Origin of the sequence: Salipiger marinus, from assembly GCF_900100085.1 — a bacterium.
In the GTDB taxonomy this organism is placed as follows: Bacteria; Pseudomonadota; Alphaproteobacteria; order Rhodobacterales; family Rhodobacteraceae; genus Salipiger; species Salipiger marinus.
The window spans coordinates 1-91,721 of record NZ_FNEJ01000024.1 but is presented as its reverse complement, the minus strand read 5'-3'; the positions used below and the strand labels follow the sequence as shown (position 1 = coordinate 91,721).

Below are 91,721 nucleotides of genomic sequence, written 5' to 3'. Positions count from 1 at the left end.
CGTCCGGCACGGCCCCGCTCTGGTTCAGGGTTTCCATGATGTCCTCCCACAGCCCTGCCAGTGTCCAGCGCCGGAACTGCCGGTAGACGCTGGACCATTTACCGAACTCTTCGGGAAGATCGCGCCACGGCGCTCCCGTGCGGGCGATCCAGAAAATCCCATCAAGAACAAGGCGGTGATTGGTCGGTTTGCGCCCGTTAGGCGCACGGACTGCCAGAATGAACCGTTCAAAGAACGCCCATTCTTCGTCCGACATAAGATTTCGTGCCAAGCTGGTCTCCATCGTAGACACCAGCTTGAATCATGCCTGTAGCACGATGTGAATCCCTTTTGTCAACACGGCCTAAAGGATAATGACTAGCGCTGAGTATCATGGCAACGCCAATTTCCTGACCTCACAAGTGCGGGAAAGCAACGACCGCTTAGCCCCCCTTCTTGATGGGCCTTGCACTTGCAGCGATGGTCCGCTCTCCGCCCTTCGCGTTACTTCTCTTGCAGTCTCAGGAAAGGAGTTGAGCTGATCCGGTGTCGATGCGACCAAGGATGGACCGGAGATCAGCAAGGCGGGCTTGAGAGGCGTACTACCGCGGTAGCTGGACTAGATTTGCGAATTTGCGAAAGGCCTCCTGGTTCAGAAGTTCGGCAGCCTTGCTTTTAGACCGATTGCGTCAGAGGTTACTGCTTATCTCCCGTCCTGATTATCCACGAGAAAAAGCAGCTGAAATTGTAAGCGCCTGAGGCTGCTCAGCTTTTCCTTCATCCTGCCATATTTTGCGCGATTCTCTCGGTTTGGTCTTCGCCGAGAGCAATCGAGGCCAATGTTGCCCGGTGGCCGGTGGCCGAGCTGGATGGAGGACTGCGATGATCAGCGAACTGGATTCGATCCCCGACATCTGGAGGCGGATGCCGAGCGAGATGCACGCACGTCGTTTTTTCGAAGGTATCATCTGGGCTGGCGGGCGGCAATGTCCTCACTGCAAGTCTGGGAACTCGGGCGCTCTCCGCGGGAAAAGCTGCCGACCCGGGCTCTACCAGTGCCGGGACTGCCGGCTCCAGTTCACCGTGACCACGCATACGCCGATGCACGGGACCAAGCTGGATCTGCGGCTGTGGATCTGCGCCATGTTCCTCGTGCTGACATCGAGCAAGGGGATCTCGTCGGTCGTGATGGCGCGCTTCCTCGGCGTGAACCAGAAGACCGCGTGGAAGATGGGGCACGCCATCCGCGAGATGATGGACGACCGGAACCAAGGGTTGCTGCCGCTGGACGACATCGTCGAGGTGGATGAGGCCTATATCGGCGGAGCCCCGAAATCGCTCTCTGGGGCCTACAATCCGCCCGGCAAGGGGTGCGGTAAGCCGATGGTCTTCGTGGCGGCCTCGAGGGATGGGCAGGCGCGCGCCAAGGTCGCCTCCGACGACCAACGCGCCACGCTGGAGCCAGTCCTCTCCGGGTGGATTGCGTCTGACGACATCACGCTTATGACGGACGGGAGCACGAGCTACCTCGGCATTGGCGCGACGATGGAGGAGCACCACCGCGTGATCCATAGCCAGCACGAATACGCCAACCCGGAGACAGGCGCCCATGTTAACACGGCCGAGGCCGTGATCGCACAGGTGCAGCGGGCCTTGGTGGGGGTCTACCATAACCTGGGCCGCAAGCACCTTCAGCGTTACCTCGACGAGATCGTCTGGCGCTGGAACCACCGCGAACCGGTCCGGGAAGTCTTCAAACAGTGGACCACCAAGTCGGGCGCGCTCCGCAAGAAGACCACGGTGATCTGGCGTCCGATCCCGGTAGTCGACCAGGTGCGGGTGTTGCTGCAAGGGGCCGTTGGAAAGCAGATCCGCCGGTCGAAGGAATATGGGCTGTGTTGGCCATGACCATCGCCACTGGAGTCGCAGCCGTTCGGGGCGTAGATGCTGCTTCACCAATCCCTGAAAAGGTGCCCATGCCAACCGCGCTTGTTCTTGGAGGCTATGGCCTCATCGGGTCCGCCTGCTGCCGTTCCCTCGCCGGAGCGGGTTTCCGCGTCGTGGGAGCCGGGCGGTCGCGCAGCGCTGCCATGGCCTCCTCCCTCCACCAGGAGTGGATTTTCCACGATCTATCCTCGTTGAAGACCGCTGGCTGGAAAGAAATTCTCGGCGGCGTGGACGTCGTCGTGAACGCGGCAGGTGCGCTTCAAGAGGGTCCGCGCGATGATCTCGAGGCCATTCACGCGACGATGCTCGCGCAGCTCTGCGCGGCCGCTGCGCCCGAGCTGCGCATCGTTCAGATCTCGGCGGCCGGCGTCTCATTGGACGCTTCCACCGAGTTCTTTCGCAGCAAGGCACGCGGAGACGCGCACGTTACCAACGCGCGGTGCGATTGGGTCATTCTGCGACCGAGCCTTGTTCTTGCTCCGGAGGCGTATGGCGGCACGGCACTTCTGCGCGGCGCGGCAGCCTTTCCGGGCCTTCTTCCGACCGTCATGCCAGACAGTCTTGTCCAGACAGTCTATGTCGAGGATCTTGCCGCCGCCGTCGCCGCAACTGCACGCGGAGAAATCCCGTCAGGCACGATCGCCGACATCACCGAAGAAAGGGCCCGGCCCCTGCCGGAGCTCATTCGCAAAGTCCGGGCCTGGCAGGGCTTTCCGGAGCCGCGCATGCGGATCTTTGTGCCGGAAGCAGGTCTCGCCCTTACCGGGCATGTCGCAGACGCCTTGGGCGGTCTCGGTTGGCGTTCGCCTCTGCGGTCCACGGCACTGACCGTCTTGCGCGACGGAGTCCGCGGTGATCCCACAGCCTGGAGAGAGGTCGGCGGGGCAATGCCGCGCGGGCTCGACGAGACCTTGATGGCTCTGCCCGCGACACGACAGGAACGCCTCTTTGCCCGTCTCTACTTCATTTTGCCGCTCGCGATCGCGGTGCTCTCGATCTTCTGGCTGGCTTCGGGGCTCGTGGCCCTTGCCAGACCGACTGCCGCCGCATCGGCTCTCGCGGGCACTGTCCTGCCGACTTGGGTCGTTGGAACGACAGTCATAGGTGGAGCTTTCGTTGACATAGCCCTCGGCGTTTCCATTCTCTGGCGGCGCTGGTGTCGGCAGGTCGCGCTTGGCATGGTGGCTGTGTCTGTCGTCTATCTCCTGGGCGGCACGTTCTTCGCGCCCGACCTCTGGACCGATCCGCTCGGACCGCTTTTGAAAGTCCTGCCCTCTATCGTGCTGGCGTTGATCGTCTGGCTGGGGGTCGAAGACCGATGAGCTACGAGTTCCTCCTCTTACTGCATATTGTCGGCGCCACGGTCTTGCTCGGCACCGGGGCCGGCATCGCATTTTTCATGGTGATCTCGAACCGGAGCGGCGATCCTGCTCTGGTCGCACATGTTGCCAGCATCGTCGTGCTGGCCGACACCGTGTTCACGGCAACCGCAGCTCTCATTCAGCCCATCACCGGCTTCTTCCTCGCGCGCGTGGTGGGCTGGCCTCTCCTCGAAGGCTGGGTCGCATTGTCTCTCGCTCTCTACGTCTTCGTCGGGCTGTTCTGGCTCCCGGTGGTCTGGATGCAGATACGCATGCGGGATCTGGCGCGGGCAGCGCGGGATGCTGGCCAGTCGCTTCCCGAAACCTACCACCAACTATATCGATGGTGGTTCGCCTTCGGGATCCCGGCCTTCGCCGCTGTATTGGCGATCGTCTGGCTGATGATCACAAAGCCCGCCATCGGCTGGTGATCCTCAGTTTGCGTCGAATATGGCGCGGTCTCACACTCGAAACTCACTACTTTGGCCTGACACAATACGGTAGACTTTGCATTCTATTCATTGCTTCTTTTGGTGGATAATCGGGTCTCCCGTACTCGAAGCTGAGCGATGAAACGCGGGTGCGGAAAGAGGCAAAGCAGGGAAGTTTTCATGGTGTCGGACAATCCCGGAAGCAGGACCCTGGCACTCGCGCCGTCTGATCTGCCCTGTACTGCAGCGCTTGCCGCGGAGGTTTTTGCCATCGGAGATGTTCACGGGCAGGCAGAAAGCCTTCGGGCCTGCTTGCACTGCATTGCAGCAATACCGAAGCAGCCCGGCTTGGAGCGTGTAGTTATTTTCCTCGGTGATCTGATTGATCGCGGTTCCGATAGTCTTGGCACGATTAAGCTTGCGCTTGACGCACAGGCTCTCACGGGGGCTGACAGGTGCATCATCCTCCCGGGCAACCATGAATTGATGTTGCTCGAGGTTCTCGACGGAGCCGAGCCGCAGCCGTGGTTCCGCAACGGCGGCAAGGCCGTCATGCAGCAGATCGACGCAAGCTGGACGGAATGGCCCTGGCACGAGATCCGTCGCCGCTTGGAAGCCGGCCTCCCTGAGGGCTTTGCTGACATGATGCGGAAGGCCCCCTCTCATGTCCAGCTCGGCGATCTGCTTTTCGTGCATGCCGGGCTGGACCCCGACCGCGATGACGCTGCACACCTCGACCGTGATCGCGCTATGGACGACCGTCACTGGGCGACGATCCGCAACGAGGCGCTGACCTGGACCGGGGGATGGGATCGCGATCCTGACACCGGCGCACGGTTCAGGGGGCCAACCGTCGTTGTTCATGGGCACACGCCAGCGATCCGATCCGACTTGGCGGAAACTGCGGCTGAGATGCCGCTGATGGATGCGGTCGACGAGCATCGGGCCATCTGCCTGGATGCGGGCGCCTCGATCCGGCCTCAGGTGGGCTGGGCCCGGTTCTTTTCCGAGGCGGGGACGGTCAAGGTTCAGATCTTCGCCACGGTCACGAACCCTGGCCCGTCACGCCCGTAAACGGGCAAGCTCTTTCAGGCGCCGGGACCCCGCCCGTGGGCATGACACTCCCTCCGGCCTTTGCATCGCCCCCCCCTGCCGCTTTCAGTGGAGACGTGGGCCGGATGACAAGGCTTCCGCTCGGGCAATCATCCGCGAGACATGCCTCAGGTTAAGCACATGCCGTCCCGCGACCTCACCGAGAACCTCGCGGATCGCCTCCATCGACGGATCGGACAATCCGCGACGTCGGCCTTCCCGCGCTGCGAAGTAGATCAGATGCTCGCGGCTCGGAGGCTCCAGATGGAGTACCTCCAGACGGCTCAGAAACGGCGCCGTCAGGCCGCGCAGGCTGTTGGACGTCAGGATCCAGCTGATGCAGGACATGTCGAAGCCGACCTGATAATAGGGGCATCTCCAGGCGGCAGCCGAAGATGGCTCCAGCAAGGGCAGCAGTCCTTCAGTCAGGCCATAGGTCTGCCCCTTGCTCGAGGTTGGGGTTCCCGCTTTCTCGACCTCGTCAATCACCACGATCGGGTTTGCGCAGAGGCTCTGCAGGATGGTTTGAAGGGGCCGTCCCGGGAGGGCTGTGCTCCAGCCGCGTTGCGAGCCGTTGACGACGAAGGAGGCCTGCTCGGCAGTCCCCTCGATCCCACACCGTGGCACCCCGAGATGCCGTCCGAGTTCACGCGACCACACGCTCTTGCCGATCCCCGGCGGGCCATTGAGCAGCATCGGCGGCAGGCGGAACCCGGCTTCGCCGCGACGGACCGAACGGCGCATCGCCTTCCACAGGAGGTCGGTGGCTGCCGCCATCCAAGGCATCTCGGCATGAATGGCCGCGGCGATCTCATCGGCACGATGTTCGCTCCCGATCCTGACGAGATCCGCGCCGTCGCGGAGCACCTCAAGCCTGCGCCGGTCTTCCTGCGCGAGATGGCCCAGCCCGGACACCTTGTTGCGCGCCCGCATCACGCACCGCGCGCGGCGTATCGCTTTGGCCCGGTCCTTCTCCGCGAGCGTCACAGCGGCGAGGTCCTTGTTCCAGCGCAGCTGATCCTCGAAGTCGCCAGAAACCTGCGGCGACACCCCGTTCCGAAGCGCGCGGAGTTTCCGCAAGTGCCATTCGAAGCGACGTTTGAGCACAAACTCGTCCTCGTTGGGGTCGGCGAAGCTGGCGTCGATGAACTTGATCTTCGTCATGGAGGTCCTTTCTGGCGCATCGCGCCATGCCCTCGGGCAGAAACTCTGCCTGAGGGAGAAGTAGGAAAGAACCCGGCCGGATTTGCCCTGAGGGATGTCGAAAGCGCAGCTGGCCGTCAACGGCGCCCACCAGGACGGAGCGCTCCGATGGCGCACCAAAGGCCGCAACTGCGCCAGATGCGCAAGCCATTGAAATAACGAGAAACCACCGGCCGCAGGGCAGCCGGTGGACATTTGGTCTGTGCCGGAATGGTCAAATTACCCCGGAAATGGACATTTTATCGTGGGTCAAACAACTCGAAGCCGACCCTTCTTATCCGCACTTGGAATGGCCGCAGCTGCCGCAGGTCATGCAGCCTTCGACCATGCGCATGCCGTACTGGCCGCAGCTGGGGCAGGCTTTGCCACGCGGGGCGTCGAGGCCCACGACCTTGGCCGTCGGGTCGGATTTCAGCCCCTGCCCTTCGCCCGCCAGAAAGCCCGTTGCCACCATGTGATGCTCGATCACGCCGCCGATCGCCGCGAGGATCGAGGGGATGTATTTGCCCTGCACCCAGGCGCCGCCGCGCGGATCGAAGACCGCCTTCAGCTCTTCCACCACGAAGCTCACGTCACCGCCGCGCCGGAACACCGCCGAGATCATCCGCGTCAGCGCCACGGTCCAGGCGTAATGCTCCATGTTCTTGGAGTTGATGAAGACCTCGAAGGGGCGGCGATGCCCGCCCACCACGATGTCGTTGATGGTCAGATAGATGGCATGCTCGCTGTCCGGCCATTTCAGCTTGTAGGTCTGGCCTTCCAGCGCCTGCGGGCGATCCAGCGGTTCGGACATGTAAATCACGTCGCCGCCTGCCGCCTCCTGCGCCAGTTCCGGCGACTCCGCGGGGGTCTTTTCGGTGGTCTCGGACACGCTCAGCACCGATCCGGTCACGTCATTGGGCCGGTAGGTGGTGCAGCCCTTGCAGCCGGTCTCGTAGGCTTCCATGTAGACCGACTTGAACGCCTCGAAGGAGATGTCCTCGGGGCAGTTGATGGTCTTGGAAATGGAGCTGTCGATCCATTTCTGCGCCGCCGCCTGCATCCGCACATGTTCCAGCGGCGCAAGGGTCTGGGCGTTCACGAAATACTCGGGCAGATCGCCGTCGCCGAAGCGGTCGCGCCACATCTGCACGGCGTAATCGACCACCTCTTCTTCGGTGCGGCTGCCATCCTTCTGCAGCACCTTGCGGGTATAGGCATAGGCAAAGACCGGCTCGATCCCCGAAGAAACGTTGCCCGCATAAAGCGAAATCGTGCCGGTGGGCGCGATGGAGGTCAGCAGCGCATTGCGGATGCCATGGTCCCGGATGGCCTCGCGCACGTCGTCATCCATGGCCCGCATGGTGCCGGAGGCAAGGTATTTGTCAGCGTCGAACAGCGGGAAAGCGCCCTTTTCCTTCGCCAATTGCACCGAGGCCAGATAGGCGGCGCGGGCGATGCGGTGCAACCAGCGCTCGGTCTGACGCGCCGCCTCCTCGGAGCCGTAGCGCAGCCCCATCATCAGCAGCGCATCGGCCAGCCCGGTCACCCCCAGACCGATGCGGCGCTTGTTCTGCGCCTCTTCGGCCTGCGCGGGCAGCGGGAAGCGCGAGGCATCCACCACATTGTCCATCATCCGCACGGCGGTGGCCACCAGATCGTCCAGATCGGCCTCGGCGATCTCGGCGCCCGCGTCGAAAGGCTGGCTCACCAGACGCGCAAGGTTGATCGACCCCAGCAGGCAGGCGCCATAAGGCGGCAGCGGCTGTTCGCCACAGGGGTTGGTGGCGGCGATCTCCTCGACATAGGCCAGATTGTTGGCCTGATTGATGCGGTCGATGAAGATCACGCCCGGTTCGGCGTAATCATAGGTGGCCTGCATGATGCGGTTCCACAGATCCCGGGCCTGCACGGTCTGGTAGACCTTGCCGCCGAACTGCAGATCCCACGAGGCATCCGCCTTCACCGCTTCCATGAACGGATCGGTGACCAGCACCGACAGGTTGAACATGCGCAGCCGGGCGCTGTCGGATTTGGCGGCGATGAACTGTTCGATGTCGGGATGATCGCAGCGCATCGTGGCCATCATCGCGCCGCGGCGGCTGCCTGCGGACATGATGGTGCGGCACATGGCGTCCCAGACATCCATGAAGCTCAGCGGGCCGGAGGCATCGGCAGCCACGCCGCGCACCGGCGCGCCCTTGGGCCGGATGGTGGAGAAATCATAACCGATCCCCCCGCCCTGCTGCATGGTCAGCGCCGCCTCTTTCAGCATGTCGAAAATGCCGGACATGCTGTCGGGGATGGTGCCCATGACGAAGCAGTTGAACAGCGTCACGCTGCGCGCGGTGCCGGCGCCGGCGGTGATCCGGCCGGCGGGCAGGTATTTGAAATCCTCCAGCGCCGCGTAGAACTTCGGCTCCCACAGATCGGGCTCGTCCTCGACCGCGGCCAGCGCGCGGGCGATGCGGCGCCAGCTGTCCTCCACGGTCTTGTCGATGGGCGTGCCATCCGCATCCTTGAAGCGGTATTTCATGTCCCAGATCTGTTCGGCAATGGGGGCGGCAAAGCGAGTCATGGCAGCAGGAATCCTTGGTAAGGGCAGGTCTGACTACAGGCGGAACGCGCGGGGCGCAACGGGGGTCGCCACACCGTGACCGCACCACAGCTTGCAGCCGCGCCGGAAAAGCCTACCATATCTTCGTATCCAACGGGAGAGTCGCGTGACAAAAACGGTGCATCTCATCAAGCTCAGCGTCGGCACCGACAGCGTCGAGGATCTGGCCGCGTGGCAGGCCTCTCAGGCGGCGCAGGGCCGGGACGGCTGCCCGCGCCATGTCACCCGCATGTGGCCGAAGCGCGAGGCGGAGGTGCTGGCTGGCGGGTCGATCTTCTGGGTGATCAAGGGCTTGGTGCAGTGCCGCCAGCCCATCGTCGGGCTGAACCGGGTGACGGGCGAGGATGGCACCAACCGCTGCGCGCTGGTGCTGGAGCCGGGGCTGATCCGGGTGACGGCAACGCCCAAGCGTCCGTTTCAGGGCTGGCGCTATCTGGATCCCGCCGACGCGCCGCGCGATCTGCCCAAAAACCGCGCGCATGAGGATGCCCTGCCCCCCGAACTTGCCGGTGCCTTGGCGGAAATCGGCGTGATCTAGCGCCAGAGCCGCAGCGCGGTCCACAGATAGGCGGGCATCTCGCGCAGGCCTGCGCGAATCCGTCGCAGCGTCAGCGGGGCGCCCACCGGGGCGCTGACCACCCGCAGCCCCAGCCGCCGCGCCACCAGCCGCGCGCGCGGCGCATGGAACCCGTCCGTGACGATCACCACCCGCGACGGCGCCAGCCGCGCCAGCAGCGGCCGGGCAAAGCGCAGGTTCTCCTCGGTGCTGGTGGAGGCGGCTTCCCGCCGCAGCGCGGCCTCGGGCACCCCCGCCGCGCGGCACAGGTCCGCGATCACCTCGGCCTCTGCCGGGCCATGCCGCCCGACGCCGCCACAGCCAAGGATCACCTGCACCTCCCCGGCCCGCCACAGCCGGATCGCGTGATCCGTGCGCCGCGCCAGCGTGGGAGAGGCCACGCCCCCCGGCCAGACCGCCGCCCCCAGCACCACCGCCACTGCGGGGCCCTGCCCCTGATCCTGCCTGCTCATCCTGCCATCCTGAAATGCGGAACGCCGCCGGAGCCCGGCCCCGGCGGCGTTCCATGATGCCTGATGCCTGAGGCCTAAGCTCAGTTCGGGATTTCTGTGGTCAGACCCTCGACGTAGAAATCCATCCCCGCCAGCGTGCCGTCATCGGCCACTTCGCCTTCGGCCAGCCATGCCGACCCGTCCTGCTTGTTCAGCGGGCCGGTGAAGGGGTGATAGGCGCCGGAGGCGATGTCGTCCTTCATCTTGGTCGCGGCAGCCAGCGCCTCTTCGGGGATGGGGCCGGTGAATTCGCCGATGCCCACCATGCCGTCGCCGATCCCGGCCCAGGTGCTGGTGCTTTCCCAGGTGCCGTCGATCAGCGCCTGCACCCGTTCGATGTAATAGGGCGACCATTCGTCGATGATCGACGACAGGCGCGGTTCGGGCGCATATTCATACATGTCCGCCGCCTGACCGAAGCCATAGGCGCCTGCCTTCTGCAGCACCGCCAGCGGGGCGGTGGAATCGGTATGCGCCAGCACCACATCGGCGCCCTGATCCAGCAGCGCCTGCGTGGCATCGGCTTCCTTGGCCGGGTCGAACCATGTGGAAATCCACACCACCGACAGTTCCACATCCGGGTTCGCCTTGCGCGCGTGGATGAAGGTGGAGTTGATGCCGCGGATCACCTCGGGGATCGGGAAAGACCCGATATAGCCGATCTTGTTGGTCTTGGTCATCGCCCCCGCCAGATAGCCGGTGACGGCGCGGCCTTCGTAGAAGCGCGCGGAATAGACCGACACGTTGGGCGCGGTCTTGTAGCCGGTGGCGTGCTCGAATTTCACATCCGGGAATTTCGCCGCCACGTTGATGGTGGGATCCATGTAGCCGAAAGAGGTGGTGAAGATCAGGTCGGCGCCCGACAGCGCCATCTGGGTCAGCACGCGTTCGGCATCGGCACCTTCGGGCACCGATTCCTGTTCGATGACCTCGATGGCATCGCCAAAATGCTCTTTCATCTTCATCGCGGCCTCGTGGTGGTGCTGCGACCAGCCACCGTCATTGACCGGGCCCACATAGACGAAGGCCACCTTGGGCGTGTCGCCTTGGGCAAAGGCCGCGCCGCTGGCCAGCGCAAGGCTCAGCGCGGCGGAGGCGAGTAGGGTTCTGCGTTTCATGACTTGGTCTCCCTGTCGTCAAAGATGGGCGCGCGTCTCAGGCCGCGGCGTGGAAAGGACGGCCCAGCGATCCGGGTGCGCCATGCACCCCGCGGGCCGAGATGATCACCAGAACGATGATCGTTATCAGGTAAGGCGACATCGACAACAGCTCCACCGGAACCGTGGTGCCCGCCGCCTGCAGGTTCAGCTGCAGCACGCTGACGCCGCCAAAAAGATAGGCCCCCAGCAGCACGCCAAAGGCCCGCCACGAGGCGAAGACCACGATGGCCAGCGCGATCCAGCCTGCACCCGCCGTCATGCCTTCGGTCCATTGCGGCACGCGCACAAGGCTGACATAGGCCCCGCCCAGACCGGCGCAGGCCCCGCCGAACGCGATGGCCGCCAGCCGCACATGCACCACCCTGTAGCCAAGCGCATGGGCGCTGTCGTGGTTTTCGCCGACCGCGCGCAGGATCAGCCCGGCGCGGGTGAATTTCAGAAAGGCCCAGACCGCCCCCACCAGCGCAAGGCTGACATAGACCATGATGTCATGCCGGAACAGCATCGGCCCCAGCACCGGCAGATCGCCCAGCAGCGGCAGGTCAAGCTTGGGCAGCGAGGGCGCGCGCAGCCCTTCGAAGCTGGACCCGATCAGCGCCGAAAGGCCCAGCCCCACCAGCGTCAGCCCCAGCCCCGTCGCCACCTGATTGGACAGCAGATACTGCGTGAGCAGGCCGAAACTCAGCGACAGCACGGCCCCGGCCAGCGCCGCCCCGGCAAAGCCCAGAAGCGGCGAGCCGCTGCCCACCGCCACGGCAAAGCCCATCACCGCGCCGGTGATCATCATGCCCTCGACGCCAAGGTTCAGAACGCCCGCCTTTTCCACGACCATCTCGCCCAGAGCGGCCAGCAGGATCGGCGTGGCCGAAACCATGATCGAGGCGACAAGCAGCACGGGATCCATCAGGCGACCTCTCTGCGGGACAGGCGGATGCGGTAATTGGTGAAAACGTCAGTGGCCAGCAGGAAGAACAGCAGCATGCCCTGAAAGAGCTGGATCGACGCGCCGGGCAGGCCCAGCATCAGCTGCGCCAGCTCGCCGCCGATATAGGTCAGCGCCATGAGCAGCCCCGCCAGCAGGATCCCCACCGGATGCAGGCGGCCCAGAAAGGCCACGATGATGGCGGTAAAGCCATAGCCGGAGTTGAAATCGATGGTGACCTGCCCGGCGGGGCCCGTCACCTCGAAAAGACCGGCGAGCCCCGCCAGCGTGCCGGAAATGCCAAGGCACAGCACGATGATCCGTGCGGGGCTGACCCCGGCAAACCGCGCCGCGCGCGGCGCCTCGCCGGTCAGCCGGATGTTGAAGCCCTGAATGTGCCGCGCCAGCAGCACATAGGCCGCGATTACCGCGATCAGCGCCGCGACCACCCCCCAGTGCATCCCGGTTTCCGGCAGCAGTTCGGCATTATGCACCGCCGGCCACTGCTTGAAATTGCGCGAGCCGGGAAAGCCCATGCCCTCGGGGCTGCGCAGCCAGCTCGACGAGGCCGAGGCGAGGATGTTCTGCGCCACATAGACCAGCATCAGCGATACGAGGATCTCGTTGGTGCCAAAGCGGGTCTTCAGCAGCGCCGGGATCATCGCCCAGGCCCAGCCGCCAAGCCCCCCCGCCACCACCATCAGCGGGAAGAGCAGCGCCGAGTCGGAGGGGTAGAAGGCCAGCCCCACCGCCGCGCCGCAGACGGCGCCCATGATGTACTGCCCTTCGGCGCCGATGTTCCAGATTCCGGCGCGAAACCCGACCGAGAGGCCGATGGCGATCAGGATCAGCGGCCCGGCCTTCACCAGAAGCTGCGGTCGCGAATAGGACGCGAACTGCGGATGGAACAGCGGATCCCAGAAAATGGTGCGGATCGCCTCCAGCGGCGGCTTGCCCAGCAGCGCGAACATCAGCCCGCCTGCCAGCATGGTCAGCGCCACCGCCAGCAGCGGCGTCAGCACGGTCCAGAGCCGCGACGGCTCAAGCCTGCGCTCCAGCCGGATCATGCGCCCAGCTCCGCCGATGTCGCGAGATTTTTCGTCCGAAAAATCTCGCAGCTTGAAAATTTTCGTACGAAAATTTTCAAGCGCGCCTCACCCCTCGACATGCGCCACCTCCATGTCATGGGCCCCGCCCATCATCAGACCGATCTTTTCCATATCCAGATCGGCCACCGCCCGCGCGGCGGACAGCCGCCCCTCGTTCAGCGCCGCAAACCGGTCCGAAATTTCCATAAGCTCGTCCAGATCCTGACTGATGACGATGATTGCCGCCCCCTGCGCCGCCAGATCCAGCAGCGCCTGCCGGATCGCCGCCGCCGCCGCCGCATCCACGCCCCAGGTCGGCTGGTTCACCACAAAAAGGTCGGGGTTCTGCAGAATCTCCCGCCCCACGACAAATTTCTGCAGGTTGCCGCCCGACAGCGCCCGCGCCGCCGTGCCCGGCCCCGGCGTGCGTACGTCGAACCGCGCGATGACCTCTTCGGCAAAACCCGCGGCGCGGCCCCAGTCGATCAGGCCATGCCGCACGAGGCCCTGCCGCCGCGCCGCCGTCAGCACCGCGTTTTCGGTCAGGCTCATGTTCGGGGCCGCCGCATGGCCCAGCCGCTCCTCGGGGCCGGAGAGCAGGCCCGCGGCACGGCGCTCCACCGGGCCGGACCGGCTGACATCCGTGCCCTTGAACCGGATCGTGCCCGCAGGCGCCAGCCGCTCTCCGGACAGCGCCATCAGCAGCTCGTCCTGCCCGTTGCCCGCCACCCCGCCAATGCCCAGCACCTCGCCGCGCCGCACCTCCATGCGGATGTCGCGCAGCGGCGTGCCGAAGGCCCCCGGCGCGGGCAGCGACAGCCCGGCCACGGCCAGCAGCACCTCGCCCTTGACGCCGCCGCGCGGTTCCGGCGTGGCAAAGCTTGCGCCCACCATCATCTCCGCCATCTGCCGCGCCGTCACCTCGCGCGGGATGCAGGTGCCGACCCTGCGCCCCAGCCGCAGGATGGTCGCGGCATCGCACAGCGCGCGGATTTCTTCGAGCTTGTGCGAGATGTAGAGGATCGAGGTGCCTTCCGCTTTCAGCTTGCGCAGGGTCTGGAACAGGATCTCCACCTCCTGCGGGGTCAGCACCGACGTGGGTTCGTCCATGATCAGCAGGCGCGGGTCCTGCAGCAGGCAGCGGATGATCTCCACCCGCTGGCGTTCCCCCGCCGACAGCGTGCCCACGGTGCGGCCCGGATCCAGCGGCAGGCCATAGGTTTCCGACACCTCGCGGATCTGCCGCGCCAGATCGCGCGGCGCGGGCGGGTTTTCCATGCCCAGCGCCACGTTCTCGGCCACGCTCAGCGCGTCGAACAGCGAAAAATGCTGGAACACCATGGCCACGCCGGACCGCCGCGCCTCGGAGGGCTGGCCGGGGGCATAGCCCGCGCCCTCCAGCAGCATCTCGCCCCGGTCCGGCTTGACCAGCCCGAAGATCATCTTGACCAGCGTGGACTTGCCCGCGCCATTTTCGCCAAGCAGCGCATGGATCTCGCCCTGCCCGATGTCGAAGCTGACATCGTCATTGGCCACGACGCCGGGATAGGCCTTGGTCAGACCCCGGATGCTGAGGAGTGTGTCGCCCAATCCAAACCTTCCCCTTTTTGCCGCCTGACTAGCTGGGCTGCCACCCCGATGGCAATCGCCTGCGGATGTTTCCCAAAGGATTTTTGCCCAATCGGGCAGCAGATGCGCGAAATCTGCGCGTCCGCATGGCCCAGCGCCCGCAGCCTGCTGCAAAACCGGGCCCATTTGCTGTCCGAACCGATCAGCCCGGCAAAGCCGAAGCCATGGCCCAGCAGCGCGTGACAGATCTGCAGATCGAGCTCGTGGCTGTAGGTCAGCACCAGATGCGCGGCCTGCGGCGGCGCATGCGGCACCAGCCGCAGCGGATCGGCGGCGGGCAGCACGGTCACATCCTCGGGCACCGCGTCGGGAAACCGCTCCGGCCCGGTATCGACCCAGCTCAGCGCCAGATCCGGCAGCGGCGCCAGCACCGCCACCAGCGCCCGGCCCACATGGCCCGCCCCCCAGATCCAGACCGGGTCGCGGGGGGGCTGCACCGGCTCCACCATCCAGCCCTGCACCAGCCGTGGCGCGGGCGGCATGCCGCGCCCGCGCGCCTGATCCAGCAGCCGGCGCACCGCCAGCGGCATGTCACCGGGGCCACGGGCGATCACCTCCTGCCCCTCCAGCGCGGCGACAGATGCCGCGTCATGGACCTCGGTCAGCAGCACCACCGCCCCGCCGCAGCACTGGCCCAGCCCCGGCCCCAGCGCATGGCGGCGCAGCCCGGGCCGCGCCAGCGCCTCGCGGCTGGCCATCAGTTCCAGCGCGCCGCCGCCGATGGTGCCCGCCTGCCCGCCGGGCCAGACCAGCATCGTGGCCCCAACCTCGCGCGGGGCGGAGCCCATGACCTCGGCCACCACGACCCGCGCCACCCGGCCATGGGCCGCAACCGCCGCGCGCAGCGCCGCCAGATCAAAGCTCACCCTGCATCCTCCGGATCGCCGCCAGCACCCGCTCCGGCGTGGCGGGCGCGTCCAGCGCCGGGTAACCCGATCCGCAGGCCGCCACCGCATCCGACAGCGCCAGAAAGGCCGAGATGCCCAGCATGAAGGGCGGCTCTCCCACCGCTTTTGACCGATAGATGGTCTCCTCCACGTTGCGCCCGTCCCAGAGCGCCACGTTGAACACCTCCGGCCGGTCGGAGCAGGCGGGAATCTTGTAGGTGGAGGGCGCATGGGTGCGCAGCCGCCCCCGTTCGTCCCAGACCAGCTCCTCGGTGGTCAGCCAGCCTGCCCCCTGCACATAGCCGCCTTCGATCTGGCCCAGATCCAGCGCCGGGTTCAGCGAGGCGCCGCAATCCTGCAGGATGTCGGCGCGCAGGATGCGGTATTCGCCGGTCAGCGTGTCCACCACCACCTCGGTGCAGGCCGCACCATAGGCGAAATAGAAGAACGGTCGCCCCTGACCGCGCAGCCGGTCCCAGTCGAGCTTCGGCGTCCGGTAGAACCCGGTCGCCGACAGCGACACCCGCCCCTGATAGCACAGCGCCGCCGCCTCGGCGAAGCCAAGCCGCGTCTCGCCCACCGTCACCCCGCCTTCGGCGAAGACCACGCTCTGCGGCGGCACCTGATGCAGCGCCGCCAGATGCGCGGCCATCCGGTCGCGGATGGTGTCGCAGGCGGCCTTGACCGCCATGCCGTTCAGATCCGACCCCGAAGAGGCCGCCGTGGCCGAGGTGTTGGGCACCTTGCCGGTATCCGTCGCCGTCAGCCGCACCAGCCCCACCGGCACGCCAAAGACCCGCGCCGCCACCTGCGCCACCTTCTGATAAAGCCCCTGCCCCATCTCGGTGCCGCCGTGATTGAGCTGGATCGACCCGTCCTGATAGACATGCACCAGCGCGCCCGCCTGATTGAGATGGGTCAGCGTGAAGGAAATGCCGAATTTCACCGGAGTCAGCGCGATGCCGCGCTTCAGCACCGGGTTGGCCTCGTTCCAGTCTGCCACCGCGCTGCGCCGCGCCGCGTAATCGCAGGTCTGCGCCAGCCGCGCCGTCAGCGCGTTCAGCACAAAATCCTCCACCACCTGCCCGTAATGGGTGCTCTGCGGCCCGGGCGCAGGAGAGACCGGCGCCACCTCCGGCCCGCCCTCAGGCACCGCCCCGCGCGAGGCCAGATCCTCGTCAGGTTTCCATTGGCTGGAAATATCCTCGGGGGGAGGCGCCGCAGGCGCATGGGGGGCAGACAGCCCCCCTGCCCCGCCATCCGCATAGAAATTCCGCCGCCGCAACTCCAGCGGGTCAAGCGCAAGATGATGCGCCACGTGATCCATCACCCGCTCGATCCCCAGCATCCCCTGCGGGCCGCCAAAGCCGCGAAAGGCGGTGGCACTCTGCGTGTTGGTGCGCAGCCGGTGGCTTTCCACCCGCAGCGCCGGGATGTGATAGGCATTGTCGGCATGCAGCATCGCGCGGTCCGCCACCGGCAGCGACAGATCCTGCGACCAGCCGCAGCGCACGTAATGCACAAAATCCACAGCGTGGATCCGCCCCTCGGCATCAAAGCCCACGCTGTAATCGATGCGGAAATCGTGGCGCTTGCCGGTGATCATCATGTCGTCGTCGCGGTCATAGCGCATCTTGGCGGGCCGCCCCAAGGCCTGCGCCACCACCGCACAGGCCACGGCCAGCGCGTTGCCCTGACTTTCCTTGCCGCCAAAGCCGCCACCCATGCGCCGCGTCTCCACCCGCACCGCATGCATGGGCAGATGCAGGGCATGGGCGACCTTGTGCTGAATTTCGGTCGGATGCTGGGTGGAACTCATCACCACCAGATCGCCATTGTCCTGCGGCAGCACCAGCGCCGCCTGACCTTCCAGATAGAAATGCTCCTGCCCGCCCATGGTGATGGAGCCGTCCAGCACCATGGGGGCCGCGTCCAGCGCCGCGCCCACATCGCCCGCCTGCCAGATGCGCGGCCCCTCCTCGAAACGCGCATCCACCTCCAGCGCCTCCTGCAGGCTCAGCACCGGGTCGCGCTCCTGCCATGTGATCTGCGCCAGCCGCGCCGCGCGCCGCGCCGCCAGATGGCTGGTCGCCGCCACCAGAAACACCGGCTGGCCCAGATAGCGGATGGTGGCGCCCGACAGCAGCGGCTCGTCATGGTTCGACGGCGAACAGTCGCAGTCCGAGGGCAGATCCTTGGCCTCCCACACCCCCACCACGCCGGGGGCGGCGCGCACCGCCGCCAGATCCAGCGCCGCGATGCGGCCATGGGCGATCTGCGACAGGCCAAAGGCCAGATGCAGGCAGTCGGCGGGCGCGGGAATGTCATCGACATAGCGCGCCTTGCCGGTCACATGCAGGGTCGCCGCATCATGCGGCAGCGCCAGATGTGCCGTGTCATGTGTCCCGCTCATGCCCGCACCTTCCGCACGTCGGTCAGCCCGCCCAGATCCTCCAGCAGATAGCGGGTCAGCATGTTGCGCGCCGCCGTCAGCCGATACTCGGCGCTGGCGCGCATGTCCGACAGCGGGGCAAAATCCTGCTCCCATGCGTCCCATGCGGTGATCAGCGCCTCGTCAGTCCAGGCGCAGCCCCGCAGCGCCGCCTCCACATGCGTCGCGCGTCTGGGAATGCCCGCCATGCCGCCAAAGGCAAGGCGCGCCTCGGCGACCCGCCCCGCCTCGACGCGGATCACAAAGGCGCCGCAGACCGCAGAGATGTCCTGATCGAAGCGCTTGGACAGCTTGTAGACACGCAGCCGGTCGGGCTGGCGCGGGATCTCCACCGCCTCGACAAATTCGCCGGGCGCGCGGTCCTGACGGCCATAGTCCACGAAGAACGCCTCTAGCGGCAGGCTGCGGCGTCCCTGCGCGGAGCGCAGATGCAGCACGGCGCCCAGCGCGATCAGCGGCGGCGGATTGTCCCCGATGGGCGAGCCATTGGCGATGTTGCCGCCGATCGTCGCCGCCGCCCGCACCTGCGCCGAGCCGTAGCGGCGCAGCATCTCGGCATAGGAGGGGAAATGCTCCCGCATCAGATCCAGCACCCGGTCCATGGTCACCCCGGCGCCGATGCGCAGATGATCAGGCGTCACCTCGATCTGCTGCAGATCCGCGCAGCGGTTGAGAAAGATCATCGGCGCGGGCTCGCGCAGCTGTTTCGTCACCCAGAGCCCGACATCGGTGGCGCCCGCCACCAGCGTGGCCTCCGGATGCTCTGCCAGAAGCTGCGCCAGATCTGCGGCAGTTTCGGGGGCATGGGCGGTGTCAGGGGGGCTGTCTGCCCCCCACGCGCCTGCGGCGCGCCCCCCCGAGGATATTTCCGCCAAGAAGAAGTCGCGATCCGCCTGCATCCAGTCCGGCACCGGAGCCCCGGCTGCGGCTTCGGCGGCGCGGATGATCGGCGCATAGCCGGTGCAGCGGCACAGGTTTCCGGCCAGCGCGTCGTCATGGCCGGTCTCGCCGTTCAGATGCGCCGTGGCCATGGAGACGATGAAGCCCGGCGTGCAGAAGCCGCATTGCGAGCCGTGGTGATCGACCATCGCCTGCTGGACGGGATGCAGCTGCCCCTTGGGCCCGGCGATGCCTTCGACGGTGCGCAGCGCCTTGCCCTGCAACTGCGGCAGCAGCAGGATGCAGGCATTGACCGCCCGCGATCCATGGGCATCGGTGACCATGACCGTGCAGGCGCCGCAATCACCTTCGTTGCAGCCCTCCTTGGTGCCGCGCAGGCCGCGATCCTCGCGCAGCCAGTCAAGCGCGGTGCGGGTTGCGGGAACATCCCGCAGCGCGACCCTTTCTCCGTTGAGAAGGAAGGAAATATCCATGCCGATGACCTGCCGCCTTACCTAAAGTCCCCGAACTGCGCGCCCCCGATGCGGCGTAGAGGGCGCGCGGACCTGACCTGTTGCACCCCTGAGGCTAGGCGCGGGATTCCGGTCTTGGCAAGGGAAAACTGCCTGAAACTCGGGCAGTCCGCCGCAGGCTGCCCGGCATTGCGGCGGCCCGTCTCCGGGGCCCCGCGCGGCCCCGTCCCGCGGGCGCGGCAGCGCTTTGCCGCAGGGCGGGGGACAGGGGGTCCGCCCGCCCTTCCTGTGGCCCGCCGAAGCGCCTAATGTGGGGCCATGACCGAGCCCCGATTCATCCATCTCCGCCTTCACACCGAATATTCGCTGCTGGAAGGCGCCGTGCGCCTGAAGAAGCTGCCCGGTCTCTGCGAGACCATGGGCATGCCCGCCGTGGCGGTGACGGACACCAACAACCTGTTTGCGGCGCTGGAATTTTCCGTGACCGCCAGCGGTGCGGGGGTGCAGCCCATCATCGGCTGCCAGCTGGATCTGCTGTATGTGGAGCGCGCCCCCGGCGACCGGCCCAAGCCGCCCGCCCCGGTCGTGCTGCTGGCGCAGAGCGAGACCGGGTATGAAAACCTGATGAAGCTCAATTCCTGCCTTTATCTGCGCGGCGACGGGCAGCTGCCGCATGTGACGCTGGAGGAGCTGGAGACCCATGGCGCCGGGCTGATCTGCCTGACGGGCGGGCCGGACGGGCCGGTGGGGCGACTGTTGCGCGACAACCATCGCGGCGCGGCGCAGGTGCTTCTGACCCGGCTGCACGGCATCTATGGCGACCGGCTTTATGTGGAACTGCAGCGCCATCCCGGCGAAGACGGGCTGCCGGGGCCGGAACGGCTGTCGGAACGCGGCCATGTGGAACTGGCCTATGAGATGGGTCTGCCGCTGGTCGCCACCAACGATGTCTATTTCCCCAAGCCCGACATGTATGAGGCGCATGACGCGCTGATCTGCATCGCCGAAGGCGCCTATGTCGACCAGCAGGAGCCGCGCCGCCGCCTGACGCCGCAGCATTACCTCAAGACGCCGCAGGAGATGGCGACGCTGTTCGCCGATCTGCCCGAGGCTTTGGAGAACACGGTGGAAATCGCCCGCCGCTGCGCCTTCATGGCCTACCGGCGCGATCCGATCCTGCCGCGCTTTGCCGATGACGAGGTGCAGGAACTGCGCCGCCAGGCCAATGAGGGGCTGCGCGCCCGGCTGGCGGTGATCCCGCATGCGGTCAGCCCCGAGGAATATCAGGAGCGGCTGGATTTCGAACTGGGCATCATCGAGGGCATGGGCTTTCCCGGCTATTTCCTGATCGTGGCCGATTTCATCAAATGGGCCAAGGATCACGACATCCCGGTGGGGCCGGGGCGCGGCTCGGGGGCGGGCAGCCTTGTTGCCTATGCGCTGACCATCACCGACCTTGACCCTTTGCGCTATTCGCTGCTGTTCGAACGCTTCCTGAACCCGGAACGGGTGTCGATGCCCGACTTCGACATCGACTTCTGCATGGACCGCCGCGAGGAGGTGATCCGCTATGTGCAGGACCGCTATGGCCGCGACAAGGTGGGGCAGATCATCACCTTCGGCGCGCTCTTGTCCAAGGCGGCGGTGCGCGACGTGGGCCGGGTGCTGCAGATGCCCTATGGTCAGGTGGACCGCCTGTCCAAGATGATCCCGGTGGAGGGGGTCAAGCCCGTCTCCATCGAAAAGGCGCTGAAGGACGAGCCGCGCCTGCGCGAAGAGGCCCGCAACGAAGAAGTGGTGGACCGGCTGCTGACCTATGGCATGCAGGTGGAGGGGCTGTTGCGCAACGCCTCCACCCACGCGGCGGGGGTGGTGATCGGCGACCGGCCTCTGGATGCGCTGGTGCCGCTTTATCAGGATCCGCGATCGGACATGCCCGCCACCCAGTTCAACATGAAATGGGTGGAACAGGCCGGGCTGGTGAAGTTCGACTTCCTCGGGCTCAAGACGCTGACGGTGATCCAGAACGCCGTGGATCTGATCCTGAAATCCGGGCGCCCGCTGCATGTGGCCGCCGATGGCACCGAGCTTTACGAACCTGCCCCCGGTGCCGAAAACCAGATGAACCTCATCCCGCTGGAGGATGAGCGGACCTACAAGCTTTATTCCGACGCCAAGACGGTGGCGGTGTTTCAGGTGGAAAGCTCGGGCATGATGGATGCGCTCAAGCGCATGAAGCCCACCTGTATCGAGGACATCGTGGCGCTGGTGGCGCTGTATCGTCCCGGCCCCATGGAAAACATCCCCGTCTATTGCGAGGTGAAGAACGGCCTGCGCCCGATCAGTTCGGTGCATCCCTCGATCGACCATATCCTTGCCGAAACGCAGGGCATCATCGTCTATCAGGAACAGGTGATGCAGATCGCGCAGGTCATGGCCGGATACAGCCTTGGCGGCGCCGACCTGCTGCGCCGCGCCATGGGCAAGAAGATCAAGGAGGCGATGGACGCCGAACGCCCCAAGTTCGAAAAGGGCGCGGCGGAGAATGGCGTCGACAAGAAAAAGGCCTCCGAGGTGTTCGACCTTCTGGAGAAGTTCGCCAATTACGGCTTCAACAAATCCCACGCCGCCGCCTATGCGGTGGTCAGCTACCAGACTGCGTGGCTGAAGGCCAATCACCCGGTGGAGTTCATGGCAGGCGTCATGAACTGCGACATCCATCTGACCGACAAGCTGGCCGTCTATTTCGACGAACTGAAGAACGGGCTGAAGCTGCCCTATGTGCCGCCCTGCGTGAACCGGTCTCAGGCCGCGTTCGACGTAGTGGCGGGCGAGCTGGTCTATGCTCTGGGCGCGCTCAAGAATGTGGGTCTGGATGCGATGCGGCTGGTGGTGGAAGGGCGCGGCGACCGGCCCTTTGCCACGCTTTTCGATCTGGCGCGGCGGGTCGATCTGAAACGGGTGGGCAAGCGCCCGCTGGAGATGATGGCCCGCGCCGGGGCCTTCGACGCGCTGGACCGCAACCGCCGCCGGGTGTTCGACAGTCTGGACGCGCTGGTGGCCTATTCGGCGGCGATTCATGACCAGAAGGCCAGCGCGCAGGTGTCGCTGTTCGGCGAGGCGGGGGACGATCTGCCGGAGCCGCGCCTGTCGCCGGTGCCGGACTGGCTGCCCGCCGAACGGCTGTCAGAGGAATTCAAGGCCATCGGCTTTTACCTGTCGGGCCATCCGCTTGACGATTACATGCCCGCGCTGAAACGGCGCGACGTGATGACGCTGGAAGAGGCCACCAACAAGGCGCGCGGCGGTCCCTGCATCGCCAAGCTGGCGGGCGTGGTCGCCGGGCGGCAGGAACGCAAATCCGCCAAGGGCAACCGCTTTGCCTTTGCCCAGCTCTCCGACCCCACCGGCGCCTATGAGGTCACGATCTTTTCCGAGACGCTGGAGAAAAGCCGCGAGTTTCTGGAAACCGGCGCCAAGGTGGTGGTGACCGTCGAGGCGACGATGGAGGCCGACCAGCTGAAGCTGCTGGCCCGCTCCATCGGGCCGGTGGAACAGATGGTGGCAGGCGCGGGGGCCACGGGGCTGAAGATCTGGGTGGAAGGTGCTGCGGCGATCAGCCAGATCGCCTCGGTGCTGAGCCGGGCGGCGGACCAGATGCCCAAGGCCGGGCGCGGGCCGATCCGGCTGTGTCTCGCCGATAGCGGCCTGCCCGGCGAGGTGGAGATGGATCTGCATCAGGACTTCCCCGTGACGCCGGAAATCAAGGGCGCGGTCAAGTCGCTGGGCGGGGTGCTGGCGGTGGAGGATTTCTGAGCGCTGCCGCGACATATCGCCGGTCGCAAAGCTGAGTGCTGGAGTCCTGTTAAGGCAGCGGTTACCAATATCCCGAAGCAATTCACGGGAGGGGCCAGTGCAACGGGCGGTTCTGACAGCCACAGCCTTGATCTGCCTTGCAGGCTGTGACCGCGGCACGCCAGCCGCCCCCACGCTGTCGGACGTGCCGCTTGCGGCGGAGGCGGGCCGCGCAGCAGCCCTGCCCGACCCGGCAGAGAGCCAGCCGGAGGGCGGGTTTCTGGCCGGGACCGCCACGGCGGATGCCCCCGTGGCGCAGGATGGCGCCGCCGCAGGGTCCGCCGCCAGTGACCGGCTTGCCCCGCCTGCGCGCGGCGGGCTGCTGGGGTTCTTCCGGCGCAAGGCCGCCGCGGCAGGCCCCGCCCCCGATGCCCCGGATTATGCGCAGGTGGGCCCCGGCGCCACGCTGCCCTTTGGCGAGGTGGCGCGGCTTTGCGGCGTGGCGGAAACGGCGCTGGGCACCGAGGTGGCGCGTTACCCCGAGACCGGGCGCGGCTATACACTGCGCGACAGCGCACCGGACAGCACCACCCCCCGCAGCTTCTGGATCACCGGGTTTGACGATGGCTGCGCGCGGCAGGTGACCGGGGCGCTGGCGATGTTCGGCGATCCCGAACTGCATGAGCGGCTGCGCTATGGCCCCGCCGGATCCACCCTGCCCGAGGGCCCGCTGGACCGCGCCTATGAGGCGGTCAAGACGCAGGTCTGCCGGGTGGCGGGCGACGCGCCCTGTGGCCGCGCCCTGCCCCGGCTGGCGCGGGATACGGTGTTTGTCAGCGTCTATCCCGCGCTTGGCAGCCCGCGCTCTGCCGACATGCTGCTGCATGACGGCGCGCTGCTGGAATTTGCCGCGCCCTGAGGGCTGAGGCGGGTCAGTAATGCGGCGGGCGTTCGTCGCCGAGAATGACCCCGCCCGAGCCTTCGGCAGACCGTTCCGCCTCGCGTTCGATGAGCAGGGCAAGACGCCGGGTCAGGTGGTCGATGTCGCGGTCCTGCCGGGCCACGGTGTCCGAAAGGTCGTCCATCGCGCGCTGAAGATGGGCGATGCGTTCCTCGAGCGTTTCGATGTCGGTCGGCATGCGATCCTCCTTGACTGTGCCCTGCCAGATAGGGAGCGTGGGGCGCGTTGTCCATGGGCGGGGCCGTGTCCCCGGGTTTCGCGGGCGGCAATCGTGAGAGGGGGGCTCTGCCCCCTCGGCCTGCGGCCTCCCCCCCGGAGTTTATCTGGCAAGATGAAGCACGGGCGCGGGGCTTTGCTTGCTCCTGCGGTGCGGAGGGGCTAAGGGAAGCGCGCAATCGAGGACCGGAGCGAGGCCATGGCCAAGGATAAGAAATCCCCCCGCCCCCGGGCACAGACGCCCAAGGGGTTCCGCGACTATTTCGGCACCGAGGTGTCCGAGCGCGCGGAGATGCTGCATCGCATCGCCGGGGTCTATCATCGCTACGGGTTCGAGGCGCTGGAAAGCGCTGCGGTCGAGACCGTCGAGGCGCTTGGCAAGTTCCTGCCCGATGTGGACCGCCCCAACGAGGGCGTGTTTGCCTGGGAGGACGAGGACGAGGGCTGGGTGGCGCTGCGCTATGACCTGACGGCGCCGCTGGCGCGGGTCTATGCCCAGCACCGCAACGAACTGCCCCTGCCCTATCGCCGTTACGCCATGGGGCCGGTCTGGCGCAACGAAAAGCCGGGGCCGGGCCGGTTCCGCCAGTTCTATCAGTGCGATGCCGATACGGTGGGCGCGGCCACGGTCGCGGCGGATGCCGAGATCTGCGCCATGCTGGCCGACACGCTGGAGGCGGTGGGCATTCCGCGCGGCGATTATCTGGTGCGGATCAACAACCGCAAGGTGCTGAACGGCGTGCTGGAAGTGGCCGGGCTGGGCGATGACGCGCAGCGCGACGCGGTGCTGCGCACCATCGACAAGGTCGACAAGGTCGGCGTGGCGGGCGTGCGCGAGCTGCTCGGCAAGGGGCGGCTCGATGCCTCTGGCGCCTATATCGACGGGGTGGGCCTGTCGGAGGCGCAGGCCGAGCCGGTGCTGGCCTTTCTCAGCTCCAAGGGCGCCGAGGCCGCCGAGACCGTGGCGCGGCTGCGCGCGGCGGTGGGCGGATCGGCCATTGGTGCCGAAGGTGTCGACGAGCTGGAGGAGATCGCGGCGCTGCTGTCCGCGCAGGGCTATGGGCCTGACCGCATCGTGATCGACCCTTCCGTGGTGCGCGGGCTTGGCTATTACACCGGGCCGGTGTTCGAGGCCGAGCTGACCTTTGAGATCCTTGACGAAAAGGGCCGCAAGCGCCAGTTCGGCTCGGTCGCGGGCGGCGGGCGTTATGACGATCTGGTCAAGCGGTTCACCGGGCAGGCCGTGCCCGCCACCGGCGTGTCGATCGGCGTGGACCGGCTGCTGGCGGCGCTGCGCGAGAAGGGCCGGATCGGCGGCGGGGCAGCGGGTCCGGTGGTGGTGACGGTGATGGACCGCGACCGCATGGCCGATTACCAGTCCATGGTCGCCGAGCTGCGCGCGGCCGGCATCCGCGCCGAGGTCTATCTGGGCAATCCGAAGAATTTCGGCAACCAGCTGAAATACGCGGACAAGCGCGCCTCGCCCGTCGCGGTGATCGAAGGCGGCGACGAGAAGGCGCGCGGCGTGCTGCAGATCAAGGATCTGATCCTTGGCGCGAAGCTGGCGGAGAATGCCAGCCTTGAGGAATGGAAGGAGCGGCCTTCGCAATACGAGGTGCCGCGCGGCGATCTGGTCGCCAAAGTGCGCGAGATTCTCGACCAATGGGCGTGAGCATCGCCGCCGAGAAGGCGGAAGCCGAACGGCTGAAGGCGGTGTTCGCCGAGGCGGGCGCGCTGCCGCTCGACTGTCCGGTGCTGCAGCCGGCGGAGACCTTGCTGGATCTTTACGGCGAGGACATCCGCGCCCGTGCCTATGTCACGCAGGACCCGTCGCGCGGCGAGGTGATGCTGCGCCCGGACTTCACCGTGCCGGTGGTGCAGATGCACATGTCCGACGGCGCCGAGCCCGCGCGGTATACCTATGCGGGCGAGGTGTTCCGGCGGCAGGAGCAGCATCCCGAGCGGCGGTCTGAATATTTTCAGGTGGGCTACGAGGTGTTCGACCGTGGCGATCCGGCCCTGCTGGACGCCGAGGTCTTCGCCCGTTTCGCGCAGGTGCTGGCGCCCTGGGGCCTGCGGGCGGTGACCGGGGACATGGGCATCCTTGCGGCGGCGGTGGCGGGGCTGCAAATTTCGGAGCGGCGGCGCGCCGCGCTGATGCGGCATATCTGGCGGCCCCGGCGCTTCCGCGCGCTGCTGGACCGCTATTCCGGCAAGACCCCGGTGCCGCCGTCGCGCGCGGCGCTGCTGGCTGATCCGCAGGCGCTGGACCGGGCGGGCGTGTCGGTGGGGCTGCGGTCGGAGGCGGAGGTGGCCGCGCGCATCGCCGCGCTGCGCGCCGATGCCGCCGAAGGGCCGCTCTGCCGCAGTCAGGTCGATCTGATCGACACGGTGCTGTCGGTGCGCGAGACCTGCACCTATGCGCTGGAGCATCTGCATGACATCGCGGTGGATCTGCCCGGGCTGGTGCCCGCGGTGGAGCGGTTCGAACGCCGCTGCGCCGCTTTGGCCGAGGCGGGCATCGACGTGGCGCAGCTGGATTTCGAGGCGAGCTTCGGGCGCACCTCGATGGAATATTACGATGGCTTCGTGTTCGGCTTTCTGGCCGACCGGCGGCCCGACCTGCCCCCCGTGGCCACGGGCGGGCGTTACGACGCGCTGTGCCGCCATCTGGGCGGCGGGCGCGAGATTCCCGCGGTGGGCGGCGTGATCCGGCCGGGGCTGTTGCTGGAGCTGACCGCATGAGCATCAAGCTGGGGGTGCCGTCCAAGGGGCGGCTGATGGAAAAGACCTTCGACTGGTTCGGCGCGCGCGGCGTGGGCCTGTCGCGCAGCGAGTCGGAGCGGGAATATGCGGGTGCGGTGACAGGTGTCGAGGGCGTGGATCTGGTGCTGCTGTCGGCGGGAGAGATCCCGCGCGAACTGGCGGCGGGGCGCATCCATCTGGGCGTGACCGGCACCGATCTGGTGCGCGAGAAGCTGGTGCAATGGGACCAGCAGGTCGAGCCGCTGGCCGAGCTGGGCTTTGGTCAGGCGGATCTGATCGTGGCCGTGCCCGCCTGCTGGATCGATGTGGACACGCTGGACGATCTGGATGCGGCGGCGGCGGCCTTTCGGGCGCGGCACGGATTCCGGATGCGGATCGCCACGAAATATCACCGGCTGGTGCGCGACTATCTGCGCGCGGGCGGGGTGGCGGATTACCAGCTGGTCGATTCGCAGGGCGCCACCGAGGGCACGGTGAAGAACCTGACCGCCGAGGCGGTGGCCGACATCACCTCCACCGGCGAGACGCTGCGCGCCAACCATCTGAAGGTGCTGAGCGAAGAGCCGGTGCTGCGCAGTCAGGCGACGCTGTTCCGGTCGCGCGCCGCCAAGATGGCGCCGGGGGATCGCGAGGCGCTGAAAGCGCTCTGCGCCACGCTGGGGCTGTGACGGGCGGGGCCCTGAGAGGCCCCGCGCGCGCGTTCAGCCGATCTTGTCCTGTGTCTTGGTGTCGAAATCCGCCGCGTCATGGCGTTCGTGCAGCTGTCCGGCAGGGTCTCCGGAGACGCGGTTGACCATGCGGCCCCGCTGCACGGCGGGACGGGCATCAATCTCTGCCGCCCAGCGCTGGACATTCCCGTAGCTGGCCACGTCCAGAAACTCGCCCGCCTCGTAAAGACGGCCCAGCGCCAGATTGCCATACCACGCCCAGATCGCGATATCGGCGATGGTATACTCCTCGCCCGCGAGGAAGCGGCGGTCGGCCAGCGCGCGGTCCAGCACGTCAAGCTGGCGCTTGGCTTCCATGGCGAAGCGGTTGATGGGATATTCCCATTTTTCCGGCGCATAGGCGTAAAAATGGCCAAAGCCGCCGCCCAGATAGGGCGCGCTGCCCATCTGCCACATGAGCCAGGACAGCATCTCGGGGCGGTCCTGCGGCTGGCCGAGAAAGGCGCCGAATTTCTCCGCCAGATGCAGCAGGATCGCGCCCGATTCGAAGACCCGCACGGGGGTATCGCCGGAGAGATCCAGCAGCGCCGGGATCTTGGAATTGGGGTTCACCTCGACAAAGCCGGAGCCGAACTGGTCGCCATCGCCGATGCGGATCAGCCATGCGTCATATTCGGCGGCGTGGCCCGCGGCCAGCAGCTCCTCGAACAGCATGGTGACCTTCTGGCCGTTGGGCGTGGCGAGGCTGTAAAGCTGGAACGGATGTTTGCCGCGCGGCAGATCCTTGTCATGCGTGGCCCCGGCGATGGGGCGGTTGGTGGAGGCGAACTTGCCGCCGCTTTCCTTGTCCCAGGTCCAGACCCGGGGGGGCGTGTAATCGGTCATGGGTGCGTGTCCTTCGCGCTTTGTCACGGCTCAGGGTAGCGTGGTGCGGGCGGATGGCCAGCGCCGGGTCTGTGCGCCCCGGCACAGGGGGGTGTGAGCAGCGGGGCAGACGGGGGCTCTGCCCCCTCTTGGCGCGTGCCGCGCCAATTCACCCCCGGGATATTTTCAGCCGAAGGAAGCAGCCATTCCTTTTTGCCGGGGCGCACCCTACATGGCGGGGATGACCGCGCTGCCTGCCCCCCTTCAAAGCTGGTTCGATGCCCGAGGCTGGCAGATCCACCCGCATCAGCGCGACATACTGGCGCGCGCGGCGGCTCCCTGCCTGCTGCTGATCGCGCCCACCGGCGGCGGCAAGACGCTGGCGGGGTTCCTGCCGACGCTGGCCGAGCTTGCGCGCGATCCGCGGCCCGGGCTGCACACGCTTTATGTCTCGCCGCTGAAGGCGCTGGCCAGCGACATCCGGCGCAATCTGCTGATCCCCATCGAGGAGGCGCGGCTGCCGATCCGGGTGGAGGACCGCACCGGCGACACCTCCTCGAGCGTCAAGCGGCGGCAGCGCGCCGATCCGCCGCATATCCTGCTGACCACGCCGGAATCGCTGGCGCTGCTGACCAGCTACGAGGATGCGCCGCGGATCTTTGCCGGGCTGAGCCGGGTGGTGGTGGACGAGATTCACGCGCTGGCGGAAAGCAAGCGCGGCGACCAGCTGATGCTGGGGCTGGCGCGGCTGCAGCACCTGTGTCCGGGGCTGCGGCGGGTCGGGCTGTCGGCCACGGTGGAGGATCCGCAGGCCATCGCCCGGCTGCTGGCGCGGCATCCCGATCCCTGCGAGATCGTGACCGCCGATCCGGGCCCCGAACCCGACATCGCCATGCTGGAGACCGAGGCCGCGCCGCCCTGGGCCGGGGGTGGGGCGGCCCATGCGATTCCGGCGGTGCTGGAGCAGGTGAAGCGCCACCGCACCACGCTGATCTTTCACAACACCCGCGCGCAGGCCGAGCTGTTTTTCCACCGGCTGTGGCTGGCCAATGACGACTCCCTGCCCATCGGCATCCATCACGGCAGTCTGGACCGCGCGCAGCGCGCCCGGGTGGAGGAGGCCATGGTGCGCGGCGACCTGCGCGCCATCGTCTGCACCGGCTCGCTGGATCTGGGCATCGACTGGGGCGATGTGGATCTGGTGATTCAGGTCGGCGCGCCCAAGAACGTCAAGCGGCTGGTGCAGCGGATCGGGCGGGCCAATCACCGCTACAACGCGCCGTCAAAGGCGCTGCTGGTGCCCGCCAACCGGTTCGAGGTGGTGGAATGTCTGGCGGCGCTGGAGGCGGTGCGGGCGCGGGATCTGGATGGTGAGGGGCGCGGGCGCGGGCCGCGCGACGTGCTCTGCCAGCAGATCCTCATCACCGCCTGCGCCGGGCCTTTTGACGCGGACGCGCTTTATGACGAGCTGCGCAGCGCCGGGGCCTATGCCGGGCTGAGCCGGGGGGATTTCGACGCCTGTCTGGAGTTCTGCGCCACGGGCGGCTACGCGCTGCGCGCCTATGACCAGTGGCGGCGCATCCTGCAGCGCCCCGACGGGCTGTGGCAGCTGCGCGATCCGCGCGCCGCACAGCGCATCCGGCAGAACATCGGCACGATTCAGGACACCGACACGCTGAAGGTGCGCTGGCGCGGCCGCGGCGGCGCACCCTTGGGCGAGATCGAGGAAGGCTTTGCCGCCTCGCTGACCAAGGGCGACACCTTTCTGATCGGCGGGCAGATCGTGCGTTATGAAGGGCTGCGCGAGATGGTGGTGGAGGTGACGCGCGATCCGGGCCGCAAGCCCAAGATCGCCACCTTCATGGGCACCAAATTCGCCACCTCCACCCAGCTGTCGGAGCGCATCCTGCGGATGTTCAAGGCGGGCGACTGGCGCGGCCTGCCGCAGCACACCGCAGACTGGCTGGACCTGCAGCGGTCGGTGTCGCGCCTGCCCGAGCCGGGCCGGCTGCTGATCGAGAGCTTTCCGCATGACGGGCGCGAGCAGATGGTGGTTTACGGTTTTGCCGGGCGCAATGCGCAGCAGACGCTGGGGCTGCTGCTGACCAAGCGCATGGAGGAGCAGGGGCTGGCGCCCATGGGCTTTGTCGCCTCGGATTACGCGACGCTGATCTGGGGGCTGGAGGCGGTGCATGACCCCGCGCCGCTTTTCGACCTGACAGCGCTTGAGGCGGGGCTGGACGGCTGGCTTGCGGGCAATGCGGTGATGAAGCGGACCTTCCGCGCCTCGGCCACCATCGCGGGGCTGATCGAGCGCAATATGGGCGGCCAGCGCAAGAGCGGGCGGCAGGCCACCATGTCTTCGGACATCCTTTATGACACGCTGGTCAAATATGACCCCGATCACCTGCTGCTGCAGATCACCCGCGAGGAGGCGATGCGCGGGCTGGTGGATTTTGCCCGGCTGCGCGAGATGTGCGCGCGGGTGGGCGGGCGGATCGATCATCTGCGGCTGGACCGGATTTCGCCGCTGTCGGCCCCGCTGTTTCTGGAACCGGGGCGGGTGCCGATTTCCGGCAGCGCCGAGGCACGGCTTCTGGAAGAGGAAGTGACGGCGCTGCTGCGGGATTCCGGCCTTGCGCAGCTGGAAGGGGTGTAGGGGGCGCTGCCCCCTCGGCCTGCGGCCTCTCCCCCGGGATATTTTGGGTCAGAAGAGGCGGGGCTTGCGGAGCGCCGCCGGGTCTGGCATCGAACGCATCATGAACGGGCACGGGTTTTCTTTTGGGGGCGCGGCACTGCAGGCGCTGGGATCGGGGGCGCTGTGGTGGCCCGCAGAGCGGCTGCTGGTGGTGTCGGATCTGCATTTCGGCAAGTCGGCGCGGCTGGCGGCGGTGGGTGGCGCCGCGCTGCCGCCCTATGAGGGGCGCGAGACGCTGCTGCGGCTGGAGGCGGATCTGGAGGCGACGGGCGCGCGGCGGGTGATCTGTCTGGGCGACAGTTTCGACGCGGCGGGGGTGGAGAGCCTGCTGCCCGAGGCCGAACGGCTGTGGATCGCGCGGCTGCAGGCGGGGCGCGACTGGGTCTGGATCGAGGGCAACCACGATCCGGGGCCGGTGGCCTTGGGCGGCACCCATCTGGCAGAGCTGCGGCTGGCCGGACTGGTGTTCCGCCATATCGCCACGCCTGAGGCGGCGGGCGAGGTGTCCGGGCATTATCACCCCAAGGCGCGGCTGGTCCTGCGCGGGCGGGTGCTGAGCCGCCCCTGTTTCCTGATGGATGCGCGGCGGCTGATCCTGCCCGCCTATGGCGCCTATGCGGGCGGGCTGCGCAGCGACAGCCCGGTGCTGGACGCGCTGATGGGGCCGGAGGCGGTGGCGGTCCTGACCGGGCCGCAGCCCGTGGCCCTGCCCATGCCCCGCCGCCGCTGAGCCCGCTTGCGCGGCGGGGCGGGGCGTGCATGACTGGCGCATGGATCTTGAACAGCGCATCCGCGACAGTTTCGACCGGCAGAGCCTGATGGCGACGCTGGAGGCCCGGCTGACCGCCATCGCCCCCGGCGCCGTGGAGATCACCGCGCCGATCCTGCCCGGCGTCCGGCAGCAGCAGGGCCATGCCCATGCCGCGCTGAGCTTTGCGCTGGGGGATACGGCGGCGGGCTATGCCGCGCTGACCGTCCTGCCCGAGGACATGGAAGTCGTCACCTCCGAGATCAAGATCCACCTGCTGGCGCCCGGACGCGGCGAGCAGGTGCTGGCGCGCGGGCGGGTGGTGAGGCCGGGGCGGCGGCTGGTCATCGTCACGGCGGATGTCTTTGCGCTGCGCGAGGGGCAGGAGCATCACATCGCGCTGCTGACGGGGACGATGGTGCCAGTGCCCGCCTCGGGCTGAGGCGGGCGCGGGTCCGGCGGGGCCTTCGGGCGGTTTAGGCCGTGAGCCCTTCGGGCGACTTAAGCCGTGAGCCCTTCGGGCTCGGGGATCCCCTTCGCGCGGCAGCAGGCGGTGACGGTATTGGCCAAGAGGCAGGCGATGGTCATCGGCCCCACTCCGCCCGGCACCGGGGTGATGGCCCCTGCCACCTTGGCGCAGCTGTCGAAATCGCAGTCGCCGACCAGCCGGGTCTCGCCGGGGGCGGTCTCGATCCGGTTGATGCCGACGTCGATCACCGTGGCGCCGGGCTTCAGCCAGTCGCCGGTGACCATGCCGGGACGGCCCACCGCCGCCACCACGATATCGGCGCGGCGCACCACCTGAGGCAGGTCGCGGGTGCGGGAATGCGCCAGCGTGACGGTGCAGCTGTCGCCCAGCAGCAGCTGCGCCATCGGCTTGCCCACGATGTTCGACCGTCCGATCACCACCGCGTCGAGCCCGGACAGCGATCCCAGCCGGTCGCGCAGCAGCATCAGGCAGCCCAGCGGCGTGCAGGGCACCATCGCCTTCTGCCCGGTGCCAAGACGTCCGACATTGGAGATGTGGAAGCCGTCCACATCCTTGGCGGGGTCGATGGCGTTGATGACCAGATCGGCGTTCATATGGCCCGGCAGCGGCAGCTGCACCAGAATGCCATGCACCGCCGGATCGGCATTGAGCCGCTGCACCAGCGCCAGCAGATCCGCCTCCGACGTCTCGGCGGACAGGCGGTGCTCAAAGCTCTGCATGCCCGCCTCGACGGTCATGCGGCCCTTGTTGCGCACATAGACCTGACTGGCGGGATCCTCGCCCACCAGCACCACCGCCAGACCGGGGGTGATGCCATGCTCCTGCCGGAGCCGGGTCACATGCTCTGCGACGCGGGCACGGATGCCCGCCGCAAAGACCTTGCCGTCGATGATCGCTGCCGTCATGCCGTCACTCCCGTCCCAGAGCCGCTTCCTCGCGGCGGATCGACCATTCCACAAGCCGGTGCCAGAGATCCGCGGCCAGATCGGGATCCAGCCCGCAGGCACCGGCATTGGCACGCGCGTTGTCCAGCACCTCGTCGACACGGGACGTGATGCGGGCAGGCAGGCCATTGCCCGCCTTGATGTCTGCGGCGCGGTCGATCAGCCGGGCGCGATGCGCCAGCAGCGCCGCCAGCGCCTTGTCCGTTGCGTCGATTTCGGCGCGCAACTCGGTCATGTCGCGCAAGCTGGCCGGATCCGTCATCCCGTCCTCCTGTCATGCTGCGCCCCTAATGCCGCGATGCGGCGGAATGTTCAACGCCCGCGCCGCCGGTCAGAACAGCCCTTCGATCTCGCCCGCAGAATTGAGCCCGATGGAATTCGCCGCAGGCACCCGCGGCAGGCCCGGCATGGTCATGATGTCGCCGCAGATCGCCACCACGAAGCCTGCCCCCGCCGACAGCCGCACCTCGCGCACCGGCACCACATGGCCTTCGGGCGCGCCAAGCTTGGTCGGATCGGTGGAAAAGGAATACTGCGTCTTGGCCATGCAGACCGGCAGCGCCCCGTGGCCCTGCGCCTCCCATTCCTTCAGTTGTGCGTGTATCTTCGGATCGGCCTGAACCTCGGCTGCGCGATAGATGCGGCGGGCAACGGTTTCGATCTTGTCCCAAAGCGGCAGGTCATCGGGATAAAGCGGCGCAAAGCTTGCGGTGCCGCTGTCGGCGATCTGCGCCACGCGCTCTGCCAGCGCGGTGATCCCGGCGGACCCTTCGGCCCAGTGACGGCAGAGAAACGCCTCCGCCCCCTGCGTGGCGACAAAATCGCGGACGGCGGCCAGTTCCGCCTCGGTATCGCCGGCGAAATGGTTGATCGCCACCACCACCGGCACGCCGAAGCCCTTGAGGTTTTCGATATGGCGGCCCAGATTGGCGCAGCCTGCCGTCACCGCCGCCACATCCTCGGCGCCCAGATCGGCACGCGCCACGCCGCCATTCATCTTGAGCGCGCGGACCGTGGCCACCAGCACCACGCAGTCGGGGTGCAGACCGGCCTTGCGGCACTTGATGTCGAAAAACTTCTCCGCCCCCAGATCGGCGCCAAAGCCTGCCTCGGTCACCACGTAATCGGCCAGCCGCAGCGCGGCGCGGGTGGCGATCACCGAATTGCAGCCATGGGCGATATTGGCGAAGGGCCCGCCATGCACGAAGGCGGGGGTGTGTTCCAGCGTCTGCACGAGGTTCGGCAGCAGCGCATCCTTGAGCAGCACGGTCATGGCGCCATCCGCCTGCAGGTCGCGCGCCAGCACCGGGCTGCGGTCGGACCGGTAGGCCACGATCATCGCCCCCAGCCGCGCCTGCAGATCCTCCAGCGATTCCGCAAGACAAAGGCAGGCCATGATTTCCGAGGCCACGGTGATGTCGAACCCGCCCTGCCGGGGAAAGCCGTTCTGCGGCCCGCCAAGCCCGGTGACCACATCGCGCAGCGCCCGGTCGTTCACGTCCAGCACCCGGCGCCAGACCACCCGGCGCAGGTCGATGTCCAGCGCGTTGCCCCAGTGGATGTGGTTGTCGATCATCGCCGCCAGCAGGTTATGCGCAGCGGTGATGGCATGGAAATCCCCGGTAAAATGCAGGTTCATCGATTCCATGGGCACGACCTGTGCAAAGCCGCCGCCTGCCGCCCCGCCCTTCATGCCGAAATTCGGCCCGAGCGAGGCTTCGCGGATGCAGATCGCCGCCTTCTTGCCGATGGCCTGCAGCCCGTCGCCCAGCCCGACGGTGGTGGTGGTCTTCCCCTCCCCCGCCGGGGTGGGGTTGATCGCGGTGACAAGGATCAGCCGCCCCGTCGCGCGGCCCTCCAGCCGGGTCAGGGTTTCGGTGGAAAGCTTGGCCTTGTCATGGCCATAGGGGATCAGATCCTCCGCCTCCAGCCCCAGCCGCGCGCCGATTTCCTGAATGGGCCGCTTTTTCGCGGCACGGGCAATGTCGAGGTCGCTGGTCATGGGCTTGGCTCCGGCTGTGGTCTGTCTGGGCCAGTGCATAGCCGCAGCAATGGGGCCAAGTCACGCGGTTTGGGCGCGATCAGTCGCGCCGCGCCTCGTCCAGACAGGCCCAGACCGGCTGATGCGGGATATGCAGGCGCAGCACGTCCCCCAGCGCCAGCCGCCCGGGCCGTTCCACCCAGACCGTGACGCCGCGCCGCCCCTGTGCCGCGCTTTTGAACCGCTTGCCAAGGCCGGGATGATCCGCCTCGATCTCGCGCGCGGGCAGCGAACAGGGGCGGTTTTCCATATCCACCACCACCGTCACGCCATCCGGCCCCTGCAGCCGCGACGAGGGCGGCACATGGCTGAAATCCGGCAGACCTTCGACGATGACCGTGGCGCCCAGCCATTCCGGCGCCAGCCGGTCAAGATCCATGCGCGCGGCGATCTCTGCCATCTCCTCGGCGGAGACCATGGAGATCTGGCGGGCGTTGCGGATTTCCGTGCCGCGCGGATGCTGCGAAGTGACGCGCGAACAGGAGGGCCGCGTCAGCCCGGCATGGCGGTCGGCAGGCACGCCGGAGAAATCCAGATCCAGCGCCTCTGCCGGAACCGAGCGGATGCTTTTGCCGGTCCCCGTCACCTGCCCCAGCCATGTGATGCGGGCAAAAAAATCCGTGGGCTTGAGGGCGGGCATACCAGTCTCCTTGCTAGGTCTGGCGGCAGACTGCGCCAAAGCGTGGCCCGGCACCAACCCCGCCCGCGCGGCTTCACGCAGAATTTGCGGAAGAGTCCTGTAACGTCAGGGTGAAGAACATCCGCCGGAACGGAAACAGCACGCGGCCCTGCGCATCGGCGGGATAGACCGAGTCCATCACCGCCTCATAGGCCGCGATCAGCCGCGCCTGTTCTTCGGGATCAAGCGGCTCCAGCACCGGGCGGGCAAAGGTCGCCTCGGTGAAGCGGCGCACCGGATGGCCCTCTGCCTGCGGGGCAAGCTCCTGATAATATTCCGTCTCCCAGAGGGTCAGCTGACCCAGCGGCGCCAAAAGATGGTGATATTCGGCGGGGCGCAGCACGCCGGGAATACGGTCGGGATCGACGCGGCCCGGGAAATGCTCCTCCGCCAGCGTCAGCCACATGCGGTGCGACGGCGCGTTGTTCTGATGCGGCACCTGCACCGCCAGCGTGCCGCCGGGGGCCAGCGTCGCCGCCAGCCGGGGCAGCAGGGCCGGATGGTCGCCCACCCAGTGCAGCGCGGCGTTGGAAAAGATCAGCGCGGGCGGCGTGTCGGGGGTCCAGCTGGCCATGTCGGCCTGATCCACCCGGTCATAGGCGCCGCTGTCGCGTGCCGTGTCGAGCATGGCCGGGCTCAGATCCACGCCGGTCAGCGGGCGGCCCAGAGCGCGCAGCGCCGGGCCCGCATCCCCTGCCCCGCAGCCCAGATCCACCACCCCGCCTTCGGGCAGGGGCGGCAGGCTGCGCAGCAGATCCAGTGCCGGGCGCAAACGCAGACCCCGGAACCTGTGATAGGTTCCGGGGTTCCAGTCGGGGGTGCCAGCGGCAGCCATCATGCCGAAGGTTCGGGCTCCAGCCCGCCTTCGCCAGCCGGGCGGGCCTTGGGCTTCATCTTCGGAATGGCGGTGACGCTGGGCGTGTCATCGGAATCGCTGCCGGTGCTGCCAGAGGCATGCGGCGGCTGGCCCTTCATCACGCGCTTGATCTCCTCGCCGGTGAGGGTCTCGTATTCCAGCAGCCCCTGCGCCAGACGCTCCCAGTCTTCCTTGCGCTCGGTCAGGATCTGGAAGGCGCGGTCATAGCCGTTCTGGATCAGGGTGCGCACCTCGTCCTCGATCAGCTCCTTGGTATGGGCCGACACGGACAGACCGGCCGTGTTGCCCTGATAGCCTTCATGCGCTTCGGAGTAGTCGATATTGCCCACCTTGTCGGACATGCCCCAGCGCAGCACCATCGCCCGCGCCAGCGCGCTGGCCTGCTGGATGTCGCCCGCCGGGCCGTTGGACACGTTGGGTTCGCCGTATTTGATGATCTCGGCGGCCTTGCCCGCCATGGTCATCGCCAGCTTCTCCTCGCATTCCGACTTGTGCCAGTTCAGGCGGTCGATTTCCGGCAGCGAGACAACCATGCCAAGCGCGCCGCCGCGCGGAATGATCGTGGCCTTGTAGACCGGATCGCATTGCGGCAGCGTCAGGCCGACCACGGCGTGCCCGGCCTCGTGATAGGCGGTCTTTTCCTTCTGCTCGGCGGTCAGGACCATGCTGCGGCGCTCCGCGCCCATCATGACCTTGTCCTTGGCATTCTCGAAATCTTCCATCGTCACGAAACGGCGACCCACCCGCGCGGCCATCAGCGCGGCCTCGTTCACGAGGTTGGCAAGATCGGCGCCCGAAAACCCGGGGGTGCCGCGCGCGATGATCCGCAGGTCCACATCCGGCCCCAGCGGGGTCTTGCGGGCATGCACGCCAAGGATCTTTTCGCGGCCCTTGATGTCGGGGTTGCCGACCATGACCTGCCGGTCGAAACGGCCCGGACGCAGCAGCGCGGGGTCCAGCACGTCGCGGCGGTTGGTGGCCGCGATGATGATGACGCCCTCATTGGCCTCGAACCCGTCCATTTCGACCAGAAGCTGGTTCAGCGTCTGCTCGCGCTCGTCATTGCCGCCGCCATAACCGGAGCCCCGGTTGCGGCCCACCGCGTCGATTTCGTCGATGAACACGATGCAGGGCGCGTTTTTCTTCGCCTGCTCGAACATGTCGCGCACGCGGCTGGCGCCGACACCCACGAACATTTCCACGAAGTCAGAGCCGGAGATGGTGAAGAACGGCACACCCGCCTCGCCCGCGATCGCACGGGCCAGCAGCGTCTTGCCGGTGCCCGGAGGGCCAACCAGCAGCGCGCCTTTGGGGATCTTGCCGCCAAGGCGGCTGAACTTCTGCGGGTTGCGCAGGAATTCCACGATCTCTTCCAGCTCTTCCTTGGCCTCGTCGATGCCCGCCACGTCGTCAAACGTCACGCGGCCATGCTTTTCGGTCAGAAGCTTGGCCTTGGATTTGCCAAAGCCCATGGCACCGCCTTTGCCGCCGCCCTGCATCCGGTTCATGAAATAGATCCAGACGCCGATCAGCAGCAGGAAGGGCAGAAGGCTCAGCAGAAAGGCCTGAAAGCCGGACTGTTCCTGCTGTTCGGCGCGGACGGTCACGCCCTTGTCGATCAGCATGTCGGTCAGCTGGGCATCTTCCGGCTTCACGGTAACGTAGTCGTTGCCATCGTTCCCACGGTAGCGGATTTGCTCGCCGTCGATGGTGACGGTGCTGACGGATTGCGAATCCACCGCTTTCACGAAGTCCGAATAACTGATCTCGCGGCTTTGCAGCGTGCTGCCACCCCCGGAAAAGAGGTTGAAAAGCGCAAGGATCAGAAGAAACAGAACGACCCAAAAGGCGATGTTGCGTGCGTTGCCCAAGGACGGCCTCCTAACATGCGGATGTGGCGCGTCCGGTGTGCGGGCGCGCTCCGCCTAACATAAGGATCGGGCGCGGCGGTTCAATGCGATTCACCGCGAAAGCAGGAATGACCGAAAGCTGGGCATCTGGCGCCCGAACGGGCAGAACTGCGCCAGCGGGGCGGCACCTGCATCGGGGCCGAACACGTCGCAGGCCACCAGCCGGTCGCCATCGAACACCGCAGGGCAGGACCGGGCGCTGGCATGGGGGCGCTGCGGCTCCTGCCCGGGGGGGCGCTGGCGCCAGCCCTCCTCCCCCAGCGCGCGCAGGGTCAAGCCCTTGAGATCAGGCCGGAACACCTGCCAGCGCCCGTCCCACAGCACCGGCGCGTCGCCAAGGCTCACCGGCCCCTCGACCGCAGCCAGTTCGCGGAACACCACAAGGCGGTCCCGGTCGCAGCGCGCCTCGCAGCCATGCAGGGTGCCGCCGCCGCCGCCCAGCAACCGGTCCAGCAGCGCCTCCAGCGGGGCTTCGCGCGGCGGATAGGCCGCCCCTGCGACGAAGCGAAGCGCGGCGGCGAGAAGCCGCAGTTGCGTGTCCCTCTCCACATCCTGAAACCCCGCGCGGTCGAACAGGATCTCTCCTTCCCGCGCCCGCGCACCGGCGGCAGGCGGGCGAAGCGCCTCCCAGACCTGTGCGGCACGCGCCCGCAGCGCCTCTGCCGCGCGGGCCTGACGGCGGGCGGCCTCGGCCAGAATGTCCGGCCCCAGCCCCTGCGGCGCCAGCGTGGTCAGCAGATGGCGCATCCGCACCCGGTCATAGGTGGGATCGTCATTGGACGGATCCTCCACCCAGCGCCCGTGCAGCGTGCGCAGGTAATGGCGCAGCTCGGCGCGGCGCATGTCCAGACAGGGGCGGAGGACGAAAAACTCTGCGGCCCGCGTGGCAGGCTGCGGCGGGCAGGCGCCGGTGACATCGGCGGCAGGCAAAGGCAGGACCGGACCGGGCAGGCGCACCCGCCGCAGCGGCGCCATGGCGGACAGCCCTTCGCCCCCCGCGCCGCGCGCCAGCCGCATCAGGAAGGTTTCGGCGAGGTCATCGGCGGTATGGGCCATCAGCACATGGGAAATCCCGCCCCGCCAGCGGTTGATGAGATCAAGCCGCGCCCGCCGCGCCGCGTCCATCAGGTTGCCCTGCCCGTCCCAGTGCCAGCGCAGCACGGCATGGGGATGCCCCAGCGCCGCGCACTCTTCCGCCACCATCGCGGCCTCGGTCGCGGCTTCGGGGCGCAGGCCGTGATCCACGGTGACCACCCACAGCCGCAGCCCCCAGACCCGCGTCCAGTTATGCGCCAGCGTCAGCATGGCCATGGAATCGCCGCCGCCAGAGACGGCAAGCGCGATGTCGGTGGGGAAATCCGGTCCCAGCGCCGCGCCGATGGCCTCGGCGAAGCGCTGGTCAAGACTGCCGGTCACGGGCAGGAAAGACGCCCCCGCGCGGCCTGCGCCTCGGTGGCGGCGGCACTGCCCGGATAGCGCGTGCCCACCTCGCCCAGCGTCACGCAGGCCTCGTTGGTGCTGCCCAGCGTGCCAAGCGCCGCGCCAAGCCGCCACAGCGCCTCCGGTGCGGGTTCGCTTTCGGGATAGTTCGCATAGGCGTCCAGATAGCGGCGCGCGGCTTCCCGCACGTCGCCGCCGCCTTCCAGCGCCCGCCCCTCGCCCAGAAACGCCGCCGGTTCTAGCGGAGATCCTGGGTAGGTCTGGCGAAAGGCCGCAAACTGCGTAGCGGCGCCGCGAAAGTCACCGCTGGCGAGCGCCTCCTGCGCCCGCCGGAAGTCCGTCTGTTCGCCGACTGCAAGTTCGGCACCGCCCGACGGCAGCGGTTCTGTGGAAGGGGCAGGCGCCGGAGCGGGCGCTGCAGAGGTGGCGGGGGCCTGACCGCCCAGCGGGGTGGTCTGGCCGACGCTGCCCAGATCGCAGCCCGGCTCCACCTCGCAGAGGCGGAATTCCAGATCGCCGATCCGGTTGGTCCCGTCCTGCACCACGCGGTCGATGCGGTGGCCCAGTTCTTCGGTGCGGTTGGTGACGCGGGCCAGTTCCGCCTCGATGGTGTTGATCCGGTCCAGCATGTCGCCGCTGACCACCACCGACGTGCCGCCGGTGGTGCTGGATTCCTGCCGAAGCTTCTGGATTTCAGAAGTCAGCGCCGAAAGATCCTGACGGATATCCGCCAGGCTTCCGGAATTCTGGGCGGCGGCCGCGCTTGCGGTCACACCCAGACAAAGGGCAATGCAGAGCCGCCGCATCCTGATCGCCTCAGCCCGTCAGGCCCATGGAGATGACCGTGACCGCGCGGCGGTTCTTGGAATAGCACGCCTCTTCGGAGCAGATCTCCACCGGGCGCTCCTTGCCGTAGGAGACGAATTTCAGGCGGCTGGCCGCCACCCCGCGCGAGGTCAGGTATTCCATCACCGCATTGGCGCGGCGCGCACCCAGGGCGATGTTGTATTCGCGGGTGCCCTGTTCGTCGGCATGGCCTTCGATCACGGCAAGGTAATCGTTGTTGGTCATCAGCCACTGCGCCTGCGAGTCAAGCGTGGCGCGGGCTTCGGGGGACAGGGTGGACTGGTCGACGGCAAAGAAGATCCGGTCCCCGATCGCCTGACTGAAATAGGCGGGCGAGGTGGGATCCCCGGCAGACCCGGGCAGCACGCCGCTGTCGACGCCGGACCCGGCGCCATAGCCGCCCGCACCGGCGCCCGCACCCGCGCCATAGGCGTCGTCCCCGAAGCGGTTGGGATTGGTGCAGGCCGCAGTGCCCAGCACGGCGACCAGCATGATGGCCTTGGTAATGTGTTTCATCGGTGGACTGTCCTGCTCGTGGGAGTGCCGCAAGGCTATCACAGCCGCGGCGGTATGGGAATGTCTAGGGCCTGCGCGACGTGGCGCGCGACCCCGGCGCGGATCATTGCAGCGGGCCCCAGCTGGGATCCGAGGCGCCATCGGGGGTGCGCACCCGCTTCAGGTTCCGCCCCGAGATGTCCACCGTATAAAGCGCGGAGACACCGGAGGCGCCTTGGGTTTCGCGGGCGAACATCAGCACCCGGCCATTGGGCGCCCATGTCGGACCCTCGTCAAGGAACGATGCCGTCAGCAGCCGCTCTTCGGAGCCGTCGGTGCGCATCACGCCGATGTGGAACCGCCCGGCATTCTGCTTGGTGAAGGCGATCAGATCGCCGCGCGGCGACCAGACCGGCGTGCCATAACGGCCCGCGCCAAAGCTGATCCGGGTGGGTTCGCCGCCATTCACCGGCATGACGTAAAGCTGCTGGCTGCCGGAGCGGTCGCTTTCAAACACGATGCGGCTGCCATCGGGCGAGAAGCTGGCGCCGGTTTCGATCGACGGCGCGGTGGTCAGCTGCCGGGTGCTGCCGCTGGCGATGTCCATGGAATAGATGTCGGTGTTGGAGCCGCGGGTCATGGAATAGAGCAGCTGCTGCCCGTTGGGCGAAAAGCGCGGCGCGAAGCTCATGACGCCGTCCTGCGTGGGCAGGATGCGGCTTTGCACCGAGCCCACGTCCAGCACATGGATGCGCGGCTCGCCGGTTTCATAGCTGGTGTAAAGCACGCGGCTGCCATCGGGCGAAAAGCGCGGCGCCAGCACCAGCGACTGCGACCCAGTGAGGAACTGCAGGTTGGCGCCGTCGTAATCCATCAGGCCCAGCCGCTTGGCGCGGTTGTCCTTGGGACCGGTTTCCGACACGAAGACCACGCGGCTGTCGAAATAGCCATCTTCGCCGGTGATGCGGGAATAGACCTGATCCGCCACCTTGTGCGACAGGCGCCGCCAGCCGTCCGGGGTGGAGGAGAACTGCATCCCCTGCCCCAGCTCGGTGCCCGCGAACACGTCCCAGACGCGGAATTTCACGGTGATCCGCCCGCCTTCGGTGGTCACGGCGCCGGTGATCAGCGCCTGCGCGTTGATCGCCTTCCAGTCGGCGAACTGCACCGGGCTCTGGAAATTGGACACGCGGCTGATATGGGCGTCGCGCGGGATTTCGCGGAACAGGCCGGTGCCGGTCAGGTCATCGGCTACGACGCGGCTGATCTGCTGGGCATATTGCCCGGCCTCGCCGGTTTCGGCGACAAAATCGGGCACCGCATAGGGCAGCGGTTCCACCACGCCTTCGGTGATCTCGATGCGCAGCGGGCCACCCTGCGCCGCGACCGGAGCCGGGGCGGCAGCCAGCGCGCCAAGCGCGAGGATCAGGGCCAGAATCTGTTTCATGGTCATGCTCTCCTTGCCGGGGCGGAGCCCGGCGCGTCTGTGCCTTTGCGCCACCATAGCGCCGCGCGCAAGCCGGGACAAAGCGCCGCAGAGCGCGGGCTGTGCAATTCCTTGCCGGTGTGTCCTGGCCGGTGAACGGTCATCGCAGTCTCATCTGCTCGGGGTTGAAGGTCATCTCGATGGTCTTCCACTGCTCGTACTTGTCGGGGGGCAGCGAATAGCCCGTTTCCTGACAGCGCAGGATGGCCCGTCGTGCCGCCTGAAACGCGGTTTCCGCCGAGGCGGCATCGCCGCCGCTCGACCCGATCATCCGCAGGCTGGAGGAGACGACGCGGCCATCCCGTTCCATGTCCATGGCGACGGTCACCGTGGTGTTGGCGGCCTGACTGCCCACATCCACCACCCAGCAGCGCTGCACCGCGACCCGCAGCGAGTCGCGCTCGCCCTCGGTCAGCGGCGGGCCGACCGGGCCGGTCTGCGGCGCACCGCCCCCGCCACCTGCCGCCAGCGCCTGTGCGATGGCATCGGCCACGGCATCGCTTTCCGGCTCGGCGGGGGTCGCGGGCGGTTCGGGTTCGGCGGGGCGGGTCGCGGTCTGCGCGGGCGCCTCGGGTTCCGCCGGTTCGGCTTCTGCGGGCGTCTCCGGCGCGGGCGCCGGGCGCTGCGCCAGATTGGTGGGGCGGCTCAGCGGACGGCGCGACTGGTCCGGCGCCAGCGTGGCAGGCGCGGGCGGGGTCGGGGTTTCCGCCGCCGCAGGCTCTTCGGCCTCGGTCACGATTTCGGGCGCGGCCTCCTCGGGGGCGGTGGCCTCCTGCGGCTCTTCTTCCACCACATCGGGGGCTTCGGTCGCGGGTTCGGCGGCCTGCTGCACCTCTTCGGCCACGGTGGCGTCGGGTTCGGGCGGCGCCACCGGTTCGGGGGCCACGCGCGGCGCGGGCCGCGGCACGGGGCGCGGTGCGGTGGTGGGGGCCAGAACGGGCGGCGGCGGCGCGGCCACCTCGGGGGTGGGCGGCGCCTCGGGCTCGGCGGTGTCGGGCGGGGTGACGGGGGGCGGCGGCGCCACCGGCTGCGGCTGCGGCTCGGGTTCCGGCGCGGGTTCCGGCGCAGGGGCGGGCGGTTCGGGCACGGGGGCGGGTTCCGGCTCCGGCGCGGGGGCCGGGCTCGGTTCGGGCTCGGGGCTCGGTTCCGGGGCGGGCGGTGCCTCCACCTCCTGGCTTGCGTCGGGCGACTGCGCGGGCTGGGACAGCGCCGCGAACTCTTCTTCGGAGAACACCGTGACCGACGACATCTCGACCTCCGGCGGCTCGCGCCGGAAGACAGGGCCCAGAACGGCCCAGAGGATCAGCAGGGCATGCACCCCGCCGGAGATATAGAGGCTTTTACGCACCTCGGTCCCTCAGTTGCCCGCCGGTCCGTCAAACGTCGGACCGCCGGTATCGGTCACCAGACCGATGGAGGAAAAGCCGCCCCGGTTGAGCGCACCCATCACCTGCGCCACCGTCTGATAGGGCACCGCCCCGTCGGCCCGCAGGAAGATGCGGTCGTCGGCGCGTTCGGTGGCAATGGCACGCAGACGGTTGGTCAGCTCGTCCATCGGCACGTCGGTGGTCTGGATCTGCACCAGACCCTCGGCGGTGATGGTCACGGTCAGCGGCTCTTCGGTGTCCTGCGGCAGGGCTGCCGCGGCGGTCTTGGGCAGTTCCACCGGCACCCCCACGGTCAGAAGCGGGGCCGCCACCATGAAGATGATGAGCAGCACCAGCATCACGTCGACCATGGGCGTCACGTTGATTTCGGCCATGGGCTGCGCCCCGCCGCCACCCCGGCGCCGCCGTCTGCGACCGCCGCCTCCGCCCGATTTCATCACGCCCCCACCCATGGCTCAGGCGTCCAGCTGGCGCGACAGGATGGTGGAAAACTCGTCGGCAAAAGCCTCGTAGCCCGCGATGATCCGGTCGGAATCGCCCGAGAGCTTGTTGTAGAAGATCACCGCCGGGATGGCCGCGACCAGACCCAGCGCGGTGGCGAACAGCGCCTCGGCGATGCCGGGGGCCACGACCACCAGCGAGGTGTCCTGCTGGTTGGCGATTTCCACGAAGGCGTGCATGATCCCCCAGACCGTGCCGAACAGGCCCACAAACGGCGCGGTGGAGCCGACGGTGGCCAGCACCGGCAGGCCCTTCTGCAGCACTTCCGCCTCTTTCTGGATGGCCACGTCCATGGATCTGTCGATCCGGGCATGGGCGCCCGCGATCAGCCCGCCATCGTCGCGATGCGAGCGGCGCCATTCGGTCATGCCTGCGGCAAAGATGCGCTGCGCGCGGCCCTTCGGCTGCGGCCCGATGCCGTCGAACAGCTCGTCCAGCGGCTCGCCCGACCAGAAGGCGCGGTCAAAGATCACCGCTTCGCGCCGGGCACGGCGATAGGTCACCGCCTTTTCAAGGATGATCGCCCAGGCCCAGACCGAAGCGACCAGAAGAAGGACCATCACCAGTTTGACGGTCAGGGTCGCGCGGGCAAACAAGGCCCACATGGAGAGGTCGATCTCCTGCGCGACCGCAAGGGTTTGTGCGTCCATAAGCCTGCTCTTCCTCATGGGCATGAAATGGCCTCTGTGCCGAGGCTCTGATTACAGGGGCTTTACCTGATTTGCAGGGTGAACACCAACACATTGGCGTCATCGCGCCGCCGCAGCGGCAGGATTTGCAAGAACCCGCCGGTGCCCTGCCCCGGCATCGCAGCGGCGGAGGACAGGGAGAGGGGGGCGCTGCCCCCCGGGGGCGCGGGCGCCCCCTCCCCCCGGGATATTTGCGGTCAGAAGAGGCGGGGGATCAGTGCAGCAGGCCGCGGATCTGCGCGGGCAGCCGGGCGGGATGACCGTCCAGCGTGACGCAGACCAGCGTGACCTCGGCCTGAAACAGCGCCTTGCCCGCCCGCGTCACCTCCTGATGCAGCCCCAGCCGCGCGCCGGTGATGCTGCGGATCGTGGTCCGCACCTGCAGTTCGTCGTCAAAGCGCGCGGGCGCGAGGTAATCGGATTCGATCCGGCGGACGACAAAGACCAGCCCCGCCTCGCGCAGCGCGCGCTGGTCGATGCCCAGACCGCGCACCCAGTCCGACCGGGCGCGTTCGATGTATTTGAGGTAGTTGGCGTGATAGACGATGCCCGCCATGTCGGTGTCCTCGTAATAGACCCGCACGGGAAAGTCGTGAACCATGGCGCTGCCCTTCTCCGGTTTTGCGACAGGGTAGGCGCGGCGGATGACAGGGACAAGTCAGCGCCGCCGCCGCCCCTTGCCGGCGCTGCGGGCGTGAAATGTGGGCGGGCGCTTCGCCACCCAGTCCAGAAACCCCGTCAGGCGCGGATCGGCGCGCAGCGCCTCTGGCGTGCTGAACTGCCGCGCCAGTTCCGCCTCGGTGAAGCGCGCGTGGATCTCGTTGTGGCAGATCTGGTGCAGGCGCACCACGGGGCCGCCCTTGCCGCCCTTCAGGCGCGGGATCAGGTGATGCAGGCTCTGCTTCGCCTCGGGCGGGATCGGACGCAGGCAGAGCGGGCAGATCGGGTCGGCCATGCGGAGCCTCTTGTGGGGGAGCGCGCGGTTCGGCAGAAGTCTGGCATGGAAACGGAACGGATCAAGGGCGCGCTGGTGATCGGCGGCGGCCCGGCGGGGCTGATGGCCGCCGAGGCGCTGCTGGCGGCGGGCCATGCCGTCGTGCTGGCCGAGGCCAAGCCGTCCCTCGGGCGCAAGCTGCTGATGGCGGGCAAGTCGGGGCTGAACCTGACCAAGGCGGAAGGTTTTGACAGCTTCTGCGCCGCCTATGGCGCGGCCGCGGACAGCCTGCGCCCGATGCTCGCGGCCCTGCCCCCCGAGGCGGTCAGCGCTTGGGCCGAGGATCTGGGACAGCCGCTCTTCACCGGCAGCACCGGGCGGGTGTTTCCGGTGGCGATGAAAGCCTCGCCGCTGCTGCGCGGCTGGCTGGGGCGGCTGAGGGCTTCGGGGCTGGAGATCCGGACGCGCTGGCGCTGGACCGGCTGGGACGAGGGCATGTGGTTTGACACGCCCCGCGGCGCGGTGCGGCTCCGGCCAGAGGTCACGGTGCTGGCCATGGGCGGGGCGAGCTGGGCAAGGCTGGGGTCGGACGGCCTTTGGGCAGGCCTTCTGGCGGCGCGCGGCATCGCCGTGACGCCGTTTTCGCCCGCCAATGCCGGGCTCTGCGTGCCGTGGTCGGAGCATATGGCGGCTCATTTTGGCGCGCCGCTGAAAGCCGTGGCCTTTCACGCGGGCGGGCTTACGTCGCGCGGCGAGGCGGTGATTTCCGCGCGCGGGCTGGAGGGGGGCGGGCTTTATCCGCTGTCGCCCGCGCTGCGGACGGGGGCGGCGCTGCAGGTCGATCTCTGCCCCGATCTGGCGGAAGACGTGCTGGCCGACCGGCTGGCGCGGCCGCGCGGCAAGCAGAGCCTCGCCAGCCATCTGCGCCGGGTGCTGCGGCTTTCGCCTGCGGTGCGGGCGCTGCTGGCCGAGGTGGCGCGCCCCCTGCCCGGCGATCCGCGCGCGCTGGCGCGGCTGCTGAAGGCGCTTCCCGTCCCGCATGCCGGGCTGCGCCCCATGGACGAGGCGATTTCCACCGCCGGGGGCGTGGCCTTTGCCGCGCTGGATGCGGGGCTGATGCTGCGCGCGGCGCCGGGGGTGTTCTGCGCGGGCGAGATGCTGGACTGGGAGGCGCCCACCGGGGGCTATCTGCTGACCGGCTGTCTTGCCACCGGGCTTTGGGCGGGGCGGGCGGCGGCGGCACGTCTGGCCGCCGCGCCCTTCCCCTGAGGCCTGATCCGGCTCAGATCGCCGTCTTGCGGCTTTCTTCCAGATAGATCTCGCGCAGGCGGCTGGCGACCGGGCCCGGCGTGCCGCTGCCGATCGCGCTGCCGTCCAGTTCGACCACCGGCATGACAAAGGAGGAGGCGGAGGTGATGAAGGCCTCGTCCGCCTCCAGCGCCTCGGCGATGGTGAAGGACCGCTCCTCGACCTCCATCTGCGCCTCCTGGGCAAAGCGCAGCACGGCGGCGCGGGTGATGCCGTGCAGGATGTCGGTGGACAGCGCGCGGGTGATGATGCGCCCGCCCTTCACGATATAGGCGTTGTTGGACGAGCCTTCGGTGACAAAGCCGTCCTCGACCATCCACGCGTCATCGGCGCCCGCCTTCTTGGCCATCATCTTGGCCATGGACGGATACAGCAGCTGCACGGTCTTGATGTCGCGGCGGCCCCAGCGGATGTCGTCCACCGAAATGACCTTGATGCCGGATTTTGCGGCGGGGGACTCGGCCAGACCCGGCTTCGACTGGGTGAACAGCACCAGCGTCGGTTCGGTGGTTTCGGGATCGGGGAAGGCGAAATCGCGGTCGCCTGCCGAACCGCGCGTGACCTGCAGATAGACCAGCCCGTCGGTGATATCGTTGGCGCGGACCAGTTCGCGGTGAATCTCCAGCAGATCTTCGTCCGAACAGGGCGCGCGCATGTCCAGTTCCGACAGCGACCGGGCCAGCCGCTTGGAATGGCCGGCAAAATCGATCAGCTTGCCATCCAGCACCGAGGTCACCTCGTAGACCCCGTCGGCCATCAGGAAGGCGCGGTCAAAGATCGACACCTTGGCTTCAGTTTCGGGCAGATACTCTCCGTTGACATAGACGGTGCGCGTCATGACAGTCTCCTTGCTGAGCGCGGAGCCGGGGCCGCCATGGCGCGCCTCCGGCAGAAATTCGGGTGATTGGACAGGACCGGAGTCCATGGCAGTCTGCCGCCGGTTACCCCGCCGCCCGCGGCATGGCAAATGCGGAATCCGCAGGCCCCGCGCCAGAGCGCGGCGCAGTCACGACAGGACGAATTCTTATGACCAAACATCCCGCGCTTGACGATTTTGTGCGCGAGGCGCTGGCCCGCGGCACGCCGCGCCCGCAGATCGCGGACCAGCTGCGCGAGGCCGGCTGGACCCAGCGCGAAACCGACGCGGCGCTGGCAGGCTGGACCGACAGCCAGCCCGACGCGGGGCCGGTGCCCCGGCCCGTGCGGTCGGGGGCCGCGCGCGAGACGCTGTTCCACGCGCTGCTGTTCGTCACCTTCGGCATGGTGGCGGGGCATGTGCTGGCGCTGGCCTTCGCGCAGATCGAGATTGTCCTGCCCGATCCTGACCGGGTGCAGGTCTACGCGGCGGGCGGGCTTCGCTGGGCCATGGCGGGGCTGATCGTGTTCACCCCGGTGTTCTGGCTCATCGACCGCAGCGACCGCCGCGCGCTGGCCACCGATCCGGCACGGCCCCATGGCACCGCCCGGCGCTGGCTGTCGTCGCTGGCGGTGTTCATCGCGGCGCTGACCCTGCTCGGCGATGCGCTGGTGCTGATCTACACCTTCCTTGACGGGCAGATGACCAGCCGGTTTCTGGCCAAATCCGCCGTGGTGGCGGGGCTTGCGGGGCTGGTGCTGGGCTATTTCCGGCAGGACCGCGCCGGGCTGCGCGCGGCTTCGGCGCAGGGGCTGGCGGGACTGGCCGCGCTGGTGCTGGCGCTCAGCTTTGCCAGCGTCGGCGGGCCGGGTCAGGGACAGATCGAACGGCGGGACGAGGCGCGGATCGCCGATCTGCGCCAGCTGACGCAGGACGTGCGGCGCTGCCTGCAGGAGCAGATCGGCGCGCTGCCCGAGGATCTGGCGCCGATGGACTGCGCCAGCAATCCCTCGCGCCTGACCGGCTATGCCGCCGCGATCACCTATCAGCGCCGCAGCGCCAGCAGCTTCGCTCTGTGCACCGAGGTGGAGTTTCCGCCCGCGATCCCCACCTATGACATCATGCTGGAGGGCACCACGGCCTGTCTGCCGACCGATCTGCAATGACCGGGCCTAACCCCAGAGCGCCGGTTCCGGCGGGTGCACGCCCGCCGCATCATACAGCAGGCCGGGGTCGCGATCCTCGGCCAGCAGCAGCGGCCCGTCCAGATCGGTGAAGGCGGCGCCCTGCGCCAGCAGCACGGCGGGCGCCATGGCCAGCGACGAGCCCACCATGCAGCCGACAAAGATGCCGTAGCCTTCCGCCTTTGCGGCCTCCAGCAGGGCGATGCCTTCGGTCAGGCCGCCGGTCTTGTCGAGCTTGATGTTCACGATGTCATACTTGCCCTTCAGATGCGGCAGGCTGGCGCGGTCGTGGCAGGATTCGTCGGCGCAGACCGGCACCGGACGGTCCATCCCGATCAGCGCGTCATCCTCGCCCGCAGGCAGCGGCTGTTCCACCATGGCGACGCCAAGCCGCACCAGATGCGGCGCCAGATCGGCATAGACCTGCGCCGTCCAGCCTTCGTTTGCATCCACGATGATCGTGGCCTCCGGGGCGCCCGCGCGCACCGCTTCCAGCCGGGGCATGTCGTCGGGGGTGCCCAGCTTGACCTTCAGCAGCGGGCGGAAGGCGTTCTTCGCCGCCTGTTCGCGCATCTTTTCCGGCGTGTCGAGCGACAGCGTATAGGCGGTGATCTCCGGCCCGGGCTTGGGCAGACCGGCCAGTTCCCAGACCCGCCTGCCGCTTTGCTTGGCGTCCAGATCCCACAGCGCGCAGTCCACCGCGTTGCGCGCGGCCCCGGCGGGCAGCAGGCCCTGCAGCGCCGCGCGCGTCACATCGGCCGGCAGGCTTTCGATCTGCGCCGCGACGCTGTCCAGCGTTTCGTCATAGCGGGCATAGGGCACGCATTCGCCCCAGCCGGTCACGCCATCCCGCGTCACCTTCACCGTCAGCACCTTCGTTTCGGTGCGGCTGCCGCGCGAGATGGTAAAGACCTGCGCCAGCCGGAACGTGTCCCGCGTTACCTCGATGCTCACGATGCCTGCCCTTTCCTTGTCTTCAGGCCCGGCGCCGGTCCTGCCGCCGCCGGGAATGTGATGATCGCGCGCGGATCAGACCGCGGCCAGCGCCTCGACCAGACGGTCGGCGCCATGGCGATAGGGATCGACGCAGGGCAGGCCCACGCGCGCCTCGACCTCGGCGCAATAGGCGCGCGAATCTTCCTCGCTCATGTGCTGGGTGTTGATCGACACGCCGATGACGGTGCAGGCCGGATTCGCCACGCGGGCCAGTTCCAGCGCCATGTCGCGCACCGCCTCGATCGAGGGCAGCTTGTAGCCGGGCAGGCCGCGCATATGGGCGCGCGACGGCTCGTGGCAGATCACCAGCGCATCGGGCTGGCCGCCATGGATCAGCGCCAGCGTCACCCCGGAATAGGAAACGTGGAACAGCGAGCCCTGCCCTTCGATGATATCCCAGTGATCCGCATCATTGTCGGGGGTCAGATATTCGATGGACCCGGCCATAAAATCCGCCACCACCGCATCCAGCGGCACGCCGTCACCGGTGATGAGGATCCCGGTCTGCCCGGTGGCGCGGAAACTGGATTTCATGCCCTTCTCGCGCATGCAGGCATCCATGGCGAGCGCGGTATACATCTTGCCCACCGAACAGTCGGTGCCGACGGCCAGCAGCCGCTTGCCGGTCCGCTTTTCGCCATTGGCGATGGGATACTTGACCGAAGGGATGCGCACGTCATGCAGGCTGCGCCCGGTGGCGCGGGCCACGGCGGCCAGATCTTCCTCGTCGCGCAGCAGGTTGTGCAGGCCGGAGGCAAGGTCGAAGCCTTCTTCCAGCGCTTCTACCAGCACCTTCTTCCAGCTTTGCGAGATCACGCCGCCCCGGTTGGCGACGCCGACCACCAGCGTCTTGGCGCCTGCCGCCTTGGCCTCGGCCAGCGTCATGTCGGTCAGGCCCAGATCGGCCTTACACCCTTCCATGCGGAACTGGCCCACGCAGTTTTCCGGGCGCCAGTCCTTGATACCCTGCGCCACCTTGGCGGCCAGCCCGTCGGGGGCGTCGCCGAGAAAGAGAAGATAGGGCGTCTGGATCATTCTGGTCTCCGATGACTGTCTGAGATCTGCATTGGGGGCTATCCTGCCCCGGATCCCTTGCAAATCTGTCCGGATTTTCGCGGATTTCCAGACAAGACCGCCGATTTTCTCCGCATTTCTCGGCCAGCGCCGAAGAATCGTGCAGCACCCCCGGCCCACACGCCGCTTTCTCCGCGCCGCAGCGCCGCAATTTTGCTTGCGCAGCATCACGCAATTTAATAACGAATGAGGCAACACAATCGCAACTTCGTTACAAGCCCGAGGGATTTCATGAGCTTCCGCATCCAGCCCGCCCCGGTCGCCCGCCCCAACCGCTGCCAGCTGTTCGGCCCCGGATCCCGCCCCGCGATCTTTGAAAAGATGGCGGCCAGCGCGGCGGATGTCATCAATCTGGATCTCGAAGATTCGGTCGCCCCCGACGACAAGGACAGCGCGCGCCGCAACATCATCGCGGCGGTGGGCGACATCGACTGGGGCCGCAAGACGCTGTCGGTGCGGATCAACGGGCTGGACACGCCGTGGTGGTATCGCGACGTGGTGGACCTGCTGGAACAGGCCAGCGACCGGCTGGACCAGATCATGATCCCCAAGGTCGGCTGCGCCGCCGATCTTTACGCCGTGGATGCGCTGGTCACTGCCGTGGAACGCGCCAAGGGCCGGACAAAGCGCCTGAAATTCGAGGTCATCATCGAATCGGCCGCCGGCATCGCGCATGTGGAGGAGATCGCCGCCGGATCCCCGCGTCTTGAGGCGATGAGCCTTGGCGCTGCCGATTTCGCCGCCTCCATGGGCATGGCCACCACCGGCATCGGCGGCACGCAGGAAAATTACTACATGCTGCAGAATGGCGCGAAGCACTGGTCCGACCCGTGGCACTGGGCGCAGGCCGCCATCGTCGCCGCCTGCCGCACCCATGGCGTGCTGCCGGTGGACGGGCCGTTCGGCGATTTCTCCGATCACGACGGCTTCCGCGCGCAGGCGCTGCGCTCGGCCACGCTGGGCATGGTCGGCAAATGGGCGATCCACCCCAAACAGGTGGCGCTGGCCAACGAGGTCTTCACCCCTTCCGACACCGCCGTGACCGAAGCGCGCGAGATCCTCGCCGCGATGGACGCCGCCAAGGCCAAGGGCGAAGGCGCCACCGTCTACAAAGGCCGCCTCGTCGACATCGCCTCGATCAAACAGGCCGAAGGCATCGTGAAACAGGCCGAAATGATCGCCGGGCATTGAGCCCGCGCATAAGGTCCGGCAGTCGCATGCTCCAGCCGCCCTTTACGCTGCGCAGCCCCGCCCATAAAGGTGATCCGCCCACAGATCAGGCCTGAGTCTTGCGCGTTCCTCTGCACCTTCTTGCCGTAGCTGCCCTGACCGTTCTGACGCAGGTCGGCGGGCTCGCCTGGCTGCTGAGCCTCAGGACCAGGCACCGGATGTTGGTCTTTGTCCTGGCCTATTTTGCCCTGTCGGCGTCTGCCTCGATGCTCGCGCCGCTCTTTGGCCGGGTTCCCCTGTCTTGCGGCGGCAGCGGCCCGTTGCGGATGCAGTCATGGGTCTACTGCCTGGCCAACCGGAACTATGTGGTCCCTGAGCTTGCGTCGGCTGCGGCAGATCTTGCCGCCGACGTGAACCGCCGTCATCCGGGCACCCTGACGCTTGCTCTGGACGGAAATTTTCCATTCTTTTCGGGCTTCCCGCTCCTGCCGCATCTGTCTCATGACGATGGCCGCAAGCTTGATCTGGCCTTTTATTACATGGACCGGCAGGGGTCCTATCTGCGCGGCGTCACGCGATCCCCGATCGGCTATTTCGCGTTCGAGCAGGGGCCGACGCAGTGCCCGCCGCACTGGCTCAGCCTGCGCTGGGATCTGGACTGGCTGCAGCCGCATCTGCCACACTACAGCCCCGAGCCGTCCCGGATGATCGCCATGCTGGACTGGCTTGCCACGGATCCGCGCATCAGCCGCGTGTTCGTGGAACCGCATCTTCTGTCCACGCTGGGGCGCGTGTCCCCGAAATTCGGCTTTCAGGGATGCCGGGCCGCGCGTCACGACGATCATGTGCATATCCAGCTTTAAGCCGCGCAGGAGCGCGGCACCCCCAGCCCCGCCCCCGGCTGGACCATGCGTCCCTCAACACCGTTGACCCGGGCCGCCCGCAGGTCTTAGCGTGGCGAGGCTGCCCTGTGGGTTCGGAGGTTTCATGCACCGTCTGGCTGTTCTGTTCTGCCTCGGGGGGCTGGCGGCTCCGGCTGCGGCGGATGTGTTTCCGTTCAAGACGCCCTCGGGCAATATCCAGTGTTATGTCGGCGTGGGCGATAGCTCGGACATCGACTGCACGATCTGGGACCGCGCCGGCCCGCCCGCGGCGCCCAAGCCCGCCTCCTGCCGCGGGCCGTGGGGGCATCGGGTGCAGATGGCCGAACGCGGGCCGGTCAGCCTGATCTGCGGCGCGCCCGGACCAAGAAACACCGCCCCCGGCGTGGAGGTGGCGCCCTATGGCCAGACCGGGCGCTGGGGCGGGATCAGCTGCAGTTCCACCCCGCAGGGGCTGGACTGCCGCAACGGCTCGGGCCACGGCTTCCGGCTGTCCCGCGCCAGCCAGCAGGTCTGGTAAGCCGCGCCCCTGCTGCAGCGCACCGTGTTGTGCCTGTCACATTCCCCGGATAGAGCGCCCTGCACACGCGACGCCGGGGTAAGGATCAGACGATGCCGCAGTTTACGCTTGGTTGGGAAGAATGGCTGTCCCTGCCTGACCTCGATCTGCCCGCGATCCGCGCGAAGGTGGATACCGGGGCCAAGACCTCGGCGCTGCACGCCTTTGCCATCGAACCCTTCGGCTCTGCCGAACGGCCCATGGTGCGCTTTGCCATCCATCCCGATCCGCAGGACACCGGGCTCGAGATCATCTGCTCCGCCCCGCTGAAGGACCGGCGCGAGATCACCTCCTCCAATGGCGAGACCGAGATGCGGTTCGTCATCGAGACCGATGTCACCATGGGCGGGCGCACATGGCCCATCGAGGTGACGCTGACCGACCGGGGCGGCATGGCCTATCGCATGCTGCTGGGCCGCAGCGCGCTGCTGCCCGAGATGATCGTGGCCCCCGCCCAGCGGCTGCAGCAGCCGCAGCTGTCTTATGACGTCTACCATGCCAGCCTGCGCCAGCGCCCGCACCGCCGGGCGCTGCGGCTGGCCATCCTGACCCGCGAGGCCGAAAATTACTCCACCCGCCGCCTGATCGAGGCCGCCGAGGCGCGCGGCCACACGATGGAGGTGATCGACACCTCGCGCTGCTACATGAACATCCGCGCCATTGGCGGCGAGGTGCATTACGACGGCCGCCCGCTGCCGCATTACGATGCGGTGATCCCGCGCATCGGCGCCTCCATCACCTCCTATGGCACGGCGGTGGTGCGGCAGTTCGAAAGCCTTGGCACCTATTGCCTTGCCGGATCCGAAGGCATCACCGTGTCCCGCGACAAGCTGCACGCGCATCAGGTGCTGGCCCGGCACCGCATCGGCATGCCCACCACCGCCTTTGCCCGCAGCCCCAAGGATTCGGGCAACGTGATCGCCGTGGTGGGCGGCGCGCCGCTGGTGCTGAAACTGCTGGAAAGCACGCAGGGCAAAGGCGTGGTGCTGGCGGAAACCAAGAAGGCGGCGGAAAGCGTGATCTCGGCCTTTCAGGGGCTGAAGGCGGATTTTCTGGTGCAGAGCTTCGTCAAGGAGGCCGCGGGCGAAGACATCCGCTGTCTCGTGGTCGGCGGCAAGGTGGTCGCGGCGATGCGGCGCCGGGGCAAGCCCGACGATTTCCGGTCCAACCTGCATCAGGGCGGCACCGCCGAGCCGGTGCGCATCAGCAAGCATGAACGCGAGGCGGCGATCAAGGCGGCGCGCGCCATGCGGCTGGATCTGGCGGGGGTCGATCTGTTGCGCGGCGCTGACGGGCCCAAGGTGCTGGAGGTCAATTCCTCACCGGGGCTGGAAGGCATCGAACGGGTGTCGCGCAAGGACATCGCGGGCCTGATCGTCGCCCATATCGAGGCGAAGGTGGCGCCGCGCCCGCCCCGGCCCCGCAGCCGGACAAGACGGGATCCGCCCGAGGCCTCCGGACTTGCCGCAGAGGCACCGGAGATGTAAACAACCCCGATTACCGCAAATGAGGGGATCCCATGCCCGCCTATCGCTCCCGCACCACCACCCATGGCCGCAACATGGCCGGCGCCCGCGGCCTGTGGCGCGCCACAGGCATGACGGATGGCGACTGGAACAAGCCGATCATCGCCATCGTCAACAGCTTCACCCAGTTCGTGCCCGGTCACGTGCACCTGAAGGATCTGGGCCAGATGGTCGCGCGCGAGGTCGAGAAGGCCGGCGGCGTGGCAAAGGAATTCAACACCATCGCGGTGGATGACGGCATCGCCATGGGCCATGACGGCATGCTCTATTCCCTGCCCTCGCGCGAGATCATCGCGGATTCGGTGGAATACATGGTCAACGCCCATTGCGCCGACGCGATGGTCTGCATCTCCAACTGCGACAAGATCACCCCCGGCATGCTGATGGCCGCCATGCGGCTGAACATCCCGGTGGTCTTCGTCTCCGGTGGTCCGATGGAGGCCGGCAAGGTGCAGTGGGAAGACGAGGAGCGCGCGCTTGATCTCGTCGATGCCATGGTCGCCGCGGCGGATGACAAATATACCGACGCGCAGGTGCAGGCGATCGAGGAAGCCGCCTGCCCGACCTGCGGCTCCTGCTCGGGCATGTTCACCGCCAACTCGATGAACTGCCTGACCGAGGCGCTGGGTCTGTCGCTGCCGGGCAACGGCTCGACGCTGGCCACCCATGTCGACCGCCAGCGGCTGTTCGTCGAGGCGGGGCACCTGATCGTGGATCTGGCCAAGCGCTATTACGAACAGGACGATGCCAGCGTGCTGCCGCGCTCCATCGCCACGGTCAAAGCGTTCGAGAATGCCATGACGCTGGACATCGCCATGGGCGGCTCCACCAACACCGTGCTGCACCTGCTTGCCGCCGCGCATGAGGGCGAGATCGCCTTCGACATGTCCGACATCGACCAGCTGTCGCGCAAGGTGCCCGTGCTCTGCAAGGTGGCGCCCGCCAAGAGCGACGTCCATATGGAAGACGTGCACCGCGCCGGCGGCATCATGTCGATCCTCGGCCAGCTTGACCGCGCGGGCCTGCTCGACACCTCGGTGCCCACCGTGCATGCCGAAACCATGGCCCATGCGCTGGACCGCTGGGACGTGACCCGCACCAATTCCGAAAGCGTGCACGATTTCTACCGCGCCGCGCCCGGGGGCGTGCGCACCACGCAGGCCTTCTCCCAGCAGCGCCGCTATGAAACCCTCGACCTCGACCGCGAACAGGGCGTTATCCGCAGCGCCGAACACGCCTTCTCCAAGGATGGCGGGCTCGCGGTGCTGTATGGCAACCTCGCCGAGGACGGCTGCATCGTGAAGACGGCGGGCGTGGACGAGTCGATCCTTGTCTTCTCCGGCACCGCCCGCGTGTTCGAAAGTCAGGACACCGCCGTGAGCGCCATCCTCACCGGCAAGGTGAAGCCCGGCGACGTGGTGCTGATCCGCTACGAAGGCCCGCGCGGCGGTCCGGGCATGCAGGAAATGCTCTACCCCACCTCCTACCTGAAATCGAAAGGGCTGGGCAAAGACTGCGCGCTGGTCACGGACGGGCGGTTCTCGGGCGGATCCTCGGGCCTCTCCATCGGCCACGTCTCCCCGGAAGCCGCCGAGGGCGGCACCATCGGTCTGGTGGAAGAAGGCGACCGGATCGAGATCGACATCCCCGCCCGCAAGATCCACCTTGCCGTAGATGATGCCGTGATCGCCGAACGCCGCGCCGCCCGCGAGGCCAAGGGCTGGCAGCCGGACGAGAAACGCAAGCGCAAGATCACCACGGCACTGAAAGCCTATGCCGCGCTGACCACCTCCGCCGCAAAAGGCGCGGTGCGCCAGATCTGAGCCACAGGCGCGCGAATTGACCGGCCGTCCCAAGGGGGCGGCCGGTCTCGTTCGGGGGCGCTGCCCCCGTCCCCCTGCGGGGGACTCCCCCGGGATATTTGGGGTCAGAAGAAGCGCGCACGTAATTTCACCTTCTTCTGACTAAAAATATCCCCGCCGGAGGCAGGCCGGACCGCGACAGCGGCGCGGCGACCGAGAAGAGGGTCAGGCGCGGTCATCCTTGGGCGAGCCCATCACCACGTAGGAGGTCACCGAATTGACCTGCGGCAGCGTGCCCAGAACGTCGGTGTGGAAGGTCTTGTAGGCGGGCAGATCCGCGACCTCGATCCGCAGCAGGTATTCCACATTGCCGGTGATGTTGTGGCATTCCCGCACTTCCGGCGCATGGCGCACCGCGCGTTCGAAGGCCTCCTGCGAGGCCTTGGTATGGGAATTGAGTCCCACGGTCACATAGGCGGTGAAGCCGATGCCGGTCTTTTCCGGGCTGAGCACGGCGCGGTAGCCCCGGATGGTGCGCGAGCGTTCCAGCGCCGCCACCCGGCGCAGGCAGGCCGAGGGCGACAGCCCCACCCGTTCCGCCAGCGCAAGGTTGCTGAGGCGCCCGTCGCGCCCGAGCTCACGCAATATCCTGCGGTCGATGTCATCCAGATCGGTCATGGATTGCAGCATTGACGGGATTCGCGCGCAATTTGCAATCTTTCGCCGCGAGGCTCGCGCGATTGTGCCGCCATGACACAGGATCTGCTTCTGGCGCTTGGCGCCTTCGCGTTTGTCACGGTGATCTCGCCGGGGCCGAACAATCTCATGCTGCTGACCTCGGGCGCCAATTTCGGGCTGCGCCGCAGCCTGCCGCATCTGCTGGGCGTGGCGCTGGGATTTCCCGCCATGGTGCTGCTGGTGGGGATGGGCGTGATGCAGATCTTTGACGCGGTGCCGCTGGCGCGGCCGGTGCTGACCGTGGTCTCGGTCGCCTATATGCTGTGGCTGGCATGGAAGATCGCCCATGCCGCAGCCCCCGGCGAGGCGGCGGCGGCGGGCGCCAAGCCCCTGAGTTTCCTGCAGGCGGCGGCCTTTCAGTGGGTCAATCCCAAGGCGTGGTCCATGGCGCTGGGGGCCATCACGCTTTACGCGGTGAGCCGCGATCTGGTGGCGGTGCTGTGGGTCGCCGGGGTCTATGTGGCGGTGGGCATGGTCTCGGCGACCACCTGGACGATGCTGGGGGGCGTGCTGCGGCGCTGGCTGACCCAGCCGCGGCGGCTGCGCCTTTTCAACTGGACCATGGCGGCGCTGCTGCTGGCCTCGCTCTGGCCGGTGCTGGCGGGCTGATCGGGCATCATGTTGCAACCTTGCGCGGCGGACGGCATATAGACGCCAGCAAGGAGACGCCCGGGCATGACGCATTATCTCGACTTTGAAAAACCCCTCGCCGAGATCGAAGGCAAGGCCGAAGAGCTGCGCGCGCTGGCGCGGAAGAACGAGGAGATGCAGGTCGAAGAGGAGGCCGCGGCGCTGGACCGCAAGGCCGAGGATCTGCTGCGCGACCTCTATCGCAAGCTGACGCCCTGGCGGAAATGTCAGGTGGCGCGCCATCCGGACCGGCCGCATTGCAAGGATTACATCGAGGCGCTGTTCACCGAATACACGCCTCTGGCGGGGGATCGCGGCTTTGCCGACGATCTCGCGGTGATGGGCGGTCTGGCGCGGTTCAACGACCGTCCCGTCATGGTGATCGGCCATGAGAAGGGCAATGACACCCAGTCGCGGATCGAGCGCAATTTCGGCATGGCCCGCCCCGAAGGCTATCGCAAGGCCATCCGCCTGATGGAAATGGCCGACCGGTTCAACCTGCCGGTGCTGACGCTGGTCGACACTCCCGGCGCCTATCCCGGCAAGGGTGCGGAGGAGCGCGGCCAGTCCGAAGCCATCGCGCGCGCCACCGAAAAATGCCTGCAGATCGGCGTGCCGCTGGTCTCTGTCATCATCGGCGAGGGCGGATCCGGCGGGGCCGTGGCCTTTGCCACCGCCAACCGCGTCGCCATGCTGGAGCATTCGGTCTATTCGGTGATCTCGCCCGAGGGCTGCGCCTCGATCCTGTGGAAGGATGCCGAGAAGATGCGCGAGGCCGCCGAGGCGCTGCGCCTGACCGCGCAGGATCTGCTGAAGCTGGGCGTCGCCGACCGGATCATCCCCGAACCGCTGGGTGGCGCGCATCGCGACGGCGCCGCAAGCATCGCGGCGGTGGGCGAGGCGCTGCAGGCGATGCTGGCAGAGATGGACGGCCAGTCCGGCAAGGCGCTGGTCAAGGCGCGGCGCGACAAGTTCCTGAACATGGGGGCAAAGGGGCTGGCGGCCTGAGCCGCCCGGCACCCCTAGCCCACCAGCAGCCGCAGGCCCTGCGTCACGTCGGACCGCACCGCCAGCCGCAGCCCCGGCTCGTCCCCCGCGCGCAGCGCCGCGATGATCAGCCGGTGATATTGCGGCGCCTCGGTGCGGCGCAGCCGCCCGTAAAGCTTGCGCATCGTCGGCCCAAGCTGCAGCCAGACGGTTTCCGCCATGGCCAGCATCGCCGGGGCCTGCGCGCGCAGGTAAAGCGTACGGTGAAACTCCAGATTGGTGCGGATATAGCCCACCGCATCGCGGTCGCGGATCACATCGGAAATCGTGCCGTTGATGGTCTGCAGCCGGTCGATCAGCGCCATATGCGCCCGGGGCAGCGCGCGCGAGGCCAGTTCCACCTCGATCAGGGCGCGCAGGGCCGCCAGTTCCTCGATCCGTTCGTTGCTGAGTTCGGGGGTGGAGACCCGCCCCGAGGAGGACATGCTGAGCGCGCCTTCGGCCACCAGCCGCTGCACCGCCTCGCGCGCGGGCGTCATCGATACGCCGAAATCACGCCCGATGCCGCGCAGGGTCAACGATTCGCCGGGCGGGATCTGGCCCAGCATGATGCGCGTGCGCAGGCCGCGAAAAACCCGTTCATGGGCGGAGGGCTGGCTGTCGGAGGGGCGCGGGACGGGTGTGATCATGGCCCGATCATGTGATCACGAAACAGGCGCCCGTCAATCGCCGAAACGGTAGCGGTGCAGCGCCGCCCCCTCGTCACGCAGCCACGCCCGGGCCGGGCGCCAGTCGCCGTAAAGCCGCTCCACCACCGCCCAGAAGGCGGGCGAGTGGTTCATCTGCGCCAGATGCGCCACCTCATGCGCCGCGACATAGTCCAGCACCTCGGGCGGGGCGAGAATCAGCCGCCATGAATACATCAGCCCGCCCTCTGCCGTGCAGGATCCCCAGCGCGAGCGGGTGTCGCGCAGGGTCAGCCGCGTATAGGGCCGCCCCAGCGCCGCGGCGTGGCGGTCGGAGGCGGCGGCGAGCCGGTCGCGCGCCAGCGTCTTGAGCCAGCCCTGCAGCCGTGCGGCGGCGCGGTCGGGGGGGCCGGGCACCTCCAGCGCGTCGGGCAGAAGCCGCAGGCTGCGCCCCTGCCCCGCCCGGATCTCGCGCATGTTGCCTTCGACCGGCACCTGCAGCCCCGGGGCCACGTGCAGATCGGCGCCGCGCGCCTCCAGATGGCCGCGCAGCCACATTTCCTTTTCGCGCAGGAAGCCCACCGCCTCGGCCTCGGGCAGGCGCCGGGGCATGGTCAGGGTCACGCGCCCGTCGATCTGGCTCAGCCGCAGCGACAGGCGGCGGGCCTGCGCGCTGCGCCGCAGGGTGACCGCGATCGGGGGGTTGCCGGGTAGGGTGATCTGCCCCATATGACTTGCCTCGCACCGTTCGTGCCAAAGGCTTTGACACGCTGCCCCTGTTATGGCAGAGGGCGCAGATTGTCGACCAGACAGAACAAGTTGAAAGGGACCACCCATGCCCAAGGAAGAATGGGGCACGAAGCGCATCTGCCCGACCACCGGCAAGCGTTTTTACGACCTGAACAAGGATCCGATCGTCAGCCCCTATACCGGAGAACTGCTGACGCTGGATACCGGCAAGCGCACCATGCTTGCCGCCGACAGCGCCGATGGCGCCCCCCGCCGTGCGCCGCGCGAGGATGCGGAGGAGCCCGATCTGCTTGAGGATGACGTCGAGGTCGATCTCGATGACGACGATGTTCTTGAGGACGAGGATGACGACAACGTCTCGCTGGACGACATTCATGATGTCGCGGGCGAAGACGAAGACTGATCCGCAAATTTCTCCGCGGGCGGTGATTTTTCCGCTTGAACCCGCCCGCGGCTTCCCATAGATCGACCCGCACAGCGCCGGAGACGGCGCCGCGGACCAGAGGCCGGAAACGGCCCGCGCGATTGGGGCCTTAGCTCAGCTGGGAGAGCGCCTGATTTGCATTCAGGAGGTCAGGGGTTCGATCCCCCTAGGCTCCACCAATCCTCCACATTCTTGATTGATGAAATTCCCGCCTCCGGGAACGGCGTCTGAAGCGCCGCTGTCCTGCTGTGCCATGCTCCGGCGCCGGATCCGCTGACTGCGCAAAATCGAACAGCCGCCCTTCGCGTCCGGGGTAGGACAGGAGGCGGTGCCGGACCTAGCTTTGGGGGAGCCTCAGCATCCGGAGACATGCCCATGACCAGCGGCCTTCATCACGTCACCGCCATCACCCGGCGCGTGCAGCAGAACGTGGATTTTTACGCGGGCTTTCTGGGGCTGCGGCTGGTGAAGCAGGCGGGCGGCGCCGAAGATGCCCAGCAGCTGCATCTGTTTTACGGCGATGCCGCGGGCACGCCCGGATCGGTGGTCACCTTTCTGGTCTGGCAGGATGGCGCCCCCGGGCGCGTCGGCCACGGGCAGGTGGCGGAGATCGCGCTGGCCGTGCCGCCGCAGAGCATCGGCACATGGCTGCAGCGTGCGCTGGCGGCGCGGGTGCCGGTCGAAGGGCCGCTGCGCGAGTTTGGCGAAAGCGTGCTGCGGCTGCGCGATCCCGACGGGATCATCGTGAAGCTGGTGGGGGTCGACATGCCCGCCGCCGCCGCCCTGCCCGATCCCGAGGCGCCGACCCGGCTGCGCGCCGTCACGCTTTACAGCGAAAACCCCGAGGCCACCGCCGAGAGTCTGGCGCGGTTCGGCTATCGCCCCGCGCGGCGCGAGGGCGCGGTGCTGCGGCTGGTCTCTGACAGCGACGCGGTGGATCTGCGCGAGGCTGCCGGGTTCTTTGCCGGGATCCCCGGCACCGGCACCTTTGACCACGTCGCCTTTCGCGCCGCCGATGATGCGGCGCTGGAGGCCACGCAGCGCCACTTTGCAGCACTTGGCCCGACCACCATTCATGACCGGACATGGTTCCGGTCGCTGTATCTGCGCGACCCGGCAGGGCTGCTGATCGAACAGGCCACGGATGGCCCCGGCTTTGCGGTGGACGAAGATCCGGCGCATCTGGGGGAAAGGCTGATGTTCCCCGGCCAGAGCCCCGACCGTGCCGAGGCGCTGCGCCTCATGCTGCCCCAGTTTTCCCGTCCCGGAGAGGAGAGACCCCCGATGCGCGACCTGCCTTTTGTTCACCGCCTGCACCACCCCGAGGATCCCGACGGCTCGGTGCTGCTGCTGCTCCATGGCACCGGCGGCAACGAGGCCGACCTGATGCCGCTGGCCCATCAGCTGGCGCCGCGCGCGACGCTGCTGGGAGTGCGCGGGCGCGCCACCGAAGAGGGCGTGACCCGCTGGTTCCGCAGGCTGGCCATGGCGCGGTTCGATCAGGACGACATCCGCGCCGAAGCCCGCGCCTTTGACGCCTTTCTGGACGGCGCGCTTGGCGGCTATGGGCTGGATCCCGCGCGGCTGACCGTGCTGGGCTATTCCAACGGCGCGAATTTCGCCGGGGCGGTGATGGCGCTTCATCCCGGCGTGATCCGCCGCGCGATCCTGCTGCGGCCCATGCTGGTGCTGGAGGATCTGCCGAAACCCGACCTGACCGGGCTGGAGGTGCTGACGCTGAGCGGGGACCGCGACCCCTACGGCGCCTATGCGCCCGCGCTGAACGACTGGCTGGCCGCGCAGGGGGCGACGCTGGAGGCGCGGCAGCTGTCCGCCGGGCACGAACTGGGTGCCGCAGATCTGGACATAGCGCGCGACTGGCTGGCAACTCTCCGCGCCTGAGCGGGCCGACACAACTCTGCTGCTTTTCCGCTCCGGGCCGCCGTGTCAGCATTCACATATGCGTGATTCCCTGACCATCCAATGGCCCGGCGCGGCCACCCGGTTTCTGGCGCTCCGGCTTTTGCCGGAGGACGACCTGCGCGGCGCGCTGGCCGATGCCTTTGCGGCGGAACCCGAACAGGGCGGCTTTGTCGCGGCCTGCGTCGGCAGCCTGTCGCGGGTGGTGCTGCGCCCCGCCGGGCGCGACTCCGCGCTGGAGGTGACGGTGCCCATGGAAATCGTGGCGCTGTCCGGCACCTTTTCCGCCGAAGGGCCGCACCTGCATATTGCGGTGGCCGATCCGCAGGGCGTGGTGCTGGGCGGCCATCTGCTGCGCGGCAGCACGGTGCGCACCACGGTGGAGCTTGTGCTGGCCCTGTGCCCGGCTGCCTTTCACCGGGCCGAGGATGCGCGCACCGGCCATGCGGAACTGTTCTTCGGCTGAGCCGTCAGCCGAAAATGGCGCGGCGCAGCAGGTTCAGCCCGGCCACCAGCAGCACCAGCAGCGTCAGGCGGCGGAACATGGCCTGATCGATGCGGTCATGCACCAGCCCGCCCAGCCCCATGCCCACCAGCGCGGGCAGCAGCATCGCGGCGGAAAACACCGCCGTCTGCGCGGTCAGCACGCCAGAGGCCACATGCGCCCCCACCAGCGACACCGCACCCAGCCCGTAGGCCACGCCCTGCACCCGCAGCTGGTCGCGCTTGTCGGTGTCAAGCGCGGTCAGATAGGCGACGAAGGGCGGCCCCCAGACCCCGGACAGACCACCCAGAAACCCGGCCACGGCCCCCACGCCCACCTCTGTCGCCACGGTGGGCCCGTTGGGCAGATGCGCGCGCCAGCCCAGAAGCTGCATCAGGCAGAACAGCGTGACGGGCGCCCCGATCACCGCCAGCAGCAGGTCCGCCGACAGCACCCGCACCAGCTGCGCCGACAGGGCCAGCATCACGAAGGCCACGATCAGGAACAGCAGGAACTGCCGGACGGAGCCCCACGCGGCGCGCGGGCCTTCGCGCAGCGCCTGCAGCGCGTTGGTGGCCAGCGTCGGCAGCAACAGCCCGGCCAGCGCCAGTTCCGGCGCCACGATCGAACCCAGCCCGGAAATCATGATCATCGGCATGGCGAAGCCCACCATGCCCTTCACCAGCCCGGCCAGCAGCGCGATGCCAAGGCAGAGGGCCAGCTGCGGCGCGGGCACAAGGGTCAGAAGCGTTTCCATGTGTCGCGTGATAGCATTCCCAGCGGGGCGGCAAAGCGAAATCATCGGCGCAACAATAGATCACCTTAAGGCTATCATTGGTATTTTTGTTGCGCTGCAACTGCGAAATGGCTAGACCGCTGGGCAACCGGGAGAAGGAAGGTGATTCATGGCACATGACGGACAGGACGTGATGCGGGAACCGGGTCTGCTGCTGGACGATCTGCTGGGACTGACCGGCGCGGCCCTGCCTGTGGTGGACGCGGTGCTGGATCAGGCGCGGCAATCGGTGCGCGCCATGGTCGAGGAGGAAGGCCGGGTTTCGGCCCGGCTGATCGACACCCACCAGACCGCCGCCCACGGGCTGGCATGGCTTGCCACCTATGCCGAGGCGCTGCGCCAGATGCAGGGCTGGGCCGGGCGTCTGCAGGCGCAGGGCAGCTTTGGCGAGGTCGAGGCGCTGATCCACCAGATCGCTTTTGGCGAATATCTCAACCAGATCGCGGGCGGCATCCAGATGAATCAGGGCGAGGTGATCCGCCTTGCCGATCTGGGGCTGGGCGCCGGGGCCAGTGCCGGGCTGCAGTCAGGCGCCGCCGCCACGCTGGCGGCACGGGGCAACACGCAGGCCGTGCGCAGCCGTCTGGTCGAGCTGATGCAGGAGCGCGCGGCAGAGATCACCGTGGGCCGCTGCGGTCTGGACGACGAGCTGGAGATGATCCGCGAGCAGTTCCGCCGCTATGCCGTGGACCGGATCGAACCTCATGCCCATGACTGGCATCTGAAGGATGATTACATCCCGCTGGAGGTGATCGACGAGCTAGCGGAAATGGGGGTGTTCGGCCTGACCATTCCGGAAAATCTGGGCGGGCTGGGGCTTTCGAAGGCGTCGATGTGCGTGGTGTCCGAAGAACTGTCGCGCGGCTATATCGGCGTGGGCTCGCTGGGCACCCGGTCGGAAATCGCGGCGGAGCTGATCCTTGCCGGGGGCACCGACGCGCAGAAGGAGAAGTGGCTGCCGCTGATCGCCAGCGGCCAGATCCTGCCCACCGCCGTTTTCACCGAACCCAATACCGGATCCGATCTGGGCAGCCTGCGCACCCGCGCCGTCCGCGATCAGGGCGATTACCTGATCACCGGCAACAAGACATGGATCACCCATGCCGCCCGCGCCCATGTGATGACGCTGCTGGCCCGCACCGACCCCGCCAGCAGCGATTACAAGGGCCTGTCGATGTTCCTTGCCGAAAAGGAGCCGGGCACCGATGCCGACCCCTTCCCCACTCCCGGCATGACCGGCGGCGAAATCGAGGTGCTGGGCTATCGCGGCATGAAGGAGTTCGAGCTGGGCTTCGACGGCTTCCGCGTGAAGGGAGAGAACCTGCTGGGCGGCGAAGAAGGCCGCGGCTTCAAGCAGCTGATGGAGACCTTTGAATCGGCGCGCATCCAGACCGCCGCCCGCGCCATCGGCGTGGCGCAGTCGGCGCTGGATCTGGGGCTGAGCTATGCGCAGGACCGCAAGCAGTTTGGCCGCGCGCTGATCGAGTTTCCGCGCGTGTCGGGCAAGCTCGCCATGATGGCGGTGGAGCTCATGGTGGCCCGGCAGCTGACCTATTTCTCGGCCCGCGAAAAGGACGAGGGCATCCGCTGCGATCTGGAGGCGGGCATGGCCAAGCTGCTGGGGGCCCGCGTGGCATGGGCGGCGGCGGACAACGCGCTGCAGATCCATGGCGGCAACGGGTTTGCGCTGGAATACAAGATCAGCCGCATCCTGTGCGACGCGCGCATCCTCAACATCTTTGAAGGCGCCGCCGAAATTCAGGCGCAGGTGATCGCGCGCCGCCTGCTGGGTTAAGGCCAAGGCGCGCCCGCGCTTGATCCGTGTCAAGGTCGGGGGCTCTGACCTGTGCTTCTGAAGGGTATCGATTCAGGAGTTGAGATATGAGCTATACCGACACACTCGCCAAGACCCGCGCCAATCTGCGCGGGCTGCGCAAGGCCATCCCCGACACTTTCGCGGGCTTCGTGGCGCTGGAACAGGCGGCCTCGGTCGAAGGGGCGCTGGACGCCAAGCAGAAAGAGTTCGTGGCCCTTGGCATCGCCGTGGCGCTGCGCTGCGAGGACTGCATCCTGAGCCATGCCGCCGCCCTGCACCGGCTGGGCGCCAGCCGCGACGAGATCGGGCAGGTGCTGGGCACGGCGGTGCAGATGGCGGGCGGTCCGGGGCTGATGTATGCCGCCAAGGCGCTGGCCGCCTTTGACGAATTTGCGGGCACCGGGGACTAAAGCTCAGTCGCGCCCGCCACAGCGCCGCAGCAGATGGGGGGCGCCGCCAATCTCGGCCAGCACCGCAGCCCGGTCGGGAACAGGCGCCAGCAGCGACACGTCACCTTCGGGCACCGGCACGGGCAGCAGCGCCTGCCCGTCCTCGCTGAGCCAGACCGACTCCTCGCCCTGAAACACCAGCAGGTCATCCGCCGCCATCAGATGCTGCGGCTGGCTGCCATCGGGGGCGATCACCGGCTCTGCCGCGTCGGCCCCCTGCCAGCGCCAGACCCCGCCGCCCACCAGAAAGATGCCCGCGCCGGTCTGCAGCACCTCGGGCATCGCGTCGGGGAAGGTTTCGCCCAGCCCCGGCATGCCGATCAGCGTGCGCCCGTCAAAAAGCGCCATGCGGCTGCCGCGGCGGATCATCACCCCCGCCCCCAGCGGGCGCAGCGTGTAGCGCGCGGGCACCGGCAAGATGTTCGGATCCCGGTCCGGGTTGGGCTGGGCTTCTGCAGGCCCGCCGGGCACCGGCCACGCGCCATCGCGGGTGACCATGCGCAGCGCGGGGGCGCTTTCGAACCAGCCCGCATCCAGACCCGGCGCCATCAGTTCGATCAGCACCCGCCCCTGCCCGGCCTGCGCCACGCCGTGATCCTGCACCATGTATTGCGACAGGAATTCCGGCCTTGGCCCCGACATGTCAAAGACCAGCACCGCCACGTCGATCTGCAGCACCGCCAGCCCGCTGTCCTGATCGTGATAGACCCGCGGCACCACGTCTTCGGGCAGGGTCTCGCGCCATGTCTGCACGGTGCTGATGCGCTCCCAGTCGGCGGCGCCGTCATGGCGCAGCCACAGCGCGCCATCCTGCAGCGCCATCCATGCGCGCAGCGCGGTCAGATAGCGCACCGGGCCAAAATCGGCGGCATAGGCGCCGGGCAGACCATCGGCGCGCAGCGCCAGCGGCGAGGCGGTCCAGCCGCTGCTGTCCCATTCCAGAAGCCGCGCGCCGTCGTGGGCAAAGATGCGCGCCGTCACCGGATCAACCCAGAGCGGCGCATAAGGCGTGTCCAGCAGCACGGTATAGCGGCCGGTCTCTGCCGCGCGGGTCAGCACCCGGCTGCCGCCCTGCTGCGGCAGGATCAGGAAATGCCGCCCGTCGGCGGTATTGGTGACGCGGGCCTGCGCATTGCTGCTGCCCAGCCACGGCCAGCGCACCAGCCGGTCGCCGCGCAGCACCAGCGGCGCGCCGCCCGCGTCATGGATCAGGATGTCCGGCCCGCCCTCCAGCGACTGGGTGCGGACCACCCCGCCTGCGGAGGCGCCCGCCACCGGCACGGCGCAGCCTTCCAGCGCCTGAGCGGCCGACACGGCTTCGGACAGAAACAGTGCGGCCAGAAGCAGGGCAGTCCCCCGCATCAGCCGCGCAGCGTGCCGCCGGTCGCCTTGGCGACCTTTTCGACGATCTTGGCCGCCACCGCCTCGATGTCCTTTTCGGTCAGGGTGGCGCCCGCAGGCTGCAGGCGGACGCTGATCGCCAGCGACTTCTTGCCCTCGCCCAGACTGCCGCCGACAAATTCGTCGAAGACGCGCACATCCTCGATCAGCGCCTTGTCGGCCCCGGCGGCAGCATTCACCAGATCCAGCGCGGCCACCTGCGCATCCACCACGAAGGCGAAATCACGCTCCACCGGCTGCAGCCCGTTCAGCACCAGCGGCGCACGCGCCCCGCCAGAGCTGCGCGGCAGCGGGATGTCTTCGGGATACAGGGTGAAGGCCACGGCGGGGCCTTTCACGTCCAGCGCCTTCAGCACCTTGGGGTGCAGTTCGCCGAACACGCCCAGCACCTTTTTCGGGCCAAGGCACAGCTTGCCGTGACGCCCCGGATGCCACCAGCTTTCGGCGCCACGCAGGATCTGCATCCGCGCAGGGGCGCCCATGGCCGCCAGCAGCGCCTCGGCATCGGCCTTGGCATCGAACAGATCCACGGCGCGGGCCGCGCCATGCACGTCCTTCGGGCCGGTGCGGCCCACCAGCAGGCCGCTGATCTGCAGCGTCTGTTCGCCGGGCTCGCCGCCATGGAAGGCGGCCCCCACCTCGAACAGCGCCAGATCGGCAAAGCCGCGCGCCTGATTGCGCGCCGCCGCCCGCAGAAGCCCCGGCAGCAGCGAGGGGCGCATATGCGACAGGTCGGCACTGATCGGATTGGCCAGCATCGTGGCATCGGACCCGCCGCCGAACAGCTCCGCCGCCTCGCGGTCGACAAAGCTGTAGGTCACGCATTCGTTGTAACCCAGTTCCGCCGTGGTGCGGCGGGCGATCTGCTCGCGCTTCTGCAGCGGCTGCAGGATGGGCTTCGGCACGCCCGCCTGCGCGCGCGGCATCGGCTGGCCGCGCAGCTTGGTCAGCGAGGCGACGCGCGCCACCTCTTCCACCAGATCGGCCTCTCCCATCACGTCGGGGCGCCAGCTGGGCACATGGGCCATGTCGCCCTCCAGCGTGAAGCCAAGCGCGGTCAGCGTGGCGCGCTGCTCTTCGGCGGGGATTTCCATCCCGACAAGGCTCACGACGCGGTCGGTATCCAGCCGGTAGGCGCGGGCAACATCGGGCTCCTGCCCGGCCTTCACCACCTCCGACGCCTCGCCGCCCGCGATCTCTAGGATCATGGCGGTCGCGGCCTCGATGCCTCCCGCAGCGGAGAGCGGATCAACCCCGCGCTCGAACCGGTAGCGGGCATCGGAATTGATCTTCAGCGCGCGACCGGTGAAGGCGGTGCGGATCGGATCGAACCATGCCGCTTCAAGGAACACGTTGACGGTATTTTCGTCCACACCGGTTGTCTCGCCGCCCATCACGCCGCCAAGGCTCTGCACGCCGCGATCGTCGGAAATGACCACCATGCCGGGCTGCAGGGTGTAGCTGCGCTCGTCCAGCGCCTCCAGCACCTCGCCGCCGGTGGCGCGGTGCACGCGCAGCGCGCCGGTCACCTTGGCGGCGTCAAAGACATGCAGCGGGCGGTTGCGGTCGAAGGTGAAATAATTGGTCACGTCCACAAGGAACGAGATCGGGCGCAGCCCGATGGCCTTCAGCCGGTCCTGCAGCCAGCGCGGCGAGGGCCCGTTCTTCACGCCCCGGATCAGGCGGCCATAGAACACCGGGCAGGCGTCCCGCGTGTCTTCGTCGATGGTCACGTCCAGCGGCGAGGCGAAGCTGCCCGGCACCACCGGCGCCGTCACCGGCTTCACCCGGCCCAGACCACGCGCCGCCAGATCGCGGGCGATGCCCTCGATCCCCAGCGCATCGGGACGGTTGGGGGTGATGGCGATCTCGATCACCGGATCGACCTTGGCGGGCTGGTTCCGCGCCAGCCAGTCGGTGAAGCGCTCGCCCACCTCGCCCGAGGGCAGTTCGATGATGCCGTCATGCTCGTCCGACAGCTCCATCTCGCGTTCGGAGCACATCATGCCGTGGCTTTCGATGCCGCGAATCTTGCCCACCTGAATCGTGGTGTCGATGCCGGGCACATAGGTGCCGGGCTTGGCCACCACCACGGTGATGCCTTCGCGCGCATTGGGCGCGCCGCAGATGATCTGCGACTCGCCCGTATCGGTCAGCACGGTGCAGACCCGCAGCTTGTCCGCATCGGGATGCTTTTCCGCCTTCAGCACCTTGCCGATGGTAAAGGCGCTCAGACGGTCGGCGGGGTTTTCGATCCCCTCGACCTCAAGCCCCAGATCGGTCAGCGTCTCGGCGATCTCCGAAACGGAAGCGGAGGTGTCGAGGTGGTCTTTCAACCAGGAAAGCGTGAATTTCATTTCTGGGCGCCCGGCATGGTTTCGCTTGGGCTTGGCTCTTAGCGGAATGAGACGGAAGGGGAAAGGGGCGGCAGTGAACGACCGCGCCCCGCCCCTGCCCGGTCAGGCCATCACGCAGGCCTCGTCAAAGCCCAGCCTCGGCAGCCGGTCGAACAGCTTTTCGGGGTCGCCATAGCCGAGATTGATCAGGAAATTGGCCTTCCACGTCGTGCCCGCCAGAAACTCCGACTCCAGCATCTCGACATCGAAGCCCGACATCGGCCCGCAGTCGAGCCCCAGCGCCCGCGCGGCAAGGATCAGATAGCCGCCCTGCAGCGTGCTGTTGCGGAACGCGGTTTCCGCCACCTTCTCCGGCGATCCGGTGAACCATGACCGCGCATCGGCATGGGGGAACAGCGCGGGCAGCTTTTCGTAAAACTCCATGTCCTGACAGACGATGACCGTGACCGGCGCCGCCATGGTCTTGGCCAGATTGCCCTTGGACAGCGCGGGCGCCAGCCGCGCCTTGCCCTCGGGGGTGCGCACGAAGATCAGCCTTGCGGGCGAACAGTTGGCAGAGGTCGGGCCCATCTTCACCAGATCGTAAAGCCGGTGCAGCAGATCCTCGGGCACGGGGCGGTCCTGCCAGCCGTTATGGGTGCGCGCTGCGGTGAACAGCGCGGCCAGTGCCGCATCCGGCACGGCGGTGCCGCTGGGGTGGTCCGTCATGGTCTTGTCCTTCCTTCGGGGTCAGGCGGGGTCGGTTCCCCTGTGTAGATCGGACCGGCGCGCGGTTTCCAGATGCTGCGCCAGATCGGCGATCAGATCCTCGGCGCCGCGCTGCCCCATGATCTGCACCGACAGCGGCCCGTCAGCGGTCTGCGCCACCGGCAGGGTCAGCACCGGCAGTCCCAGAAGCGAGGCCGGACGGGTAAGCCCGGTCATCCCGGCGATCATCGTCGCGATCTCCGCGCCCTTGGCCCCGGCAAGCGCCGCCGCCTGCGGCGCCACATCGGCCAGTCCGGGCAGGATCACCAGATCGGCGGCAGCAAAGATCTCCGCCTTGGCGCGGGTGATGGCGATCTGGCGGATCTGGCGGGCGCGCAGATAGGCCTGCGCCGGAATGCCCGCCGCCTGACAGAGCCGCGCGCGCACCTCGGGGCCGTAGCTGTCGGGCGCGGCGCGCAGCCGGTCGGCATGCACCGTCGCCGCCTCGGAAATGGCGATGACATTGGCGGGCTCCGCCAGATGCGCGAGCCAGCCCATGTCCAGCACCACCACCTCGTGCCCCTGCGCCCGCAGCTGCTGGCGCAGGTCGGCCAGCGCCGCGCGCATCCGCGCCGACACGCCCTCGGTCAGGCTGCTGTCGTCAAAGGCCAGCCGCAGCCTGCCTGGCGGCTGTGACGTGGCGCGGGTGCGGCCCGCGCTCAGCACCGACAGCACCCGCCGCGCGCAGTCCACCGATGCCGCAAGCGGCCCCACCACATCCTGCGTCCAGCTCAGCGGCATCGCCCCGGCCCGCGGCACCAGCCCCGGCGAGGGCTTGAACCCCACCACCCCGGTGCAGGCGGCGGGAATGCGGATCGACCCGCCGGTATCCGACCCCAGCGCGGCGGGCACCAGCCCCATGGCCACCGCCACGCCCGACCCGGAGGAAGAGCCGCCCGGCACGCCCCCCGGCACCGCCGGATTGACCGGCATGCCGTGGTGATGGTTCTGCCCGGTGGGGCCCATGGCGAATTCCGACATCTGCAGCCGCCCGAAATCCACCGCCCCCGCCGCATCAAGCCGCGCCAGCACCTCGGCGGTGCGCTCCGCCCGGCGCTGCGCGTCGGGATGGGCGCCAAAGCCCACCACGGAACCGGCCCGGTCGAACATGTCCTTATGCGCCAGCGGCACGCCGCAAAGCGGGCCCGCAGCCCCCTCCTGCCGGGCGCGGTCGGCGGCGCGGGCCTGATCGAAGGCACGGTCCCATTCCAGCCGCGCGACCGGAGCCTGCGCCCCCGCCGCCGCGACCCGGGCCTGCACCTCTTCCAGCAGCGCGACGGCGGTGGTCTCTGCCCGCTCCAGACGGGACAGGATCGCGGCGATGGTCATGCCCCGCCCTCCCCGCCAAAGGGATCGGTGCTGGCAAGCGCCGCCTGCGGCCCCCCGGCCAGCAGCGGATTGGCAAAGATGCCGCGCTCCACCCGGGCGCGCTGGTCCCGCGCGATGGCGCGCTCCTCCTCGGTGGGCGCCCGTCCCAGCAGCGCCGCGATTTCTTGGTCCATGACAGGGCTCCTGTGACGGGCCGCCCCGCATGGCGGCCTCCGGCGCAGGCTTGCCGAAGCGGCGGGGGGCGGCCAGCCCCGCACCGCCAGAACCGCGCGGCAGACCGGAACTGCCGCCTGACTGCTCAGCCTGCCGCCCCGATGCCAAGGATTTAGACAGCCGCATGGCCGCCGCCATGGCGACAATCACGGTCCGGGCGCGATGCCCTCTGGACGACACCCGGCCCACCCTGCATTCATGGGGCAGAACAGATCCAGCCGCAGCCCCGCGGCGTATCCCTGACGGCGGCCCCCGGGCATGACCCTCTCGCGGCGCCGGGGCACCGCCCGGCCCCCGGATGCACAGGGACCGAAGGAAAGGACAAGCTCATGACCCCCAATGACTTCAAATCCGGAATGCGCCGCCTTGCGGCGGGCGTGTCGCTGGTGACCGTGGCCACCGCAGAGGGACGGCACGGGCTGATCGCCACGGCGGTGACCTCGCTCAGCGCCGAACCGCCCAGCCTGCTGATCTGCGTCAACGCCTCCGCCTCGATCCACGAACATCTGCGCGGCGCGCCCGCCTTCTGCATCAACGTGCTGTCGCGCAGCCAGCAGGCGGTGGCGGAACGCTTCGCCCAGCCCCGCGACCGGCACACCCGCTTCGAGCTTGGCGACTGGACCGAACTGGAAACCGGCGCCCCCGCCCTGCGCGGCGCACAGGTCAGCTTTGACTGCCGCCCGGCCCAGACCGTCAGCTTCGGCACCCATACCATCTTCATCGGCGAGGTGGTGGCGGTCACCGACTGGTCCAGCCCCGCCGATCCGCTGCTCTATCACGAAGGCCGGTTTCAGGCGCTGCCGCGCTCCGAACCCGCCTGAGCCCCCACGCAACCGCCGGGACGGGGCGCCGCAGGACGCGCGCCGCGTCCTGCGCGGCGGGGCGGGCCTCGATGGCCCGGCCCGCCGCCCTCCCCCGCAGCGCTCAGCGCGGCGTGAACCGGTCCAGCGGGATCTTCAGATAGCGGCGCCCATCCGTCTCCGGCTCGGGCAGCCGCCCGCCGCGGATGTTCACCTGCAGCGCCGCCAGCATCAGCTTCGGCAGTGGCAGCGTGGCGTCCCGCGCGTCGCGCACCCGCCGGTAGTCCGCCTCCGAAGGCGCATCCTTCAGATGGATGTTCCGCGCCTTGTGCTCGGCCACCGTCGCCATGCAGGCCGCCTCGCGCCCCTCGGGCGCATAGTCATGCCCCACATAAAGCCGCGTCTGGTCGGGCAGCGCCAAAATCCTCTGCAGGCTCCGATACAGCGCCGCCGAACTGCCGCCGGGAAAATCCGCCCGGCTGGTGCCGCTGTCGGGCATCATCAGCGTGTCATGCACAAAGGCCGCGTCCCCCGCCACATAGCTGACAGAGGCCAGCGTATGGCCGGGGCAGAACAGCACCCGCACCGGGATCTCGCCCACATGAAACACCTCGTCATCCGCCAGCAGGATGTCCCATTGCGAGCCATCCACCGGTAGGTCGGGCAGATGATAGATCTCCTGCCAGAGCTTCTGCACCTCCACCACCTTTTCGCCGATGGCGCGCGGCGCCCCCAGCTTTTCCGACAGCCAGACCGCGGCAGAGAAATGGTCGGCATGGGGATGCGTGTCGAGGATATGGGTGATCTCCAGCCCCGCCTCCTGCACATGGTCCAGAATGGCCTGCGCGTTGCCGGTGCCGGTGGCGCCGGACAGGATGTCGAAATCCAGCACCGGGTCGACAATGGCCCCCTTGCGCGTCACGGGGTCGTGAAAGACGTATTGCCAGCTTCCGGTCGGCTGGTCCCAGAATGCCTTAACCTCGGGATGGGCGGTCATCTTGTCCTCCTTGTCATGGAAAAGGGGCCGCGCTGCAGCCCCTTTCCACGCCTCACATGCGTAAATCACTATATATGTGCCGCAGGCGGAATGTCACCCCCCGCGGCAGCGATCACGCCTCTTTTGCCGCAGCCTGCGCGCGCAGCCGCTTGCGGCCAAAGAGCTTCTGCACCACCACGAAGAACAGCGGCACGAAGACCACGCCCAGCACGGTGCCGGTGATGGTCCCGCCCAGCACCGCCGAGCCCACGGCAGTCCGGCCCCCGGCGCCCGCCCCTGCGGAGAGCACCAGCGGCACCACCCCCAGCGAGAAAGCCAGCGAGGTCATGATGATCGGGCGGAAGCGCTGCCGCGCCGCCTCTCTCACCGCCACCAGCAGATCCTCGCCCGCCTCGAACCGTTCGCGGGCAAATTCCACGATGAGGATGGCGTTCTTGCCGGTCAGGCCGATCACGGTCAGCAGACCCACCTGGAAGAACACGCCGTTTTCGAAGCCGAACCAGTAGGCCGCGCCCATGGTGCCCAGCACGCCGATCGGCATGGCCAGCATCACCGACAGTGGGATGATCCAGCTTTCATAAAGCGCGGCAAGGCACAGGAAGATCGCCGCCAGCGACAGCGCATAAAGCAGCGGCGCCTGCCCGCCGGAATCGCGTTCCTCCAGCGAGAGGCCGGTCCATGCGATGGAATAGCCCGGCGGCAGTTCGCCCACCAGCCGCTCCATCTCGGCCATCGCCTCGCCGGTCGTCACGCCCGCCGCGGGCGAGCCCTGAATCTGCATCGACGGCACGCCGTTATAGCGGCTCAGACCCTGCGGCCCGTAGGTCCAGCTTTCCTGCGTGAAGTTGGCGAAGGGCACGAGATCGCCCGTGGCATTGCGCACCCGCCATTTCTGCAGATCCGACGGCGTGGCGCGGCTGTCCGGTTCGCCCTGCACATAGACCCGCTTGATGCGCCCGTTGTCGTTGAAATCGTTCACATAGGATCCGGCCCATGCGACCGACAGCAGATTGCCCACATCGGTGGGGGTCACCCCCACCGCGCCCGCCGCGCGCCAGTCGATGTCCAGATTGAACTGCGCGGCATCTTCCAGACCCGAAGGCCGGGCAGAGCTGATCAGCTCGCTCTGTGCCGCCATGCCCAGAAGCTGGTTGCGGGCGTCCAGCAGCTGCTCATGCGTCTGGCCCCCCTGCGCCTGCAGGTAGAAGTCGAAGCCGGACACGTTGCCCAGTTCGATCACTGCGGGCGGCACGATGGGGAACACCATGGCGTCGCGGATCTGGCTGAAGGCGCCAAAGGCCCGGCCCGCCACCGCCTGCACGCTTTGATCGGGGTTGGTGCGCTCTTCCCAGTCTTTCATCCGCACGAAGGCCAGACCCATGTTCTGCCCCTGCCCGGCGAAAGAGAAGCCGACCACGCCGAACACCGATTCCACATTCGCGGCCTCGTTCTGCAGGAAATGCTGCTCCACCTGTTCGACGACTTCCTGCGTACGTTCGGCGGTGGCGCCGGTGGGCGCCTGAATCAGCGTCATCAGGATGCCCTGATCCTCGTTCGGCAGAAAGCCCGAGGGGGTGTTGTTGAACAGGAACACCATGCCGTAGCCAAGCGCCAGATAGACCACCATCATGCGCAGCGGGCGCTTGATGACCGCGCCCACGGTCCCGGCATAGCCGCCGGTCAGCTTGTCAAAACCGGTGTTGAACCAGCCCACCGGGCCGCGCCGGGTCTGATGCCCGTGCTTGGGCTTCAGCAGCGTCGCGCACAGGGCTGGCGTCAGGGTCAGCGCCACGACCACCGACAGGCCCATGGCCGATACGATGGTGATGGAGAACTGCCGGTAGATGACCCCGGTGGAGCCGCCGAAGAACGCCATCGGCACGAACACCGCCGACAGCACCAGCGCGATGCCCACCAGCGCGCCGGTGATCTGGCCCATGGATTTGCGCGTGGCCTCGCGCGGGGACAGGCCCTCTTCCTCCATGATGCGTTCGACGTTTTCCACCACCACGATGGCGTCATCGACCAGCAGGCCGATGGCCAGAACCATGGCAAGCATGGTCAGCGTGTTGATGGTGAACCCGGCGAGGCCCAGAATGGCGAAGGTGCCAAGGATGACCACCGGGACCGCCAGCGTGGGAATGATCGTCGCCCGCAGGTTCTGCAGGAACAGCAGCATCACGAAGAACACCAGAATGATGGCCTCGATCAGCGTTTTCTGCACCTCGTGGATCGAGATCTCGATGAAGGGCGTGGTGTCATAGGGAATGACGTAGCTGACGCCTTCGGGGAAGAATTCGGCATATTCCGCCAGACGTTCCTTCACCCGCTCCGCCGTTTCCAGCGCGTTGGCGCCAGAGGCCAGCTGCAGCGCCAGACCGGAGGAGGGATTGCCGTTGAACCGCGCGATGGTCGCGTAGTTTTCGGCCCCGACTTCCACCCGCGCCACATCCTGCAGCAGCACCAGACCGCCATCGGTTTCCGACCGCAGCACGATGTTTTCAAAGTCTTCCGGGGTGGTCAGCAGCGACTGCGCGGTGATCGTGGCATTGAGCTGCTGTCCCGCCGGAGCGGGCAGCGTGCCGAAGGCCCCCGCCGAGATCTGCGCGTTCTGCGCCGAGACCGCGTTCACCACATCCGAGGGCGTCATCTCGAAGGCGGCAAGCTTGGACGGATCAAGCCAGATGCGCATGGCGTATTGCGCGCCAAACACCTGCGCGCCGCCCACGCCCTCGATGCGGCTGAATTCGTCCACAAGGTTGGAGTTCAGGTAATCCGACAGGTCAGCCTGATCCAGCCGCCCGTCTTCGGAGATCAGCGCGATCACCATCATGAAGGACGAGGAGGCCTTTTCCACCGTCACGCCCTGCCGCTGCACCGCTTCGGGCAGCAGCGCCGTGGCCTGTGACAGCTTGTTCTGCACCTGCACCTGCGCCACGTCGGGATCGGTGCCGGATTCGAAGGTCAGCGTGATGGAGGCCGTCCCCGCCGAGGTCGAGGACGAGGACATGTAGCGCATCCCGTCAAGCCCGGTCATCTGCTGTTCGATGATCTGGGTGACGGTATTGGCCACGGTTTCCGCCGAGGCGCCGGGATACTGGGCGCTGACCCGCACCGAAGGCGGCGCGATCTGCGGATATTGCGCGATCGGCAGGGTCAGCAAGGACAATACCCCGACCCCCATCAGCAGAATGGAGATCACCCAGGCAAAGACCGGGCGGTCAATAAAGAAACGTGCCATGGTTCAAGTCCTTGCGGGTAAAATCATTCGGTGGCGGCAGTGGCGGTTTCCGCCTCTGCCGCGCGTTCTTCGGGCGTGACGGTCATCCCGGCAGACACTTTCTGGAAACCCGCCACGATCACGCGGTCGCCTGCGGCCAGACCTTCGGTCACCACCCAGTCGCTGCCCTGATCGCGCTGCACGGTCAGTTCGCGCGATTCCACGGTGTTTTCCGCCGTCACGACCATGGACAGCGGGCGGCCACGGCGGTCGCGCATCACGCCTTCCTGCGGCACCAGCACGGCATCCTGCACGGTGCCCTGCGGCAGTTCCACCTGCACATACATGCCGGGCAGCAGGAATTCATCGGGATTGGGGAATTCCAGCCGCAGCACGACCACGCCGGTCTGTTCGTTCACATGCGGTTCGGCAGCGGCAAGGCGGCCGGTATGTTCATAGGCCACGCCATCGGCCAGACGCAGCGTCACGATGCTGCCTTCCTCGGCGGCCACGGCCTGCCCCGACCGGCGCCAGCGCAGCAGTTCCGCCGCCGACTGCGTCACGTCCACATTCACGGTCTCGATGGCGCGGATGGTGGTCAGCGGCGTCGCCTGACCGGAGGTGACCAGCGCCCCCTGCGTCGCCTGGCTTAGCCCGGCCACACCCGACAGCGGCGCGCGGATGGTGGTGCGGTCCAGATCGATCTCTGCCGCCAGCACATTGGCCTCGGCCACCTTCACGGCGGCGGCGGCGACATCGCGCGTGGCCAGAGCATCGTCCAGCGTCTGCTGGCTAGTGACAGAGCGCTGACGCAGCTCTTCCTGACGGGTGGCCTCGCGTTCGGCAGAGGCCAGCTGCGCCTGCGCCTGTGCCAGCGCGGCATCGGCGGCGGCTTTCGCCGCCTCGTAAGTGGCCGGATCGATGCGGTAAAGCGGATCGCCCTGCTGCACCGGTTTGCCCTCTTCGAACAGCCGTTCGACCACGATCCCGTTCACCTGCGGACGCACCTCCGCCACGGCGGAGGCGGCGACGCGGCCCGGCAGCGTGCTGGTCAGCGTGACATCGGAGGCTTCAAGCGTCACGACGGTGACGGCGGGCGGCGGGGCCTCTCCTCCCTGCTGGGCAAAGGCCGGTGCGGCAAAGGCGAAGCACAGGACGGCCAGCAGCCGCGGCAGGGTCGGAACGGGGCGGTTCGGCATGGAATGGCTCCGGAAACAGAGGAATGTGCATCTTGCATATCTATTGAGAGTCGCGATAAGGAAACCTAGAAGTTTTGTAAAGCGCCGTCGTGCCGCAGGTGCGAAATTTCCCGTCCGGCACGGACAGAAGGAGACACATGGCCGATTGCCCGCCCCCGAACGAGCCGCTGGCCGATCCCAAGTCAGAGACGCGCCGCCGTGGCCGTCCGGTGCAGATGGATCAGGAAACGCGCGAGGCCGTCGTGCTGAACGCCGCCGCCGAACTTCTGGCCTCGCACGGGCTGGCGGAGGCGAGCGTCGCCGCCATCGCCCGCAAGGCGGGGATGTCGAAACGCACCATCTACCAGATGTTCGACAGCCGGGAGGCGCTGCTGGGGGCCTGTCTGGCCCGCATCGGCCAGAGCCTGTTCCGGCCGCTGAGCGAAGAACACCGCACCAGCCCGCTGGAGGACCGGCTGCGCGTGCTGCTGACCTTCAGCGAGGATCACTGCCTGACCGATGCGCCGCTGGAACTGCTGCGCGCGGTGATCACCGAGGCGCCGACCTACCCGCAGCTGGCGCGCGGCATCCTTGACACCGGGCATTGCGCGCTGGCCCGGTTCATCAGCGCAGAGCTGCGCGCGGGCGTGGCCACGGGCGAACTCGACCTGCCCGTTGACCAGTGCGACGAGGCGGCGGAGATGCTGATGGACATGGCCTTTGGATCCATCCTTGAAAAGCTGCTGGATCCCGCCAGCCTGCCGCATTGCGCCGAAACAAAAGCGGCCCGGCGGGACCGGGCCATTGCACTGTTCCTGTCGGGGGCGCGGCCGCGCTAGGCCGCCGCGTCCCGCGTGTCAGGTCATTCGATTGCGATGTCGACGCGCTGGCTTTCGCCGTCCGATCCGGGGATGCGCAGGAAGAACCGCCCGGGCTTGATCGCCACGAATTCGATCTCCATCACGCCTGCCTCGTCGAATTCGAGGCTTTCAAGGCCGAAGGGGCGGATTTCCAGCCCGTTCACCACCACCTCGTTGACCCAGATGGCGCGAAAGAAGCCGGGCCCCTCCAGCGCCAGTTCGCCGGTGCCGTCCGCCTCGATCTCCAGCTCGTAGACCATGCCGGATTTCAGCGTGATCGGCCCTTCGGCCAGCGGCTTGCCGACGCTCAGCGTGATGCCCGGCATCTCGCCCTTGTTCGAGCTGGACAGGATGCCCGCAAAGCCGAACTCATGCGCCTGCGCGGCGCCCCCCAATGCCAGCGTCGCGGCCAGCGCCCATGTGGTCAGTGTCTTCATGTCTGTCTTTCCTCCCTTGGACAGTTGATGCGCGGGATGTGACCTGCCCTCGGCTGGCGGCTGATCCCGCGCGGATGGTTCCCGGTTCAGTTCGGCGTGACGGCCACGCCCCACGGCATCTGGCCCACCTGAATCGACTGCAGCGGCTTTTCGGCGGCCACGTCGATCACGGTCACGTCGTTGGAATTGCCGTTGGTGGTGATCAGGTATTTCTCGTCCGGCGTGAACGCCATCTGCCAGACGCGCTGGCCCACGATGATGTAATCCAGCACCTCAAGGCTTTCGCCGTCGATCACCGCCACGCGGTTGGCCGGCCCCAGCGCCACGAAGACGCGGCTGCCGTCCTGCGTGACCTTCACCCCCACCGGCTGCAGCCATTCCGGCAGCACGCCCGGCACCTCGAAGGTCAGTTTCTGGTTCATCGTCGGCGTGCCATCCTCGGCGATGTCGATCACGCTGACCGTGCCGCCGATTTCGGAACTGACGTAAAGCCGGGTGCCGTCGCTGGTATAGGTGGCATAGCGCGGGCGCTGGTCCACCAGCACGTTGTGCTTGATGTCGTAATCCGCAGTGGAAATGAAATGCGCCATGTTCGTGGTCTCGGACGTGTTGACCACAAAATCGGCGCGCGGGCTGACCGCCATGCCTTCGGGTTCCACCCCCACCGGCACCTCGGCCAGAACCGTGTGGGTTTCGGTATCGACCACGGTGACAAGGTTGTCATCCTCGTTGGCGATATAAAGCGGGTTGCCCGACGGATGCAGCACGAACAGTTCCGGATCGGGCCCGGAGGGCAGCGTATAAAGCTCCTCATAGGTTTCGGTGTCGAAGACCCGCACAAGGTCATCGTCAGACGCGCAGACATACAGCAGCTTGCCATCGGGGCTGATGGTGATGCCGCGCGGGCGGTTGCCGCCGTGGAATTCGGTCAGCACCGACCAGTCGGCGGTGTCGATCACCGAAATGGTGTTGCCCTTCTCGTTGGACACGAACACCTTGTTGGCGAATGCAGGGCCGCTCAGGGCCAGAACCGCGCAGGCGGTGGTGGTCAGCAGTCGGATCATTTCTCTCTCCCGGTCAAAAAGATCAGTCAAAGGCAGTGCAGGCGGTCTCGGGCTGGTCACGCCCCATCGTGTCCAGCGGCGAGGTCTGGTGCAGGAACCCGTCCTGCGGCGAGACGCTGACGGTGATGCGCCCGTCAAACAGCAGGATCGGCTGGCGCAGCTGGCCGTTCCACGGGCGGAAGGTCACCTTCTGGCCCTTGAAGGCCGCCAGTTCGAACGCATCCCCCAGCGCATAGGCGCGCAGGGTGGCAATGTCGTCAGAGGCGGCGCGGGTCACCGTCTCGCCCACCACGCGCAGGGCCAGCCACGCCTGATAATCCTCTTCGCGCACATACCGCCCGGTCAGCTTTTCGAACCGGGTCTGGAACTGCGTGGCGCCCCATGCCTCGTGCGAGGCGTGAAAGCTGACCGGACGCAGCCCCGCAGAGCCCATGACGGGACGCGGCGACCACAGATGGAACGGCAGATAGGGCGCAAACACGTCCGACGCGTCGGCGGCCACCACCACGTCATGCTCCTCTGCCTCCTGCATGAACACCGGCAGGCGCTGCTGCACCAGCACATGCCCGCTGTCGGACCGGCGCGATCCGCCGGTATCCTCGAACTCGCGCTCTTCCGCCACGGTCAGGCCGAACTTGCGTGCGGCCTGACGATAGGCCTCGGCCACGTCCTGATCCGCCGGGTTGGACCCGTGGACAAGGAACCAGCGTTTCCAGCCCTTCCAGACCGAAAACTGCGCCACGGCATCGGCCAGCATCGCCTGCGAGGGCGCCACATGCAGCAGGTTGGCCCGGCACTGGTCCTCCCGCAGCGATTCCGCGGGGCTGCCCGCATTGATCACCAGCGCGTCCGGTCCGGCACGATCGGCAAGGCGCAGGGTGTCTTCGGCATTGGCAAGGATCACGAAGATCCGGATGCCCTCGGCGGCAAGGCGGTCCAGCGCCGCCTCCGCCTCTTCCGGGGGCACGGCGACCGTCTCGTTCGCGAAGGTATGCCCCAGAAACTGTCCGGTGGTGGCGTTGTCTTCCACCGCCAGCATTGCGCCGGCAAAGCCCATATCCTCCGGCTTCAGATCGAAGCGGGAAATGGGCGCAAGTTGCGGATAATCGACCCGGATGACCGCGCTGCGGATATCAAGGGCCGATGCCGCGCCAGCGGCCAAAAGGACAAAAAGCCCCGCCGCCAGCATCCTCAGGATGCGTTCCACACTTTCCTCCCTTGTCCACCCTCGGTTGGCGGACATGCCGACAGGGTGCCAGACACCGGGGCAAAGTCAGAACACAGACTTAAGGCTGCATTGCCGCAACCGGCGCCGGGCGCGAGCATGAATGCATGAAACGCCCCCTTGCCCTTCTGCTGCTGATGCTGACCGCCCTGCCTGCGGCGGCACAGGACATGCTGAGCCCGGGCACCAAGGTCGCCTTTCTGGGCCTGACCTTTCTCGACACCTCCACCGAGGGTGCGTATTTCGGCGAAAATTCCGCAGAAACCACGCGAATTCAGCTGCTTGAGGATCTGGTGACCGACCGGTTCACCGCCGAGGGCATCACCCTTCTGGATCTGACCGCCGAGGCGGAGCGGCTGGAAGGCACGGTCAATCCCGCCAAATGTTATGGCTGCGACACCCGCATGGGCACGCGGCTTGGCGCCGATTTCGTGCTGGTGGGAGAGGTGCAGAAGGTGTCGAACCTGATCCTGTCCATGAACCTGCAGCTGCGCGACGTGGAGACCGGCGAGACGGTGATGGGGCGGGTGGTCGACATCCGGTCCAACACCGATGACAGCTGGACGCGCGGCATGCGCTACATCCTGAAAACCGCGTTCTTCAAGGAGGAGGAAGAATGAAAAGACGACTGCTGCTGATCGCGGGGGCGGCCTTGCTTGTGCCGGGCATGGCGCTGGCCCACGGCCCCACGCGGCAGAAAACCACCCTGACCACCGAGGTTGCGGCAGAACCTGCCGCCGTCTGGGAGGTCATCGGCAATTTCCAGGACATGAGCTGGCATCCCGCCGTGGCCGCCACCGAAGGCGAGGGCGGCAACGAGATCGATGCCACCCGCGTGCTGCGCCTTGGCGCGGCGGATGGCCCCACGATTTCCGAGGTGCTTTATAAATACGATGCCGCCAAGATGACCTATTCCTACCGCATCACCGATGTGGCGGTGGAGGTGCTGCCGGTCACCAACTATTCCGCGCATCTGACGGTCAAGCCGCGCGAGGGCGGCGGATCGGTGGTGGAATGGCGCGGCGCCTTCTATCGCGGCTATCCCAACAATGACCCGCCGCCCGAACTGAACGACGAGGCGGCGATTGCCGCAGTCGATGCGGTGTATCAGGCCGGACTTGACGCGCTGGTCACGCGCTTTGGCGCGCCCTGACCTTGCCCTGATGCTGTGCCTTGCCCTTGCGGCGCCTGCCGCAGGGGACATCGCCTATGTCACCAACCAGAACGGATCCACGCTGAGCCTTGTGGATCTGCAAACCGCGTCGCAGGTGCGGCAGACGGCTCTGCCCGGGGAGCCTGCGGGCATCGCCGTGGTGCCGGGGGCAGTCTATACCGTCTCCGCCGGGACCAAGACGGTGCGGCGGCTTGATCCCGACACGCTGGCCGTGAGGGCCGAGACCGTGCTGGACGGCGGCCCGATCGGAATCGCGGTGGATGCGGCGCGGGGCCGGGTCTTTGTCTCTGACTGGTATGAGGCGCGGATCCGCGTGCTGGACGCGCAGACGCTGGCCCCCCTGACGGATCTTGCCACGGGGGCGGCCCCCGCCGGGCTGGATCTGTCCCCGGACGGGCGCTGGCTGGCCTCCGCCGACCGGGATGCCGACGCGGTGTCGGTCTTTGATGCGCAGACGCTGGCGCTGCGGCACCGCGCAGGCGTCGGCACGCGGCCCTTCGGGCTGCGCTTCGCCCCGGACGGGCGGCTTTTTGTGGGCAATGTCGGCAGCAATGATGTCAGCGTGCTGGATGCGGATACGGGCGATCTGCTGGCCACGGTGCCGGTGGGCGACCGCCCCTATGGCGTGGCCTTTGCCCAAGGCGCCGCCTTTGTCAGCAATCAATACGCGGGCACGGTCAGCGTGCTGGATCTGGCCACGCTGGACCAGCGGGCCGTGCTGACGGTGGGCGACTATCCCGAAGGCATCGACACCAGTGCCGATGGCAGCTTGGTGATCGTCGCCAACTGGTTCGACAATACGCTGAGCGTGATCGACGCCGCCACGCTGGACGTCGTGCACGAGATCGAGGTGGGCGACGGTCCCCGTGCTTTTGGCCGTTTCATCCTGTCCGGAGGTTCCCCATGAAACGCTTCTGTCTTGCCGTGGCGCTGCTGGCCGCCGGTCCGGTGATGGCCGAGGATCCGGTCTGGCCCGGCATCGCCGCGCAGCTTTACGGTGACCGCCCGCTGCGCGACGGCGCCTCCGTCATCGCCATCGACGCACCCTATCGCAGCGCCAATGATGCCCGTACCCAGATCGCGGCGCAGGTCGTGGCGCCCGATGGGCTGCAGATCGGGCAGATCGCGCTGGTGCTGGACAACAATCCCATGCCGGTTTCAGCGGTGCTGGCGCTGGCCGAGCCGCAGGCGCGGGTGTTTGTCGATGTCACGCTGCGCGTCAACGGGCCGACGCCGCTGCATGTGGTGGCCGAAACCAGCGACGGCCAGCTTTGGGTGGCGGAAAGCTTTGTCAAAACTTCGGGGCTGGGGGCCTGTTCGGCGCCGCCGGGCACCGATCCCGAGCTTGCGCTGGCCACGCTGGGCCAGATCGAGATCAGCGCGGGCGGACCTCTGCCCGGCGATGCCACGGCCCGGCTAAGCGCCCTGACCTCTGGCGCGGCGGCGCAGAAACGGCTGGATGTGGCGCTGTCGCATCCCAGCCATTCCGGCATGCAGATGGATCAGGTGACGCTGCTGTTCACGCCCATGCGCTATGTCGAGCAGGTGCAGATCGATCTGGACGGCGCGCCTTATGCAACGGTGACGGGCAGCATCTCGCTTTCGGAAAATCCGGCGGTAAGCCTGTCGGTGCCCCGCGCCACGCGGCAGGTGGCGGTGACGATGCAGGACACCGACGGCACGGTGAGCCGCGCGCAGAAGGATCTGACCGAGTTCTGAGAGGGGTTTCGCTGCCTGCGGCAGCGACCGCCGGGGGGCTTCGCCCCCCGGACCCCCCATCCCGGACCCCCGATGATGTCGCGGCGGGATCAGGGCAGGTAGGGGGACACGATTTCGGTGGGATAGTCGTAGAAGCTCCAGCCGTCGGTGCCTTCGGGCAGCCAGAGCACCTCGGTATAGCCAAGGTCGAGCGCGCGTTTTGCGGCGTTCCAGCTCATCCAGCATTCCTCTAGGCAGAAGATCAGCACCGGGCGGGCGGGATCGCCCGCCGTGGCATGGGCGAGCCCTGCGCGGAAATAGTCCAGCGTGACATCGGCAAGCGCGCCATAGCCGACATTGGGCAGCCAGAGCGCCCCGGGAATGCTGCGCCGGGGCGGTTCGTTCCAGATGGTGCCTTCGGGAAGGTTGTCGGGTTTGGGCGCGCGCGGCAGCACGTCAATGAAGGCGGCAGTCCCGGCCTGCCAGAGGCTGTGCGCCTCTTCCGGGCTGACGACCTTGGCCCCCGCCAGCGTGGCGGGGACCGGGGCGCGATAGGCATCCATCCGGTAGCCGGAAGGTTCGGGCGGGCCAGCGGCGGCCAGCCCGGGCAGCGCCAGAAGAACAAGCATCGCCCCCCTGACCGCCGCCCGCCGGATCACTGGCCGATCTCTTTCATCTGCGTGCCCATATCGGCCACCAGCGGCACCCCCGCCTCGGTCAGGATGGCGTCGATCTCGTCCTGATGGCGCCGGATCAGCGAGTTCAGCTCGCGCTGCCAGACCTTTTCCCCCTGCCGCACCCCCATGGTGATGCGGAAGAACAGACGCGGCGCCGCCGTTTCGTTCAGCAGCGGAATCACCGTCAGTCCGGGATGCTCCTGCTTGACCAGCGGCCCGCCGATCGGCCCCCAGAGCACGGCGGCATCGATCTCTCCGGCCTCCAGATCGGCGAGCATCTGCTGCGCCGGGCTTTCGTGACGGCGGTCGACCACCAGATTATAGGCCCGGGCCTTGCCGATCAGACCGTTGCGCGCCATGTGGGTGGCGGGCGGAGAGCCCGCGATGATCCCGAGCCGCTGTCCTTTCAACGCCGGATCGGCGAGGGACGTGACCCCGGCCAGCGGACCCTCCTTCGGCACGATCAGCGTGTAGACCGAGGTCATGTAATGGTTGGTGTTCAGCACCAGTTCCTCGCCCTGCGCGTAGCCGATCACTACGTCGCAGCGGTTGGCGCGGAGCGTGTTGCGCACGAAGCCTGTGGCCATGGGATACCATGTATAGGCCACGGGCAGGTCAAGCTTTGCCGCAAAAAGTTCGGCAAGGCGGTTTTCAAAGCCGGTGCCCTCTTGCGTTGACATGGGCGCATTGGCGGGATCGGCGCAGACCCGGAAAGCGTGTGTGGAGACGAGATCCGAGGTCTGCGCCGTGGCGGGCACCGCCCGGGAGAGAGCCAGTGCCGCCAGGACCGCGAGGGCGGCGAGCCTGCGCTTATGTGCCGAGGCAGGCATTCTCCGCCTCACGGATAGCATCGGATTTATCCTCTTTCTTCGCAGGGCGTCCGCGGGCAATCGCCTCGGACCCGTGCGCCTTGAGGTAGACATAGATGTCGTCGAGGTAGCACATGACGTTGGGATTATCGCCGAAGGACGGCATCACCGAATTTTCAGACGACGAGATCCGCTTGCGCCCGTTGGTCACCACATCGACGAAATCATAGTAATCCATGTCGATGGCGGAGTTTTTCAGCGCGGGCGCATAGGTGGAGCCTTCGCCTTCGGGGCCGTGGCAGACATGGCATTCGGCGTGGTAACGCCGGAACCCGGAATAGGTCAGCCAGTCCACGGTGCCGTCTTCCTGAATGTTGAAGGTGGGCACGTCGTCTTCGGTGTAGTAGCGGCCGTCTTCGTCATAGGCGGCGACCAGATTGGGATCGTCCGCCGCCTTGGTCTCGGCCGTGACCACGGACCCGGCAAGCAGGGTCAGGGTGGCGGCAAGTGCAAGGCCGGAAATGCCGTTTCGCATCATCATGGGTGTCCTCGGATGTCTGGAAGGGGGCCGGCACGACCGGCCCCCGGGAGTCTGCGCGGATCAGTCCGGCAGTGCGAAGACGGTCAGCTGGCCACCGAGGTTGGTGTAGTCGCTGAGCGCCGCATAGCCGCCCACCGCGCCGAGGCCGTCATTGGGGTTGGTCAGACCCGCCGCCAGACCGATGCCGGCCCAGCCGCCGACACCCGACAGGATGCCGATATACTGCTTCTCCTCATGGGTGTAGGTCATCACGTTGCCGATGATGCCCGAGGGGGTCTTGAAGCGGTAAAGCTCCTCGCCGGTTTCTGCCGACACGGCCTTCAGATAGCCTTCAAGCGTGCCGTAGAAGACGACGTCGCCCGCGGTGGCCAGAGCGCCCGACCAGACCGAGAACTGCTCGGGGATCGACCACTTGATTTCGCCGGAGATGTTGTCCCATGCGATGAAGTTGCCCATGCCGCCATGGCTTTCCGGAGCCGGATACATCGACAGCGTGGCGCCCACATAGGGCTGGCCTGCGGTGTAGCTGACGCGGAATGGTTCGTAATCCATGCAGACGTGGTTGGTCGGCACGTAGAACATTTCGGTCTTGGGCGAATAGGCCGCCGGCTGCTGGTCCTTGGTGCCAAGCGCCGCCGGGCAGATGCCGGTGGAGTTGACGTCCTCGCCATTCTGCGCGGTGGAATATTCCGCCACCACGGCAGGACGGCCATAGGTTTCAGAGGCCGGATCCATGTCGACACCGGTGGTCCAGTTCACCACGGGGTCGAATTTCTCGGCGACCAGCAGTTCGCCGGTCACGCGGTCCATCGTATAGGCCAGACCGTTCCGGTCGAAATGGGTGAGAAGCTTGCGCATCTCGCCATCCATCTCCTGATCGGTCAGGATCATCTCGTTGATGCCGTCATAGTCCCATTCGTCATGGGGCGTCATCTGATAGACCCACTTGGCCATGCCGTCATCGGGGTCACGCGCCATGATGGTCATGGACCAGCGGTTGTCGCCGGGGCGCTGCGCGGGGTTCCATGTGGAGGGGTTGCCGGTGCCGTAATAGATCAGATCGGCCTCGGGATCGTAGGAATACCAGCCCCAGGTGGTGCCGCCCCCGATCATCCACTGGTCACCTTCCCAGGTGTTGGTGCCCGAATCCGCGCCCACGGGTTTGCCCAGATGGGTGGTCTTTTCCGGATCCATCAGGATGTCGCTGTCCGGACCCATGGACCATGCGCGCCATTCCTGCTCGCCGGTTTCCATGTTGTAGGCGGTCACATGGCCGCGCACGCCGAATTCGCCGCCAGAGATGCCGACGATGATCTTGTCCTTCACCGGCAGCACGGTGGCAGTGTTGGTTTCACCCTTGGCGGGGTCACCGTTCACCGCTTCCCACAGCACCTCGCCGGATTCGGCATCCAGCGCCACGACCTTGGTATCGGCCTGATGCAGGAAGATCTTGCCATTGGCATAGGCCACGCCGCGGTTCACCGTGTCGCAGCACATCACCGGAATCACGTCGGTGTCCTGCTTGGGCTCGTATTTCCACTTGATCCGGCCGTCATCGGACAGATCCAGCGCGTAGACGATGTTCGGGAAGGGCGTGTGCAGATACATGGTATCGCCCACGACCAGCGGCGAACCCTCGTGGCCGCGCAGCACCCCGGTGGAGAACGTCCAGGCCACCTGCAGGTCGCCCACGTTTTCCGCCGTGATCTGGTCCAGTTCCGAATAGCGCTGGTTTGCATAATCGCCGGTCTGGATCGCCCACTGGTTGGGATCGTCCATCAGCGTCATCAGATCCTCGTTTGCGCTGGCCATGCCGGCCGAGATCAGCGCGATGCCCGAGGTGAAAGCCAAAAGCTTCTTCATTTCCTTCTCCCTTGTTGCCTTGTCCGTTGCCGAACCCGGCTCTGGCAGAATGTCTCCGTACGCCTGCCAGCGCCGATTTTATCGCGTGCCCGGAACTGTCTCCGTCCTCCGTCCGGTCACGCGGTCTGCAGACTTCAGGACCCCTGTCCCCCTTCTGCATCGAACTGCGCGAGATACGCGATCACGTCCGCACGCTCGTCTTCCTTGCGCAGACCGGCAAAGGACATCTTGGTGCCCTTCACGTAGTCGCGCGGTTTTTCAAGAAATGCCGCAAGGCTTTCCGGCGTCCAGACCAGACCTTCCCCGGCCTTGGCCACCAGCGCGTCGGAATATTCGAATTCCGCAACGGCGGCGGCCTCGCGGCCGATGATGCCGTTCAGCTCCGGTCCGACCTTGTTCGCAGCATCCGCGCCAACGGCATGGCAGGCCATGCATTTCCGGAACACCTTCTCGCCCTTGGCGGCGTCGCCGGTGATGTCGGCATCCTGCGCCAGCGCCGCCACGGCGGGCAGCGCGAAAAGGCAGGCGGTGGCGATCGTTCTCAGGATCATGGGCTTCCTTTCCCTTCCGTTCGTCAAGTCAGTCGCGCAGCATGCCAGGCGACATGATCGCCCGCAAAGCTGTTCACGAAGAAATAGCTGTGATCGTAACCGGGCTGCAGCCGCAGGATCCCGGGCTGGCGGCGGCGGGCCATGGTCGCGGCCAGAGCCTCGGGGCGCAGCAGGTCAAGAAACTGGTCCGATGCCCCCTGATCGATCAGCAGCTCGTCCTTCCAGCCATGTTCTTCGAGCAGGATGGTCGAATCATGCGCGTGCCACGCGGTTTCGTCGTCGCCCAGATAGGCCGACAGCTGTTTGCGCCCCCAGTCGGACTGGGTCGGATTGGCGATGGGGGCAAAGGCCGACAGGCTGTCGAACAGGTCGGCATTGCGCAGCGCCAGCGTCATCGCCCCGTGACCGCCCATGGAATGGCCGGTGATGCCGTGCCGGTCCGTCACCGGCAGATGGTCCAGCACCAGCGCGCGCAGTTCCGACAGGATGTAGTCATACATGCGGAAATGCGGCTTCCACGGGTCGCGGGTGGCGTTGACATAGAACCCCGCCCCCTGCCCCAGATCATAGGCATCGTCATCCGCGACCCCCTCCCCGCGCGGAGAGGTGTCGGGAAAGATCACCGCCAGCCCGTGGCGCGCGGCATGTTCCTGCAGCCCGCCCTTGGTCATGGCGTTTTCATGGGTGCAGGTCAGCCCCGACAGATACCACAGCACCGGCACAGGCCTGTCTTCCGCCTGTGGCGGCAGATAGGCGCCAAAGGTCATCTCGCAGCCGCAGGTATTGGACGGGTGACGGAAGACCTGCTGCCGTCCGCCGAAGCTGCGATTTTCCGAGACGATGTCCATGGCTCAGAATTCCACCACGGCGCGGATGGATTTGCCTTCGTGCATCAGGTCGAAGCCGTGGTTGATCTCCTCCAGCTTGAGTTTGTGGGTGAT

The 91,721-nt window shown here is 67.5% G+C and carries 85 protein-coding genes and 1 tRNA gene; 34 read left to right on the top strand and 52 right to left on the bottom strand.

Translation table 11 applies throughout. The features are described from left to right. Positions 1 to 283, bottom strand: a 283-nt coding sequence (locus BLR51_RS21600) for a transposase (protein WP_131821860.1), incomplete at its 3' end; no start/stop codon positions are given. A gap of 578 nt (positions 284 to 861) precedes the next feature. Here BLR51_RS21600 and BLR51_RS21595 point away from each other — a divergent pair. The 4 genes from BLR51_RS21595 (at position 862) to BLR51_RS21580 (ending at position 4,792) form a co-directional block, all read left to right on the top strand. Next, a complete protein-coding gene (locus BLR51_RS21595) occupies positions 862 to 1,887 on the top strand; it encodes an IS1595 family transposase (protein WP_089850888.1) in 1,026 nt (341 codons plus the stop codon). A 68-nt stretch (positions 1,888 to 1,955) separates the two neighbouring features. Beyond that, complete coding sequence (locus BLR51_RS21590; protein ID WP_089850886.1) at positions 1,956 to 3,248, top strand: SDR family oxidoreductase; 1,293 nt, start codon at positions 1,956 to 1,958, stop codon at positions 3,246 to 3,248. Further along, positions 3,245 to 3,718 carry a DUF2269 family protein gene (locus BLR51_RS21585; RefSeq protein ID WP_089850884.1) on the top strand — a complete coding sequence of 158 codons (474 nt, stop codon included), beginning with the start codon at positions 3,245 to 3,247 and terminating at the stop codon, positions 3,716 to 3,718. The genes BLR51_RS21590 and BLR51_RS21585 overlap by 4 nt, the downstream gene beginning before the upstream one ends. Before the next feature lie 180 nt (positions 3,719 to 3,898). Further along, positions 3,899 to 4,792 carry a metallophosphoesterase family protein gene (locus tag BLR51_RS21580; RefSeq protein WP_165616895.1) on the top strand — a complete coding sequence of 298 codons (894 nt, stop codon included), beginning with the start codon at positions 3,899 to 3,901 and terminating at the stop codon, positions 4,790 to 4,792. Positions 4,793 to 4,876: 84 nt separating this feature from the next. On the opposite strand, the gene BLR51_RS21575 is transcribed toward BLR51_RS21580, so the two are convergent. Both BLR51_RS21575 and BLR51_RS21570 read right to left on the bottom strand, forming a co-directional pair. Next, a complete protein-coding gene (locus tag BLR51_RS21575; RefSeq protein WP_089850880.1) occupies positions 4,877 to 5,974 on the bottom strand; it encodes an AAA family ATPase in 1,098 nt (365 codons plus the stop codon). 313 nt (positions 5,975 to 6,287) lie between these two features. Next, positions 6,288 to 8,570 (bottom strand): adenosylcobalamin-dependent ribonucleoside-diphosphate reductase, encoded by a 2,283-nt coding sequence (locus BLR51_RS21570; RefSeq protein WP_089850878.1) that lies wholly within the window; start codon positions 8,568 to 8,570, stop codon positions 6,288 to 6,290. 145 nt (positions 8,571 to 8,715) lie between these two features. Between BLR51_RS21570 and BLR51_RS21565 the strand changes: the two genes are divergently transcribed. Beyond that, positions 8,716 to 9,147: a DUF1489 family protein gene (locus BLR51_RS21565; protein WP_089850876.1), complete on the top strand. Its 432-nt coding sequence runs from the start codon at positions 8,716 to 8,718 to the stop codon at positions 9,145 to 9,147. On the opposite strand, the gene BLR51_RS21560 is transcribed toward BLR51_RS21565, so the two are convergent. The 8 genes from BLR51_RS21560 to xdhA all read right to left on the bottom strand — a co-directional run bounded on the left by BLR51_RS21560 (position 9,144) and on the right by xdhA (position 19,188). Beyond that, positions 9,144 to 9,638 carry a YdcF family protein gene (locus tag BLR51_RS21560; protein WP_089850874.1) on the bottom strand — a complete coding sequence of 165 codons (495 nt, stop codon included), beginning with the start codon at positions 9,636 to 9,638 and terminating at the stop codon, positions 9,144 to 9,146. The genes BLR51_RS21565 and BLR51_RS21560 overlap by 4 nt on opposite strands. Positions 9,639 to 9,718: 80 nt before the next feature. Further along, a complete protein-coding gene (locus BLR51_RS21555; protein WP_089850872.1) occupies positions 9,719 to 10,795 on the bottom strand; it encodes a BMP family ABC transporter substrate-binding protein in 1,077 nt (358 codons plus the stop codon). A 37-nt stretch (positions 10,796 to 10,832) separates the two neighbouring features. Continuing rightward, positions 10,833 to 11,741, bottom strand: a complete 909-nt coding sequence (locus BLR51_RS21550; RefSeq protein ID WP_089850870.1) for an ABC transporter permease — start codon at positions 11,739 to 11,741, stop codon at positions 10,833 to 10,835. Then, positions 11,741 to 12,826 carry an ABC transporter permease gene (locus tag BLR51_RS21545; protein WP_089850868.1) on the bottom strand — a complete coding sequence of 362 codons (1,086 nt, stop codon included), beginning with the start codon at positions 12,824 to 12,826 and terminating at the stop codon, positions 11,741 to 11,743. The genes BLR51_RS21550 and BLR51_RS21545 overlap by 1 nt, the downstream gene beginning before the upstream one ends. 87 nt (positions 12,827 to 12,913) lie before the next feature. Continuing rightward, positions 12,914 to 14,437 carry an ABC transporter ATP-binding protein gene (locus tag BLR51_RS21540; RefSeq protein WP_089850866.1) on the bottom strand — a complete coding sequence of 508 codons (1,524 nt, stop codon included), beginning with the start codon at positions 14,435 to 14,437 and terminating at the stop codon, positions 12,914 to 12,916. After that, positions 14,404 to 15,342: a xanthine dehydrogenase accessory protein XdhC gene (gene xdhC / locus BLR51_RS21535; RefSeq protein WP_089850863.1), complete on the bottom strand. Its 939-nt coding sequence runs from the start codon at positions 15,340 to 15,342 to the stop codon at positions 14,404 to 14,406. Before xdhC ends, BLR51_RS21540 begins: the two co-directional genes overlap by 34 nt. Next, positions 15,332 to 17,776: a xanthine dehydrogenase molybdopterin binding subunit gene (gene xdhB / locus BLR51_RS21530; RefSeq protein ID WP_089850861.1), complete on the bottom strand. Its 2,445-nt coding sequence runs from the start codon at positions 17,774 to 17,776 to the stop codon at positions 15,332 to 15,334. Before xdhB ends, xdhC begins: the two co-directional genes overlap by 11 nt. Further along, a complete protein-coding gene (gene xdhA / locus BLR51_RS21525; protein ID WP_089850859.1) occupies positions 17,773 to 19,188 on the bottom strand; it encodes a xanthine dehydrogenase small subunit in 1,416 nt (471 codons plus the stop codon). The genes xdhB and xdhA overlap by 4 nt, the downstream gene beginning before the upstream one ends. 297 nt (positions 19,189 to 19,485) lie before the next feature. Between xdhA and dnaE the strand changes: the two genes are divergently transcribed. Next, positions 19,486 to 22,983, top strand: a complete 3,498-nt coding sequence (gene dnaE, locus BLR51_RS21520) for a DNA polymerase III subunit alpha (RefSeq protein WP_089850857.1) — start codon at positions 19,486 to 19,488, stop codon at positions 22,981 to 22,983. 97 nt (positions 22,984 to 23,080) lie between these two features. Next, positions 23,081 to 23,881, top strand: a complete 801-nt coding sequence (locus BLR51_RS21515) for a hypothetical protein (protein WP_131821859.1) — start codon at positions 23,081 to 23,083, stop codon at positions 23,879 to 23,881. A gap of 13 nt (positions 23,882 to 23,894) precedes the next feature. Here BLR51_RS21515 and BLR51_RS21510 read toward each other — a convergent pair whose 3' ends face one another. Beyond that, positions 23,895 to 24,101 carry a SlyX family protein gene (locus tag BLR51_RS21510; protein WP_089850854.1) on the bottom strand — a complete coding sequence of 69 codons (207 nt, stop codon included), beginning with the start codon at positions 24,099 to 24,101 and terminating at the stop codon, positions 23,895 to 23,897. Between the two features lie 237 nt (positions 24,102 to 24,338). Here BLR51_RS21510 and hisS point away from each other — a divergent pair, with 237 nt between their 5' ends. Genes hisS through hisG form a run of 3 tightly spaced genes read left to right on the top strand, consistent with a single transcriptional unit; the run spans position 24,339 to position 27,573 of the window. After that, positions 24,339 to 25,811, top strand: coding sequence for a histidine--tRNA ligase (hisS, locus tag BLR51_RS21505; protein WP_089850852.1), 1,473 nt, complete (start codon positions 24,339 to 24,341; stop codon positions 25,809 to 25,811). Beyond that, positions 25,802 to 26,884 (top strand): ATP phosphoribosyltransferase regulatory subunit, encoded by a 1,083-nt coding sequence (locus tag BLR51_RS21500; RefSeq protein ID WP_089850850.1) that lies wholly within the window; start codon positions 25,802 to 25,804, stop codon positions 26,882 to 26,884. Before hisS ends, BLR51_RS21500 begins: the two co-directional genes overlap by 10 nt. Then, a complete protein-coding gene (gene hisG / locus BLR51_RS21495; RefSeq protein ID WP_089850848.1) occupies positions 26,881 to 27,573 on the top strand; it encodes an ATP phosphoribosyltransferase in 693 nt (230 codons plus the stop codon). Before BLR51_RS21500 ends, hisG begins: the two co-directional genes overlap by 4 nt. Before the next feature lie 33 nt (positions 27,574 to 27,606). On the opposite strand, the gene yghU is transcribed toward hisG, so the two are convergent. Continuing rightward, complete coding sequence (gene yghU / locus BLR51_RS21490; protein ID WP_089850846.1) at positions 27,607 to 28,458, bottom strand: glutathione-dependent disulfide-bond oxidoreductase; 852 nt, start codon at positions 28,456 to 28,458, stop codon at positions 27,607 to 27,609. Between the two features lie 220 nt (positions 28,459 to 28,678). Here yghU and BLR51_RS21485 point away from each other — a divergent pair, with 220 nt between their 5' ends. The 3 genes from BLR51_RS21485 to BLR51_RS21475 all read left to right on the top strand — a co-directional run bounded on the left by BLR51_RS21485 (position 28,679) and on the right by BLR51_RS21475 (position 32,325). After that, entirely contained in the window at positions 28,679 to 31,096 is a 2,418-nt protein-coding gene (locus BLR51_RS21485) for a ligase-associated DNA damage response DEXH box helicase (protein ID WP_089850902.1), read from the top strand. 100 nt (positions 31,097 to 31,196) lie between these two features. Continuing rightward, entirely contained in the window at positions 31,197 to 31,865 is a 669-nt protein-coding gene (gene pdeM / locus BLR51_RS21480; RefSeq protein ID WP_089850900.1) for a ligase-associated DNA damage response endonuclease PdeM, read from the top strand. Positions 31,866 to 31,905: 40 nt separating this feature from the next. After that, on the top strand, positions 31,906 to 32,325 hold the full coding sequence (locus tag BLR51_RS21475) for a PaaI family thioesterase (protein WP_089850843.1): 420 nt from the start codon (positions 31,906 to 31,908) through the stop codon (positions 32,323 to 32,325). A gap of 59 nt (positions 32,326 to 32,384) precedes the next feature. Here BLR51_RS21475 and folD read toward each other — a convergent pair whose 3' ends face one another. The 15 genes from folD to BLR51_RS21400 form a co-directional block, all read right to left on the bottom strand. Beyond that, a complete protein-coding gene (folD, locus tag BLR51_RS21470) occupies positions 32,385 to 33,278 on the bottom strand; it encodes a bifunctional methylenetetrahydrofolate dehydrogenase/methenyltetrahydrofolate cyclohydrolase FolD (RefSeq protein WP_089850841.1) in 894 nt (297 codons plus the stop codon). Positions 33,279 to 33,282: 4 nt separating this feature from the next. Then, positions 33,283 to 33,579: a chorismate mutase gene (locus BLR51_RS21465; protein WP_089850839.1), complete on the bottom strand. Its 297-nt coding sequence runs from the start codon at positions 33,577 to 33,579 to the stop codon at positions 33,283 to 33,285. Between the two features lie 69 nt (positions 33,580 to 33,648). Continuing rightward, the gene (locus BLR51_RS21460; RefSeq protein WP_089850837.1) at positions 33,649 to 35,319 is read right to left on the bottom strand and encodes a formate--tetrahydrofolate ligase; all 1,671 of its coding nucleotides are present in this window, start codon (positions 35,317 to 35,319) and stop codon (positions 33,649 to 33,651) included. Positions 35,320 to 35,398: 79 nt separating this feature from the next. Next, positions 35,399 to 35,998 carry an MOSC domain-containing protein gene (locus tag BLR51_RS21455; RefSeq protein WP_089850836.1) on the bottom strand — a complete coding sequence of 200 codons (600 nt, stop codon included), beginning with the start codon at positions 35,996 to 35,998 and terminating at the stop codon, positions 35,399 to 35,401. A 73-nt stretch (positions 35,999 to 36,071) separates the two neighbouring features. After that, positions 36,072 to 36,875, bottom strand: coding sequence for a methyltransferase domain-containing protein (locus BLR51_RS21450; protein WP_375342696.1), 804 nt, complete (start codon positions 36,873 to 36,875; stop codon positions 36,072 to 36,074). Then, positions 36,872 to 38,785 carry an ATP-dependent zinc metalloprotease FtsH gene (gene ftsH / locus BLR51_RS21445; protein WP_089850832.1) on the bottom strand — a complete coding sequence of 638 codons (1,914 nt, stop codon included), beginning with the start codon at positions 38,783 to 38,785 and terminating at the stop codon, positions 36,872 to 36,874. The genes BLR51_RS21450 and ftsH overlap by 4 nt, the downstream gene beginning before the upstream one ends. Before the next feature lie 90 nt (positions 38,786 to 38,875). Further along, entirely contained in the window at positions 38,876 to 40,240 is a 1,365-nt protein-coding gene (gene tilS, locus BLR51_RS21440) for a tRNA lysidine(34) synthetase TilS (protein WP_089850830.1), read from the bottom strand. Further along, the gene (ybgF, locus tag BLR51_RS21435) at positions 40,237 to 41,070 is read right to left on the bottom strand and encodes a tol-pal system protein YbgF (RefSeq protein WP_089850828.1); all 834 of its coding nucleotides are present in this window, start codon (positions 41,068 to 41,070) and stop codon (positions 40,237 to 40,239) included. The genes tilS and ybgF overlap by 4 nt, the downstream gene beginning before the upstream one ends. Positions 41,071 to 41,080: 10 nt before the next feature. Next, complete coding sequence (gene pal / locus BLR51_RS21430) at positions 41,081 to 41,626, bottom strand: peptidoglycan-associated lipoprotein Pal (protein ID WP_089850826.1); 546 nt, start codon at positions 41,624 to 41,626, stop codon at positions 41,081 to 41,083. A 103-nt stretch (positions 41,627 to 41,729) separates the two neighbouring features. After that, complete coding sequence (gene tolB, locus BLR51_RS21425; protein ID WP_089850897.1) at positions 41,730 to 43,052, bottom strand: Tol-Pal system beta propeller repeat protein TolB; 1,323 nt, start codon at positions 43,050 to 43,052, stop codon at positions 41,730 to 41,732. Between the two features lie 139 nt (positions 43,053 to 43,191). Beyond that, positions 43,192 to 44,439: a cell envelope integrity protein TolA gene (tolA, locus tag BLR51_RS21420; RefSeq protein ID WP_089850824.1), complete on the bottom strand. Its 1,248-nt coding sequence runs from the start codon at positions 44,437 to 44,439 to the stop codon at positions 43,192 to 43,194. A gap of 9 nt (positions 44,440 to 44,448) precedes the next feature. Beyond that, complete coding sequence (gene tolR / locus BLR51_RS21415) at positions 44,449 to 44,931, bottom strand: protein TolR (protein WP_089850822.1); 483 nt, start codon at positions 44,929 to 44,931, stop codon at positions 44,449 to 44,451. A gap of 3 nt (positions 44,932 to 44,934) precedes the next feature. Beyond that, positions 44,935 to 45,630: a protein TolQ gene (tolQ, locus tag BLR51_RS21410; RefSeq protein ID WP_089850821.1), complete on the bottom strand. Its 696-nt coding sequence runs from the start codon at positions 45,628 to 45,630 to the stop codon at positions 44,935 to 44,937. A gap of 253 nt (positions 45,631 to 45,883) precedes the next feature. Beyond that, positions 45,884 to 46,270, bottom strand: coding sequence for a tol-pal system-associated acyl-CoA thioesterase (ybgC, locus tag BLR51_RS21405; protein ID WP_089850819.1), 387 nt, complete (start codon positions 46,268 to 46,270; stop codon positions 45,884 to 45,886). Positions 46,271 to 46,327: 57 nt separating this feature from the next. Beyond that, on the bottom strand, positions 46,328 to 46,624 hold the full coding sequence (locus BLR51_RS21400) for an HNH endonuclease family protein (protein ID WP_089850817.1): 297 nt from the start codon (positions 46,622 to 46,624) through the stop codon (positions 46,328 to 46,330). A 45-nt stretch (positions 46,625 to 46,669) separates the two neighbouring features. On the opposite strand from BLR51_RS21400, the gene BLR51_RS21395 reads away from it, so the two are divergent. Then, complete coding sequence (locus tag BLR51_RS21395) at positions 46,670 to 47,872, top strand: TIGR03862 family flavoprotein (RefSeq protein ID WP_089850815.1); 1,203 nt, start codon at positions 46,670 to 46,672, stop codon at positions 47,870 to 47,872. Positions 47,873 to 47,885: 13 nt separating this feature from the next. Here BLR51_RS21395 and BLR51_RS21390 read toward each other — a convergent pair whose 3' ends face one another. Continuing rightward, entirely contained in the window at positions 47,886 to 48,749 is an 864-nt protein-coding gene (locus tag BLR51_RS21390; RefSeq protein WP_089850813.1) for a D-amino-acid transaminase, read from the bottom strand. A gap of 188 nt (positions 48,750 to 48,937) precedes the next feature. On the opposite strand from BLR51_RS21390, the gene BLR51_RS21385 reads away from it, so the two are divergent. After that, positions 48,938 to 49,933 carry a DUF5671 domain-containing protein gene (locus BLR51_RS21385; protein ID WP_089850811.1) on the top strand — a complete coding sequence of 332 codons (996 nt, stop codon included), beginning with the start codon at positions 48,938 to 48,940 and terminating at the stop codon, positions 49,931 to 49,933. Between the two features lie 6 nt (positions 49,934 to 49,939). On the opposite strand, the gene dgcA is transcribed toward BLR51_RS21385, so the two are convergent. Then, entirely contained in the window at positions 49,940 to 50,905 is a 966-nt protein-coding gene (gene dgcA, locus BLR51_RS21380) for an N-acetyl-D-Glu racemase DgcA (protein ID WP_089850809.1), read from the bottom strand. Positions 50,906 to 50,980: 75 nt separating this feature from the next. Further along, on the bottom strand, positions 50,981 to 51,982 hold the full coding sequence (gene dgcN / locus BLR51_RS21375; protein WP_089850807.1) for an N-acetyltransferase DgcN: 1,002 nt from the start codon (positions 51,980 to 51,982) through the stop codon (positions 50,981 to 50,983). A gap of 270 nt (positions 51,983 to 52,252) precedes the next feature. On the opposite strand from dgcN, the gene BLR51_RS21370 reads away from it, so the two are divergent. The 5 genes from BLR51_RS21370 to ilvD all read left to right on the top strand — a co-directional run bounded on the left by BLR51_RS21370 (position 52,253) and on the right by ilvD (position 57,980). Then, a complete protein-coding gene (locus BLR51_RS21370; protein ID WP_089850805.1) occupies positions 52,253 to 53,212 on the top strand; it encodes an L-malyl-CoA/beta-methylmalyl-CoA lyase in 960 nt (319 codons plus the stop codon). A 197-nt stretch (positions 53,213 to 53,409) separates the two neighbouring features. Further along, positions 53,410 to 54,054 carry a hypothetical protein gene (locus BLR51_RS21365; RefSeq protein WP_242656803.1) on the top strand — a complete coding sequence of 215 codons (645 nt, stop codon included), beginning with the start codon at positions 53,410 to 53,412 and terminating at the stop codon, positions 54,052 to 54,054. A gap of 124 nt (positions 54,055 to 54,178) precedes the next feature. Further along, complete coding sequence (locus tag BLR51_RS21360; protein ID WP_089850802.1) at positions 54,179 to 54,592, top strand: DUF6636 domain-containing protein; 414 nt, start codon at positions 54,179 to 54,181, stop codon at positions 54,590 to 54,592. Between the two features lie 92 nt (positions 54,593 to 54,684). Then, complete coding sequence (gene rimK, locus BLR51_RS21355) at positions 54,685 to 56,118, top strand: 30S ribosomal protein S6--L-glutamate ligase (protein WP_089850800.1); 1,434 nt, start codon at positions 54,685 to 54,687, stop codon at positions 56,116 to 56,118. Positions 56,119 to 56,150: 32 nt separating this feature from the next. Beyond that, positions 56,151 to 57,980 (top strand): dihydroxy-acid dehydratase, encoded by a 1,830-nt coding sequence (ilvD, locus tag BLR51_RS21350; protein WP_089850798.1) that lies wholly within the window; start codon positions 56,151 to 56,153, stop codon positions 57,978 to 57,980. A 204-nt stretch (positions 57,981 to 58,184) separates the two neighbouring features. On the opposite strand, the gene BLR51_RS21345 is transcribed toward ilvD, so the two are convergent. Then, positions 58,185 to 58,637 (bottom strand): Lrp/AsnC family transcriptional regulator, encoded by a 453-nt coding sequence (locus BLR51_RS21345; protein ID WP_089850895.1) that lies wholly within the window; start codon positions 58,635 to 58,637, stop codon positions 58,185 to 58,187. Between the two features lie 72 nt (positions 58,638 to 58,709). Between BLR51_RS21345 and BLR51_RS21340 the strand changes: the two genes are divergently transcribed. After that, positions 58,710 to 59,306 carry a LysE family translocator gene (locus tag BLR51_RS21340; RefSeq protein WP_089850797.1) on the top strand — a complete coding sequence of 199 codons (597 nt, stop codon included), beginning with the start codon at positions 58,710 to 58,712 and terminating at the stop codon, positions 59,304 to 59,306. Positions 59,307 to 59,372: 66 nt separating this feature from the next. Further along, positions 59,373 to 60,335, top strand: coding sequence for an acetyl-CoA carboxylase carboxyltransferase subunit alpha (locus tag BLR51_RS21335; RefSeq protein ID WP_089850795.1), 963 nt, complete (start codon positions 59,373 to 59,375; stop codon positions 60,333 to 60,335). A gap of 14 nt (positions 60,336 to 60,349) precedes the next feature. Here BLR51_RS21335 and BLR51_RS21330 read toward each other — a convergent pair whose 3' ends face one another. Next, a complete protein-coding gene (locus BLR51_RS21330; protein WP_089850793.1) occupies positions 60,350 to 61,003 on the bottom strand; it encodes a GntR family transcriptional regulator in 654 nt (217 codons plus the stop codon). A 33-nt stretch (positions 61,004 to 61,036) separates the two neighbouring features. After that, positions 61,037 to 61,729: a M48 family metallopeptidase gene (locus BLR51_RS21325; RefSeq protein WP_089850791.1), complete on the bottom strand. Its 693-nt coding sequence runs from the start codon at positions 61,727 to 61,729 to the stop codon at positions 61,037 to 61,039. A 106-nt stretch (positions 61,730 to 61,835) separates the two neighbouring features. On the opposite strand from BLR51_RS21325, the gene BLR51_RS21320 reads away from it, so the two are divergent. The 4 genes from BLR51_RS21320 to BLR51_RS21305 all read left to right on the top strand — a co-directional run bounded on the left by BLR51_RS21320 (position 61,836) and on the right by BLR51_RS21305 (position 64,560). Continuing rightward, complete coding sequence (locus BLR51_RS21320; protein WP_089850789.1) at positions 61,836 to 62,153, top strand: TIGR02300 family protein; 318 nt, start codon at positions 61,836 to 61,838, stop codon at positions 62,151 to 62,153. Positions 62,154 to 62,277: 124 nt separating this feature from the next. Continuing rightward, a tRNA-Ala gene (locus BLR51_RS21315) sits at positions 62,278 to 62,353 on the top strand. 196 nt (positions 62,354 to 62,549) lie between these two features. Beyond that, on the top strand, positions 62,550 to 64,076 hold the full coding sequence (locus tag BLR51_RS21310; protein WP_089850787.1) for a VOC family protein: 1,527 nt from the start codon (positions 62,550 to 62,552) through the stop codon (positions 64,074 to 64,076). 58 nt (positions 64,077 to 64,134) lie between these two features. Continuing rightward, positions 64,135 to 64,560, top strand: coding sequence for a PPC domain-containing DNA-binding protein (locus BLR51_RS21305; protein ID WP_089850785.1), 426 nt, complete (start codon positions 64,135 to 64,137; stop codon positions 64,558 to 64,560). Between the two features lie 4 nt (positions 64,561 to 64,564). Here BLR51_RS21305 and BLR51_RS21300 read toward each other — a convergent pair whose 3' ends face one another. After that, positions 64,565 to 65,335 carry a sulfite exporter TauE/SafE family protein gene (locus BLR51_RS21300; protein ID WP_089850783.1) on the bottom strand — a complete coding sequence of 257 codons (771 nt, stop codon included), beginning with the start codon at positions 65,333 to 65,335 and terminating at the stop codon, positions 64,565 to 64,567. 148 nt (positions 65,336 to 65,483) lie between these two features. On the opposite strand from BLR51_RS21300, the gene BLR51_RS21295 reads away from it, so the two are divergent. Together BLR51_RS21295 and BLR51_RS21290 are read left to right on the top strand one after the other, a co-directional pair. Then, entirely contained in the window at positions 65,484 to 67,169 is a 1,686-nt protein-coding gene (locus BLR51_RS21295) for an acyl-CoA dehydrogenase family protein (RefSeq protein ID WP_089850781.1), read from the top strand. Between the two features lie 86 nt (positions 67,170 to 67,255). Beyond that, positions 67,256 to 67,600, top strand: a complete 345-nt coding sequence (locus BLR51_RS21290; RefSeq protein ID WP_089850779.1) for a carboxymuconolactone decarboxylase family protein — start codon at positions 67,256 to 67,258, stop codon at positions 67,598 to 67,600. A gap of 3 nt (positions 67,601 to 67,603) precedes the next feature. Here BLR51_RS21290 and BLR51_RS21285 read toward each other — a convergent pair whose 3' ends face one another. From BLR51_RS21285 to BLR51_RS27830, 5 genes are all read right to left on the bottom strand, one after another. Continuing rightward, positions 67,604 to 69,001: a hypothetical protein gene (locus tag BLR51_RS21285; protein ID WP_089850776.1), complete on the bottom strand. Its 1,398-nt coding sequence runs from the start codon at positions 68,999 to 69,001 to the stop codon at positions 67,604 to 67,606. Further along, positions 69,001 to 71,397 carry a phenylalanine--tRNA ligase subunit beta gene (pheT, locus tag BLR51_RS21280; RefSeq protein WP_089850774.1) on the bottom strand — a complete coding sequence of 799 codons (2,397 nt, stop codon included), beginning with the start codon at positions 71,395 to 71,397 and terminating at the stop codon, positions 69,001 to 69,003. Before pheT ends, BLR51_RS21285 begins: the two co-directional genes overlap by 1 nt. Positions 71,398 to 71,499: 102 nt before the next feature. Then, positions 71,500 to 72,105, bottom strand: coding sequence for a malonic semialdehyde reductase (locus tag BLR51_RS21275; RefSeq protein WP_089850772.1), 606 nt, complete (start codon positions 72,103 to 72,105; stop codon positions 71,500 to 71,502). 21 nt (positions 72,106 to 72,126) lie between these two features. Next, positions 72,127 to 73,473, bottom strand: coding sequence for an amidase (locus tag BLR51_RS21270; protein WP_165616894.1), 1,347 nt, complete (start codon positions 73,471 to 73,473; stop codon positions 72,127 to 72,129). Further along, a complete protein-coding gene (locus BLR51_RS27830) occupies positions 73,470 to 73,646 on the bottom strand; it encodes a hypothetical protein (RefSeq protein ID WP_165616893.1) in 177 nt (58 codons plus the stop codon). The genes BLR51_RS21270 and BLR51_RS27830 overlap by 4 nt, the downstream gene beginning before the upstream one ends. 369 nt (positions 73,647 to 74,015) lie before the next feature. Here BLR51_RS27830 and BLR51_RS21265 point away from each other — a divergent pair, with 369 nt between their 5' ends. Next, positions 74,016 to 74,507, top strand: a complete 492-nt coding sequence (locus BLR51_RS21265) for a flavin reductase family protein (RefSeq protein ID WP_089850768.1) — start codon at positions 74,016 to 74,018, stop codon at positions 74,505 to 74,507. A gap of 103 nt (positions 74,508 to 74,610) precedes the next feature. Here the strand turns inward: BLR51_RS21265 and BLR51_RS21260 are convergent, their stop codons facing one another. From BLR51_RS21260 to BLR51_RS21250, 3 genes are all read right to left on the bottom strand, one after another. Beyond that, positions 74,611 to 75,483: an MBL fold metallo-hydrolase gene (locus BLR51_RS21260; protein WP_089850766.1), complete on the bottom strand. Its 873-nt coding sequence runs from the start codon at positions 75,481 to 75,483 to the stop codon at positions 74,611 to 74,613. A 112-nt stretch (positions 75,484 to 75,595) separates the two neighbouring features. Then, positions 75,596 to 78,724, bottom strand: a complete 3,129-nt coding sequence (locus BLR51_RS21255) for an efflux RND transporter permease subunit (protein ID WP_089850762.1) — start codon at positions 78,722 to 78,724, stop codon at positions 75,596 to 75,598. A 23-nt stretch (positions 78,725 to 78,747) separates the two neighbouring features. Then, positions 78,748 to 79,902 (bottom strand): efflux RND transporter periplasmic adaptor subunit, encoded by a 1,155-nt coding sequence (locus BLR51_RS21250; protein ID WP_089850760.1) that lies wholly within the window; start codon positions 79,900 to 79,902, stop codon positions 78,748 to 78,750. Positions 79,903 to 80,039: 137 nt separating this feature from the next. Here BLR51_RS21250 and BLR51_RS21245 point away from each other — a divergent pair, with 137 nt between their 5' ends. Further along, the gene (locus tag BLR51_RS21245) at positions 80,040 to 80,720 is read left to right on the top strand and encodes a TetR/AcrR family transcriptional regulator (RefSeq protein WP_230797682.1); all 681 of its coding nucleotides are present in this window, start codon (positions 80,040 to 80,042) and stop codon (positions 80,718 to 80,720) included. A 23-nt stretch (positions 80,721 to 80,743) separates the two neighbouring features. On the opposite strand, the gene BLR51_RS21240 is transcribed toward BLR51_RS21245, so the two are convergent. The 3 genes from BLR51_RS21240 to pedA1 form a co-directional block, all read right to left on the bottom strand. Further along, positions 80,744 to 81,178: a cupredoxin domain-containing protein gene (locus BLR51_RS21240; protein WP_089850759.1), complete on the bottom strand. Its 435-nt coding sequence runs from the start codon at positions 81,176 to 81,178 to the stop codon at positions 80,744 to 80,746. An 86-nt stretch (positions 81,179 to 81,264) separates the two neighbouring features. Continuing rightward, positions 81,265 to 82,242, bottom strand: a complete 978-nt coding sequence (locus tag BLR51_RS21235) for a YVTN family beta-propeller repeat protein (RefSeq protein WP_089850757.1) — start codon at positions 82,240 to 82,242, stop codon at positions 81,265 to 81,267. A gap of 22 nt (positions 82,243 to 82,264) precedes the next feature. Then, entirely contained in the window at positions 82,265 to 83,449 is a 1,185-nt protein-coding gene (gene pedA1 / locus BLR51_RS21230; protein WP_375342695.1) for a lanthanide ABC transporter ABC transporter substrate-binding protein PedA1, read from the bottom strand. Between the two features lie 125 nt (positions 83,450 to 83,574). Between pedA1 and BLR51_RS21225 the strand changes: the two genes are divergently transcribed. From BLR51_RS21225 to BLR51_RS21210, 4 genes are read left to right on the top strand one after another with little or no spacing between them, the layout of a single operon-like run. Continuing rightward, positions 83,575 to 84,087, top strand: coding sequence for a DUF3280 domain-containing protein (locus BLR51_RS21225; RefSeq protein WP_089850754.1), 513 nt, complete (start codon positions 83,575 to 83,577; stop codon positions 84,085 to 84,087). Next, complete coding sequence (locus tag BLR51_RS21220) at positions 84,084 to 84,620, top strand: SRPBCC family protein (RefSeq protein ID WP_089850752.1); 537 nt, start codon at positions 84,084 to 84,086, stop codon at positions 84,618 to 84,620. The genes BLR51_RS21225 and BLR51_RS21220 overlap by 4 nt, the downstream gene beginning before the upstream one ends. Beyond that, complete coding sequence (locus BLR51_RS21215; RefSeq protein WP_242656802.1) at positions 84,607 to 85,548, top strand: YncE family protein; 942 nt, start codon at positions 84,607 to 84,609, stop codon at positions 85,546 to 85,548. The genes BLR51_RS21220 and BLR51_RS21215 overlap by 14 nt, the downstream gene beginning before the upstream one ends. After that, the gene (locus BLR51_RS21210) at positions 85,545 to 86,360 is read left to right on the top strand and encodes a quinoprotein dehydrogenase-associated SoxYZ-like carrier (protein ID WP_089850747.1); all 816 of its coding nucleotides are present in this window, start codon (positions 85,545 to 85,547) and stop codon (positions 86,358 to 86,360) included. Before BLR51_RS21215 ends, BLR51_RS21210 begins: the two co-directional genes overlap by 4 nt. A gap of 89 nt (positions 86,361 to 86,449) precedes the next feature. Here the strand turns inward: BLR51_RS21210 and BLR51_RS21205 are convergent, their stop codons facing one another. The 6 genes from BLR51_RS21205 to fghA all read right to left on the bottom strand — a co-directional run bounded on the left by BLR51_RS21205 (position 86,450) and on the right by fghA (position 91,628). Further along, on the bottom strand, positions 86,450 to 86,968 hold the full coding sequence (locus BLR51_RS21205) for a PQQ-dependent catabolism-associated CXXCW motif protein (RefSeq protein ID WP_089850891.1): 519 nt from the start codon (positions 86,966 to 86,968) through the stop codon (positions 86,450 to 86,452). Between the two features lie 26 nt (positions 86,969 to 86,994). Further along, complete coding sequence (locus BLR51_RS21200; RefSeq protein ID WP_089850745.1) at positions 86,995 to 87,846, bottom strand: substrate-binding domain-containing protein; 852 nt, start codon at positions 87,844 to 87,846, stop codon at positions 86,995 to 86,997. Further along, positions 87,827 to 88,366 (bottom strand): c-type cytochrome, methanol metabolism-related, encoded by a 540-nt coding sequence (locus BLR51_RS21195; protein ID WP_375342694.1) that lies wholly within the window; start codon positions 88,364 to 88,366, stop codon positions 87,827 to 87,829. Before BLR51_RS21195 ends, BLR51_RS21200 begins: the two co-directional genes overlap by 20 nt. 60 nt (positions 88,367 to 88,426) lie before the next feature. Further along, on the bottom strand, positions 88,427 to 90,229 hold the full coding sequence (locus BLR51_RS21190; RefSeq protein ID WP_089850743.1) for a methanol/ethanol family PQQ-dependent dehydrogenase: 1,803 nt from the start codon (positions 90,227 to 90,229) through the stop codon (positions 88,427 to 88,429). A gap of 134 nt (positions 90,230 to 90,363) precedes the next feature. After that, on the bottom strand, positions 90,364 to 90,780 hold the full coding sequence (locus tag BLR51_RS21185; RefSeq protein ID WP_089850742.1) for a c-type cytochrome: 417 nt from the start codon (positions 90,778 to 90,780) through the stop codon (positions 90,364 to 90,366). 23 nt (positions 90,781 to 90,803) lie between these two features. Next, on the bottom strand, positions 90,804 to 91,628 hold the full coding sequence (fghA, locus tag BLR51_RS21180) for an S-formylglutathione hydrolase (protein ID WP_089850740.1): 825 nt from the start codon (positions 91,626 to 91,628) through the stop codon (positions 90,804 to 90,806). Positions 91,629 to 91,721 lie beyond the last annotated feature (93 nt).

Coding starts and splice junctions, on each gene's coding strand:
- BLR51_RS21595 (WP_089850888.1), top strand. CDS start 862: ATGATCAGCGAACTGGATTCGATCCCCGACATCTGGAGGCGGATGCCG.
- BLR51_RS21590 (WP_089850886.1), top strand. CDS start 1,956: ATGCCAACCGCGCTTGTTCTTGGAGGCTATGGCCTCATCGGGTCCGCC.
- BLR51_RS21585 (WP_089850884.1), top strand. CDS start 3,245: ATGAGCTACGAGTTCCTCCTCTTACTGCATATTGTCGGCGCCACGGTC.
- BLR51_RS21580 (WP_165616895.1), top strand. CDS start 3,899: ATGGTGTCGGACAATCCCGGAAGCAGGACCCTGGCACTCGCGCCGTCT.
- BLR51_RS21575 (WP_089850880.1), bottom strand. CDS start 5,974: ATGACGAAGATCAAGTTCATCGACGCCAGCTTCGCCGACCCCAACGAG.
- BLR51_RS21570 (WP_089850878.1), bottom strand. CDS start 8,570: ATGACTCGCTTTGCCGCCCCCATTGCCGAACAGATCTGGGACATGAAA.
- BLR51_RS21560 (WP_089850874.1), bottom strand. CDS start 9,638: ATGAGCAGGCAGGATCAGGGGCAGGGCCCCGCAGTGGCGGTGGTGCTG.
- BLR51_RS21555 (WP_089850872.1), bottom strand. CDS start 10,795: ATGAAACGCAGAACCCTACTCGCCTCCGCCGCGCTGAGCCTTGCGCTG.
- BLR51_RS21550 (WP_089850870.1), bottom strand. CDS start 11,741: ATGGATCCCGTGCTGCTTGTCGCCTCGATCATGGTTTCGGCCACGCCG.
- BLR51_RS21545 (WP_089850868.1), bottom strand. CDS start 12,826: ATGATCCGGCTGGAGCGCAGGCTTGAGCCGTCGCGGCTCTGGACCGTG.
- xdhB (WP_089850861.1), bottom strand. CDS start 17,776: ATGAGCGGGACACATGACACGGCACATCTGGCGCTGCCGCATGATGCG.
- xdhA (WP_089850859.1), bottom strand. CDS start 19,188: ATGGATATTTCCTTCCTTCTCAACGGAGAAAGGGTCGCGCTGCGGGAT.
- dnaE (WP_089850857.1), top strand. CDS start 19,486: ATGACCGAGCCCCGATTCATCCATCTCCGCCTTCACACCGAATATTCG.
- BLR51_RS21510 (WP_089850854.1), bottom strand. CDS start 24,101: ATGCCGACCGACATCGAAACGCTCGAGGAACGCATCGCCCATCTTCAG.
- hisS (WP_089850852.1), top strand. CDS start 24,339: ATGGCCAAGGATAAGAAATCCCCCCGCCCCCGGGCACAGACGCCCAAG.
- BLR51_RS21500 (WP_089850850.1), top strand. CDS start 25,802: ATGGGCGTGAGCATCGCCGCCGAGAAGGCGGAAGCCGAACGGCTGAAG.
- hisG (WP_089850848.1), top strand. CDS start 26,881: ATGAGCATCAAGCTGGGGGTGCCGTCCAAGGGGCGGCTGATGGAAAAG.
- yghU (WP_089850846.1), bottom strand. CDS start 28,458: ATGACCGATTACACGCCCCCCCGGGTCTGGACCTGGGACAAGGAAAGC.
- BLR51_RS21485 (WP_089850902.1), top strand. CDS start 28,679: ATGACCGCGCTGCCTGCCCCCCTTCAAAGCTGGTTCGATGCCCGAGGC.
- pdeM (WP_089850900.1), top strand. CDS start 31,197: ATGAACGGGCACGGGTTTTCTTTTGGGGGCGCGGCACTGCAGGCGCTG.
- BLR51_RS21475 (WP_089850843.1), top strand. CDS start 31,906: ATGGATCTTGAACAGCGCATCCGCGACAGTTTCGACCGGCAGAGCCTG.
- folD (WP_089850841.1), bottom strand. CDS start 33,278: ATGACGGCAGCGATCATCGACGGCAAGGTCTTTGCGGCGGGCATCCGT.
- BLR51_RS21465 (WP_089850839.1), bottom strand. CDS start 33,579: ATGACGGATCCGGCCAGCTTGCGCGACATGACCGAGTTGCGCGCCGAA.
- BLR51_RS21460 (WP_089850837.1), bottom strand. CDS start 35,319: ATGACCAGCGACCTCGACATTGCCCGTGCCGCGAAAAAGCGGCCCATT.
- BLR51_RS21455 (WP_089850836.1), bottom strand. CDS start 35,998: ATGCCCGCCCTCAAGCCCACGGATTTTTTTGCCCGCATCACATGGCTG.
- BLR51_RS21450 (WP_375342696.1), bottom strand. CDS start 36,875: ATGATGGCTGCCGCTGGCACCCCCGACTGGAACCCCGGAACCTATCAC.
- ybgF (WP_089850828.1), bottom strand. CDS start 41,070: ATGCGGCGGCTCTGCATTGCCCTTTGTCTGGGTGTGACCGCAAGCGCG.
- pal (WP_089850826.1), bottom strand. CDS start 41,626: ATGAAACACATTACCAAGGCCATCATGCTGGTCGCCGTGCTGGGCACT.
- tolB (WP_089850897.1), bottom strand. CDS start 43,052: ATGAAACAGATTCTGGCCCTGATCCTCGCGCTTGGCGCGCTGGCTGCC.
- tolR (WP_089850822.1), bottom strand. CDS start 44,931: ATGGGTGGGGGCGTGATGAAATCGGGCGGAGGCGGCGGTCGCAGACGG.
- tolQ (WP_089850821.1), bottom strand. CDS start 45,630: ATGGACGCACAAACCCTTGCGGTCGCGCAGGAGATCGACCTCTCCATG.
- ybgC (WP_089850819.1), bottom strand. CDS start 46,270: ATGGTTCACGACTTTCCCGTGCGGGTCTATTACGAGGACACCGACATG.
- BLR51_RS21400 (WP_089850817.1), bottom strand. CDS start 46,624: ATGGCCGACCCGATCTGCCCGCTCTGCCTGCGTCCGATCCCGCCCGAG.
- BLR51_RS21395 (WP_089850815.1), top strand. CDS start 46,670: ATGGAAACGGAACGGATCAAGGGCGCGCTGGTGATCGGCGGCGGCCCG.
- BLR51_RS21390 (WP_089850813.1), bottom strand. CDS start 48,749: ATGACGCGCACCGTCTATGTCAACGGAGAGTATCTGCCCGAAACTGAA.
- BLR51_RS21385 (WP_089850811.1), top strand. CDS start 48,938: ATGACCAAACATCCCGCGCTTGACGATTTTGTGCGCGAGGCGCTGGCC.
- dgcN (WP_089850807.1), bottom strand. CDS start 51,982: ATGATCCAGACGCCCTATCTTCTCTTTCTCGGCGACGCCCCCGACGGG.
- BLR51_RS21370 (WP_089850805.1), top strand. CDS start 52,253: ATGAGCTTCCGCATCCAGCCCGCCCCGGTCGCCCGCCCCAACCGCTGC.
- BLR51_RS21365 (WP_242656803.1), top strand. CDS start 53,410: ATGTTGGTCTTTGTCCTGGCCTATTTTGCCCTGTCGGCGTCTGCCTCG.
- BLR51_RS21360 (WP_089850802.1), top strand. CDS start 54,179: ATGCACCGTCTGGCTGTTCTGTTCTGCCTCGGGGGGCTGGCGGCTCCG.
- rimK (WP_089850800.1), top strand. CDS start 54,685: ATGCCGCAGTTTACGCTTGGTTGGGAAGAATGGCTGTCCCTGCCTGAC.
- ilvD (WP_089850798.1), top strand. CDS start 56,151: ATGCCCGCCTATCGCTCCCGCACCACCACCCATGGCCGCAACATGGCC.
- BLR51_RS21345 (WP_089850895.1), bottom strand. CDS start 58,637: ATGACCGATCTGGATGACATCGACCGCAGGATATTGCGTGAGCTCGGG.
- BLR51_RS21340 (WP_089850797.1), top strand. CDS start 58,710: ATGACACAGGATCTGCTTCTGGCGCTTGGCGCCTTCGCGTTTGTCACG.
- BLR51_RS21335 (WP_089850795.1), top strand. CDS start 59,373: ATGACGCATTATCTCGACTTTGAAAAACCCCTCGCCGAGATCGAAGGC.
- BLR51_RS21330 (WP_089850793.1), bottom strand. CDS start 61,003: ATGATCACACCCGTCCCGCGCCCCTCCGACAGCCAGCCCTCCGCCCAT.
- BLR51_RS21325 (WP_089850791.1), bottom strand. CDS start 61,729: ATGGGGCAGATCACCCTACCCGGCAACCCCCCGATCGCGGTCACCCTG.
- BLR51_RS21320 (WP_089850789.1), top strand. CDS start 61,836: ATGCCCAAGGAAGAATGGGGCACGAAGCGCATCTGCCCGACCACCGGC.
- BLR51_RS21310 (WP_089850787.1), top strand. CDS start 62,550: ATGACCAGCGGCCTTCATCACGTCACCGCCATCACCCGGCGCGTGCAG.
- BLR51_RS21305 (WP_089850785.1), top strand. CDS start 64,135: ATGCGTGATTCCCTGACCATCCAATGGCCCGGCGCGGCCACCCGGTTT.
- BLR51_RS21300 (WP_089850783.1), bottom strand. CDS start 65,335: ATGGAAACGCTTCTGACCCTTGTGCCCGCGCCGCAGCTGGCCCTCTGC.
- BLR51_RS21295 (WP_089850781.1), top strand. CDS start 65,484: ATGGCACATGACGGACAGGACGTGATGCGGGAACCGGGTCTGCTGCTG.
- BLR51_RS21290 (WP_089850779.1), top strand. CDS start 67,256: ATGAGCTATACCGACACACTCGCCAAGACCCGCGCCAATCTGCGCGGG.
- BLR51_RS21285 (WP_089850776.1), bottom strand. CDS start 69,001: ATGCGGGGGACTGCCCTGCTTCTGGCCGCACTGTTTCTGTCCGAAGCC.
- pheT (WP_089850774.1), bottom strand. CDS start 71,397: ATGAAATTCACGCTTTCCTGGTTGAAAGACCACCTCGACACCTCCGCT.
- BLR51_RS21275 (WP_089850772.1), bottom strand. CDS start 72,105: ATGACGGACCACCCCAGCGGCACCGCCGTGCCGGATGCGGCACTGGCC.
- BLR51_RS21270 (WP_165616894.1), bottom strand. CDS start 73,473: ATGACCATCGCCGCGATCCTGTCCCGTCTGGAGCGGGCAGAGACCACC.
- BLR51_RS27830 (WP_165616893.1), bottom strand. CDS start 73,646: ATGGACCAAGAAATCGCGGCGCTGCTGGGACGGGCGCCCACCGAGGAG.
- BLR51_RS21265 (WP_089850768.1), top strand. CDS start 74,016: ATGACCCCCAATGACTTCAAATCCGGAATGCGCCGCCTTGCGGCGGGC.
- BLR51_RS21260 (WP_089850766.1), bottom strand. CDS start 75,483: ATGACCGCCCATCCCGAGGTTAAGGCATTCTGGGACCAGCCGACCGGA.
- BLR51_RS21255 (WP_089850762.1), bottom strand. CDS start 78,724: ATGGCACGTTTCTTTATTGACCGCCCGGTCTTTGCCTGGGTGATCTCC.
- BLR51_RS21250 (WP_089850760.1), bottom strand. CDS start 79,902: ATGCCGAACCGCCCCGTTCCGACCCTGCCGCGGCTGCTGGCCGTCCTG.
- BLR51_RS21245 (WP_230797682.1), top strand. CDS start 80,040: ATGGCCGATTGCCCGCCCCCGAACGAGCCGCTGGCCGATCCCAAGTCA.
- BLR51_RS21240 (WP_089850759.1), bottom strand. CDS start 81,178: ATGAAGACACTGACCACATGGGCGCTGGCCGCGACGCTGGCATTGGGG.
- BLR51_RS21235 (WP_089850757.1), bottom strand. CDS start 82,242: ATGATCCGACTGCTGACCACCACCGCCTGCGCGGTTCTGGCCCTGAGC.
- BLR51_RS21225 (WP_089850754.1), top strand. CDS start 83,575: ATGAAACGCCCCCTTGCCCTTCTGCTGCTGATGCTGACCGCCCTGCCT.
- BLR51_RS21220 (WP_089850752.1), top strand. CDS start 84,084: ATGAAAAGACGACTGCTGCTGATCGCGGGGGCGGCCTTGCTTGTGCCG.
- BLR51_RS21210 (WP_089850747.1), top strand. CDS start 85,545: ATGAAACGCTTCTGTCTTGCCGTGGCGCTGCTGGCCGCCGGTCCGGTG.
- BLR51_RS21205 (WP_089850891.1), bottom strand. CDS start 86,968: ATGCTTGTTCTTCTGGCGCTGCCCGGGCTGGCCGCCGCTGGCCCGCCC.
- BLR51_RS21200 (WP_089850745.1), bottom strand. CDS start 87,846: ATGCCTGCCTCGGCACATAAGCGCAGGCTCGCCGCCCTCGCGGTCCTG.
- BLR51_RS21195 (WP_375342694.1), bottom strand. CDS start 88,366: ATGATGATGCGAAACGGCATTTCCGGCCTTGCACTTGCCGCCACCCTG.
- BLR51_RS21190 (WP_089850743.1), bottom strand. CDS start 90,229: ATGAAGAAGCTTTTGGCTTTCACCTCGGGCATCGCGCTGATCTCGGCC.
- BLR51_RS21185 (WP_089850742.1), bottom strand. CDS start 90,780: ATGATCCTGAGAACGATCGCCACCGCCTGCCTTTTCGCGCTGCCCGCC.
- fghA (WP_089850740.1), bottom strand. CDS start 91,628: ATGGACATCGTCTCGGAAAATCGCAGCTTCGGCGGACGGCAGCAGGTC.